Origin of the sequence: Nocardia yamanashiensis NBRC 100130, assembly GCF_001613325.1 — a bacterium.
In the GTDB taxonomy this organism is placed as follows: Bacteria; Actinomycetota; Actinomycetes; order Mycobacteriales; family Mycobacteriaceae; genus Nocardia; species Nocardia yamanashiensis.
Genome location: NZ_BDCD01000036.1, coordinates 1 through 103,272, shown reverse-complemented (window position 1 = coordinate 103,272; position 103,272 = coordinate 1). Strand labels below are relative to the sequence as shown.

Sequence of the window (103,272 nt, the reverse complement as noted above, 5' to 3'; positions counted from 1 at the left end):
GACGGTCGTGATTGGGCGTCGGATGCTGCTGTGCTGATGTTCCGGCGGCGGCTCGGCTATGCCCCGACGGCCTTTCCGGGTGGAGCGGGCACTCCGGCGGTGGTGCCGGTGAGCACTGCGAGTGCGGCGATGGCGGCGAGTGCGAGGTAGGCGTGGGCGTAGCTGCCGGTCCAGGCCGACAGTGCGGTGCCTGCCCAGGGTGCGAGTGCCATGACGATGACTACCGGGGCGGAGAGCAGGCCGTTGAGGCGTCCGTAATGGGTTGCGCCCCAACGGTCGGTGATGGCGGTGGCTTGGATGAGGGTGAAGGCGCCGCGGACCAGGCCGGCGCCGATGGAGACCGCGATCAGAACTGTCGTCCCGGTCGCGAGTCCGAGGAGCGCGGTGGCGAGGGCGGTGGCGGCGAGGATGGTGAGGGTCCGGGTCAAGACGGTGGTGCGGGCGGCCAGGGGCAGGTAGCCGATGCGGCCCAGTACTTGCCCGGCACCGCCGAGCCCGAGGGCCCACGCCGCGAGGGCCGGGGAGAATCCGCGTTCCTGAAGCAGGGGAACGAGATTGAACACGGCGGCGGAGGTTGCGAAGGCGGCCAGGCACAACGTGATGACGAGCATGACGAACCCGCGGCTGCGGATGACGGTGGCATGGTCGGCGAAGGCGTCGTGTACCGCGGCAGGCGCGTCGGGCCAGGGTCCGTGCAGTCCGAACCAGTGCGCGGGGACGGTCACGATTGCCAGGATGACGGCCAGGATGAGATAGGTTGTGCGCCACCCGTTGTGGGCGTCGAGCACGGCGGTGAGCGGGGCGAACACGGTGCTGGCGAGTCCGGCGGCGAGGGTGAGGATCATCAGGGCCTCGAGCCGGTCCGCACCCCACCAGCGGGTCAGCGCGGCGAACGCGGGCGGATAGAGCACCGCGCCCATCGCCGCTCCGGCCAGGATCCAGCCGAGGAAGAACACGGCCGGGCTCGGTGCGGTCGCGATGACTACGACCGCCACGACGCTCAGCAGTGAGCCGAGGGTCATGACGGTGCGAGGGCCGATGCGGTCGAGGGTGCGGCCGACGGGTATGCCGGTGAGGGCGGCGGCGAGCTGACCCAGGGAGAACGCGGCGGTGATCGTGGGCAGGGACCAGCCGGTGTCGTCGCTGATGGAGACAGCGAGGACGGGGAAAGCGTAGAACAGGATGCCCCAGCTGGTGATTTCCGTCAGGCACAACACGGCCAGGACCCGGCGCAGACCGGCTCGGGAGAGCGAACCGGTCGGCGCGGTGGTTTCGAGTTTCGTCATCGGGTGGATCAGTTACAGCCGGTGCCCGCGCCGGTGCCCAGGGTGATCAGTTGCGGCGCAGCCGAACTCCCGCCGCCGCAGCAGCCGCCGCCTGCGCCGGCCTCTTCGACGGTGCCGGGGTTGTCGAAGACGCCCGCGCCTCCGCACACGCCGGTGTCCGGCAGGGTCAGTTCGACGCGGGTGGCGGATTCGTGATCGCCGGCCAGCTCGGCGGCGATGCTGCGGACCTGCTCGTAGCCGGTCAGGGCGAGGAAGGTCGGGGCGCGGCCGTAGCTCTTCATCCCGGCCAGGTAGAACCCGGGTTCGGGATGGGACAGTTCGGTGACGCCGTGCGGGTAGACGGTGCCGCAGGAGTGCACGTTCGGATCGATCAGCGGAGCCAGCCGCACCGGGGCCTGCAGGACCGGATCCAGGCCGAGCCGCACTTCGGAGAGCCATTCCAGCTGCGGCCGGAATCCGGTCAGGGTCACCACCTGGTCCACGTCCTCGATCCGGGTCCCGGCCTCGGAGACCAACCTGACCCGGTCACCGTCGGCGGGTTCGACTGCGGCGGTGCGGAATCCGGTGACCACCTGCAGCAAGCCCTGATCGAGTGCTCGCTTCGCGCGCTGGCCGAGCGCGCCGCGGGCCGGCAGCTGATCGGCGTCGCCGCCACCGAAGGTGTTGCCGACCTCCCCGCGCCGCAGGACCCAGGTGATGCGGGTGCCGGGTGCCTGTTCGGCCAGGCCCGCCAGCGCGATGATCGCGGTGAGCGCCGAGTGCCCGCTGCCCGCGATCACGGTGTGCGCACCGGCGTAGCGGGCGCGGACGTGCTCGTCGTCGAGATCGGGGACGCGGTAAGAGATGGCGTGTGCGGCAGCGGCTTCCCCGAGCGCGGGCAGTCCGTCGCCACCGAGCGGATTGGGCCCGCCCCAGGTGCCGGAGGCGTCGATGACCGCGCGGGCGAGCAGGCGCTCTTCGCGGCCGTCGGCGTGGCGCACGCGCACGGTGAACGGTTCGCTCTCACGTCCGGCATCCACGACCCGGTCACGGCCGCGGCGTGAGATACCGATGACCTCTGTCCCGACCCGGACCACGTCCTCACCCAGGGCCTTGGCGAGCGGCACGAGGTAGTCGCCGGCCCAGTCGCTCCCGGTCGGGTACGAATCCTCTTGCGGTGCGGTCCATCCGGTGGATTCGAGCAGGCGCCGGGCGGCGGGGGCGATCAGCTCGGCCCAGCGGGAGAAGACCCGCACATGGTTCCACTGCGCGACCGCCGCACCGGCGCTGTCGCCGCGCTCGAGAACCAGCGGGGTCAGGCCGCGTTCGCGCAGTTCGGTCGCGGCGGCCAGGCCGATCGGTCCGGCACCCACTACGACGACGGGCAAGTCGTTCATCGGAGAATCCTTTCATCGATACTCATCGATTCAATGACTGGAACTGTATCGACGAACGTCGATGGATGCAACCATCGATGTCTATCGATATAGTGGTGGGATGACATCGCTGGACATGCCGGTCGTGCGCACCGATCACCGCGTGGACGCGCTGCCGATCGCGGACGCGGCCACCTATGCGAGCTGGTTCGCCTGCCTGGCCGACCCGACCCGGGTGCGGCTGCTGCACCACGTCGCCGCGCAGCCCGCGGGCACCACGATCGGCGAGATCGCCGAGGTGCTCGGGGTCGGGCAGCCGACGGTGTCCCATCATGTGCGCAAGCTGGCCGACGTCGGATTCGTCTCGGTCCACAAGGACCGCACCAGCACGATCGTCGCGATCAACCCGGCCTGCTGCACCGGCCTGCCCCATGCCGCCGACGTGGTCATGGGCGTCCTGCCGCCGCAGCCTTGCTGCCCGGCCGACATCCCCTCCGATGTCACCGTGCGCGCCCTGGCCGAGGAGGACTGGGAGGCGGTGCGGCGCATCTACGGCGAGGGCATCGCCACCGGCAACGCCGGCTTCGATACCGCCGTCCCCGCCGCCGAGGTCCTCGACCGCGCCTGGCTGCCCGGGCACCGATGGGTCGCCGAGATCGACGGCCAGGTCGTCGGATGGGCCGCCGCCGCACCGGTTTCCGGCCGCGACGCCTATCGTGGCGTCGCCGAGACCACGGTCTACGTCGCCGAGGGGATGCGCGGGCGCGGTGTCGGCAAGGCATTGCTGCGCACCCAGGTCATCGCCGCCGACCAGGACGGTCTGTGGACGCTGCAGAACTCGATCTTCCCGGAGAACCGGGCCGCCATCGCCCTGCACCACTCGGCCGGATTCCGCACCGTCGGCGTGCGCGAACGCATCGCCCAGCTCGACGGCCGATGGCGTGACACCGTCCTGCTCGAACGCCGCGGCGGCGGCTGCGCCTGACCGGATTCCGGCCTGAGCGTTGGTAGCGCCGGCGTTCACCGGATGTTCGCTTGCTCCCGGATTCGACACCCATCAATATCGATGCGTGTCGAAATCAGAGTTGTCGCTGACCGATGTCAGCACGCGCGACTGCGGGTCCGCGCCGCTGGTCGCGGCGCCCTTGAGCGAACCGCAGGCCATTGCGCTGGCCGCCACCTTCAAGGCGCTCGCCGACCCGGTCCGGTTGCGGCTGCTGTCGGCGATCGCCGGCCGTGCCGGGCAGGAATCGTGCGTGTGCGATATCTCCGATGGTTTGGACATCTCTCAGCCCACCATCTCCCACCACCTGAAAGTGCTGCGCGAGGCCGGGCTGCTGACCAGTCAGCGCCGCGGCTCCTGGGTGTACTACCGGCTGGTGCCGTCCGCGCTGGCGCCGCTGTCGCAGCTGCTCGGCTACGCGGCCGAGGCAGTCTCGTGATCGACCTGCCGCGCCGGCTGCTGGCCGAATTCGTCGGCACCGCGGCACTGGTCACCATCGTGGTCGGCTCCGGGATCGCCGCCGCGCAACTCTCGCCCGGCAACACCGGACTGCAGTTGCTGGAGAACTCCACCGCCACCGTGTTCGGTCTCGGTGTACTGATCCTGGTGTTCGGTCCTGTCTCGGGCGCGCACTTCAACCCCGTTGTCTCCCTTGCCGATTGGTGGGCCGGTCGCCGCCGCGGCACCGGGCTGAGCCTGCTCGGAGCCGGGGCCTACGGCCTGGCCCAGATCCTCGGCGGCATCCTGGGCGCGGTGCTGGCCAACATCATGTTCGACCTACCGGCATGGCAGCTGTCGACCCACGACCGCATCACCACCGGTCACCTGATCGGGGAACTCGTCGCCACCGCCGGACTGATCGCGGTCATCTTCGCTCTCGCCCGCACCGGCCGCGGCGCCCTCTCGGCCGCCGCGGTCGCCGCCTATATCGGCGCCGCGTACTGGTTCACCAGCTCCACCAGCTTCGCCAATCCCGCCGTCACCCTCGGGCGCGTCTTCTCCGACACCTTCGCCGGCATCGCTCCCAGCTCCGCGCCCGCCTACATCGCCGCCCAAATCCTCGGCGCCGCCGCCGGATTGGCGTTGATCACCGTCCTCTACCCCGACGCCGGCGACAACGCCGATCAAGTCGTGGTCCCACACCCCGACTCCGAACATCAGCCCCGGACCGATTCCGGGAACTCGCGATGACCGGCCGGTCCGCCGATTCGCCTCCCACATCACCGTTATCGGCTTCGCGCCTCCTGAAAGGACCCATCCCACCCCATGACCTCCGATAAGCCCAGCGTGCTGTTCGTCTGCGTCCACAACGCCGGCCGCTCGCAGATGGCCCAGGGATTCCTCACCCATCTCGCCGGCGACGCGATCGAAGTCCGTTCCGCGGGAACGGCACCCGCCGAGTCCATCAACCCCGCCGCCGTCGAGGCCATGGCCGAACTCGGTATCGACATCACCGCCCAGGCCCCGAAAATCCTCACCCCCGATACCGTGCAGACCTCCACCGTCGTCATCACCATGGGCTGCGGCGACACCTGCCCGTACTTCCCCGGCGTCGACTACCGCGACTGGACACTCGACGACCCCGCGGGCAAAGGCGTCGGCGCTGTCCGCCCGATCCGCGACGAAATCCGCACCCGCGTCGAACGCCTCATCGAAGAACTACTGCCCGCCACGTAGCGAGCCTGCGGACTGCCAACAGTTCATTGTTTTCTGAATACAGATTCTTCTGTACTGTTATCTTGTGGACACTCTGCTGCACCGGGATGCGCTGACTCGTTTCGGCCATGCGCTTTCGGACCCCACCCGCACCCAGATCCTGCTGAGCCTGCGCCAGGCCCCCGCGTATCCCTCAGACCTGGCCGAGCAGATCGGGGTCTCCCGTCAGATCCTGTCGAATCACCTTGCATGCCTGAGGGGTTGCGGGCTGGTGGTCGCGGTGCCGGAAGGGCGACGCTCGCGCTACGAGTTGGCTGATGCGCGGATCGGGCGAGCGCTCGAGGATCTGACGGGGTTGGTGCTGGCTGTCGATCCGGCGTGCTGTCCGGACTCCGACACCGAGGGATGCTGCTGATGTCGCAGTCACTGGGGATGCCCTCACCGTCGGCGGCAGTGCCGCTGGGTCCGTCGCCGCAGCGGAAGGCGTTGCTCGCGAAGCGCATTCGCTGGTTCGTCACGGCCACGATCAGCTACAACGTCATCGAGGCGATGATCGCGCTGAGTGAAGGCGCCCGCGCCTCTTCCGCCGCGCTGATCGGGTTCGGCCTGGATTCGGTGATCGAGGTGTCCTCGGCGGCAGCGGTCGCCTGGCAGTTCGCGGGACGCGATCCCGAGAAACGGGAAAAGGTCACGCTGCGGATCATCGCGTTCTCCTTCTTCGCCCTGGCCGCCTACGTCGCCGCCGACTCCGTCCGTGGACTTCTCGGCGTCGGGGAGGCGCGGCACTCTCCGATCGGCATCACGCTGGCGGCAGTGAGCCTGGCGGTGATGCCGGTGCTCTCGTGGGCACAGCGTCGCGCCGGGCGCGAACTCGGATCCGCTTCTGCCGTAGCCGATTCCAAACAAACTTTGCTGTGCACCTACCTCTCTGCCGTACTGCTGGTCGGACTGCTGCTCAACAGCCTGTTCGGCTGGTCGTGGGCCGACCCCATCGCCGCCCTGGTGATCGCGGGCATCGCGATCAAGGAAGGCGTCAACGCATGGCGTGGCGATACCTGCTGCCCCTCACCCGCTGCTCTCGCCGCAACAGTCCGAGCGGACGGGCGCGACTGCTCCTGCTGCGACGACTGACTCCCTCCCCGACTACGGAATACCGGCCGAACGTGCTCGGCGGACCGGACTGGAAGCCTGAACATCCTGACCTCGCGTTCAAAGGACTTGCCATTCACCCTGATCAGCCGATGAGCCGCTGTCGCGCCTGGCCCGGTGGGTCCGCCGGGGAGGTGGGGAAGAGAGCGGGTAGATAGCGAATCATCAAGGTGGACCAGGTGAGATGGGTGAGCAAGGGTGCGACGACGCCGCCGGATGCCCGGCGCTGTAGCGCGAACAGCGTGCCCATCACGGCTGAGGCGAGGACCAGGGCAGGGTTGCGAGTGGCGGTGGTGGTCAGGCAGTACACGCCGGTGGATACGGCGACCGGGCGCGTTCCGGCCACGTCGTAGACCGGCCCCCGGAAGAACAGTTCCTCGCCTGCCCCGCTGACCAGCGCGATGAACAGCGTCCGATCCGGCGGAGCCTCGTCGGCGTAGCGCAGCACATCGGCGATCGCCCGGTTCAGCGTCGGAATGCGGCGGGCCACCAGCGCGCAACCGTAGAACACCCCGAACGCGGCACCGCCGATCGGCAGCGCGAACAGTGCGCCCGACTTGTTTCCCAGCCGGGGCGGACCCAGGACCGTACCGCCCACCGCCCACGTGGCGGCGGTCGCCAGGCTCAAACCGTAGAACGCCCGGCTGTCCGGGCGCGCCGACAGCGATGCGCGCAGCAGCCCGGCCCCGAAAGCCGTGCAGCCGGCGACCGCGGCGCGCCGCCAGGGTGCCGCTGTCACGCGTCCCGCCTGGCCTTGGCCCGCTGGCCGAGTGCGCGCAGGGCCGCCTCGTCGTAGTCCAGCGGCTCGAAGGGCACCACATCACGAATGCTGTTGTCGCGCACTACCGTTTCGTTCGTCATGGAGGCGATCAGTGAGCGGCCGGTGCGGGCGTCGACATCGGTCACCAGGGACAGCCATAGCGCGGACAGCCGCGGCGACAGCAGCGGGACCGGCAGCACCACGAGCGGTCGGCCCTCGATGGCCGCCAGGCGGCGAAGCATATCGCTGTAGGACAAGACCTCGGGACCGCCGATATCGAAGGTGCGCCCGACAGCTTCCGGAGTATCCAGCACCCCGACGAGATAGCGGACCACGTCGGTGATCGCAATGGGCTGCGTCCTGACCCGCACCCACTTCGGGGTAACCATCGCGGGCAAGTGTTCCACCAGTTGGCGAGTCATCTCCCAAGAGATACCGCCGTGCCCGACGATCACGCCCGCTCGCAGCGTGGTGACCGGCACGTCCGCCGCGCCGAGCAATCGCTCCACTTCCCGGCGGCTGCGCAGATGCGGGGACAGGTCGTCGCGATCGTCGCCCAATCCGCCCAGATAGACGATCCGGCGCAGCCCCGCGTCGGCGGCGGCCCGGCCGAAGCACCGCGCTGCATCGGCATCGTGCTGCTCGAAGTTCGGGTCGTCGAGCGAATGCACCAGGTAATAGGCGCTGTCGCAACCTTCCATCGCCTCCCGCAGCGAGGCGGGGTCATCGACATCCCCGCGCACTGCCGTCCCCGCCCCCGAATAGGACTGCGGCCGGCGCGTCATGGCCCGCACCGCATGTCCTGCCCGCTCCAGTTCCGGGCACAACCAGGTGCCGACGAAACCGGAGGCCCCTGCCACGAGCACCGTCATGCGAGATTCCTCTCCGTGAGCGAGACGAGCGGAACCAGAACGCGAGATGCCATGAACACTACCGATACCGGTCCGGACGACAACGCCGAGAACCCCGTGATCACCGGGAAACGGACCGCAGACTTCGCCGGTTACTGGGGCGGGGACCATCACGACGGGGTCCCGATCTTCGTCCCGACACACCCGCTGAAAGCGGGCGTACTCGACATGATCGACATCCAGCTCCGGCCGGTCCTGCTCGGCCGCGGCCGACGACTGTTCGACGGGCTCCCCGCCGAGCACATAGAACTCGATCTCGTTCGCACGCTGGAGGATCCCGGCGTCCTGCATCTGCGCTACGTGGTGTGCAAATGACCGCACGGCCCGTGCGGACGTGGGTCACTCCTCGGACAACAAGTGCGGATCCAGCCTCGACTTGGCGCCCAGCACCTCGATCCCGACAATGCGGCCCTCAGCGTCGAGATCCAGGTTGACCATGCCGCCGATCGTCATCGGATCAACCGAAACGGTCTTGGCCACGCCACCGGGCAGGATCTCGTGCGTCAGGTATATGTACGCGGCGTCGGCTACCGGGTCGTAGGTGACTCTGGGTGCGATCATGTACCCATCCTGCTCGACGGCCGTAGAATGCACGCATCGATGGATTGGGCCTATCTGATTGAATGCGGGTCGATGATCGGGACGTCCGAATGGGGCCGAACGATCAGGGCTGAGCGCGGCGCATGAACGCCAGTGTGTACGCGAAGTTGTTCTGCTCCTTGTCGCGATCGAGCATGCTCACCAGAGTCCAACCCTGACCCTCCAGCCATTCGATGGCGTCCGTCATGGCCACGATCGGCCCGAAGAACGCCTGATCGAAGTCGGCCATGGTCGGAATGAACTTCTGCTGGAGCGGCGCTTTCGTGCTCAGTACCAGGTATCGCCGTGAATACGACCGCAAATCGAACGCGCCGTTCAGCAATGCGTAGACATCGACAATCGGCGATTGCGGGTGCGGAGTGGTCATGGCCCATCCTGCATCACGATCGACTCGCCGGATGTGCGCGGTGGTTGGCGCGGCTCGGGGCCGCACGGGGTCTGGTTCAGTTCGCGCGGGGGAACTCCCAGAACACGCGGGGAGTGAGTGCGACTGTGTAGTTTTTGAGTGCGCCGAGTACGCAGAGTTCGATTGTGTCGCCGCTCAGGGCCATTCGGGGGCCAGCGGGCTCGAGGAGCACGTGGTGATCCGATCCGGGTTCGCATTCACGACCGCCGCCGGCGGCAACGTAGAGCAGCCAATCACGGTAGAGGCGGCCGTGGGCTAGGGCCAACTTGATGTGCGTGGCGGGGCCCTCGGTGCGGATATCGCCTATTTCGGCGTGGACCTGCGTGGAGACATGGTCGCCATCGGGGACATTGCCTCCATTGCCGCCGTACGAACCGACCCGTCCGCTGATGAGGTCGGTGACGATGGGTGAATCGATCGACGTGCTGTCGGCGATGTATGCACTGACCTGGCTCCACATCCCACTCGATCCGTATCGAGAGGTGTTGATCGGCAAGCACACTCGCCCGGCCGCCTCGGCGCCGGGCGCGATCAGTCCTGTCCGGGGAAGCGTCGGGGCGTCGTGGGATGAGCAGTTCAGGCTGGCTTGGATGTTCGAATCCGTGAAGCCGTTGCGGTTGGTGGCACCGCCGAAGAACTTCAGCGCGGCCAGATCCGCGGATTGATAGCTCTCGTTGCGCGCCTTCACCGTTACCTCGTAGTGGTCCCCGGCGAGTCTGTAGTCGGACATAGTCAGCCGCCAGGGGCCTACCGGCGCAGAACTGCCGCTGCCCAACCCAGTAGGAATCTCAGGGTTCAGTGTGGCTGGGGTTCCTGTCGCCAACCGGTCGGTGACGACATCGATGATGAGGACCACCGCCAGTACCGTCGCCAGGATCAGTACAGAAACCTTCGCCAATCTCCGCGGTAGGAAGGCCTTGAAACGATTGGCCCACGCGTGATCGACCGGAACCGAATCACTGGACGGAGTTTCGGTCATCACGGCCTAACCTCAGCTATGCGGACTTCGATCCGCTCACCCGGACCTCGTGCGTTCATCGCCGGCCGCACATGCCCTATTACCAGTCTTTCGCCGGAGATCGCATCACGGACTGGCGGAAGTTGGGGCCGCCCGGTGACACAATCGACGTTCTGCATAATATTGCAGACATGTCTATTTTCATACGGTCGGATGTGGATCCGGGCGACTACCTGCTGGGCGATGAGATCATCGAGGTCGACCATCCGGCGGTGCGAGCGCTCGCCGAGGCATTGTGGACCGAGTCCGGTACTCCGATCGACTACGCGCGCAACACATTCGAATGGGTTCGCGACAAGGTCGGGCACTCTTATGACGTGCGCGATCCTCGGGTCACGCTCACCGCGTCGGAAGTGCTGGAACATCGCGTTGGGCTCTGCTACGCGAAATCGAACCTGCTCACCGCGCTGTTGCGAGCACAGGGCATACCGACCGCCCTGTGCTATCAGCGGCTGGCCCGCCGCCAAGGCCATGTGATCCACGGTTTGGTCGCCGTGCATCTCGACGGTCGTTGGCATCGCCAAGACCCGCGTGGCAACAACGCCAACGTCACCACCGAGTTCTCGATCGGCGAGGAACGACTTGCCTATTCGATCGACCCGGCCCAGGGCGAGATCGACTACCCGCAGCTCTTCCGTACGGCGGCACCGGTCGTGGTCGACGCATTGCGGGCAGCCGCCGGCACCCTCGCGATTTACGACGCCGAGCTTCCATCGGATCTCTGACTCCGGGCCGCCCGCGCATGCGGCACCCTCCGACCGGGCCTTGCGGGCGAGGCGGAACGGTTCCTCAGCTAGGGGTGGTTGGTGGGCTTCCTTCGGCCACGCCGGAGTCGTTGTGGGTTCTCGGCAGCTGGATTTGCTGATAGGCCCAGTTGGCAGCGGCCCGAATCGATTTCGTTGCTGGTGTCGGTGGTTGGGGGAACAGGGTGCAGTCGGGGTGGCGGGTGCGGAAGTCGTTCAGTGCTGCGGTGGTTACCTGAGTGGCGGTCAGGTCGATGCGGGTCAGGTGGTAGCGCTCGAGGATCGGCAGGATCGAATCGGTGACGGGGGTACCGCGCAGGCTCAGGGTTTCGGTGGGGGAGATCGCGTTCAGTAGGTCGGTGATGGCGCTGTCTGTGCTGTGGGAGAGGTGGAGATCGAGGTCAGTGACACGGAGGAGTGATCGGGAGGTAGGGGTGACTCCCGGTGCTGTGAGGCGAAGGTGGGGGAGGGTTTTCGGGAACGAGAGGTCTAATCGGATGGTGTCTCGGCCGTGCAGCTCGAGGCTGGTGAGAGCGGGCAGAGGGCTGGTGCCGAGATGGAAATGATCAGCTTCCAGGTCTAATCGCAGAATTCGTAGTTTCGGGAAGCGGGTGAAGGCGGCCGATGCCTCGCTGGTGAGGGTGCATGCGGTGTGTTCGATGATTTCCACGTTGTATAGATCGGGGACGGCATCGAGCATTTGGTGGTCGAAGTCGGAGGTTTCGATTCTCAATGACCACACCTGGTTCGGGGCTGACCTGAGGGCGTCCAGGTCTTGGTGGTCCCAGCATTCGCTGCGCGTGTGGATGCTGAATCGGTTGCCGTCTTGGGAGGGTGGCAAAACGGGGCCGACTGCGTGGAATGGCGTTGTGCCACCGGGCATCTGGTAGAGCTTGTCCTCGTCGGCGGTGTACCGTCCGCAGCAGACGACTTCGATGATCGTCGCTGTATGCGAGATGCCGACGACGGCGAGATTCACCCATAGGGGTACGTGGCGTTGCCGCCACAACGTGTCGACCACCGTCTCGAAGTCGCAGCGGTGCAAGCCGATAGCGCGGTCCCGGGAATCGTCCTCGGCGAATCTGATCTCGCCCGGCTGCGCCGGAATACCGTCGTAGGACTGGTTCAGCCGAACCCTGAATGCCAGCGGCGTCGGCAGATCCTCGATCAACTGGGTGCGTGCGCACCGCACGGCCGCTGCTGCTGCGGCGGCGAGCCGTGCGGCGAACACTTCACGTTCCACCTGACAAACCTAGTCGGGACAGCCGTCATCTGCCCTCCGCCGTGATCGGGTGGAGCCAGGTCGCGATGTTGCGGATGTAGTTCAGGTAGATCGTCAGCCGGGCTGGGTCGGCTTTGATCTGGGTGCCGGGTGATTCGCTGACGAACGAGGGCGCTCCCCGGTCGAGATCCCAGTTGTAGTCGGCGAAGTGGTGGAAGGTCGATTCGGCGAGCGCCCGGCCCATGGTCCGGCCGTCCGCCGCGACTTCCCCGTCCAGCGCGACCGCGAGGTTGAACCGGCGGCCGGACACGATGCTGCGGCCTTGGGCGACGACGGTGGCGAAGGGCGCGCACGCCGAGACCGCGCCCTCGTGCGGGTGCGCGGGGAACCATTCGATGCGGCCGCTCCCGGATGCGCCGGTGCGCAACAGGTCGTGCACCGGCGCCATGGCGTACACGGGCTGATAGTCGCCATTGGCCCCGGAGTGGTAGTTGGGCCAGGAGATGGCGGGGGTGTCCTGGTCGTCGCGTGCGCGGGCGGGATCGGGATTGCGCTGGTGGAAATGGTTCACCTCGCCCAGTGAGCCGAGTCCGAGCAGGCAGCTGCCCAGGTCCTGATGGTCGCGCGCGGTCAGCACACCGCCGCCGTTCTCGCGGAACCGGACGATGGCCGTCGTCTCGGCGTCGGTGAGCCCGTCGCCGGTATCGACTGCCAGCAGCCATAATTGGTTGAAATCCGAGTCGTCGAGTCGGCTCAGGATCGGATCGTTCGCGCCGTGCACGGCCCGGTCGCGGGCGGTGACATCGTGGCCGGCGGCCCGCAGTTCGGCGGCCAGCAATGCGAACCGGGCAATGCTCCAGTCGTCGGGGTGCGCGGTGATCGTCGTTTGCAGCAGGATCTTCGACATCGAAATGGCCTCCCTCGCTTATTCTTTCGGTGCGGCCGGAACACGCCGGCCGGCGCGGGCGCGCAGTTCGTCTTCCTCGACGAGCGCCAGCATCGGCTGGGCCGGATCGCAGATCATGGTGACGACGAAACGCAGCCCGATATCGTCGCGGTTGTTGCCGTCCGAATAGTGGATGACGTCGCCGCCGGGTTCCCAGAAGGCTTCTCCGGCCCGGATGACGCGTGGCGCCTGCCCTTCGAGTTCGAAGCGCATCTCGCCGTCGATGACGTAGCCGAACGCGGGCCCGCCCGGATGCCGGTGCGGCGGCGCACCCGGATCACCCGGCGGATAGGCGATGACCACCGTCATCGCATGCGCCCCATCAGGAATGAACGGCGGCACGGCCTCCTGCACGACCGTGAACGCGGTCTCCCACACGCTGCTCTTCGCTGTCGATGCTGCCTCGGTCATCGGTACTCCTCACAAGCCGTTCCGCAGGGTCGAAAACAAGGACCGGGGACGACCGCGGGTTGTGACACGACCCGGCGAGATGGCGGGGGCGGGCGCGGGCGGCTGTCACGCTTCGCCGAGCTGCCCTGTCCAAGTTGTCGACACACATCCGGACGATCTGCCGAGAAGAGGTTCGACCATGGGTATCGCCGACCCCATCGAGACGCTGGAGGACTTGCGGCGTCATCTGCAATGGGCGATCGAATTGGAACACGCGACCATTCCGCCCTATCTGTGCGCGTTGTACTCCCTGGATCCGGCCGCCAATGCCGAAGCGGCACAGGTGATCGGCAGCGTGTTCGTGGAGGAGATGCTGCATCTGGCGCTGGCGGCGAATCTGCTCAATGCCGTCGGCGGTGCACCCAAGCTCGACGCGCCCGAACTGCTGCCGTCCTACCCGCATCCGCTGCCGCACAGTGACCCGTCCATACAGCTGAATCTCGCGCCGTTCGGCCCGGATTCGCTGGAGTTGTTCCTGGCCGTCGAGCGCCCCGCATCGGTCGGCGCCCAGCCCGAAGGCGACCGCTACCACACGATCGGGCAGTTCTACGCGGCCATCGAGAACGGGCTGCGCACCCTGGTCGACGCCCTCGGCGAGGACGCGGTGTTCAGCGGCGATCCCAAGCGGCAACTCGACGAGATGCATTTCAGCAGTGGTGGCGGACAGGTGATTCCGGTGCGGGACCTGAAATCCGCGCTCGCCGCACTGGCCGAGATCGTCGAGCAGGGCGAGGGCGCTTCCCCGACCGAGGTGTGGGATGGCGACAAGGACGTCATCGACCCCGAACGCGATCAGGTCGCGCACTACTACCGCTTCCTGGAACTGAAGGAAGGCCGGCGCTTCCGTCCGGGCGACACGCCCCGGTCCGGGCCGACCGGCGAACCGATCCAGCTGGACTTCACCAAGGTTCAGCCGATGCGCATCAATCCGAGCAGCACCGACTATCCCGAGGACAGTCCGATCCGCGCCGCGCAGCGCGAATTCGACAACACCTACTGCCTGCTGCTGTACCTCCTCGAGGACACCTTCAACGGCAGCCCGTCGCAGATGCGCGACGCGGTCGGCGCGATGTACGCCCTGAAATCTCAAGCCCAGGCCCTGATGAAGATGCCCAGCGGCGACGGACGCACCACGGCGGGACCGACATTCGAATACGTGGCGCCCGAGGACCGGGAGTAGTCGCATGCCCACGCCTCAACCGCAGCGGATCGACGCGGGTCTGCTGAATGTCGCCTACCTCGAATACGGTCCCGCCACCGCATCACCGGTCATCCTGCTGCATGGCTGGCCCTACGACGTGCACAGCTTCACCGACGTCGCGCCGCTGCTGGTCCACGCGGGATACCGGGTGCTCGTGCCGTACCTGCGCGGATACGGTCCCACCAGATTCTCGTCCGATCGGATCGTGCGCAACGGCCAGCAGTCCGCCATCGCCCGCGACATCGTCGATTTCATGGACGCCCTGCACATCGAGTCCGCGATTCTCGGCGGATTCGACTGGGGTGCAAGGGCAGTCGACGTCATCGCCGCGCTGTGGCCGCGGCGATGCCGGGCGATCGTGCCGGTCAGCGGATACATCCTCACCCAGCGCGAGGCCCAGCAGCAGCCGCTCTCGCCCGGGGCCGAACTCGGCTGGTGGTACCTGTACTACTTCGCCACCGAACGCGGCCGCCGCGGCTACAGCCGCAATCGCTACGAATTCAACCGGTTGATCTGGCAGCGCGCCTCCCCGCAGTGGGACTTCGACGACGCCACCTATGACCGCACCGCCGCCGCCTTCGACAACCCCGACCATGTCGATGTCGTCATCTCCAACTACCGCTGGCGGCTGAGCCTGGACCCGGGCGAGCCCCGCTACGACGACTACGAACGGCGCCTGGCCGCTGCGCCCGCCATCACCGTCCCGGCCGTCAGCATCGGCAGCGATTTCGACGGCGCGGCCAAGGATGGAAAGTCATACCGCGACAAGTTCATCGGCCCCTATGAACACCTCGTCCTCGACGGTGTCGGACACAACGTGCCGCAGGAGGCTCCGGCGGAGTTCGCCCGGGCCGTCCTCGACGCGGACCGGCTCGCACGCGAGGTCGATGTCACGAGTTCGCGGTCCGCCTTGTCCTCGATACAGGGCACTCTCACCAGCCCCACCGCAACATTCCCACGGAAGGATCGAGCATGAAGATCGTCGTCATCGGCGGCACCGGCCTGATCGGCTCGCAGGTCGTCACCCGTCTCAACGAGCACGGCCACCAGGCGGTAGCGGCCGCCCCGAACACCGGCGTGAACACGCTGACCGGCGAAGGCGTGAAGGAGGTGCTGCAGGACGCGAACGTCGTTGTCGACGTTTCCAATTCGCCGTCGTTCGCCGACGACGACGTCATGAACTTCTTCCGCACCTCCACCACCAACCTGCTGCAGGCGGCCGAGGCGGCTGGCGTCGGGCACTATGTCGCGCTGTCGGTGGTCGGCACCGACCGCCTGCCCGAGTCCGGATACCTGCGGGCGAAGGTGGCGCAGGAGGAACTGATCAAGGGTTCGGGGCTGCCGTATTCGCTCGTGCACTCGACGCAGTTCTTCGAATTCGCCGGGGGCATCGCCGATTCCGCGACCGTCGACGGCAAGATCCGGCTGCCCGGCGCGGGCGTGCAGCCGATCGCCGCCGAGGAGGTGGCGCCGGTGGTCGGGGCGACCGCCGCGGGCGCTCCGCTCAACGGCACCCTCGAGATCGGCGGACCCGAGGTGTTCGGCATGGATCAGTGGATCGGCACCGTACTGCGGGCGCGCAAGGATGTGCGCGAGGTCATCACCGATCCGCAGGCCCGCTACTTCGGAGCCGTCCTGAAGCAGGACAGCCTGCTGCCCGGACCGGGCGCGCACCTGGCGCGAATCCGACTGTCGGAGTGGCTGGCTCGTCAGTGAGCTGATCGCGCGGGCGGCCGCGAGCCGCCCGCGCATCGGTTCCGTTCGAAGGGAAATGAAACGATGGTTACTCCGGACGAACGCCGGTTCGCGACGTCCGTGCTCGTCATCGGCACCGGCGGCGCCGGCTTGCGCGCCGCGATCGAGCTGGCCGAACGCGGCGTGGACGTCATCGTGCTCGGCAAACGACCCAAAGCCGACGCCCACACCACCTTGGCCGCGGGCGGTATCAATGCTGCTCTGTCGACCATGGACGTCGAGGACAGCTGGCAGCAGCACGCCGCCGACACCATCACCGAGAGTTATCTGCTGGCCCGCCCCGATATCGTGCGGGTGGTCGCCGCGAACGCCGCCCGCGGCATCGAGGACCTGGAACGGTGGGGGATGCCCTTCGCCCGGGAATCCGACGGGCGGATCTCGCAGCGGTTCTTCGGCGCGCACACCTACCGGCGCACCGCCTTCGCCGGCGACTACACCGGGTTGGAGATCCAGCGCACCCTGGTGAACCGCGCCGCGCTGCTCGGCATCCCGATCATCGACACCTGCTATGTGACCCGGATCCTGGTGCGCGACAACGTGGTCTTCGGCGCGTACGGGTTCGATCTCGACACCGGATCCCGCTATGTGTTCCACGCCGACGCGGTGATCCTGGCCGCCGGGGGACACACCCGCATCTGGCGGCGCACCTCCTCGCGCCGCGACGAGAACACCGGCGACTCGTTCCGCCTGGCGGTGCTGGCCGGCGCCCGCATCCGGGACCCGGAGCTGGTGCAGTTCCATCCCTCCGGGCTCATCGAACCCGAGAACGCGGCGGGCACACTGGTGTCCGAGGCGGCGCGTGGCGAAGGCGGCATCCTGCGCAACGCCGCCGGGGAACGGTTCATGAAACGGTACGACCCCGAACGCATGGAACTGTCCACCCGGGACCGGGTAGCGCTCGCCGCCTACACCGAGATCAAGGAAGGGCGTGGAACGCCGAACGGTGGTGTGTGGCTCGATGTTTCGCATCTGCCGCGCGAGACCATCATGCGGCGGCTGCCGCGGGTCTATCAGACGATGCTCGAACTGCAGATGCTCGACATCACCCGCGATCCCATCGAGATCGCGCCCACCGCCCACTATTCGATGGGCGGGGTGTGGGTTCGATCCGAGGACCACGGCACCGGGGTCGAGGGTCTCTACGCCATCGGCGAGGCCTCCAGCGGCCTGCACGGTGCGAACCGGCTCGGCGGCAACTCGCTGATCGAGCTGCTCGTCTACGGCCGCATCGTCGGTGAGGCGGCAGCCCGGTACTCGAACGAGCTGTCCGCGCAACAACGTTCGGTCGCCGCGGTCGACGAGGCGCGTGGGGAGGTCGACGGCCTGCTGGCAGCCGACGGGCGAGAAAACGTTCGCGCCCTGCAACGGGCATTGCGCAACACCATGACCGAACACGCCGGCGTGGTGCGCGACGAGACCGGCCTGCGGCAGGGGTTGTCCGAACTCGGCGAGGTCGAGGAACGAGCGGCGAATATCGGTGTGCACCCCGATGCCGCCGGGTTCCAGGATCTGGCGCACGCTTTCGATCTGAAGTCCTCGATGCTCGCGGCGCGCGCCACCCTGGAGGCCGCCCTCGAACGCCGCGAGACCTGCGGCTGCCACAACCGTTCCGACTATCCGGAGCTGGATCCGGCACTGCGGGTGAACCTGGTGTGGTCGGGGCCCGGCCGGCTCGAACGCGAATCGATTCCCGAGGTTCCCGAGGACATCGCGCCGCTCATGCGGGATGTCTCCAGCGCGGGAAAACTGGTCGAATAATGCTGGGGTACGGGCGCTTCGAGCGCCCGTACCCCTTGTTCACACCGCCGGGGCACGCAGGGCGAGCGCGAGGGCCCCGCTGGCGACGAGGGCGATCGCCGCCACCGTGGCGACCGGGAAGCTCGCGGTGGCGAGCGGCGTGAGCAGGATCAGCGCCGCCGCGGTGCACAGTACGCGCGGGCGAATGCGCGACACCGACGCCAACCCGGCATGCGCCGCCCACAGCAGGATCAGGAACAAAGCCGCGGGAATCGCCACCGCGAAGCCACCGGTGAGCGCGGACGTGCCGCGGCCGTCGCTCTCGCGCACGGCAACTTCCAACCCCGCGCCGAGCGCCGCCAGCGCCGCGAAGATCGCGTAATGGCTGTAGCCCCACAGGAACGACCAGGTGCGGCGTTCGGCCAGGCCCGCACCGCCGGGCTGCAGGTCGTAGAGCCACCACAGGACGAACAGCAGCACCAGCCCCGACAAAGCGACCACCACCAGTGCCGGATGGAAACCACCATCGAGTGCCTCGGCCACTCCGGAGGACACCGCGAGCACGCTCTCACCGAGCAGAATGATCGTGAAAAGCGTGTAGCGCTCGGCGATATGGTGCGGATGCCATGCGGTGCCGCCGTCCCGCTCGGCCCACACCGGCACCGCCAGTTCCGCGGCGACCAGCAGCAGGAACACCGGCCGCGACACGAGATCCGGCAGCGCGCCGGCCGCGGCCAGGGCGAGCCGCACCAGCCACAGCGCCTCCAGCACCGCGATGCCCGTCGCGTAGCGCAGCGCGGTGCGGCGGCTCGCCGGGTCCCCGTGTGCCGCGCGTAACCATTGCACGACAAGGCAACTCCGCATCACCAGATAGCCGATGGTGATGGCGGTGTAGTCGTCGTGCTCGAACGCGGCGGGCACACCGGCCGCCAGCACCAGCACGCCCGCCATCTGCAGCAGGGTCAGCAGCCGGTACGGCACATCGTCGGTGTCGTAGGAGGAGGCGAACCAGGTGAAGTTCATCCACGCCCACCAGATGGCGAAGAACACCTGGAGAAACGGCGCCAGCGCCGGCATCGGATGCCCCGCGCCGATGGCGTGGCCGAGCTGCGCGACGATACCGGCGACCGCGACCACGAAGGTGAGGTCGAACAGCAGCTCCAGCCCGGTCGCCGCCCGATGCGGTTCGTCGATCGACCGGCCGCGCATTCGGACCCGCAGCGGCCCTCTCCGGTCGGCAGGACGTGGGTTCGTGTTCATGGTCAGTACTTCCTGAAGCGTTCGGTGGAGAGGAAAAGCACTGAGCCGCAGCCGGTTTCGGCCGACTGCGGCTCAGTGACGTGCCGTGCGTACCGGTCAGGCGTGCGCGGGTGTGGTCGCACGCACCGCATCGAGGATCGATGCCGCCACCGCGTCCGGCTGGGACACCGACAGCGCGTGCGAAGCACCCGGTACCTCGCGGGTGCCCTTGGCCGCGGCCCGGGCGGCCATAAAACGGTGCAGGGCCACCGGGATATTGAGGTCCGCGTCGCTGAAGACGAACCAGGACGGGACCGATTTCCAGGCCGGGGTCGGCGCCGGCAAGCCCGTGGTCAGGGCGAGCTCGGTGACGGGGCGCTGGGTCGCGCTCATCACCGCGGCGGTGGCGGCCGGTACGTCGGCGGCGAACTGGTGATGGAACGCCTCGGGCCGAATGGCGAATTCGTTGCCGCCGCCGGTGATCGGATAGGCGGTGAGTGCCTCGCCGAGGGTGCTGCCCGGGAATTTGCCCGACAGCTCCAGCGCGGACTCGCCGGCTTCGGGCGCGAACGCGCAGACGTAGACGAGCGCGGCGACCCTGTCGTTGCCGGTGGCCGCCTCGGTGATGACCAGGCCGCCGTAGGAATGGCCGACCAGCACGACCGGGGTGTCGATGCTCGCGATCACATCACGCAGGTAGGCGGCGTCGCCGGGCAGGTCGCGCAACGGGTTGGCGGCGGCGACCACCTCGATGGACCTGGCCCGCAAGCGTTCCACGACGCCGGACCAGCTGGCGGACTCCGCGAACGCGCCGTGCACGAGGACGACGGTGGGCTTCTGATGGGTCATTTCATTCTCTCTTCCGGGGGAGGGGGTTGGTCGAGTCAGTGCAGCGCGGCCCGCAGCACGCGGATGGCCTGTTCGATCGCGGCGCTCGAGGCCGCGGTGTCGCGCACCGGGTTGAGCATCATGAAGTCGTGCAGGGTGCCGTTGTAGCGGACGCTGGTGGTCCGCACTCCGGCCTGGGCGAGCTTGCGGCCGTAGGCTTCTCCCTCATCGCGCAGGACGTCGTTCTCGTCCACGACCAGGAACGCCTCGGGCAGCCCGGCCAGGTCCTCGAGGCGGGCCCGCAGCGGTGAGGCGGTGATCTCGTCACGGCCTTCGGGGTCCGGCAGATACGCGTCCCAGAACCACGCCATCGCCTTGGCCGTGAGGTTGGGGCCGTCGGCGAACTCGCGGTAGCTCGGCGTGTCCTGACCGGCGTCGGTGACCGGGTAGTAGAGCGACTGGTGGACGAACCGCACATCGCCGCGGTGCTCGGCCAGGATCGTCACGGCCGCGGTCATATTGCCGCCCACCGAATCTCCGGCCACCGCCAGCCTGGACGCATCCAGACCTTCGCTCGCGCCGTGTTCGGTGATCCATCGCGCGGTGGCGTAGGCCTGCTCGATCGCGACCGGATAGCGCGCCTCGGGCGACCGGTCGTACTCCACGAACACGAGCGCGGCCCGGGCCCCGACGGCCAGCTCCCGCACCAGCCGGTCGTGCGTGCCGGCATTGCCGAGCACCCAGCCGCCGCCGTGGATGTACAGGATCGCGGGCAGATCACCGTCCGCGTCAACGGGTTTGACGATGCGGACCCGTACATCCCCGACTTCGGCGGGTACGGTGATCCACTTGTCCCGCACGGGAAGTTTGTCGATCGGCGCCGCCTGCACGTCATCGAGGACCTTGCGGGCGCCTGCGACGCCGAGTTCGTACAGGAGCGGCGGCCGGGCGGTGGCGTCGGCGAACTGCTGCGCCGACGGTTCGAGGATGGGTTTCGTCATCGGTGTGCCTTTCCGGGTTGTGTCGAAACCAAGGACCGGGTGGTTCCCGGATTCGTGACGACGGCTCTGATGCGTTGTCCGGCTTACGATCTCGAGGTGACTACGTCGTCGGTGAGCAGCCGTTCCAGGTTCACCACGGCGCCACTGCGTGCGGCCTCGAGGAATGCGCTCAGCAGCCGGTCCCGGGCTGCTCGAGGCACCGGTTCCCGGCGGGGTCCGGCCAGATGCGTGCGAGCGCGCCGACCGAGCTGGCGGGCATTGGCCTCACTGATCCGAAGCCGCTGGGCGATATCGCGGAACGGATAGTCGAACGCCTCGCGGAGTACGAACACGGCCCGCTCCGTCGGCGAGAGTCGTTGCAGCAGAAGCAGAACCGCCTGTTCGAGGTCGGCCGATCGTTCGGTCGCCCGCGCGGGGTCCTCGGCGTCGAGCACCTGCCCCGGCAACCAGTGATCGACGGAAATCTCCCGGCGTGCCCGCGCCGAACCGGCGGCATTGAGGGTCAGCCGGGTCGTGATCGTCACCAGGAACGCGACCCGATCCCGGACGACGGCCCGATCCGCGCCCTGCCAGCGCAGCCACACATCCTGTACGACGTCTTCGGCATCGGCCGCCCGGCCCAGTACGCGGTAGGCGATCCCGAACAGCCGCGGCCGCAGTCCCTGGAAGTCCGTCACGTACCCGCTCGGCTCCGGCGGGAGGGGGCGCGGCGACATACTCGCTTCGGATGGGACGGTGAGGGTGCTCGACGGGCACATTGCGTCGTCCTTTCGTCTGGCCTCGACCGCCCTCCGGCTCGGCGATCTCGAGGAGCGGCTGCTGAGCCGCCCTCTCACCGTCGTCCCGGCCGGGTCCTGCTCGCGCCCTTGGCAATCCCGGGCGAACCCCCGGGGATACCCGGGCCAGGGACACGTGCCCGGCGCCGCTATGCCCGGGGCATGCTCGGAGGCGGGGGCTCGGATGAGATCATTAGCGGGCCTAACGTGGACGTGGTTGGGCTCCTTCGATTCGGCGGTGATTGGTTGATGTCGGGCGGCAATCCGCTTCGTGGACTGCGCGGTAGGCGTGGCGAATGTGAGTCGCTGGAACGAATGCTCGCCGAGGCCGCATCCGGCCACAGCCAGGTACTGGTGCTGCGCGGCGAGGCGGGCATCGGCAAATCCGCGCTGGTCGAATACCTGGTGCGGGGCGCGATCGGGTACCGGATCGCCCGGGCGGCGGGCGTCGAATCCCAGATGGAGCTGGCCTTCGCCGGATTGCACCAGCTGGCCGCGCCGATGCTGAGCCACCTCGACCGGCTGCCCGAGCCGCAGCGGGACGCGCTCGCGGTCGCGTTCGGACTGCGCAGCGGCGCGACCCCGGACCGCTTCCTGGTCGGACTGGCGATGCTCAGCCTGCTGGCCGAGGTCGCCGAGGACATGCCGCTGGTCTGCGTGATCGACGACGCGCAGTGGCTGGACCAGGTGTCCGCGCAGACCTTGGCCTTCGTCGCACGCCGCCTGCTGGCCGAAAGAGTGGCGCTGGTTTTCGCGGTGCGCACCCCGGCATCGGGCGATGATCCACTGGCAGGTCTGCCCGAACTCGTCCTGCGCGGCCTGCGTGACAACGACGCGCGCGCCCTGCTCGCGGCGGCGGTCCCGGGCCGGCTCGACCAGCGGGTCACCGACCGCATCGTCTCCGAAGCCCGCGGAAATCCCCTGGCGCTGCTGGAATTGCCGCGAGGACTGACCGCCGCGGAGCTGGCCGGCGGGTTCGGCCGCCCGGATGCGCAACCGGTGGCCAGCCAGATCGAGCGAAGCTTCCTGCGACGCATCGTCGCCCTGCCGGCGCAGCCTCGACGGCTGCTGCTGCTGGCCGCGGCCGAGCCGGTGGGTGACGCCGCGCTGCTGCGGCGAGCGGCCGCGCACCTGGGCATCGAACCGGATGCGCTCGCCGCGGCCGAGATGTCGGGCCTGATCGAACTCGGCGCGCATGTTCGTTTCCGGCATCCCCTGGTCCGATCGGCGGCGTACCGCGCGGCCGACCCGCGAGAACGCCGAGAGGCGCACCGCGCGCTGGCGGAAGTGACCGATCCGGCCGCCGATCCGGACCGCCAGGTCTGGCATCGGGCCAATGCCGCGGTCGAGCCCGACGAGGAGGTCGCCGACGCGCTCGAACGTTCGGCACAGCGCGCGCAGGCGCGTGGCGGGATCGCCGCGGCGGCGGCCTTCCTCCGGAGGGCGACCGGGCTCACGCCCGATCCGGGCAGGCGGGGTGAGCGTGCGGTGGCCGCCGCCCAGGCCGCGTTCGAGGCCGGAATCCCGGAGGCGGCACACGAACTGCTCGCCACCGCTGAAATGGGTCCGCTGGACGAAGCACAGCGCGCACGGGTGGCGCGGCTGCGGGCCCAGATCGTCTTCGCGCGTCGACGGGGCGGTGCGGCGCTGCCGTTACTGCTCGACGCGGCGGCCCGGCTCGCACCCTGCTATCCCGATCAGGCGCGCGCCGCCTACCTCGAGGCGATCGGATCGGCGGTCTTCGCCAGCCGTCTCGGTCGCGACGGCGAATTGGGAATGGTGGCGGAGCAGGCGCGGGCCGCGCTGCCGGACGCGGGCGCGCCGGACAATCCGGCGGACGCGCTGCTCGCCGGTCTGGTGACGCGGTTCGCGACCGGCTACGCCGCGAGCGCCGCGCCACTGCGGCGCGCTCTGCACGCATTCTGGGACGGCCGGGGAGCCGATGCCGAGCACAGTATGCGCTGGCTCTGGCTGACCTGGCCGACGGCCACCGAACTGTGGGACGACGAGAGCTGGCACGAGTTGTCCACCCGGGCGGTGCGGGCCGCTCGGGAAACCGGAGCGCTGAACTTCCTCCCCCTCGCGCTGAGCTACCGCGCCGGGGTGCATCTGCGCGCGGGCGAATTCGACGTCGCCGCAGTACTTGTCGAGGAATCCCGGGCGCTGCTCGAGGTGACGGGAAACTCTCCGATCATGTACACGACCTTGCTGCTGGTGGCCTGGCGCGGGGAGGACGCGCAGGCGCCCGCGCTGATCGATACCGAGGTCGCATTGGCCGCCGCCTGGGGCGAGGGCCGAACACTCAGCGGCGGCCATTACCTGCACTCGCTGCTGTACAACGGGCTCGGCCAGTATCGGGCCGCGCTGAGCAGCGCGCAGCTGGCCGCCGAACACGACGACCTCGGCATGTCCGGATTCGCGCTGCTCGAACTGGTGGAGGCGGCGGCCTACGCCGGGGACCTTGCCGCGGGCGAGGCGGCGCTCCGGCAGCTCACCGAACGCGCCGACGCCAGCGGAACCGGTTGGGCGCGGGGTATTTCGGCGCGATCGCGAGCCCTGCTCAGCGAGGGCGAAACCGCCGACCGGTTGTACCGTGAGGCCATCGAGCATCTGGGCCGCACACGAATCGCGGTGCACCTGGCGCGGACCCACCTGGTGTACGGCGAGTGGCTGCGGCGCGAGCAGCGGCGGGCCGAGGCCCGAGCGCAATTGCGGACGGCCTACGAGATGCTGAATCGTTTCGGCGCCAAGGCGTTCGCCGAGCGTGCCCGCCGGGAACTGCTCGCCATCGGAGAATCGGTGCGCCACAGCACGATCGAAGCCCACGCGGCATTGACCGCGCAGGAGGCCCAGATCGCGCGGCTCGCCGGTGACGGCCTGACCAACTCCGAAATCGGCGCGGAGTTGTTCCTCAGCGCGCGCACGGTCGAATGGCATCTGCGCAAGGTGTTCGGCAAGCTCGGGATCACCTCACGCAAGGAAATCCGCGGCGCACTGGAAAACTGATCCGGCCGGGGCCTGTAAGGCTGTGCCCGTGGCCGTTTTTTCGAATGGGAGGCGCCCGGCGGCGGGTGGGACCAGCCACGCTCTGCTTGACGCGTACTCCGCGGGGGAGCCGTCTGAAACCCGGTATTCCGTGCTCTTACCTCGTGACTCGACCGGGCGCCTGCCGAGAACAAGGACCACCCGGCCGCCGCCGATGTGACACCCGCGCCGACCGGCCGAGTGGTCACCAGAGCTGGCCGCCCGGCCGGACGACGATTTCGTTGACGGCGATGCGGCGATCGCGGGTGACGATATAGGCGATCGAGTCCGAGATATCCTCCGGCCGTAGTCGTTCCGGCCGGCCCGCAGCCTCGCGCGACCTGTGCCGGGCGGCGGTATCCACCAGTCCGGGAGCCACGACACTCACTCGCACGCCCTCCGAAAGCAGTTCCTGGCGTAGTGATTCGGTGAACCCGTTGAGGCCGAACTTGGTCAGGTGGTAGACGCTGCCCGCCGGGCGCGCGACCCGCCCGGCGGCCGAGCCCACGTTCACCAGATCCGCCACTCGCCGCGGCGAGGTCGCGGCCGCGTCGATCAGGTAGGGGACAGCGGCGTGGGTAACGTGCAGCAGCCCCGACACATTGAGTGAGATCATCCGGTCCCATTCCTCGATCGGCGTGTGCAGCGCCGTTTCCAGCACCATGGTGCTGGCGCTGTTCACCACGATGTCCAGACGCCCCAGCCGATCACAGGCCTCCTCCACCGCCCGGTACGCCTCGACCGGGACGGTGAGATCGGCCGGCACCGCGACGGCGTGCCCGCCCTGCGCGGTGAGCTCGTCCACGAGCCGGGCCAAGCGTTCGCGGTTGCGTGCGATCAGGGCGACCGCCGCGCCCTCACGGACCAATCGGGCCGCGGTCGCCGCGCCGATGCCGCCGCTGGCGCCGGTGACGAGCGCGGCGGCTCCACGCAACGGCTGATCTGACATCACTGCCTCATCTCCCTGGGTCGAGGACATCCGGCGCCATGAACCGGTGCGATCAGACTCGGGGATCCGGGCTGCCGGTCGCCCCCGGGAGACACCCTGGTTCTCTCGGACCAGGGATCGCGACACGGGTGCGGAAGGCGATCGCGAACGCGTCGAAGCGTCCACCGGTGGCCTCAGTCGGCAATGGGCAGGGCCCCGCGCAACTGCCGCCGGGAAGTGATCGACAACTTGGTGAAGATCTTTCGCAGATGCCATTCGACGGTGCGCGGGCTGAGAAACAGCCGGGCGGCCACCTCCGGATTGGACAGACCTTCACCGACCAGTACCGCGATCTGCCTTTCCTGCGGGGTCAGGTCCTCACCGGTGACCTCGACGATCCGTTTCTGGACCTTCTCGCCGCTGGCGAGCAGTTCGCGGCGGGCGCGTTCGGCGAACGCCGTCATGCCGATCGCGTCGAACATCTCGTAGGCGGTACGCAATTGGTGCCGCGCGTCGACCCGCCGGGATTGCCTGCGCAGCCATTCGCCGTACAGCAGGTGCGCACGCGCCAGCTCCGGGCGCATGAGCGTCCGGCTCAGCCTTTCGACGGCCTCCCGGTACTGGTCGTCCGCCTTGACGCCGTCGGACAGCAGCGCCCGGCAGCGCGCCAGAATCCCCTGCGCCCAGTCGGTTTGGGCCGCCGCGGCGGCATCGGTGAGCCGGTCCAGGGCGTCGTTCGCGGCCCGGTCGTCACCCACCCGGACCGCCGCTTCGATGAGCTCCGGCAGCACCCACACCGATACGACCAGCTGAGCGATCCGGGTGCTGGCCTGGGCCGCCGACAACGCGTCGTGGTAGCGGGACAGGCCGTTGTAGAGGACCGCGGCCGCCCATTGCGCGGTGGTGACTCCGGTCAGCTGGCCGTCCGCCGCGGTCTGTTCGATGGTGGCGGCGATCAGGGCCGTGGCCTCGGACTCCTTGCCCTGCATGGCGGTCAGGATGAGCGTGGTGTAGGGCGCGAGGGGGATGCCGGTCGCCGCCGCGATGCCTTCGGATTCGGCGACGATACCCGCCGCCGCCGTGAAGTCGCCGATCAGCGACGTCGCCGCGCCGAGCGAGGCGAGATAGATCGGCAGCTCGGTCAGGATTCCGGCGGTGCGCACCGCTTCCGCCGCGCGCGTGTAGGTTTCGATCATCACCCGCTCGTCCCAGACCGCCGGACTCAGCCCGCAGGCGGCCCAACCCCATTTGAGCAGGTCCGCGACGGGTAGATCGACGAGCGCGGTCAGTGCGCGCCGCAGCGGTCCGATCGCGGTGCCCCGGCCGGCGGTGCCCAGCAGCGCGCAGCCCTCGAGCACCAGGTCGATCGGCCGCGGATTCGCCGGCGGGGCCGGAAGTTCCCGGATCACTTCGGAAATCGCGGTGAGGCTCACGTTGTCGGCGGCCCCCCATGCCGCCGCGCCCCAGGCCAGCAAATAGGTTTCGCGGGCCAGATCGCGGTCGAAAGGTTCCAGCCGCCGTGCCGCCGCCAGCAGGATCGGCGGCGCTTGCTCGTTGAAGCCGGCGGCCTGTGCGATCCTGCCCCGTACCAGTTGCGCTCGGGCACGCAGCAATTCGCTGCTCGCCTCCAGGTCGGCGAGATCGACCAGGCGGCGCGCCACATCCAGATCACCGGCCCGGGCACTGGCATCGGCGGCCGCGACCGCCCGCTCGGCACGGCGCGAGGTATCGGCGGTCAGGTCCACCGACCGTCGCAGGAACGCGGCCGCGGCGGCCAATCCGCCCCGGGCTTGGGCCCGATCGGCGGACCGTTCCAGTTCCGCGGCGACGGTCTCCTCCGGTTCCGCCGCTGCCGAGGCCAGATGCCAGGCTCGACGGTCCGGATCGACTTTCGGATCGGTGACTTCGGCCAGCGCGCGATGCACCGCCCGCCGATCCTCTTCCGTAGCAGCGCGATACACCGCCGAGCGAACGAGCGGGTGCCGGAACGTGACGCGGATGTCGAAGGACAGCAGTTCGTCGGTCTGTTCGTCGAGTGCCGCGGCCGGGGTGACTCCGAGCCGTTCGGCGGCGCGCCACACCAGCGCGGGATCGCCCACCGGTTCGGCAGCCGCGATCAGCAAAAGCCGCTTGCTCGGCGCGGACAACTCGTCGATCCGGGTCAGGAAGCTCTGCTCGATCCGTCCAGGCACGCTGTCGATGGGCAGAAGCCCGTAGCCGCCCGCGAGTTCGGTGACGGTGTGCTCACGCGGAAGTTCCAGCAACGCAAGGGGATTGCCCCTGGCCTCGGCCACGATCCGATCGCGAATGCGATGGTCGAGGCGGGCGGGAGTCGCCGTGTCGAGCAAGGTGCGAGCGTCGGTCTCGTTCAACCCGGTGACCTCGAGCTCCGGCAATCCGAGAAGATCATGGGACCGTTGCCGGGCCGCGAAAACCAGGGCCACCGATTCGGCCAGCAGCCGGCGGGCTACGAAACCCAGCACCTGTGCCGAGGCCCGATCCATCCACTGCGCATCGTCGATCACGCACAGCAGCGGGCCGCTCTCGGAAGCGTCCGAGAGCAAGCTCAGCACCCCCAACCCGACCAGAAAGCGTTCGGGCGGCGTGCCTGCCCGCAACCCGAAAACGGTTTCGAGCGCGTGCCGCTGCGGCTCCGGCAGGGCTGTCAGCCGATCCAGCATCGGCACACACAATTGATGCAGGGTGGCGTACGCGAGCTCCATCTCCGCCTCGACACCGACCGCCCGCATCACTCGCAGATCGGTCGCCACACCCTCCAGATAGTCCAGCAGCGCCGACTTGCCGACCCCTGCCCCGCCGTGCAGGACCAGTACCCGGCTCTCACCCGTGCGGATCGCCGCGACCAATCGATCCAGGGCAGCCGATTCCGCTCCGCGTCCGACCAACTCGACCTGCCCCCGAAACGCCACTCTCGCCTGCCTTCTCCACGGTGGATCCGAGCCGGTCGGCTCCAGCAACCACAGAGTGATCATCCTGTCTTGAAATGCTCCAGTTTGGAAGAGCGTGACCGGATCACGAACTCGGGACTGGTGCTCCGAGCACGATCGGCGTGACTAATGGCACTCGCCGAGCGTCGACGTCGGTGGACCCACCAGGAGCGAGAACGACCGTAGGCCCTGCTGCATCCCACAGCGGACCCGCCGCCCAGATCGGGGCTGTCACCAGGGTCACGATGGCCATGGTGATGAAGGCAACCGCCCAACGCGGATTCCGGAACATCATTCACTCCACTCCGAACTCGACACTCGCAGCCCAGACCGGACTGCGGCATCAACCAGAGTTGCCCGCCCGCACAACCTCTCGCGCCCGGGAATCCCCCTGGGCCCACCCTGGGCTCGCCCCGGGCCGATCGGCGGGGCGGTTGGCTTCCGGGTGCGCTCGATGCCGTGCAGACAGCTGACGCGGGACGACGTCCGCTCACGAGCGAGCATCGGCTTCGCCCGCCCGCGCGGTGGCGGACCAGCGGTTTTATGGGATCTGTAAGGGGATCGCCAGCGCGATCACCCTACGGTCGGCATTGTTCGGAGCGGGCATCCGGCCTGCTGGACGGGGGAGTATGAAGCGAATACTGCTGGTGCTCGGAACATTCGGGATTGTTGTGGGCTTGTCTACCGGGATCGCTCGGGCGGACAACTTCTCCGGGAGCACGTCCGGGAGTTGTTCCGGGACGGTGGGTAGTTGGGGGTTCTTCTATGCGTACACCTATCAGTACGCCTTCATCTCGGCGGACACGATCGAGGAGGAGGTTCATGACTTCGCATTCGATGGATTCTTGTCCGGTGCAGAGAACGCGCGCCTACTCAACGGCAAGCAGCGCACCTGGATCGTCTATCGCAAAGGCGATTTCGACCTCGCGGTGCCGTATGTGAAAGGGGCGGGTCTGTTCGTCCGCGATAACCGGGACCGCGATGACGATTGGGTCAAGCTGTGCAGCTATTGATGTCTCCCCTCGAGCGAGACCGGCCGTGTGTCGCTCAAGTTCCGCTGCGGGGCGCGGTCGGGGAGGTCGACGGTCGCAGCTTCAGGCAATGGGCGCCTTTCCAATTGGCGAGTTCGTCGAGGTTGGCCGCAAGTACCGCTGCGGGCGGGTCCGGCACCGTCCGCTCCAGGTGGTTGACGACGTACGTTTTCATCGTCGAGTAGTAGCGGCTTACCTCGGTGGGTGCCTTCGGCTGAAAACTGCTGAGCCGCTGGATCTCTCCCTGCGGATCGCTCGGCGTCGCGCCCTGCTGCAATGCCTTCACGAGATCGATTTCGTGCTGCACCTCGGTGCACGGATCCCCGGTCGAGCCCGAATCCGCCGCCGAACTGTCAGAGCCGCAGGCGCTGAGCGTGACAGCTGTGGCGACAAGAGCTAGGCAGACGCTGCCGACGCGCGACACGTTGACCCCCGGAAATTCGATCGGACTTGCTGGTTCGACGTGATCTTACGCAGACCTGTGCGCCAGCCGACTTCTTGACTGCCGTTCAAGAAGTCTCTACGGTTACCGCAACCCGCTTCTTGGATTGCGTTCAAGAAGAGTGATGGTGGAGCGGAGGACGCGAGTCATGGAAATCAGTGAGCCCGTCGAGCGACGTGAGGCGGTGGCGGTGCGGCGGCGTGAGGTCTCGTTCGCCTCCGGCCGAGACGAGTGCGCGGCTTGGTTGTACGCCGCGCCTGATCTGAACGGCCCGCGCCCGATGGTGATCATGGGGCACGGGCTGGGGGCGGTGCGGGAGATGCGTCTGGATGCCTTCGCGCAACGGTTCGCCGAGGCTGGGTGGTCGGTGCTTGTGTTCGACTATCGTCATCTCGGGGCCAGTGGCGGAATGCCGCGTCAGCTGCTCGATATCGGTCGGCAACGGGCCGATTGGCATGCGGCGCTGGCTTTCGTGCGCACGCTGCCGGAGGTGGATGTCGAGCGGATTGCTTTGTGGGGCAGTTCTTTCGGTGGCGGCCATGTTCTTCAGGTCGCCTCCGAGGGCGCCGGTATCGCGGCGGTCGTGGCCCAGTGCCCTTTCACGGACGGACCGGCGTCGTTGCGCTCGCGTATCCAGGCCGGCCCGCTGAGCGTGGTAGCGCTGACGATCGCCGGCATACTCGATACGGTCGGTTCCTGGTTCGGCGCCAAGCCGATCCTGTTGCCGATGGCCGGTACGTCGTGGATGCCCGCGTTCGTCGCTTCACCCGATGCCCTCGCCGGTGCTTCGGCACTCCTGCCTGCGGGGACCCGGCTCTCGCGGCGCACGAGTGCAGTGCTGAAGCGGCTGCCGTCGGTGCGGGCTCGGGTGTCGAAGAACATCGAGCTGACCGAGAACGATGGCGGCGAGGAACCCTCCACTGCGGTCGGTCGCGACACCATGTGGGGTGTATTGCGCGGCCCGGACGGCGAATTCGATGCCGCCAACGCCCTGGCGGCACGGCTGGCGCTGCGCCTTCCGCTCTACCGGCCCGGTCGCGCACTGGGCCGCTTCAGCACCCCGACACTGCTGTGCGTCTGCGACAACGACGCGGCAGCGCCCGCGAAGACCACCAAGCGGCGCGCGCAGGGCCTGGCACACGTACATGTCCAGAGCTACCCGTGCGACCACTTCGACATCTACGTGGGCGAGCACTTCGAACGAGCTGTGCGTGACCAACTCTATTTCCTGGCAACGCAATTCGACTACACCGCACACGCCACGCAGTAGACCGCCCCGCGGGTCAGTACTGATCGGACAGTCACCCTGCGGCTGCTGCGAGACCGCGGGCACTGTTGAGTAGTGTCTCGATCACCGCGCGCCGCTGGGCCTGCTCCGCCGGATGCGTCAGCAAGCCCTCGACAACGAAAACGCCCATCGTGACCAACGGATCCACGTCGTGGCCGGGCACGCCAAGCTCGATCAGCTCCGCCCGGAACAATCCTTCGGCCAGCGCGTGGAACTGCTCGTGCCATTCACCGATCGCCGCGGACTCCGCGGCGCGCGTGTGCACCGTGCTCACCAACCGCCCCAGCTGCTCCAATTCCTCGACCAGCCACAACAACCGATCAGCCAGGCTCGAATCCAGAATGTCGCTGTAGGCAGCCATCGAGTCGGCCAGAACCGCTTCCAGGACCGCGATCAAAACCGCGTCCTTGTCCTGGAAGTACCAGTACAGCGTGTTCGACACCACGCCGGCGTCGCGGGCGATCCGCGTCATCGACGCGGCGTCGTAGCCCTCCTCGACGAACAACCGCCGAGCGGCCACCACGATCTCCGCACGCTTCTCTTCCCGATCCTGCGGACGTCTGTTGCGAGGCATCTCCAGTCCTGACCTAGTCCCGGCCCCGATGCTATCTTGACCGGTCCCCAAGAACGATGCCGGTGCACGGGGCGGTTAGAGGGAACGTGCGTATTCGCGTTCCGCACTGGCGCGTTGGCGCGCACGCAGTCCGTTCACCAGGGCCAGAAGCACACCGGCGCCGACCAGGATCAGCCCGCGCAGCCAGATCTGTCCGTCGATGCGTGTCGCCAGGAACAGGCAGGATGCCAAGCCGAGCCACGGTATGACGGTCGGGATGCGGAAGTGGCCGGGCTCGCCGGGCTCGCGGCGCAGGATGAGGACCGAAGAGTTCACTGCGGCGAAGACCACCAGGAGCAGGAGTACCAGCGTTTCGGCGAGGGTGGCGACGTCGCCGGTCAGGGCGAGCATCAGGGATATCGACGAGGTGGCCAGGATCGCGACCCACGGGGTGCGGCGGACGGGCAGCACGCGGGCCAGTACGGCGGGCAGCAATCCGTCGCGGGCCATGCCGTAGGTCAGTCGTGACGCCATGATTCCGGTCAGTAGTGCGCCGTTGGCTACGGCGACCAGCGCGATCACACTGAACAGCCGATCGGGTATGCCGCCGGCGATGCGCACTACCTCGAGGAGGGGTCCGCTGGATCGGGACAGTTCTTCGGTGGGCACTGCCGCGCTGGCGACGACACCGATGAGTATGTAGACGACGCCGGCGGTACCCAGCGCGCCGAACAGCGCCGTCGGGTACGACCGGCGGGGATCGCGGACTTCCTCCGCCAGATTCACCGAGGTCTCGAAGCCCACGAAGGAATAGAAGGCCAGCACCGTGCCCGCGAGCACCGCGGACACCACGCCGCGGTCAGGGGTGCCGATCTCGGTCAGTCGGCCGGGGTCCCCGTCCCCGCGAATCATGATCCAAACGCCCAAGCCGATGATCAGCAGCAGACCGCTGAGTTCGATCAAGGTCGCGAAGACATTGGCGCGCAACGACTCTCTGATACCGCGGATATTGAGTGCCGCCAGAGCGAGGAGGAAGACGACCACCACCAGCGGTATCGGCACCGTGACGAGAACCTGGAGATAATCGCCGGCGAACGCCCGGGCCAGCGCTCCCACCGATACGATCCCGCCGGCCAGCATGCAGAAGCCCACCAGCGACCCGGCCGCAGGCCCCAGCGCTCGCGTGGCATAGTGCGCCGATCCGCCCGCACGCGGATACTTCGTCGCCAGCTCGGCGTAGGAACCCGCACTGAGTGACGCGAGCATCAACGCGATCAGCAACGGCAGCCAGACCGCGCCACCGGACACCTGCGCGACCGAGCCGACCAGCACGTACACCCCAGCGCCCAGGACGTCGCCCAGGATGAAGAAGTACAGCAGCCGGGTGCTCACAGCGCGATTCAAGGGAGTGGACACACCGAACGCATACCCGTCCGATCGGTGCCGAACCGATCGCGAGCAAACGCTCCGCTCAGCCCCATCCGGTGCCGATCCGAGCGTGGCGGAATGCGAGTTCGTGGTGAGCCGATCTACGACGCGATCTGCACCACGATTTTGCCTCGGGTATGTCCACCGGCGACGCGTGCGAGCGCATCGTGGACGTGCTCGAGCGGGAATATCGCCTCGATGCTCGGACGCAACTGGCCGGCCTGAACCAAGCGGGAGAGAGCGTCGAGGCGCTGCCGATCAACATGGGCCGCGAAGGTCTCTCCGGTGATTCCACGATCCAGCTCGCCCAGCGGATCCTGGGCGATGATCGAAACAGCGTGGCCGCCATCGCGGATCGTTGTCAGGGCGCTGTCGCGGGCCTGTCCTCCGGTTCCGTCGAACAGCAGATCGACGCCGCCCGGGACCGCGAGCCGGACCTGCGCAGCCCACTCGGGATCGTGATAGTCGAACACGTCGGAGGCGCCCAGGCCACGCAGATAGTCATGGTTACCGGAGCTGGCGACCCCCAGGACACGGGCGCCCACGGCCGCAGCGATCTGCACCGCGCTACTGCCGACGCCACCCGCCGCGCCGGTGATGAGGACCGATTCACCGGCCCGCAGCCGCCCCCGATCGATGAGCCCCTCGTACGCGGTGCCCGCTCCGATCACCAAACCCGCCGCTTCCGGGAAGTCCAGTGCGGCGGGCATCACCGCCACCCGGGCGGAATCAACGAGCGCGAACTCGGCGAGCCCGCCACCGGTCGGGAAGGTCGTTGCGTAAACCCGTTGCCCCGGTTGAACATCGGAGCCTGGCTCGGCCGCCTCGACGACACCGGAGAGCTCCTGGCCCGGCACGAACGGCGCTGCGAGCCCCGGGAAACCACCGCCCAGCATTCCGACATCCCACGGCCCGACGCCCGCGCAGTGGACTCGTACCAGCACCTGCCCGGCCGCCGGTTCGGGCGGAGTCGGCCACTCGGTGACGGTGAGCCCGTCGATGCCGGTCAGATCCTGCGCTACGGCAGCGCGCATGGCTTCCTCCATTTCTGTAGGCGGACAGCTTCTCCGGTAGGCGGATATCAGCTTGTACGAGCCGCCGGACCTCACGCCGTAACCGCGGCACTCCGGGTGTGTCACGGAGCTCGTCTCGGGATCGACCACTATTGCGGCCCCGGGGCTGGGTTGCGGCCGCGGGTTGCGCGCTGGCGGCCGATGCCCCCGACGTCCTTCGGAGGATAGCGATGAGCAACCCGGACAATGATGGTCGACCTCGAACGAAGGAGCAGACATGCGGTCCACCCGATGGTCATTGATCGTGCTTGTGGCACTGGCCGCCTGCGCGTGTTCGAGCAAGCCCGCCGAGGAGCCGACAGACTGGGTGCCGCCGGTGATTTCCTCACTGAAGGCGCAACAGAAGGACTGGTACGACGAAAACCTCGCGGTAGGCCGGAAATCGGACTGGATGCTGACCGAACCAAATCCCGGCGCCGCACCGGAGGACATCCGCAGCGCCGAGACCCGGCTGGGGACCCACTTCGACGACCACTTCGACGACCAGTTCAAGCAATGGCTCGCACATGCCAACGGGTGGACAGCGTTCTCCGGCGGCGGCTACCTCTACGCGCTCAGTGACATCTCGAAGGACTCGCCCGAGCACAAAGTCATGCTCGAGGTCTTCCAGCAGTACGCGGTCCAGCCTCGTGATCTGGAGATGGACTCGTTCGACAACCTGATCATCATCGGAGGCACTGCCGACGGGATCCGATACGTCACCGTCGGCTGCCAGCAACAGCAGTGTGCCTCGGCACCGGTATGGGAGATCGAAAGCACCGAGTACACACGATTCGGCGACCTCAAGGAATTCCTGAACAGGAAAGTTACCCTGGCGAAGACGATCGTCGACAAAATGAAGAACCACCGTAAATAACACCCATGTTTGCTGCCCGGTCCCGGACCGGGTACCTCGTTGCCGGCGACGACCAGCCTCGGCCGTTCGCTGGACCTGGGTAAAGGTGATCAACTCCTCGGCCGGGGATTCATGCTGCCAGCACCGACCGACGGTGTCGCCGCGCCTGGGTGGCGCGGGTAGCGCGGCCGTGGAACGCAGCTTCTCGTGGCTGATGAACGCCCGTCGTAATGCGTGGGGGTGTCACCACCTTGACGGTGAGGTCGAGGAACTGCGCGGCCCACTCGACCAGGGCTCCACTGTAGGCCGAGTCGGCCCAGGCAATGGTGAGTTCGGGATGCAGGATCCGCAGCCGCCACAGCAGTTCGCGGGCGGCGGCCCGATCGGTCACATCAGCGGCGGTGACCCTGATCGCGACCGGCAAACCCTTTGTTTCACAAGCCAAATGGCGCTTGCGCCCATTCACCTTTTTGGCTTGATCCCACCCTCTCGAGGTCACCGGGACGGTGTCTGCGCCCTTCACGGACTGGGAATCGATCACCACCGCGACCGCGCCGGGACCGCGGCTCAATCGGTCAGTTCTCCGGCGGGCCGGGACCGGGATGCTCGATCACGCCATAGCCGCCGATGCGGACCGTGGCCAAATGTACGACAGCCCAAGACAACTCCCAATAGATCGCACCACTCGGATCATCCGAGGCACCCACGCCAGCCGTTGCAGCCTTACCCTCGAATATCCGTGCTGCGTCGTCGGTGAACGCTCGAAAGTCGCGGTCGAAGGCGTCATCGATCGCAGGCCCCATCCTTCGCAACCGGTCAGCGAGCCTGTCGAGTCGATCGACAAGGTCATGCTCTTCGAACTGCTCCAGGTATGGGCGGCTGGCAGCGAGCAGATCGCGAAGGCGGGTCAGTGACGAGTCGACCGCAGCAGGGTCCTTCACCAGGCTGGACAACCGATATCCGTTTACGAAAAACACCACTTCTACAGAGTGGCATTCAGCTCGGCGTCGACAGTGCCGTAAATGCAGCGAGTCATTTTCAGAAGACCTTGACTCGTACTCGCAGGGTGGTCGCGGTGGCGGAGCGTGCGATGAGCACGTGGCTTCCAGGCAATGCGCGGCCGCCGGTCAGTTCGGCCAGGACCAGGGTCTGCTGGCTCGTGCAGTCGAGATCGGTTGCCAGGTCGAGGTTTCTGGTGGCGAGATCCTCGCAGGTGACGAGTTGGGTGGCCGGTTGCGATCCCGTCCGGCCCGGCTTGATTTGGAAGATGGGGGAGTCGAGGGTGAATTCGGATGCCGGGCCGGTGAACGATCCGTCGAGTGTGCAGATCGGCAACCGTCGCATGTTGTGGCAAGTCGATGTCATCCCGATCAGATGCCAGCCGTCCGGGATATGAGCTTGGAACAGGTTGGCCATGCTGTTCCTGGCTTCGCTTTCGGACAGTTCCTCTTGCACGACGTCGGGGCCGATCAGAGATTCAGCCGCGCCCGCGAGTTCGGATAGCGCCAGGGCAAGAACCGCCGTGACCACCGTGGCCATCGCCGCGATGCCCAACAGCATGAGGGCGATCTTCCGGATACGAGATCTGACGAACGCGGTCGAACCGTCTTGCCGCACACCAAATCCCATCCGAGCCTCCTCGAATCGGATCCTACCCATGCCTGCCACGGCCGACCTTCGGCTAGCTGCTATCGACCTTCGGGATCCAGCTCGGTCGGCGTTACTCCGGCTGTGGTCGCTTGCGGCGCGACTGTCGTAGAGGGAGGGCTGCCGCTGGTCGTTTCCGTAGTGTGCGCCGAGACCGTTATCCGGACCGATGCCGGTGAGACGGTCACCGGTTTGGCGTTGCCCACCGTCGAGGCCTGGTCACCGACCATGGGGGTGTAGATCAGTTGTGTCGGCACGGTGTGTACGCGAATGAACACCCAGCCGTCCGTACGCTCGCCCTGAGGTGCAACCACCGCAGCGGGGAAACGGGATTCACAGCCGAGTCCCACAAGCATCCAGCGCCGGTGAGATGCATTTCGTTGTCGCACAGGAACTTCCGGCCGAGTGTATCGCGGGTTCACCGTCCGGGGTCGCGCTCGCTGTGCGAGTCGAGATCACCAACAGGCCAGGTGGGCAGCTCAGTGTGCCCGATGAACATCAACTCAGGGCTTGGCTGTTGTCGGATCGGTTCCGAGGTCGATGATTTCGGGTGGTTTCCGTGCGAGTACGTTGATGCACTTGTCGTCGACCAGGAAGTACTCGCGGAGGTCTTCGTGTTCGCCGGTGAAAAAGTAGGGGCGGCGCCGCTCCAGGTCCAGCCAGCCGCCCCGGAGGACTTCCCATAACCAGCCGTTGGGTTCGCTGTAGGTGTTCCAATACTCGGTGAGGTCACCCTCATCGAGCACGCGAAACCCTGCCGGATGGCGGAATACGATCTTGGCGTACGAGAACCCCGGGCCTTGAATGGCGATGGTGAGATCGCCGTCGTAGCGCAGATCCCGGACGACCTTTGACGAGTACCGGCTCGACTCGGCCACCAGGCGGCATTCTGGCTCGAAGCCGCGAGTGGGGGGCAGATTTCTCTGGGTCGTCGGACGGGGTTGGCATGAGCTGATCATGCCGGAGCCTTGGGTTCGATTCTGCGAGCGACTCGGTTCGCGAACCGGCGGCCGAATGTCCTCTGCTAGCGCGACCCGGGTGGTCGGGGAATGTCCCCTCGCGCAGTGGTGGAGGGCGGCCGGTGTTAGTTTCTGGTTGTGAGTCTCCAGTCGGACGGTGGCGTCGAGCAGCGCTTGTCCGATTCGCCGTATGTCGAGCGGGTGTATCGGGCTGGGCCGGATTCGGGGGTGGTGGCGCCGCGGATGCGGTCGGTGGCCAATTCGAATTGGGAGCTTGTCGTTTGGCGGGATCGGGGGGAGACGCACGTTTCGGTTCGTGGGCCGGAGACCGGGCCTACGGTGTTGGAGTTGGGGCCTGGGGCGGGGGAGACGTTCGGGATTATTTTCCGGCATGGCGCGTTTTTGGCGCCGATGCCGGTGTCGGGGTTGGTTGATAGCGCGGTGTCGAGTTCGTTTACGACGTCGCGGTCGTTCGTGTTGCAGGGGGAGGAGTGGGAGATCCCGGATTATGGGAATGCTGAGGTGTTTGCGGATCGGCTGGTTCGGGCCGGGCTGTTGGTGCGTGATCCGTTGGTGACGGATGTGCTGCGTGGTGAGGCGGCGACGTTGGTGACTCCGCGGTCGGTGCAGCGGCGGGTGGCTGCGGCGACGGGGTTGACGCAGGGGGCGATCCGGCAGATCGAGCGGGCCAGGCAGGCGGTATTGCTGCTGCGGCAAGGGATTTCGGCGAGTGAGGTGGCGCAGCTGGCGGGGTATCACGACCAGCCGCATCTCGCGCGTTCGATGGTGCGGTTCATCGGGCGTACGGCTACGCAACTGCAGCAGCCTGATGGCGAGGAGATGCTGTCGCTTCTGTACAAGACCGAGGTGGAGGTGCGTCCCTAGGTTTTGTGGTGTCGCCGGGAACACCCGGCACACCGGAAAATTCTTGGAGAGGCACGTCATGGCAATCACGCAGATCTACGTCAACCTGCCGGTCAGCGACCTGGACGCGAGCACGAAGGTGTATACGGCGATGGGCGGCATCATCAATCCGGATTTCACGGGGGACACTTCCGCCCAGGTGGTTCTCGCGGACTCGATCATGGTGCAGCTGATGACGCGAGAAGCGTTCGCGGCCTTCACCAAGCGCGCCACCGCCGAGGGACAGATCGAGGTGATCAACGCGCTCGGTGCCGAATCGCGGGAAGAAGTGGACCGCCTGGCAGATGCGGCGCTCGCCGCGGGCGCTACCGAACCCCGCGAGGTCCAGGACCTGGGCTGGCTCTACAACCGGGCGATCGAGGACCCGGACGGCCACACTTGGGAGCTGCTGGCCTACAACGCTAATGCGATGAGCGAGGACACCTCGTCCTAGGGGGCGATGACTCCGGCGTCCGGACAGCCATCAACCATGCGGCGGACTCGATTCGAAGGTTCGGAGCAGGGCCGCGGCGACGCTCACTGCGATCGTGGCGGGTTCCTTGCCGGTGATTTCGGGCAGGCCGATGGGGGTGGTGATCCGGGCGATGGTGGCGGGGTCGTGGCCGCCTTCGGTGGCCAGGCGCTGGCGGAACCGGGCCCATTTGGCGGCCGAGCCGATCAACCCGATCGAACCGAGGCCGGTGGTGCGCAGGGCGGCATCGCACAGTGCGGCGTCCTCGGCGTGATCGTGAGTCATGATCAGAACGTGGGCGCCGGTCGGTAGTTCTGCGAGGACCTCCTCCGGAAGCAGGGGGGTGTGGTGGACGTGGAGCTGCGCCACCGCGTCCGCCAGCATGGCGAGCCGTTCGGCGGCGAGCTGATCGGGGCGCGTGTCGATCAGGTGCAGATCCAGGTTGTGACGGGCCAGGATGCGCGCCAGCTCCAGCCCGACATGCCCGACGCCGAAGATCGCGACCGCGGGGACCACGGGCAGGGGTTCGAGCAGGACGGTGACGGTCCCGCCGCAGCATTGCACGCCGTGCCGGTTGCTGACCTTGTCGTTGAGGGCGAACTCCATCAGCTCGGGCTCGGCCTCGGGCATTGCGATCAGCTCGCGGGCCCGATCGATCGCCACGGCCTCGATATTGCCGCCGCCGATCGAACCCCACGTCTCGGTCAGTCCCACCACGAGTTTCGCGCCGGCCCGGCGCGGTGCGTGCCCGCGCACGGCCGCGACGGTCACCAGCACGCCGGGCTCCCGGCGCGCCCGCAACCGCGCGACCGCGGCCACCCAGGTCATCTCAGACACTGATCGAAGTGCTTGCGCCGGTGCTGCTTTCGCTGCGCCCGGCGGCGCGCCGGGCCGCCTCGACCGCCCAGTACACCGCCTCCGGCGTCGCGGGGGAGGCGAGATCCACCGCCACATCGGCGGGCCCGAACGCCGCGGCGGCCTGCCGCAATGCCTCGCGCACCGAGAACGCCAGCATCAGCGGCGGCTCTCCCACCGCCTTGGAGCCGTACACCGCGCCTTCCTCGGTCGCGTTCTCCAGCAGCGTCACATTGAAGACCTCGGGCATTTCCGAGAAGCTCGGCAATTTGTAGGTGCTGGCCGCCTGCGTCAGCAACCGGCCGCGGCGGGGTCCCGCGCCGGTGTCCCACCGCAGTTCCTCCAGGGTCAGCCAGCCCGCACCCTGCACGAATCCGCCTTCGATCTGGCCGATGTCGATCAGCGGGGAGAGGCTGTCGCCGACATCGTGCACGATATCGACGCGCCGGATGCGGTAGGCGCCGGTGAAGCCGTCCACCTCCACCTCGGTGGCGGCCGCGCCGTAGGAGAAGTACTTGAACGGCGATCCCTGGAAGGACCGCGCATCCCAGTGCAAGCCCTCGGTGCGGTAGAAACCGGCCGCCGACAACTGAATTCGCTCGAGATAGGCGGTGCGAACGAGATCGTCCCACGCGAGCCGGCCATCGCCGCCGAGGACGTGGGCGACGCCGTCGACGATGCGCACCTCCGCCGGATTCACCCCGAGCCGGGCGCCCGCTACCGCCAGCAGTCGCTCGCGCAGCTGCTCGCAGGCGTTCTTCACGGCCGCGCCGTTGAGGTCCGCCCCGGAACTGGCGGCGGTGGCGGAAGTGTTGGGCACCTTGTCGGTTCGGGTCGGCGCCAGCCGCACCCGGTGCAGCGGGATACCGAGACTGGTCGCGGCCACCTGCAGCATTTTCGTGTGCAGACCCTGGCCCATTTCGGTGCCGCCGTGGTTGATCAGGACCGACCCGTCCTTGTAGATCAGCACCAGCGCGCCGCCCTGATTGAAGGCGGTGAGGTTGAACGATATGCCGAACTTGACGCCGGTGATCGCCAGGCCGCGTTTGGTGTGGGTGTGGGCGGCGTTGAAGGCCGCGATCTCCCGGCGGCGATCGGCGAGGTCGGCCTCCTTCGTGACCTGCTGCCAGGTGGCCGCGATCCGTTCCGGATTGCGCACCGGCTGCCCGTACGGCGTGTGCTGCCCGGGCCGGTAGAAGTTGCGCTCCCGCAACTCCGCCGGGTCCAGGCCCAGCAGCGGCGCGCACCGGCCCAGGATGTCCTCGATGACCAGCATGCCCTGCGGTCCGCCGAACCCGCGGAAGGCGGTGTTGGACACCTTGTTGGTCTTGGCGATGCGACCGGCGATGCGCGCGTGCGGAATCCAATAGATATTGTCGATATGGCACAGCGCCCGGGCCAGCACGGGCTCGGACAGATCCAGGCTCCAGCCGCCGTCCGCGGTGAGGGTGGCCTCCAGTGCCTGGATGCGGCCCTCGGCATCGAAGCCGATCTTCCACGCGGCGTGGAAGCCGTGCCGCTTGCCGGACATGGTGAGATCCTGAGTCCGGTTGAGCCGCACTCGCACCGGCCGACCCGTCACCTGGGCGCCGAGCGCGGCGACCGCCGCGAACCCGTGCGGCTGCATCTCCTTACCGCCGAAACCGCCGCCCATGCGCAGGCACTGCACCGTCACCTGGTGGCTGGACAGGCCGAGGACGTGCGCGACGATCTCCTGGGTCTCGGAGGGATGCTGGGTGCTGCTCTGAATGAACAGCTGCCCGGCCTCGTCGATATGTGCCAGCGCCGCATGCGTCTCGAGGTAGAAATGCTCCTGATCGGAGAACTGGAACTCCCCGCTGAACACCCGGGCCGAATCAGCGAATCCGGCCGCCACGTCGCCGCACACCATGACGGGACGGCTGCCGTGAAAACTGTTGGCCGCCATCGCCTCCGGCAGCGTGATCAGCGCGGGCAGCTCCTGCACGTCCACCTCGACCGCTTCCGCGCCCAGCCGGGCCGCCTCCAGCGTCTCGCCCAGCACCCAGGCAACGGCGTGGCCGTAGAACATGACCTCGTCCGGGAACAGCGGCTCGTCGTGCTTCATGCCGGCATCGTTGACCCCGGGCACATCGGCGGCGGTGAGCACCCGCACCACGCCGGGCACCGCCAGCGCGGGCTCGGTGCGCAGCGCCGTGATCCGGCCGTGGGCGGTCATGACCTGCACCGGGTAGGCGTGCAGCACATCCTTGGTGCGATAGACCAGATCGTCGGTGTAGAGCGCGGTGCCGGTGACATGGAGGACGGCGCTCTCGTGCGGCATGGAGACGCCGACGACGGGGGCGTCCGGTCGCTGGGACAGATGACTCATGACTGGACCTCGATGGTGTGCGCGTACAGCTTTCGCAGACTCTCGCCGAGCATGGCCGAGCGATACTCGGCGCTCGCGCGATGGTCGGTCAGCGGGGTGCCCTCGGATCGCAGCACCTGCGCGGCGGCGTCGACGGTCGCCGCCGACCAGGGCCGGCCGAGGAGCGCGGCCTCGGTCTCGCGGGCGCGGATCGCGGTGGCGGCCACGCCGCCCAGGCCGATGCGCGCCGCGCGGACGCTGCCGTCCGCGATATCGAGCGCGAAAGCCACTGCCACACTGGAGATATCGTCGAAACGCCGTTTGGCGATCTTGTGAAAGGCCGTCACCGGCGACAGCGGCAGCGGGATGCGGACGGCGCGGATCAGCTCATCCGGACGCCGGACACTGCGCCGGTAACCGGTGAAGTAGCCGGCCAGATCGACCTCGCGCTCACCGTCGGCATCGGCCAGCAGCACCGACGCACCGAGCGCGAGCAGCACGGGTGTGCCGTCGCCGATCGGTGACCCGGTGCCCAGATTGCCGCCCAGCGTCGCCCCGTTGCGGATGAGCCGGGATGCGAACTGCGGGAACAGCTCCGACAGCAGCGGCACGCGCCCGTCGAGCCGCCGCTCGATCTCGGTCAGCGACAGGGCGGCGCCGATCTCGAGGTGATCGGACTCCACCCGCAGCTCCCGCAATTCGGGCAGGCGGTCGATCGCGATCACGTAATCGGCGCGCTGCGCCCGAATATTCACCTCCACGCCCCAGTCGGTGCACCCGGCCACGGCCACCGCGCCCGGATGATCGCGCAGCAGCCGCAGCGCCTCGGGCAAGGTCTCCGGCCGCCGGAAGATGCGCCCCTCACGCGCCACTTCGGTGGCGACCGGTGCGGGCGGAGCCTGCTCACGACGTCGCGCGAGCGGATCCGAGCCGCTCGGCGCGCCGACGGCGAACGCCGCGTCACGGATCGGTCGATATCCGGTGCAGCGGCAGAGGTTTCCGCTCAGCGCATGCAGATCGAAGCCGTTGGGACCGTGCTCGCCCGCGGACGCCTCCGGTTCCGGATCGGCCGGACCCACGCCGCCGCAGCGGTCGGGACGGTAGTACTCGGCCGCCATACTGCAGATGAATCCCGGTGTGCAGTAACCACATTGCGATCCACCGCGCACCGCCATCTCCTGCTGCACCGGGTGCAATTCGGTGCCCGCGGCGCTCATCGCGCCGAGCCCTTCGGCGGTGACGATCTCCTGGCCGTCGAGCGCGGCGGCGGGCACCAGACAGGAATTGATCGCGACCCAGTCGGTGGGCCGGTGCACACCCGGGCGGGCCACCATAATCGAACACGCGCCGCATTCGCCCTCGGCGCAGCCCTCCTTGCTCCCGGTGAGGCCGTTCTCCCGCAGGAAATCCAGAAACGTCATATGCGGTCCGGCCGCGGAAATCGGCGGGACTTTCCCGTTGACCGTTATCCGCGGCGCTACCATCGCGCATCCTCGGGCCGGTGCGCGGTCGATACGATAACCCTGGTCGCCATGTCAGAGGCTTTCTATTTGTCTGGCGCAGCGGAGAATCCGGAGCGCGAATCAGCACATGCGGATGTGCTGCGAGTGGTGACAGAGATCGAAAAGCCGGGGCCGCAATGCGTCCGCCGGGAAGGCTGCTCAGGAGCCGTGCGCTACCCGACCCGGAGTCCAGGCGGTCCGGTGCGCCAGGCGGCGCAGATCGGAGTTGTGCGACATCCGACTTCGCCTCCTTCCAACATTTCACGAGCTGATTCGCCCGAAATTACGGTGTCCTGGTTTGCCGGTCAAGCCGACGCGAGCAAGCCCGGGCGAATTCCGCCCCGGCGTCGCGCGGCGGTCAGCACCAATAGGTGGGAAGTAGCAGCCCGGGCGCATGCAAACCGAGAGCGAGCGCCTGCACGTCGGCACTTGCTTGCCGGCGGTCCTCGCCGGGTTCCTCGCGGGCGGCGCGCTCACCGGAGTGCGGGCCGTGCTGATCTCCCTCCGGGACGGTCTCATCCGGCTGGCGGCTGTTCCTTCTCAGGCGCATCGCGACGACACCTGCCCCTCGGAAGGTTCTCGGCCCGTGCGCCGGTAATCGTTCCAGGCCCAGACGAGCGTCCTGCGGGCCATGACCGAGAGCGCATGCCTGCGGTAGCGCGCACTACCGCGCACATCGTCGATGGGAGAGGCGGCCGCCGCGACCAATTCGCCGAAGCGCGTGACCGTCGCGGGAGCGAGTTCGGCGCGCGATTCCCAGCGACCGGTGTCCGACAATTCGTCCTCGAGGAACCGTGCGGCGGCGGTCGCCGCGCGGGGAGTCGGTGCGGCGGAACCGAATCCCGTGCCGACCCGCCCCTGATCCGGATGCAGTGCCAGCGCGAACGCCGTCACCGCGATCACCATGGCATTGCGGGTGCCGATCTTGGAGAACTGCTGCGGGCCGGTGGCCGGTCGCATCCAGAACGCCGCGATGAGCTCATCGGGCGCCAGCGCATTGCGTTTGACGCCGGTATAGAACTCGGCGATCGGGATGAGCCGGATGCCGCGCACCGAATGCGCCTCCACGACAGCGTCGTTGGCGAGCAGGGGCGGGTGCGCGTCGCCGGCGGGCGAGGCCGCGCCCAGATTGCCGCCCACCGTGCCGCGATTGCGGATCTGCGGGGAGCCGACCGTGCGTGCGGCCATCGCCAAACCGGGCAGCCGGCCGCCGATTTCGCTGATCAGCCGGTGGTAGGTCACGCCCGCACCGACCCGGATCGAGCCGTCCGCGCTGGCCCAGTCGGTCAGTTCGCGGATCCGGGTCAGATCCAGCAGGACGGCGGGCCGCGCCCTGTCGAAATTGAGTTCGACCATCACATCGGTGCCGCCGGCGATCGGCAGCGCGTCGGGATGCGCGGCCTTCGCCGCCAGCGCCTCGGCCCAATCGGCCGGTCGCAAGAATTCCATATCGGAAACGCTCCTGGTTTCGGAGAAGGACGGTCGTTACGAGACGAGGCAGGACCGCAGGCCGCGGGTGAGTTCGGCGCGGTCGAGGTCGCGGCCGATGAACACGATCTTGCCGATGCGCTCCTCGCTCTGCCACGGAGCCGACGGCCGGATATCGAACAGACCGTGCACGCCCTGCAGGATGAACCGGCGCGGATCGTCCGCCACCGCGAGCAGCCCCTTGATCCGATACACGTCCTCGCCGCGTTCGAAAAGGTGCGCGGTCAGCCAGGATTCGAGCGCGCGCTGATCGAGCAGCCCCTCCAGTTCGATCCCGACCGAGGTCAGATGGGGGTCGTGCTGGTGGCTCTCGTCGAGCCAGTGCGGATCGCTGGACAGCGTGCGGTCCATATCGAAGGCGCCGATGCCCAGCACATCGGAGACGTCGATGGCGGCGTAGCGGGAGGTGATGATCTCCGCCGTCGCATTGATCCCGCGCACGGCGTCCCGCACCTGCCGCACCACGTCCGGATCGACCAGATCGATCTTGTTGATCACGATGCGGTCGGCGAAGGCGATCTGATCGACCACATGCGAGCCGACGCCGTCGTGACCGCCCTCCGCCAGATGGGCGCGCACATGTTTGGCGTCGACCAGCGTGACGATGGCGTCCAGGGTGAAATGCTTCTCGATCTCCGCGTCGACGAAGAAGGTCTGCGCCACCGGATTCGGATCGGCCAGCCCGCTGGTCTCGATGAGAATCCGGTCGAACCGATCGCTGCGGTCCAGCAGCGACCGCAGGATCTCGATGAGATCGGTGCGCGCGGTGCAGCACAGGCAGCAGCCGTTGCTCATCTCGATGATCTTCTCGTCGGCGTTCACCACGAGATCGTTGTCGATGGGAATCTCGCCGAATTCGTTCTCGATGACCGCGATGCGGTGGCCGTGATTCGCCGTCAGAATGTGGTTGACCAGCGTGGTCTTCCCCGATCCGAGAAATCCGGTCAGCACGGTCACCGGGATCTTGTCGCCGCTGTTCATAGGTTTCCTCCTGGGGACGTGAGGGTGGTGAGAATCGTTCGGGCATGGTCGAGAACGGCTGGCGAGACCTCGATGCGCCGGCCTTCGAATCGCGGCCCGCGGGTCGCGTCGAGCCCCATCCGCGAGGTCGTCCCGTCGTCGGTGGAGGACGGATCGAGCGGCGAGCCGGGCAGCCCGTCGACGGTCAGGATGTCGCGATGCGGCTGGAAATGAGTGGCCAAGGCCCACAGCACCGCCGAGTCGTCGGTGAGATCGATATCGCTGTCGACGGCGATCACCGTTTTGACATAGGGATCCCAGCCGAGCAGGCCCAGCATGACCTGGCGGGCCTGTCCGGGCCGGCGCTGGCGCAAGGCGACATAGCAGTGGAAATGAGTGCCCGACGTCGGATAGTGCACGGCGGTCACATCCGGGAATCGGGTCTTGAGCTTCTCCGCCATTTCCGATTCGCGCGGAATACGAGCGAGATTCAGGTGCTCGGCCGTATTTCCGCCCTCGACGTCGAACAGGATCGGCCGGCGCCGGCGCATGATCGCGGTGACCGTCAGCAAGTTGTTGGTGGATCGGTTGGACGAATATCCGGAGAATTCGCCGAACGGTCCTTCGTCCGCGTGCGCCGCGGGGTCGATCGATCCTTCCAGTACGAAATCCGACCAGGCCGGTACCGCGATACCGTGTTTCGGCGTGCGCACGACCTCGAGCGATTCACCGAACAGACCTCCGGCGATCGCGCGTTCGTCGACCTCGTACCCGACCCGTGCGGAGGCGGCGAGCATGAACAGCGGATGGCCGCCGATCACCATGGCCACCGGCATCGGCCGTCCGAGTTCGGCGTACTGCTGCAGGATGCGCCACAGGTCGCCGCGCGAATGCAGACTGGTCGCCAATTCGTTGGGGGAATGCGCCATTGCGCGGTGATAGCTCAGATTCCCGACGCCGGTGCGCGGATCCTCGGCCACGATGATGCCGCTGGTGATGTACGGCGCGCGATCGGAGGCGAAATGCCGCAGCATCGGCAGCTCGCTCAGGTCGACATCGGCGTCCGTGCGAAGCTCTTCGAGTATCGGCCCGGAATCGACGAACCGCGGTGCCAGCGGCCGCGCCGCCCGGGCGGCGAACACCTCGTGCAACCGCTCCGGCCGAGTATTGAGCATGCGCGCGATCCGGCGCCGGGAGGCGAACATATTGCTCACCACCGGCACGGTCACGCCATCCACCTTGCGGCAGTACAACAATTCGTCCCGCCCGCGCGCGGCCAGCTCGTAGATCAGTCCGGTCACGCCCTGATCGGCCGGTACGCCGTCTTCGACGGTCAGCGCGTCCTCGGGGTGAGCGGCCAGGTAATGCTCGAGGAAGCTGTGCGGGTCCTGGCGGCGGGACAGTTCGGGGTAGGTCATCGGACCGATCCTTCGGCGAACGAGTGGGCGGGATCCGGACCCGTCCAGCGCGGAAACAGCCGGTGCTGAATGCCGAACTGGTCGAGTATCTTTCCGCTCCAGTGGGCGAGCAGGTCATCGATGGACCGCGGTCGCTGATAGAACGCGGGCACCGGAGGCAGGACGACGGCCCCGGCCTCGGCCACCGCGGTCAGATTCCGCAGATGCACCAGGCTCAGCGGCGTTTCCCGAGGGACCAGCACCAGCCGGCGGCGTTCCTTCAAACAGACGTCGGCGGCTCGGGTGAGCAGATCGTCGGAGTAGCCGTGCGCAATCCCGGCCAGGGTTTTCATCGAACAGGGCACCACGACCATGCCCAGGGTGAGGTAGGAGCCGGAGGCGATGTTCGCGGCGATATCGCCGCGTTGATGGTGCACATCAGCCAGCGCGGTGAGATCCGCCGAATGCAAGCCGGTTTCGAGTTCGAGGGTGCGATGCGCCGCCTTCGAGATCACCAGATGTGTTTCCACCGTTCGCGATTCGCGCAGTGCGGTGAGCAGATGGATCGCCAGCTGTGCGCCGCTGGCTCCCGTGACGCCGACGATCAGTCGCGGCCGCTCGGGCTTGCCGTTGCCGTGATCGAATGACATGGCCGGGTCCTCAACTCGCGGAACGCGGTTGGGCCGAATCGCCGGTGGCGTCGGGCGCGGTCTGCGCGGCGGCCCGGTCTGCGCCGGTGACGCCGTTGAGCAGGAGGTTCAGCAGGAAAGCCGCGATACCGCCCGCCGCGATGCCGCTGGACAGTACGGTCTGCAGCGGACCGGGCAGATTGGCGTAGAAGCCGGAGGATCCCACCGGCATGAGCCCGAACCCGAAGGAGATGGCGACGATGAGGTGATTGCGCGGCTGCTCGAAATCCGCCTCCAGCATGAACTTGATGCCGATCGCGCCCACCGTGCCGAACATGACCACCCCGATGCCGCCGAGCACCGGACCCGGCAGCGAGGCCACCACCGCACCGATCTTGGGCATCAGGCCGATGAGCACCAGGATCGCGCCCGCGGCGGCCACGACGTACCGGCTCATCACCCGGGTCATGCTGACCAATCCGACATTGCCGCCGAAGGTGACGAAGGTGAAGGAGCTGAACACTCCGGCCAGCGCCGTGCCCAGGCCGTCGGCGCGCAGGGCCCGGGCGATATCGCGCGGGCCGAGGTCCCGGCCGACGATCCGGCCGGTGGCCAGGGTGTCGCCGGTCGACTCCACCATATTGACGACCTGCACCACCAGCATCGGCAGGACGGCGGCGAGCACGAAGGTGGGAGCGCCGAACGAGAACGTTTGCACCACACCGAAAATGGGTGCGTCCCGGGTGGCCGAGAAATCGGTCAGGCCCAGCGGCCACGCCGCCAGGGTCCCGGCGATCAGCGCGATCAGGATGGCGAATCGGCCGATCGCGGGGCGCATGACCCGTTCGAGGACGACTACCAGCACGATGGTGCCGAGCGCGAGCAGCAGGCGTTTCGGCGCACCGTGATCGGCGGCGCCGGCCGGGCCGCTGATCAGCGTCGCGGTTTTCGGCAGCAGCGAGAAGCCGATGATCGCGATGGTCGTGCCGGTGACGATCGGCGGGAAGTACCGCGACAGCTGGGCGAACCAGGGCGCGATCACCCAGGTGATGAGGCCGACCAGAATGGTCGCGCCGAATACCGCCGGCAGGCCGGAATCGGTGCCCACGATGATGGCCGGAGTGATGCCGGTGAAGGTGGAGCCCATCACGATCGGCAGCTTGACGCCGATATTGAACAGGCCGAGGGTCTGGATCAGCGTGGCCACACCGCTGATGAACACGTTCGCGGTGACCAGGGTGGTGACCTGCGCGGGGGACAGGCCGACGCCCAGGCCGATGACCAGCGGCACGGTGACCATGCCGGAGTAGGCGACGATGACGTGCTGCAGGCCGAGCGGAACGAGATGACGCAGGGGCGGGACGGTGTCGACCGGATGCCGCGGTTGCGCTGCGCGGCTTCGTGTTCGGGTGAAGATATTCATGACTGCTTCCTCGGCCGGGTGATGCGATGGGGACGGGCCGATGGGGACCGGCTGGAGATCTAGGCGGGTGAGCCGAACGACCAGGGCACGCACAGGGCTTGCATGCCCGCGCGGGAGATCAGTCGTTCGGCCCGGGATTGGGCGTGTGCGAGCGCGGCGTCCTCGTCGATGCGCAGGCACCGGCCGTGCTGGTAGACGATTTCCCCGCCGACGATGGTGGTTTCGACGTCCGAGCCCCGGGCCGCATAGACCAGCGAACTCACCGCGCGGTGCAGTGGCCGCAGGTGCGCCCGCCCGAAGTCGACGACGATGATGTCGGCCAGCCGTCCGGGTGCGAGGATGCCCGCGTCGATTCCGGCGTACTCGGCGCCCTCCCGGGTGGCCAGTTGCAGGGCGTCCTCGGCACTCCACACCGTCGGGTCCAGGGTGGACAGCCGCTGCGCGAAGACCGACAGTTTCATCGCCTCGAACAGATCCTGGCGATGACCGCAGCTGGGCCCGTCACTGCCGATGGCCACGACGACACCGTGATCGCGCAGATCGCGCAACCGGGCGGTGCCGGAGGCCAGGTAGGCGTTCGAGGCGGGATTGTGCGAGATGCCTGCGCCCGCCATGGCGACCTGCTCGATCTCGTGGTCGTCGAGCCAGATGGCGTGGGCGAGCGTCGCGCGTTCGTCCAGCAGACCCGCCTTGGCCAGCCACTGCACCGGGCGGACACCGTAGGTCTCGTGATAGCTGACCGGGTCATTGCTGCTCTCGCAGCAATGGGTGTGCCAGCGGGTGCCGAATTCCCTTGCGAGCTCGACACATCCGCGGACCAGGTCCTGGTCGACGTAGGTGAGGTTCAGCGGCGCCGGCCACACCTCGACCTTCGATCCGCGCGGGCGATGCTGCATCGCCTCGCGGGTGATCGCCAGTTCGTCCGCGGCGCTGTAGCGGAACAGTCCGGTGGGCTGGCCGCGTCGCGCTGCCAGGGCGGTGCGCTCGCCGAGCATGCCGCGCGCGACCACGCCCCGCAGCCCGGACTCCTCGATGACGTCCGCGACCGCGAGCGTGGTCGCCAGATCGCTTGGGGCGTAATGGTTGTCGACCACCGTGGTGGTGCCGGCCCGGAGCGCTTCGGCGGCGCCGAGGCGGGCCGCCGCGATGGCATCCTCGGTGGTCATGGCGATGGAGTAGGGCCACATGAACTCGCACAGCCACGGGACGATCGACATGCCTTCGCCGAGTCCGCGCGCCAGTGCCTGGTACAGGTGGTTGTGCCCGTCGATCAGGCCCGGCAGCACCACTCGGCCGCGGCAGTCCAGAACGGTCTCCGAATGCCATTGGGAGAGTGCGCTTTCCGGTCCGACGGCGACGATGCGTGATCCGGTGACGGCCACGATTCCCGGGTCGTACACGGTGCCGGCGTCGTCGACGGTGACGACGGTGCCACCGGTGAGCAGCAGATCGCAGTGTGCAGAGGCTGTCGCATTCATGGCCGCCCGAGCCTTCCCAGGCGGCCCGCGCCGCCTCAATCCGTAGGCGAGTGGAAGGTCAACTTCCAGTCAGGACGAGAGTCCTGTTCGCCGAACGGTTTAACCCTGGGTGGGAGGTCACCGGCGTCGCGCCCGGTTCCGAGGAACCGTGGCGGTTCATACATGTAAACGCCAGCGGAAACCCTTTGTCAACGCCGAATATTCGAGGGTCCGGTCCGGGATGCGCCGCGAGCACTGGCTTTGACCTGCATAAATGTGCACGGCACTGATCGAGGAATTACATGCAATCCGTTGACAGGCCGATCGGGTTGTGCTGAACTCGGTGCCATCGAGCCGGCGGTCGGGCCGGCTTGCCGCCGAACGCATTTCGGCGGCCCGTAGGTGCGGTGATTCGCGGCCGGGGAAGTCCTCCCGACCTGATCAAGGAGAATCGCAGTGATCATCGATACGCATGTGCACCCCACCAACCTGGTGGACGAGGCCTGGCGGCATACCGGTGAACCGTTCACCGGGGAACGCGTCCTGAAAATGATGGACGGGCCGTTCTGGATCAACGGCAAACCACGCCGGGTCGACGTCAGCTGCATCATGCCGCCACCGGGCAATACGGCCTGGCGGGAAGGTAATCGCAGTGGCCGCGAGGGCATTCGCGACTATCAGGCCTATATCACCTCGCTGGTGCAGAACTATCCGGACCGCTTCATCGGAAACTTCATCTACAACCCTCGATTCGGACCCGAGAACGGGGCCGCCGAACTGGCGTTCCATGTCAAGGAACACGGCTACAAGATGATGAAGCTGCACGCCAATATGCACTCCTACCGCCCGGACCGGGCCCTCGACTGGCTGCGCCCGGCCCTGCGCGTCTGTGACGAGCTCGGAGTGACCGTGCTGATCCACACCGGCGACGGCCCGTATTCCATTCCGACCCAGTTCTATCCGATCATCCGGGAATTCCCGGGCGTCAACTTCATCCTGGGCCACTTCGGCATTCAAACCGGCGGCGTCTACTGCTTCGAGGCGTTCTGGATGATCCAGGACTCCCAGAACGTCATCGGCGAATCCGGCTGGCTGCTGCAGTCACGAATCGTGGAATTCGCGAAGGAGATGAAGAAGAGCAAGATGGTGTTCGGCACGGACTCACCGCCCAACGAACCCGGGATGTGGGCGCGTGAACTCGAAGTGCTGTGCCACGAGCCGCCGCAGGGACTGAACCTGTCCGAGGACGACCTCGAGGGCTACCTAGGCAACAATATGGCGAAACTGCTCGGGCTGGCGCCGACCCCGCCGCCGAAGGATCAGGCCCAGGCGGAGGCGTACCTGCGCGGTGACATCCCGCAGGCGTCGGCCACCAATTCCCATGCCGACCACTACGGCGACTACACCCCGTCCGCCTGGGCGGAGGAGGCGTCGGCGGGCAAGTAGCCGTCAGCGGGCGGTCCCGAGGGCGCGAGCACGACGCGGCTTGCGCCCTCGGGGTTCCGCCGGTGCGTCGTCGCCGACGACCAGGGAGAACTTGCGCCGGCCCGGTTCGCCCGCAGCGGGCTCCTCGCGCTCGGTGGCCTGGGAAAGCCGGACCCGCAACCGCGAAATATGCTGCCGCGCCGCCTGTTCGGCGAGTTCCGGATCGCCGGTGGCCATCGCGTCGACGATGCCGGTGTGTTCGTCGAGTGCGAAGCGCGGGGCCTCCGCGCCGCGCCAGAGCGAGTGGAGCGCCAGATGCGAGCGCCCGGCGAGCGGTTCCAAAGTCGCGGTGAGATGCGGATTTCCGGCGATCTCGCGCACGGTCCGGTGGAAGCGGATATCCAGGTTGATATGCGCCGCCTCGTTCGCGGAATCGGTCAGCACGCCCTCGTGCTCGGCGATGATCTCCCGCAATGTGCGCAGCCCCGCCGCGTCCAGGCGCTCGGTCGCCAGCCGAGCGGCGAGCCCTTCCAATTGCTCGCGCACCACGTACAGCTCCCGCAGGTCGGCGATATCGACCTTGCTCACCTGGGCCCCGCGATGCGATACGTGTTTGGCCAGGCCCTCGTAGATCAACCGCTGCACCGCCTCGCGCACGGGCGTCCGGCTCACATTGAGCTGGCGGGCCAGTTCGGGCACGCTCAGGGCGGTGCCGGGGGTGAGTTGGTTGCGGAATATCGCCAGCTTGAGGGCCTCGTAGGTGCGGTCGGTGAGCAGCGCGGCGGCGGAGGCGTTCTCCGGAGCTGGCGACTCGGGCATGTCGATGGGTCCTCCTGTGGGGCGGTTTTCGCAATATTACATGCAATGTTTCGGCGGCCGCGACGGCATCGCCCCGCCTGCCGCACCCTGACCGGCTGGTGCCGAAAAGCCTTGACAGCCTTCGATTTACGCGTGTTCACTGAGTGTGGGTTCCGGTCGGGATGCGCCGACGGCCGCTGGGGGTGGCGGTCACCGAGTGGGAATGGGCCGGCTCTCTCTCACATCCCGGCGTCCGATGCGCCTCGCGTCCTAGGAGACCCCCAATGTGTATTCCGCTCAACGTATTTCGATCTCGAACGGCCAGCGCTCTCGTGCGGAGCCCGCGATGACGGCCCTGGTGCGCGGCGCGCGCACCGGAGCGGGCCTGGGCGTCGGCGACAGCGCGCCGCGGCCCGACGGCGCGCTGAAGGTCACCGGCGAGTTCGCCTACTCCTCGGACCTCTGGATGGAGGGCATGGTGTGGGCGACCACCGTGCGCAGCCCGCACGCCGCGGCGCGCATCCGGTCGATCGACATCAGCAAGGCGGCCGCGGTCGAGGGCGTGCATGCGGTCCTCACCCACGAGGATGTCCCCGGAGCCAAGACCTACGGGATGAAAATCGCCGACCAGCCGGTCCTGGCCATCGACCAGGTCCGCTATCAGGGCGAGCCGATCGCGCTGGTGGCGGCGGACGATCCCGAGATCGCGCGCCGGGCAGCCGAACTGGTGGAGGTCGACTACGAGGTGATGGCGCCGGTCACCGATGCCGAACTCGCCCTCGCGCCGGGCACACGGGTGCTGCACAACGACTCGAATCTGGTGCGGCACGTCAAGATTCGCCACGGCGATATGGACCGCGCCCGCGCCGCGGCGGAGGTCGTGGTCAGCGGCGAATACGAGGTGGGCATGCAGGATCAAGCCTTCCTCGGCCCCGAATCCGGCCTGGCGATCCCCAGCCCGGACGGCGGCGTGGAGCTGTACGTCTCGACCCAATGGCTGCACAAGGATCTCGAACAGCTCGCGCCCTGTCTGGCCCTGCCCCCGGACAAGGTCCGGCTCACGATGGCCGGGATCGGGGGCGCCTTCGGCGGCAAGGAAGACCTCTCGGTGCACGTGCACGCCTGCATGCTCGCGCTGCGGCTCGGCAAACCGGTGAAGATGGTCTACAACCGCTACGAGTCCTTCTTCGGGCATGTGCACCGGCATCCCGCGAAGATGCGCTACGAGCACGGCGCGACCCGCGACGGAAAACTCGTCTACGTCAAGGCCCGCCTGCTGCTCGACGGTGGCGCCTACACCTCCACCTCGCCGGTCGTGATCGCCAACGCCGCGTATTTCGTGGCGGGCGCGTACGAGGTCCCGCATGCGGAGATCGACGGCCTGGTGGTCTACAGCAACAACCCGCCGTGTGGCGCGATGCGCGGATTCGGCGCGGTGCAGTCGGCCTACGGCTGCGAATCCAATATGGACAAGCTCGCGCGGGCGCTGGGCATGGATCCGCTCGAGCTGCGGCTGAAGAACGCCATGACGACCGGCACGGTGCTGCCGACGGGCCAGCCGATCGACGGTCCCGCTCCGGTGCGTGAGCTGCTGACCGCATTGCGGTCCAGGCCGCTGCCGGAACCGGAGGAAGGTTTCGACCTGCGCACAGTGCCTGGCGGCGTGGGCAATACGACGCACGGCGAAGGCATTCGGCGGGGCGTCGGATACGCGGTGGGAGTCAAGGCGATCGGGTATTCCGGCGGGGTCGACGACATCTCCACGGCCCGGGTGACGCTGTCGATCGTGGCGGGCGAGCCGGTCGCGTCGATCCACACCGCCGCCTCCGAATGCGGACAGGGGATCACGACGGTGCAGTCGCAGATCGCGACCACCGAACTGGGCGTCACGCAGGTGGTGGTGCTGCCCGCGGACACTCGGATCGGTGACGCGGGTTCCTCCTCGGCGTCGCGCATGACCTGGATGTCCAGTGGCGCGGTGCAGGGCGCCTGCCGTCAGATCGCCCGGGAGATCCTGCGGCGGGCGGCGCGGGCGTGCGGTCGCGACGCCGTGGGTCTCGCGCTGCGCGCGAACGCGGTCGTCGATGCGGCGCACGGCGACCCGGTGGCATCGATCGCCGAGCTGGTCGGAACCGAAACGCTGGAAAGGGTTTTCGAGTATCACCATCGACCGACCCAGGCCATCGATCCGGAACGCGGGCAGGGGAGCGCCCATATCGCCTTCGCGTTCTGTGCGCACCGCGCGGTGGTGGACGTCGACGAGGAACTCGGGTTGGTGCGGGTGGTGGAACTCGCCGTGGCCCAGGATGTCGGCAAGGCGATGAATCCCATGGCGGTCGAAGGCCAGATCCACGGCGGGAGCGCACAGGGCCTCGGTCTGGCGCTGATGGAGGAGATTCTGCTGGATGGCCAAGGGCGCGTGAGGAATCCGTCGTTCACCGACTATCTGATCCCCACCATCCTCGATGTGCCGAGTATGCCGGTGATGCTGTTCGAGTTTCCCCATCCGGATTCGCCGTACGGACTCAACGGGGTCGGTGAGCCGCCCACGCTGTCGTCCACCCCGGCGATCATGAACGCGCTGCGTGACGCCACCGGATTGGAGCTGCCGCGAGTGCCGGTCCGACCCGATGAGATCGCCCTGCCGCGGGTCGGCGCCTGACCCGGTAGCCACGGCTGTTCACCACAGGGTGAGGGCCAGGAAGAAGTCCACGCGATCCTCGAGGCGCGCCAGGTCTCGCCCGGTGAGTTCCTCGATGCGCTGGATGCGGTAGCGCAGTGTGTTGACGTGAATATGGAGCAGTTCGGCGCATGTGGTCCATGCGCCGGACACCCGCAGGAACGTCTCGAGCGTGTGCGTGAGGTCGGTGCGGTGCCGCCGGTCGTAGGCGTGCAGCGGGGTGAGCAGGCGGTGCCGGAACATGCGGCGCACTTCGTCGGGGACGCTGGACAGCAGCAGGACGTGGGTGGCGAGCTCGTCATGGCTGACCACGCGCGCGGGCCCGGCGCCGGCCGCGGCGGTGCGGCACGCGAGGCGCGCCTCCTCCACCGCGCCGCGCAGGCCCGCGCGTTCCACCGCACGGCTCACGCCGACGGCGAGTCCGCCGCCGTGCCGACTCACGGCGGGTGATTCGACCGCGCGGCGGATCGCCAGGGGGACATCGTTTTCGGCTGCTATCAGCGCGATTCCCACGCCGTCGAGCATGCCGATCGCGGGGATTCGGTCATGCAGGATCTCGCGCACTACCTCGCGCAGCTCGGCCGCGCGCAGTTCCGCCGCTGCCGCCGCCACCACGACGTACTGCCGCCCGGATACCGTGCCGATGAATTCCAGGCGCGAAACGATCTCCGCCGGTTCGGCTTCCCGGACGATCATCTCGATCAATTCCTGAGCGATCCGGTCCTGCACGGTAGGCCGGCCGTCACGGATGTGTTCCAGCGCGGCGATGGCGGCGAGCTCGCGCAGGACCGTGCGCCGCTCCATCGGCCAGTCCGTGTAATCGCCTGCGCAGACCAGATACCGATTGATCGGGCGCGCGGCGCTGTCCTCGTGCACCGCGAGGACCGAGTACGGCGCTCCGTGATCGCGCACGACGAACGGCGGCAGGCGGACGCCGAGGGCCGCACCGATCTCATGGCCCGGCGGAAACGGCTGCCCGGCCAGCACCCGTCCAGTGAAAGACGTTATCCGGCAGCGGATTCCGAGATCACGTTCGATCAGGCCGAGGATCGAGTCCAGCCCGCCGCCGGTGACGACCTGCCGGTGGCGGTCCAGCACCGCGCCGAGGTCGGCGGATCGGCCGGTGGACAGGCTGCGGTTGACCCCTTCGGTCACCGTCGCGAAGGTGACCGTCTCCGGCACCCGCAGCAGCGGGATGCGGTGCCGGCGGCAGGCTTCGACGACATCGTCCGGGATCCAGCCGTACCGGGCCTGGCCCACGATCAGGCCGGCGGCTCCGGCTCCGGCCAGCGCGCGCACGAAGGTATCGCTGTCGGAATCGTCTCGCCGCCAGTGCATTCCGGTGATCACCAGTTCGTCTCCGGAGAGATAGCGGCTGGGATCGGAGAGGTCGGTGGTGACCGCCCAGCGCACGAGACGATCCAGGTCTTCTTCGCCGGTGATGAGTTCGAGACCCAGGTCCGTCATGGCGAGCACGGAGCGCAGTCGCACGGTTGCCAACGCTAACAGTTGGGGCGCCTGGACATACCCACAAACTTTCCACTGTGAGGTGGGGCACATTTCGAGCATTCGGCCTCTTGCCCGCAGGCAGCTCGGCCCGCTGTACTTACCCGCATTGCCGAAAGTGCTGGGCAACAACAGCTTCGGTGTCCGTTCGCCGTCGCGACGAACTGCCCCCCCTCTTATGGTGAGGTTGACGAAAGGAATCCGGGCCGATGCGCGTGAGCTTCGATATCAATGGTTCGCACGAGACCGTCGAGGACGTCTGGGAAGGGGAGAGCCTGTTGACCGTGCTGCGCGACCGCATCGGTCTCCCCGGCGCCAAGAACGCTTGTGAACAGGGCGAATGTGGTTCCTGCACCGTGTATCTGGACGGTACCGCGGTCTGCTCGTGCATGGTGGCGGCGGGTCAGGCGCACGGCCGCTCGGTGCGGACCGTGGAGGGACTCGCCCGCGGCGGCGACCTCGATCCGGTGCAGCAGGCATTCATCGACACCGGTGCGGTGCAGTGCGGCTTCTGCACCCCGGGACTCATCGTGCAATCCCACGACCTGCTCGAACGGCATCCGGACCCCACCGACGCCGAGATTCGTGAAGCGTTGGCCGGGAATCTGTGCCGCTGTACCGGATACGCCAAGGTGCTCGAGGCCGTGCGGTTGGCCGCGGCCCGCCGGACGGCAGCCGGGTGAGCGGGCGTGGTGGCGACGAATCGACTCGCCCACCCCGAGTGCGTCACTCACGAGTCCTCGACCGGTCCGGGATCAGTCGGGGCCGGGTCGCGACAGCAGGTGCAGGGCGGCGTCGAGGGTGATCACGTCCGCGTATTTCGCGTTGAGGTCGTAGAGGTTCGCGTCGTGCAGGCGCGGGTCGCGGTCGCCGCAGGCGTCGGCGACGACCAGGCTGCGGAAGCCGTGCTGCATGGCGTCGGTGGCGGTGGCGCGGACGCAACCGCTGGTGGTGAGGCCGGTGATGAGCAGGGTGTCGATGCGTTCGGCGGTGAGGTTGCCGGCCAGGGCGGTGCCGTGGAATGCGCTCGGGTATTGCTTGGTCACCACGGCTTCGGCGGGGAGCGGGCGGGGGTCGTCGAGGAATTCGCCGAGGGGGTTGCCCGCTTCGAAGACCGCCAGGTTCGGGATCTTTCGCCGGAACAGGCCGCCGTCGGTGGTGCCGGGGCGGAAGCTGACCCTGGTGAAGACGACCGGATAGCCATGTGTTCGCGCGTGGGCGACCAGGGTGGCGGTGGCGCGGACGGCGTCCTCGACCGGGGCGCGCAGCGGCGAGCCGTCGGTGACGTAGGCGGCGCACACATCGATCACCAGCACTGCCGGGCGCTCGCCCGCGCCCAAGGGCAGTCCGTAGCCGGCGTTGCGGGCGTCCTCGTTCAGATCCTGCATCGCGCGGTCCTCAGATGATGCCGGTGGCGGCGAGTTTGGTGAGCTGCTCGGTGTCCAGGCCGAGGAGTCCGCCGAGAATCTCGGAATTGTGCTGTCCCAGTTCGGGTCCGGCGTGCCGGATATTGCCGGGGGTGGCGCTGAGCTTGGGCACCACGTTCGCCATGGGCAGCTCGCCGAACTCGGGATGGGCGATGCGCGCGATGGCCTCGCGGGCCGCGAAATGCGGGTCGGCGAACATATCGCGCGCGGTGAAGATCCGCCCGGCGGGCACGCCGCCGCGGTGCAACCGCTCGAGCAGGTCGTCGGCGTCGGCGCCGCGGGTCCAGTCCGCGATCAGGTCGTCGAGCTCGTCCATGCGCGCACCGCGGGCGGTGTGGTTGGAATACCGTGGATCCGAAGCCAATTCGGGCCGGCCCATGAGTTCGGTGAGCCGGGCGAAGACGGAGTCCTGATTGGCGGCGATGAGGATCATTTCCCCGCCCGCGGTCGGATACACATTGCTGGGGGAGACGTTGGGCAGCACCGATCCGGTGCGTTCGCGCTGGTATCCGGTGATGGCGTATTCGGGCAGCAGCGATTCCATCATGGCCAGCACCGCTTCGTAGATGGCCGAGTCGACCAGCTGTCCCTGCCCGGTGCGGTCCTTGTGATGGACGGCTGCGAGGGTGCCGATGGTGGCGAACACCGCCGCCAGTGAATCGCCGATCGAGATGCCGGTGCGCGCCGGGGCGGAGTCCGGATCGCCCGTGGTGTAACGGATTCCGCCCATGGCCTCGCCGATCGAGCCGTACCCGGCGCGCGGGGCGTACGGCCCGGTCTGGCCGTACCCGGTCACCCGCACCATGATCAGCCCCGGATTGCCTTCGCGCAGCTGCTCGTAGCCCAGACCCCAGCGCTCCATGGTGCCCGGCCGGAAGTTCTCGATCACGATGTCCGCGCGGGCGATGAGCTCACGAGCCAGCCGCTGACCCTCCGGATCCCGCAGATCGCAGGTGACCGATTTCTTGTTGCGCGCCACCACCGGCCACCACAGGGATTTGCCCTGGGACTGTTCGCGGCCCCACTGCCGCATGGGATCTCCGACGCCGGGCGCCTCCAGCTTGATCACCTCCGCGCCGAAATCGCCGAGCAATTGGCCGCAGAACGGCCCGGCCAGCAGCTGGCCCATCTCGATGACGCGCAGATCGCGCAGCGGGCCGGTCGGGGTCGGTGCGGCTGGCATGGTGGCCCTCCATCTCGGAACGCGCGCCGCCGCAATCGAATCGGGGCGCGGGCGGGGGTACGGTACGCGAAAGTGGATACACTGTATCCCTGAGAGAAACAACGCGGCAAGGTATGAGTTATGGAGGTCGCCGTGGAAGTCACCGTGCTGGAAGTCGCGCCCAGGGATGGACTGCAGAACGAATCGGAGATCGTCGCCACCGCCGACAAGATCCGGCTGATCGAACGCTCCGTCGCGGCCGGGCTGCGCCGTATCGAGGCGGTGAGTTTCGTCAACCCGCAACGGGTTCCGCAGATGGCCGACGCCGAAGCGGTGATGGCGGGCGTACCGCGCGGTCACGGCGTCTCCTATGCCGGGCTGGTGTTCAACGAGCGCGGCCTGGACCGGGCGCTGGCCTGCGGCGTGGACGAGATCAATGTCGTCGTGGTGGCGACGGATACCTTCAGCCGCCGCAATCAGGGCTGCGGTACCGGGGAAGGGATCGACCGCTGGCACGCGCTGGCCGATCGCGCCGCCGCCTCCGGCTTGCTCCGCACCGTCACCATCGCGGCCGCCTTCGGCTGTCCGTTCGAAGGGGAGGTGCCCCCGCAGCGGGTGCTGGATCTGGTGCGCCGGGTCGCCGCGGCAGGACCGGAGGAGATCGCACTGGCCGACACCATCGGCGTCGGCACCCCGGACCGGGTCCGCACGCTGGTGACCGGCGCCGCCGCGCTGGCCCCGGAAGCGGTGGTGCGCTGCCATTTCCACAACACCCGCAACACCGGATACGCCAATGCGATCGCGGCGCTCGAGGCCGGCGCCCGCGTCCTGGACGCCAGCACCGGCGGTGTCGGCGGCTGCCCCTTCGCTCCGGCCGCGACCGGCAATATCGCCACCGAGGACCTGCTGTACATGCTCGATCGCATGGGTATCGAAACCGGTGTCCGGATGGATCGGGTCAGCGAGACCGGCGCCTGGCTGGGCGAGGTGCTCGGCAAGCCGGTGCCCGCCCTGCTCGGGCGCGCCGGCGGCTTCCCGGCAGCCTGAGCGCGGACCGGCGAAAGCCCGTGGTGCGGACGGTCTTCCGCCGTCACCACGGGCCGAGGGGGATCAGGACAGGGTTTCGATGGTGCCCGCGGTGCGCAGGCCCTCGTAGTAGCCGCCACCGGGGTAGTAATCCGCGGTGGTCGAACCGCTGACGAAATCGTTCGCCCAGCCGGTCGAGAGTTTCTGCAGCGCGGCCACATTCTTGTCCTGCGGGGTGCCGCAGGCGGTCTTGTCCGGTCCGGGTGCGCTGGCGGCCTCGACATCGATGTGCGCGCCGCTGGTGAGCCGCACGCCCAGGAACGAGCGGTTCAGCTGCTCTTGCAGTTCGGCGGTGCCGGAGCCGTTGTTGTTGCAGCTGTAGGGCGGAGCACTGATGGCGAGCACCGGCAGGGTGGTGTTGCTCAGATGGTTGAGCGAACTGCTCAGGTTGTTGCCGATGAAGCTCTTCACCGGGTCGAACAGGATCAGCCCGCGCAGATTGGCGAACGCGCCGGCATACCCGGACCGCAATTGCTGCGCGACATAGGGCACCGCCTCGCCGCCGGCCGAATGCCCGGCGAACACCATCGCGGTGGGCAGGGTCAGGTTCCCGCGCCCGGCTTTGGATTTGGCGTCGGCGAAGCTGCGCCCGAGCTTGTCCCCGGGGTCGGTGGCCTTGCCGAACAGGTCGGCCACATTGTGCAGGAAATCGGTGTTGTTGCCGAGATTGGCGATGGTACAGCCGAGCAGGTTGGCGGTCGGGAGCGTCGGGGCGAAGACGAGGAACCCTTGCTCGGCGAATTTGCGCGCGGTGTCGTCCATGGCGTCATTGGAGCCGGTGAACCCGTGCTGCAGCCACAGCAGGGCCTTGGGGTTGCCGGCGGGGAAGTACCAGTCGCTGCTCTGGTGCAGGGTCTGGAAAGGGCAGCGGATATCGACCTTGTTCTCCACCTTGGTGACCGCGGCGTCGGCATGCGCGGCGGGCTGGACCGCTCCGCAGTAGGCGGCGAGGGCCGCGGTGAGGCCGAGGATGGCGGCCAGGGCTCTGGTTCTCACGGATGACTCCCTTGTCTCTCATCGAGAAACCACGTTTCTCTCATGGCGACAATTAAGGGTCTGAAACGCTCGTGAGTCAATGGGTTGAAGGTGTCGAAAAGAGCTTTCCCGCTGCGTGTTTCGGATTCCGGACGGCGGGCCGGGCATGCCGAATGGCCCGGCCGCCGTAGCGGTCGGGCCCCTCCGAAGATCGGCCGGTTTCCTATTCCGGCGGACGGATCACGGCAAGAAGTTTCGCCAAGTCGTCGAGATCGGCCAGGGCATAGACGATCTCGCTGATGTCGTCGGCCGGGGCCGTGGTGCCCGCGGACTCGAGATTGAGCCGGAACTTGGTCGTCAGCTCGTGCGCCGACAGCGGATTGCCCGGCCCGCCGCGATTGACCTCCACGCGTTCGGTCAGGATGCGCCCGTCGTGCAGTTCGGCGCTCAGAACGGCCGGGAACTGGTGCGGGAACACCGCGTCGCACCGCGCGTCCGAGACGCATTCGACCTTGGCGGCCAGAGCGATTCGGCGCGGGTCGCGGGCGGCGGCATCGGTGAAATCGGCGTGGAAGACTCCGAGACCGCCGCCGCCCAGCAGTGCCGCCGCCACCGTGTACGGCCCCGAGAACGCCGCGTGGTAACCGGATTCCGGTCTGCGCTTGGCGGTCAGCGGTTCGCCGATGGTGCGTAATGCCGGCGTCGGTGTGCCCAAGATCAGTCGAGCCACGGCGTCCTCGGTGACGCCGGCAGCCCGCAGGCGCAGCGCTGCGTCGATGCCGGCGTGCGTGAAGTGGTTGCAGGGATATGGTTTGAAGAAGACACCGGGCAGCTCCCACTCCTCACCGAGCCGGTCCAATATCACCGCAACCCGCGCCTGCTCGCCGCAGAACGCTTGCAGTAGACCGAATCTGCCCTCGATGACGGTCGGCGGCCCGGTGAGGCCGTGCCGGGCCAGACCGGCCGCGCTGACCCCGGCGTGCGCCGCCCAGCCGCAGTGCACCCGCTTGACCGTGCCGCCGGTCCGATTCGCCTCCAGCAACCCGGATCCCATGCTCGCGGCGATGCCGAGTGCGTGCGCGATGCCGTCGGCGGGCAGCCCGTACAACATGGCCGCCGCGGTCGCCGCGCCCAGCGTCCCGCAGATGGCGGTGGCGTGCAGCCCGCGCTCGAAGAACACCGAATTGCCCAGGCGCTCATCGTATCCGGCCATCCCGATCCGCACCGTGACCTCGATCCCGGCCGCGACCGCGTCCAGCAGCGCCGCCCCGCGCGCCCCGACCGCCTCGGCGACCGCTAGCGCCGCCGGCACCACCGACGCCGAGGGATGCAGTATCGACGGCAGATGGGTGTCGTCGAAATCCAAGGCGTGCGCCAGCGTCCCGCCCAGCAGCGCCGCACTCGCCTCCGGAAACCGGCCCGCCGTCCCCAATGCGGTGGCGCGGGGCGCACCGCCCCACTCGCCGATCAACGCTCCGACCGCAGCGGCCGCCGGAGTGTGCTGCGCCGCAAGGCTGTTGCCGAGCACATCCAGCACCCGCCGGGCCGCATCGGCCCGCAACTCCGCGCCCACCCCCTTGCGCCGCGCCTGTTCGGCGAAGTCCGCCAGCCGCGTCACCACCGTGCTCTCATTCATCGGCGAACCTTCCACTCGCGGACCGGTCGCGGGACCACGTGGTGCCGGCCTTGGCGTATTTCGTGGCGGTACCCCGGAGCGGGCCAACCGCCGTGCGCGGCTGGTCGCGGCCGCTGTGTTGTGCGATGAAGCAGGGGCGGTGGTTCATCGGGTCACCGCCGCGAGCGGGCGTACCGGCGAGCCGGTGCCGCCGACGATGCGCAGGGGAGCGAGCACGAACACGAATTCGGAAATCCCCAGGGAGGAAAGGTCTTCCAGCGCAAGGTGTTCGAGGATGTAGATGCCCGCATCCACCAGCAGTGCCCGGTGCACGGGCAGCACGCTGTGACCCGCGCCGGGTGGGATGCGTTCGTAGGCGGTGGTGTCCGCGCCCGTGGCGACGATGCCGCGTGCCGCGAGCCAGCGCGCCGCCTCGACCCCGACGCCCGGTACCCCACCGGCGGCTCCGACGTAGGCCGCTGGATCATCGAACAGGCGCGCCCACCCGGTGCGGATCAGTACGACGTCGCCGGGTTCCGGTGCGACGCCCGCGGCGGTGGCGGCGGCCTCGAGGTCCGCCACCGTCACTTCGTAACCGCCGGGCAGGGTTTCGGTGTCGTGCAGACGCGCGATATCGAGCAGGATGCCGCGCCGCAGGAACCCGGGGAGATGTTCGGCGCCGTGGCTGGTGAACCGGCCGCCGCGCTGCGCCGCCGCCGCGTCGATACCGCCGTGCAGCAGCCCGTCGTGGCTGACGTGGCTCAGGGCGTCGATATGGGTGCCCACGTGACCGCCGGTCACGATGATCTCGTTGGCGGCCGAGCCGCCGTCGGCGCGCACCAGGTCGCCGTGCCTGCGAGCCAAGGTCATCCGGAAGCCCGGGTGGTTGGGGGAGCAGGGCATGCCGGTGAAGAACGGCTGCCCGAGCTCGATCAGCCGTATCCCGTCCCGGACGAGCGCGACCAGTGGATCGAGTCGGCGGCTCATCGGACCACCCCGGCGGTGCGCAGTTCGGCCAGCCGGGCCGCGTCCACCCCGTAGCCGGCGAGGACCTGTGCGGTGTGCGCGCCCAGCGGAGGCCCCGCCCAGCGGATCGCACCGGGTGTGTCGGAGAGCCGGAACAGGATGTTCTGCATACGGATCAGGCCCAGCTCCGCGTCGGGCACTTCGGCGATGGTGCCCAGCGCCTGGAAGTGCGGATCGGCCAGCACGTCCGCGGCGGTGTACACGGGTGCGACGGCGGCTTCGGCCTTCTCGAAGGCCGAGAGCACCGCACCGGTGTCACGCTCGGCGATCCACGCCCCGACCGCCGCATCGAGTTCGTCCGCGTGCGTGGCGCGTTCGGCTCCCGAACCGAACCAGGGCTGATCGATCAGATCGGGCCGCCCGACCAGGCGCACCACCCGCTCCGCCACCGACTGCGCACTGGTGGAGACCGCCACCCAGCCGCCGTCGGCGGTGCGGTAGATATTGCGGGGAGCGTTGTTGGAGGACCGGTTTCCCATCCGGGGTTGTAGTTCGCCCAGCTGGTCGTAGGCGATGAGCTGCGGTCCCAGCAGGGTCAGGATGGGTTCGATGATGGCCAGGTCGATCTGCTGCCCGTGCCCGGTCTCCGCGCGGGCGCGTAAGGCGGTCATGACCGCGAAAGCCGTTGCCAGCGCGGCGATCCCGTCGGCGAGACCGAACGGCGGCAGGGTGGGCGGCCCGTCCGGCTCGCCGGTGAGCGCGGCGAAACCGCTCATCGCCTCGGCGAGAGTACCGAATCCCGGTCGGCGCGCGTACGGCCCGATCTGACCGAATCCGGTGACCCGGGCCAGCACCAGGCCCGGATTGATGTCCCGCAGCTGCGGATACCCGAGCCCCCAGCGTTCGAGGGTGCCGGGCCGGAAGTTCTCGATCACCACATCGGCGTCGGCGGCCAGCCGCCGGAACAACTCCTGGCCCTCGGCCGACCCGAGATACAGCGTCACCGATTTCTTGTTGCGCCCCAGCATCTTCCACCAGAGACCGACGCCGTCCCGCTGGGCGCCGTGACTGCGGACCGGGTCACCGCGCGGGTGCTCGATCTTCACCACCTCCGCCCCGAAATCCCCGAGCAGCGTGGCCGCCAGCGGTCCGGCGAACAGTGTCGCCGTATCCAGCACCCGTAGTCCCGACAGTGGGCCCTCCATCGGCCACCCTCCTTGCTCTGCCGCACCAAGTTTCCCTATGCGAAACACTCGAATGGGTTCGCGGCGTTGACTATCAGCACACCATACTGCGATGATCGCCGAGTCGGAAAAGATGTTTCCCACAGAGAAACTGGAGCGCGACCGTGGCGGACGCAGACCTGCTGATCAAGAACGCGCGCGTGGTGCGTCCCGATGATCCGTCCACCGACGACCCGGCCGCCGTCGACATCGCCGTCTCCGGCGGCGTCGTCACCGCGGTCGGACCGAATCTGCCGGTGGCGCGGGCGGACCGGGTGCTCGACGCGGACGGCCTGCTCGCCTTCCCCGGCGTGATCGACGCCCACCAGCACTGGGGCATCTACCAGGATCTGGCCGCCGACACCGACAGTGAGAGCCGGGCCTGCGCGCAAGGCGGGGTCACCACCGCCCTCACGTATATGCGCACCGGCCGCTACTACCTGAATCGGGGCGGCGCGTACCGCGACTTCGTGCCGGAGGTGCTCGACCGCATGGCCGGACGCGCCTTCGTCGACCACGCCCTGCACCTGGCCCCGATGACCGCCGAGCACATCGCCGAAATCCCGTCACTCGTAGAAGAATTCGGCGTCACCTCGTTCAAGATCTTCATGTTCTACGGCGGTCACGGCCTGCACGGCCGCTCCGCCGATCAGGCCGACTTCCTGATGATCCCGGCCACCGAACGCTACGACCTGGCCCACTTCGAATTCGTCATGCGCGGAATCCAGCACGCCCGCAAGCGTTTCGGCCCCGGCCTGTCGCTGTCGCTGCACTGCGAGACCGCCGAGATCATGGCCGCCTACACCGCATTGGTGGAACAGGATCCCACCCTGACCGGCTTGCGCGCCTACAGCGCCTCGCGCCCACCGCATTCGGAGGGCCTGGCCATCACCATGGCGTCTTATCTCGCGCACGAGACCGGTCTGGCGAACATCAACCTGCTGCACCTGTCCTCGGCCAAAGCGGTCGCCGCGGCACTCACCATGGCGAAGGCCTTCCCACAGGTCGACTTCCGCCGCGAGGTCACCATCGGCCATCTGCTGGCCGATGTGGACACCGCGCACGGAATCGGCGGCAAGGTGAACCCGCCGCTGCGCGAACGCCCGGACGTGGAGGCCCTGTGGCGGCACCTGCTCGCGGGCGAGATCGACTGGGTGGTCAGCGATCACGCCTGCTGCCGCGACGAACAGAAGTTCGGCCCCGACCGCGACGACGTGTTCGCCGCCAAATCCGGCTTCGGCGGCGCCGAGTACCTGCTGCCCGGCCTGGTGGGGGAGGGGCGCAAGCGCGGACTGCCGCTCTCGCGCGTGGCCGCCCTGACCGCATGGAACCCCGCCCGCCGCTACGGTCTACGCGGCAAGGGCACCGTCGCGGCCGGCTTCGACGCCGACATCGTGCTGGTCGACCCGGACGCGCGCTGGACCGTGCGCGCCGCCGATTCCGAATCCGCCCAGGAATACACGCCGTTCGAAGGCTTCGAGATGACCGCCCGCGTCACCGACGTCTTCCTGCGCGGCCACCGCGTCTTCGGCGACGGCCGGGTGCAGGGCGATCCCCGCGGCCGGTACCTGCGGCGCGACCCGGCCTGAACTTCTACGAACGGCCCGCGATCGCCCCCCGCCCGCGCTGCGATCGCTGGTGCCGCGCTGCCGTCGCGGCACATCCTGAAAGGCTGGTCCAGTGGTTTCCCTCGCCCTGATATTGACCGGCATCTTCGAACTCGGATGCGTGGCCCGCATCCCGCGCGGCGACCGACCCGCGCACTCGATACCCCTGGCCCTGGTCGGGCTCGGATTGGCCTACGACTCACTCGTATTCGGCCTCGGCACCCTCCTCGGCGCTGGCGAGCCACTCCACACCCTGAGCACCTTCCGCTTCATCGGCCACGCCGTACTGACGCCACTGCTCGCGATGTGGGTCACCGCCAACCTGCTCGGCTGGCCGCGCGCCCGCGCCCGACTGCTCACCCTCGCACTGCTCGCTTGGGGCGTCCTGGCCGACCTGCCCGGCCTGCACCTGGAACCCCGCGCTTTCGCCGACACCCTCCGCTACACAGCCACCGCCCACGCCGGTCCACCCATACCCGCCCTTGTCGTCAGCCTGCTGGTATTGATCGCGGGAATCCGCCTGTGGCGCAGCGCCAACTGGCCGTGGCTCGCCCTCGCGGCCGTCCTGCTCATCGGCACCGCGGCCGCCGCCGCCCTGCCCCCACTCGGCAATGCCGGGGAAGCGGTCCTCCTGGCGGCTGTCGTGGCGGCAGCCAGGCGTAGCGAGGTCGGCGTCGCTCGCACCGGGGAACGCCTGCCATGAAATCCCGACCTGCGCGGTGCCAAGACGTGCTGGACGGCGGTATCTCCCGGCGCGTCTGTGCAACGCCGATCGCGGTCAGGGCACGAGAGCGGTTGTGGCAGAGAGGAAATCGCGGCCCGCGATGGTGACCAGATGCGGCTGTCGCAGGCGCACGGTCCGCGCGCGCTGCTCGAGCTCGAATTCGCCGGCCGCGAGCACATTGCGAACCCAGTCGCTGTGTCGCCCGTAGTTGACCGCGATCAGCAGTTCGTCGCCGCGCCAGGTGGTGCCGACCGGCGTCCGGTAGGACCGGCCCGAACGCCGGCCGATATGAACGAGATCCGCGTGCCCCGGGATCCGTGGCGCCACCGTGCGGAACACCGGATTGGTCAGGCGCCGGTTGAATCCCGCCAGCATGCGCATGAATCGCCTTCGCATGGACTCACGGTAACCCGGCCGCAGCGGACCCGGTGGGCGGCGCTCGAATCGGATCGCGGCGTGATATCGGCGATAATGGCCGGATGACGCAGAGCAAACAGGCTCGGAGCGGTCCCGGCCGTCCGGCCGGTACCGATAGCACCGACACCCGGGCCCGGGTGATCGAGGCCGCCATCCAGTGTTTCGCCCGCTACGGCTACGGTCCGGCGACCAACAGCCAGATCGCCGCCGAGGCCGGGGTGACCGCGGGTGCGGTGTTCTATCACTTCGGGACCAAGCGGCAGTTGTTCGAAACCGTGTGCACGGACGTGTACGGGCGAATCATCGACAACACGCATCAGCATCTGACCGAGCCGCTGTCGGTGCGGGGATTGCTGCGGGCGCTGCTGGAATCGTCCATGCGGATCAATCACCAGTATCCGGAGCTGGCGGGCTTCGTCGCCACGGCGCCGATCGACGCGCGACGCTATCCCGAACTGTCCGAACCGTTCTCGGCGGTGAGCGAGCGCATGACCGAAGGGCTGTCGGATGCGGTGCGGCTGGGACAGTCGGCCGGATTGATCCCGGCGGACCTCGACCCGAGGGAAGTGGCGCGCCTGGTGAGTGCGGTGGTGGACGGCTTCGCCCATGCCGCCGCGGCGACCGACCCGATCGCCATGGACCGGCTGACCGAACTGTTCGAGACGCTGTTGCTCGAGTCGGGGCGATAGGTTCGCCGATCATCCTGCATCCCAGCCTTTTTCGCCGATCCATGGCATCGCATCTTGACCCGGGCACGGACTGTTGTTAGAAATTAATTGTCCAGCTAGCTAATACGGGCGGTGTGTCGATTCCGCGCCCGGCGGCAAGGAGCGTTCATGGATCTCGATCTCGAGGGCAAGCGCGCCCTCATCACCGGAGGCAGCCGCGGCATCGGCCTCGCCATCGCCCGTACCCTGCTGGCCGAAGGCGCCTCGGTGAGCCTCTGCGCCCGCGGCGCGCGGCAGCTCACCGAGACCGCCGAGAAGCTGTCCGCGCAGGCCAGAGGCTCGGTGTACCACCGGGTTCTGGACGTCGCGGACCGCGCGGAGCTCACCGCGTTCGTGCACGAGACCGCCGAAGCCCTCGGCGGTCTCGATATCGTGGTGGCCAATGCCTCGGCATCGGTCGGCGCCGACGACAAGTCGTGGGAGCACAACTTCGCCACCGATCTGATGAGCCTGGTGACCCTGATCGAGGCGGCCACCCCGTACCTGACGGCCGGCCGGGCCGGCGCGGTCGTCGCCATCGCCTCCACTTCGGCACTGGAGGCCGGCATCCTGCCCACCGCCAACAGCTTCGGCGCGTTCAAGGCGGCCATGTTGCAGCATGCCGCCGCGAAGGCGAAGGAGCTTGCGCCCCAGGGGATCCGGGTGAACTCGGTCTCGCCCGGCCCGGTGTATTTCGAAGGGGGCGTGTGGGAGCAGATCAAGCACGGTATGCCCGAGCTCTATCAGGGCGCGGTCGCCGCCACCGGGCTGGGCAAACTGGCCTCCGCCGAGGATGTGGCCAATGCCGTGGTGTTCCTGGCCTCGCCGGCGGCCGGGCAGGTCACCGGCACGAACCTGGTGATCGACGGTGGCTTCACCGATCGCTTCGAGTTCTGAGCCGGACGGCGCCCGCCGCATCGAGGCGGTGCTGATCTGCGGCGGCCAGTGGCACGACTTCGATTACGCGCGACGGTGTCTGCTCGCGGAACTGGCGGCCTTCGAGCGGGTGCGCACCCGGGTGTTCGAGGACTACGCCCGGACCGACGCGCTCGACGCCGCGGACGTTCTGATCACCTATACCTGCAACCGGGTGCCCGATGCGGCACAGAGCGCGGCCCTGGCGAGGTTCCTGTCCCGCGGCGGCCGGTGGCTCGCACTGCACGGCACCAATGCCGCCGTCGTGCGCAATCCGCCAACGGCCGCAACCCTTTTCAGCACGCCGCCGATCCCGGACGAGGTCACCGAACTGCTGGGCAGCCGGTTCCTGGGTCACCCCCCGATCGCCCCGTACACGGTGACCCCGACCGAACCGGAGCATCCGCTGGTGCGAGGCATCGGACCGTTCGAGGTGACCGACGAGCTCTACATCAGCGAGCTGCGGCCGCCACTGCGGGTGCTCGCGCACACCCGATTCGTCGGTGAGTCCACCGGATTCGCCGACGGCCACACCACCGTCGACGAACCGCGCCCGGTGCTCTACCTGAAGGAACACGGCCCCGGCGCCGTCTGCTATTTCACCCTCGGCCACTGCCGGGGCCGCTTCGATCTCCAGGATCTGGGTGTGCCGGACCTCGGCGAACCCGATCGAGGCAGCTGGGGCGTGCCCGCGTACCGCACCGTGCTGCGCCGCTGTCTGTCCTGGGCGGTGCGGGCCGCGATCGCGTAATAGCGCGGTTATCGGTGGTGAGCCGCTACAGATGCAAGGTGAGCAGCAGATGATCGCAACGGCTCCGGCACTGCGCGGTCATCGGCAGCTCGTGCGCGCGTTCGACCAGGCGCGTCGCGATTTCGCGCAATTTGAGATTGGTTTCCTGTGAACGCCAGCGCAGGACCCTGAACGCCTGCTGTTCGGAGAGCGAGTAGACCAGCATCAGCATCCCTTTGGCCTGCTCGATGACCGCGCGCTGTTCGATCACCACCGGCAGGGTGTCGTTCAATGCCTGGCGGTGCTGGTCGGCGAGGACGTCGGAGACATCCACCACGAACCCCTCGGTGCCGATCACTTGCTCCGACTCGTCGGTGATCGGCCGCGACACCACGATCACGTGGTGCACGTCGCCGGCGCGGTCGACGATGCGATGCCGGCTCGAGAACGGCCCGTGGTCGCGCACCGACGCAACGAACTCCGCCTCTACCCGTCCACGGTCCTCCGGATGCTTGTGCGACAGCAGCAACTCCGTGGTCGGCTCGGCTTCCCCGGGCTCGTACCCGTGCAGCCGCGCGACCTCGTCCGACCACTCCCAGCGCTGCTCGCCGAACCAGAAGCGGAGACTGCCGACCTGTTCGGGCACACCCGCGGCGACCACCTGTTCGACCGCGTCCTTGACCGGTCCGTTGAGCTCCATCACCCGAGTATGCCCGGCACGTCGGTTAGCGACGTCCGATACCGGCCTTCACGCCGGTTGCGCCAGTCGCGGGGTGAAGGTGCCGTGGAAGGTCAGCGGCATGTGGTGGCGCAGGCGGCCGCGGTAGAGCGGTTCGGCCGACAGGTCGCGGGCGTCGAGGACGAGCAGGGAGGCGGGGTCGCCCGAGCGCGGCTGGGTCAGTACGAGCAGCCAGCCGTCGTCCTCGGCGCCGGGGCCGGGGCGGGGCACGAAGATGGGTTCGTGGGCGGCGGTGTCCTCGGGCAGCCGGTGCAGGGATTCCTTGCCGGTGTCGTTGTCGATCTTGGCGATCGCGCTCGGGTGCGGGGTGCCGTCGGCGCCGGCCGCCAGGTAGACGTAGCGATTGCGGCGGCTCGCGTACGCCGGATGATAAGCGGGGAAGTCGCCTTGCAGATCGGAGACCGGTTCGTGAATCACGCGGCCGGTGGGGGTGATTCGCACGCGCATGAGTTTCCCGCCGTAAGGTTTGGCGCCGGTGAGGCCGGATTGCGCATTACTGAGCTGGCCGTTGAGTTCTGCCCAGGTGGCTTCGTAGTTCAGCAGTTCGACGACGGTGTCGCTGCCGTCCTCGTAGGTGTTGGCCAGGTGCAGGTGCATGAGCGCGTCGGTGTGCAGGATGCGGGGTTTGCCGCCGTCACGGGGCACGAGGCCGATCATGGTGCCGCGCCGGGCGTCGTAGTCGATGGCCTCGATGAAATTGCGCAAGGCCAGGCCCGCGCCCAGGAACTTGCGCAGCGGGAACACCAGCGGCGGGATGACGAACACCAGATGCCGGTCGGTCAGGCCCATATCGTGATTGAACATGGGCGTCGGCAGATCCAGCCGGCCCAGTTCGTGCAGCCGCCCGGTGCGGTCCACGCGATAGCAGGCCAGGCCGGGGCGCGGGAACATGGCCAGGCCGAAGTTGTACATATCACCGGTGCGGTTGTCCCACTTGGGATGTGCCGAGAACGCGCCGATCCATCTCAGGCCGCCGTCGAAGTCGTGCACGCCGAGGGTGTCGAGGGTGTCGGGGTCGAGTTCGGTGGGCCGCCCGCCTTCCCACAGCGCGAGCAGCTTGCCCGCGTGCACGGTGACGCCGGTATTGGCCACATTCGCGGGGAATTGCAGCGCGTTGGTCAGCAGCCCGCCCGGGCGCATGGTGCCCAGTGCGCGATAGGGCGCGCCGTGCGCGGTCAGGGACTTGCGGTAGTGCTCGGTGCGGACGAACCGATTGCGGAAGTGCAGTACGCCGTCCCCGATGGCGTACATGGACAGCATGCCGTCGCCGTCGAAGAGATGGCCGAGCGGCTGCCCGCCGGCCTCCATCTTGCCGGGCCCGTTGCGATACATGGTGCCGCGCAGGCCCTCCGGCAGCGCACCGTCGAAATCATGGACCGGATAATCGAATTCGTCGTAGAGCGGAATGTAGTCGCGTGGGCGTGCGGGGGCGTCGGCCGGACCGGACATGGCCTCTCCTGAAGGTTTGACGGGGCCGCCGCTCAGGCGGTCGTGGTGGCGGGCAGGGACGCGGCCGGATGCACCCGCAGCGTGCAGGACAGGCCGGGCAGGTGCGGATCGAACTCCAGCGGCATCGCCGAGTGCGCGTCGAACACGCGCTCGCAGGCGGCTTTACAGCCCATCAGGCACGAATTCACCTGCGCCCGGGGTGAGGACACCGAGGTGTGCATGGCGCATTCGGGGATCTCGTAGACGAGGGTGCCGTCGGCTTCCTCGCCGACCCGGTGGATGGGCCCGACCAGGAAGGTGGCCACGCTCACCCCGGCGTCCATGACCGCCGGGTACAGGCGTCGCGGCACCAAGCGGACCGAGCCGAACGCCGGCAGCAGATAGCGCAGCCAGCGCCGCAGCCGCAGCGATACCGCGCCCGCGACCAGGTCGGTGACCTCCTCGGCGGGCAGTATCCTGGTCAATTCGGTACTGGTCCATTCGAGTTCGCGCACGAACTGCCCGTAGCGCCGCTTCCAGGACCAGCGCGGTCCCTCCAGCAGCCGATTGCCGGTGCGCCCGGCGGCGACGGCAGTCCAGCCGGCGTCCACGGCGGCGCGATCGTCGGCGACCACGCGCAGCACCGGCAGCAGCACCCCTTCGGGCACGTCGCCGACCTTGGCAAGCATGGATCGCATGATCAGGTCGTCGCGTACGGCGGTGAGCGTGCGGGTGGGCTTGGTTGTGTTCATCTTTCACCTCTCGGATCCGGTGGGGGCGCCGTCAGGGGATGTCGACCTCGGCGGCCTTCCAGTGCCCGTCGACCAGGCGCATGGTCATGACGATGCGGCTGCGGTCGATGCGGGGATCGGGCATCTCGGTGTTCGTGACGGTCTGATCGACGAACAGCAGCACCACGACCTCGTCGGCGGCGGCGGATTTGATCGCCGATTGCAGCACCACACCGGAACCGGTCGCCTTGTGGTCGATCAGCAGCTGCCGCAGCTGGGCGCTGGATTTGGTGTAGGTGTCGCGGAATTCGCCAGTGGAGCCGTCCAGGACGGCCTGGAAATCGGCATCCAGCTTCGTGGTGTCGACCGAGGTCAGGGTGACGGCGTAGGCGTTGGCGGCCTGCAGTGCGGCCGCAGCGGCCGTGTCGACCGCTCGGTCCTGACGGTAGTGCCAGCCGTAATAGCCGGTAGTGGAAGCCAATCCGAGGATCAGGAGCACCGCGACGATGGGCAGCGCCCGGCGGGTGCGGGCGGATCGCAGCACACCGGCAACCCTGCGTATCGGCGTCGCACCCCGCTCGCGCGGCGCGCTCTTCGCCTCTTCCGCTGCTTCCGGAGGCGAATCCGGCTGGGGCTCTTCGGTTTTCTGCTCGGCCTCGGCTTCGGTCGCTACCTCGAGGACATCGGTGGTGTCGGGCATGGCACTCCTTCGCGGAAACTAATTGCCCCGGCGCGTCGGCTCGGATTCGGGCGGCATGGTGGGCCCGCCGTAGGGCAGGGGGATGGTGTGCGGTCCGATCGGCGTCGGATCGGTGCGCTGCATCGGGTCGTATCCGGCCGGTGGTCCGGCGGTGTCGTCACCGGGCGGCCGGGGCGCGTTGCGGGCCCCGCGCACCAGTTGGCCGGGATCGTCCTGGGCGCAATAGGTGTAGAGATACGGTTCGGGATAGTCCGGCTGGAATGGCACATCGCGCGGATGCTCGTAATCGCAGAAATGCCGGAAGTACAAATTGGCGACCGCCCACACGCCCCCGTCGTGCATGATCGAGGCCGCCGCGTCGAGCACCGACCCCCGGTCCTTGCGCAGCAGTTCGGTGAGCGCGGGCACCCGCACATACGACAGCTGGGCCACGGTGGCGAGATTGCCGAGCAGCGCCACCATGGTGGGCGAGTTGTCGGCGATGATCGCGTCCATGGTGCGCAACGCGCCCGGCGCCAGGTCCAGCAGCTGATTCAGCCCGCCGTCCCGGGCGCCGACGGCATTCAGCGTGGCGGTGAGATTCGCGGTGGCCGAACGGATTCCGTCCGCCGATGCGCCGATCATCTGGAACACCGGCCGGCTGCTGCGCAACAGGGTCATGGTCTGCGGCAGCACCCCGTCGAGGGTGGACATGAGCAGGCCCGCACCCGACAGCAGATCGCGCAGCTTGTCCGGCCCGTCCGGCCCGACGCCGAGCTCCTGCACGACGGCCCGCAGTTTCGCCGGATCGGTCTGGGCCAGCACGCCGTCGATATTGCCGAGTACCCGCCACAGCGGCGCGGGGGTCGAGGTGCGGTCCTCGGCGACCTCGCTGCCGTCGCCGAGCAGCGGCCCGGCAGTGCCCGACGGCGTGAACTCCAGGTACTGCTCACCGGCGGGGGACAGGCCCGACACCCGGATCACGGTGCCGTCCCGGGGAATTCGCGCACCGGCGTCCACCCGCGCGACGGCGAGCACCCCGGTGCCGGTGAGCTCGACCGAGGCGACCTTGCCGATCGGCACCCCGCGCAACGTGACGTCCTGTCCGGCCAGCAGCCCGCCGGATTCGGTCAACCGCACCCGGATGGTCATCTGGCTCGCGAACGGGTCGGTGCGCAGCGCCCCGAACAGAATGTAGCTACCGGCCACCGCGACCAGCACGAACTGCGCGAGCGAGGACAGCAGCAGTCGATGACTGCGCACCACCCCGGCGGTGCGCACCAGCCAGCGGGCGGGCGATTCGAGACTGCTCATCGGCCACCGCCATACACGCGATTGCCCAGCTGGGTGAGCACGAACGCCAGCGAGCCCGCGAAATTGGCCCAGTCCGCGGATTCGGGCAGCCGGAATGCCGGATCGGCCAGGTGGGCGGGATCATCGACCGGTCCCAGCACCACCTGCCGCAATTCCACATCGGCGTGGGCGGCATTGGCGCTGAAGAACTTCAGCGTCGGCGGCAGCACCCGCAGCAGATTGGCCATGGTGACCCGGGGATCGACGGCGGATTCGTTGAACGCGCCGGCGAGCACGTTCATGTCGTGCACGATGCCGCGGGTGTCGGTGCCCTGCAGCGCCGGGAATTTCGCCAGCTGCGCGGTCACCGCCGAGATGCGGTCGGCCAGGTCCACGATCTGCGCGGTGTTCTCCGCGATCACCGTCAACGCCGGTGCGGCCGAGGCGAGCACTTCGTCGATGGCATCGCGCCGGGCATCGAGGGCGTCGGCCAGCGCCGCCGTCCGGGTGAGCACCCCGCGCAGGTCCGCGGAGCGGGCGGCCATGGTGGACAACAAGTCCCGGGAGCGGCCGATGAGCGCGGTGAGCCGGTCGCCGCCGTCGTTCATGGCCTCGCCCATGCCGTTGAGCACCCGGGTCAGATTGCGGATGACGCCGCCGTTGACCAGCAGGGTGGTGGCCGACAGCACTTCCTCGACGGTGGCAGCGGTGACCGTCGATCCGATCGGGATGGTGTCGCCGTCGCGCAGCGTCGCCGCGCCGGCGGTGCCGGCGGGCGGCACCAGGGAGACGAAGATATCGCCCAGCGGTGTGGCCGAACGCAATTCGGCCGTGGTGCCCGCCGGCAGCCGCACGCTGTCGAGGATGCGCAGCGAGACCACCGCCGTGTAGTCGCGCGCGGTCATGGACTCCACCTCGCCGACATCGGCCCCGGCCACGCGCACCTTGGCGCGGTCGGGCAGATTGAGCGCATTGCCGAACACCGCGGTCAGGTGGTAGCTGGGCCCGCTGACGCCGGGCGCGGGCAGCGGCAGATCCGCCACGGTGACCGCGCAACCGCTCAGCAGCGCCGCGCACACCGCCGGCACGGCCGGGGCGAACCGGCGGCTCACCGGTTCATCCTGGTCATGGCCCCCAGCACCGAGGTGATGCCGAAGTCGGGGCCCATATCGCTGAAAGTGCCGGTGGCACAGCCGAGCTGACGCAAGCCCAGCAGGTTGCACACCTCCTTGGTCATGGAGCTGTCGAAGAACACCGAGTCGAAATGCCCGCCCACCCGCAGGTACCCGTTGCGGGTGTCGATGGCGCCGAGCACGTTGTCCACCGCGAGCGGGGCCACATCGAACACCTCGGCCAGCTCCCGCCGGTAGTCGACCAGCGCGCGGGTGAAGGCTTCGCTGCTGGCCACGGTGGCGCGCAGTTCGTCGCGATGGTCGGTGAACAGGGCGGTGATCGCGGCCAGCACCTCGTTGAGCTGCCGTCCGGTGCTGCCCTGCCCGAGCTGTTCCTCGGCCAGCACATCGCTCAATTGCCGGACGCCGGAACCGAAGTCGCCCAGCACCTGCTGATTGCGGGCGGCGGCATCGACCAGTGCGCTCATATTGGTGACGATGGCGGTCAGCGATTCCGCGGTGGCCTGCCCGCCGTCCGCGCCGGTGCGCAGCGCGTCGGCCAGCCCGCTGAGCGCGGTGCGCAATTGCGGCCCGCTGCCCGCGGCCAGGGTGGCGGTCGAGTCGAGAATATCGGCCACCGGGCCGCCGCCCTTTCCGTCGCCGCCCAGCGAACCGCCCAGCTTCTCCACCATTTGCAGCACCCGGTCGAATTCGATCGGGGTGCGGGTGCGCCGCAGCCCGAGCACCGCGCCGTCGCCCAGGGTCGGGCCGCCGGTGTAGGCCGGGGTGAGTTCGACGTGGCGTTCGGTCAGGATGGAGGTGCCGACGGTCACGGCCTGCACCGAGTCGGGAATCTGCACTCCCGCATCGACTTTCAGCACCACTTCGACGTAATCGCCCTTGGTGGTGATCTGTTCGACGGTGCCGACGGGCATGCCGAGCACGGCCACGGCATTGCCGCGATACAGCCCGATGGCATTGTCGAATTGGGCGACGATGGTGCGCTGCCCGCCGCCGGACCGCGCGGGCAGCAGGGCGTAACCGGCCGCGCACACGGCCAGGGCCAGGGCGAGCAGCGCGGCGATGCGCGGCAGGCGAGGTCTCATCGGCAGTCCTTGAAGTATTGGAAATGCTCGGGCCAGTCGGACTGCTCGGCATTGGCGCTGATCGCGCACATCCAGGAGTCGATCATGAGTCCGCCGGGGAGCAGGAAGTCCAGGTACGGGCCGGAGCCGGTGGCATTGGCGATATTGCGGATGGCGAGCGGCAGCGCCTGGAACATATTGCGCAGCAACGCGTCGTGATCGCCGATCATGGCGGTCATGGCGCGAATATCGGTGAGCAGCTTGTCGATATCGCCGCGATTGCCGACCGAGACGTCGCGGGCGGTGCTGACCAGGGCGGTGGCCGCGTCCAGTAGCCGGGTGACGCCGTCGCGGCGGCTCACGACCTCGCGCACCAGCGCATTGCCCTGGCCCACCAGGGCGGCCAGATCGGCCTGCTGGTCGGTGAGGACGCCGGTGACGCGCGCGGTATTGCGCAGCAGCGAACCGATCTGATCGCGCCGGTCGGCGATCATGGCCGACAGGTGCTGCACATTGGCCAGCGCCTCGGGCAGCACGGCCGGCGTCTCGCGCAACTGCGCCGACAACGCCCGCATGGATTGCGCGAACCGGTCGGCGTCGACCTGCTCGAAGGTATTGGTCGAATCCTGCAGCAGCTTCTGCAGGTCGTAGGGAACGCTGGTGCGCGCCAACCGGATTCGCCGATCGGCGAGCTCGCCGGTACCGGCCGGTTGCAGCGTGACCTGCCGGGCGCCCAGCACCGAGGTGAGTTTGATCGCGGCCCGGCTGTCCGCACCCAAGCGCACCTCGCCGCGTACCTTCATGCGCACCAGCACCCGATCCCCGGCCAGTTCGGTGCCGCTGACCGTGCCGACCGGCACCCCGGCCACCGTCACCTGATCGCCGGAGCGGATCCCGGCCGCCTGCCCGAATTCCGCGCTGTATTCGACCTGCCCGACGTGCAGGGTGGTCACCAGCGTGGTGGCGGCCACCGCGACCACCAGGGCCAGCAGCGCCAGCCCGCCGAGCCAGGCGGTGTCGAAGGACTCCAGGGCGCGCCCGCGCAGCACGGGAATCCGTGTGCCCCGCTGGAACGTTCGGATCCGGTCGCGTGCGGTTCGCAGTTTTGTTGCCATGGGTGTCACCTGCACATTGCCGAGTACTTGCGCTGCCCGCCCGGCGTCGCGCCGTCGACGATGGCCGGGACGATCGGGGTCAGGAAGTCGAGGATGGTGAAGTTGAAATCGCAGGCCTGCGCGCTCATGGCGGCGCTGTCCCCGGTGATGCGGGCCAGGCCCTTGAACACGGCGGGCAGGTTCGCGCCCAGGGTGGCCATGCCGTCCGGATTGCCGACCAGAGTGGCCAGGAATCCCGGTTGGCGCGCGAACAATTGGTTCAGATCCGGCGCGGTCCCGGTGATCACCCGCGACAGCTGCCCGACCACTCCGGCGATGGCGCCCGTCGAGGCGACGAGCTCACCGCGGCGCGCGGCCAGCCCGTCCACCACGGTGCGTACCTGGGCGAGCGTGGTCTGCAATCGCGTGCCCTGCTCGGCCAGATCGGCCATCACCCGGTCGAGGCTGACAATGACCTTGCCGAGCAATTCGTCCGGCCCGGCGACGGTCTGGGCGAGGGCGGACGTCTCGGTGATCAGCGTGGCCATGGCGCGGGTGTCGCCCTGCAGGGCGTCGATGAGCGCGGTGGACAGATTGCCGCGATTCTTCGGATCCAGCAGCGTGAACATCGGTTCGAAACCATTGAGCAGGTTGGTGATATCGAACGACGGCTCGGTGTGCTCGACCGGAATCATGGCCCCCGCGGGCAGTTCGCCCGGCTGCCCGAAATCGGCCAGGGTGAGGCCGAGATAGCGCTGTCCGACAATGTTCTGGTACACCACCGAGATCCGGGTATTGCCGTACACGTGCTGCTCACGCTGGACACGGAAGCGCACCTCGGCGCGATCGCCGTCCAGGTCCACCGAATCCACCCGCCCCACCCTCACGCCGGCGATCCGCACATCGGATCCGGCCTTGAGCCCGGACACGTCGGTGAACATCGCGGTGTAGGTATTGGTCGGCCCGGGCACATCGCGCCGCAGCGTGACGAAGATGGTCCAGGTCAGCGAGAGACATATCGTCAGGAACGCGGCCAGCCACAGCGCCTGCCGCCGCACGGGGTTCACCGCTGGCCCCCGCTCTCGCCGGGCTGCGCCGCGCCGGGGACGAAAGCCGCCGGGGGAGTGGGGTTTGCGAGCGGTCCCAGCAGGATCCGTTCGGCCGCGGTGGCGGGCACGGTAATGCCGTCGGGCGGCACATAGGCGCGCGGATCGGGCAGGCCCGTGGTTTCGAGGACCGGGGTGGTCTCCGGCGCGGTATCGCAACTGGGGCCGCGCAATTCTCCGTAGACCGGGCAGTCGGCGCGCACGTACATGCGCAGCGGAGTCAGCGACACCACCAGTTTGAAGCTGAACGCCAGCTTCTCCCCGGTGCGGGTCCACAGCTGCTCGAAGAACTTGTCCACCACGGTGTTCAGGCGCAGCATGACCGCCGGATACTCCGAGGAGCCGTCGGCGAGCACGCCGATCACCGGCGTCAATTGCGTGGTGATGCCGATCAGTTCATCGGTGTGGTTGTCCATGGCGGTGCGCAAGGTGTCGACCGTCGCGCCGGTGCCCGCCAGCAGCGCGGTCAGCTCCTGCTGCCGCCGCGCCACCGTGCGCATCGGGGCGACCGTGCTGTGCAGCGCGTCGACCAGGTCGGGAGCGGTCCCTTCCAGGGTTGCGATGGCCTGCTCCCAGGTGCGCAGCGTGGCCGGACCGGTGTCGGCGATGCTGAGTGTGTTCATCTCGTCCACCACCCGGTTGAGGCCGTCGACCGCGGCGGTCAGCGTCACGCCCTGCCCGGCGGTGGCATCGGCCAGAGTCCGCACCAGGCCCAAGGTCTGGTCGGTGTCGGTGCGGCCCACCGCGTTCAGCAGTTCCCGGATCTTGGCGAGGGTGCTCTGGAACAGCTGGGTGGGCAGCGTGTGATCCTCGGTGATGACCGCGCCGTCGCCGATGGCCGGTGCCGGGCCGTTGTCCACCAGCTGCACCGTCGAGACCGCGAAGGCGTTGCCGGGCACGATCCGAGCGGTGACGGTGCCCGGAATCCCCTGCGCGTATTGGGGTTTCAGGTCGATGTGCACCACATTGGGTTCGCCGTGCCCGGCCGGGGTCACGGTGCGCACCATGCCGACCAGCACGCCCCGGAACTTCACATCGGATTTGGCGGGCAGCCCGTCGCCGACGCTGACCAGCCGCGCGGTAACGCGGACCTTCGGATCCAGCCGGCCCTCCGATTCGGCCAGCAGCAGCTGGGTGGCCGCCGTGCACAGCACCAGGAACAGCGCGCCGGTCACCAGCAGCAGCCGGGTGGACGGCCCCCGGCCATCGAGTTCGAAATCATTGCCCCGCACCGTGTCTAACCTCCGAGCCGGCCGCCGGCGTCGATGCCCCAGAACGCCATGGTCAGCAGCATGTTCAGCACGGCCATGATGGTGATGCTCGCGCGCATGGCGCGCCCGGCCGCGATGCCCACGCCGCGCGGGCCGCCGGTGGCGTAGAAGCCGTAATAGCACTGGATGGTCGACATGACCGCCACGAAGACGCACACCTTGACCACCGCGAACACGATGTCGCGGCCATTGAGCATGAGCGAGAAATAGTGCAGATAGGTGCCCGAGCCCTGACCGCTGGAGACGAACACCACCAGCTGGCAGACCAGGAAGTTCAAGGCCAGGCAGGCCACGAACAGCGGCAGGATCGCCAGCGCCGACGCCAGCACCCGGGTGGTGACCAGATACGGAATCGGCCGGATCGCCACCGATTCCAGCGCGTCGATCTCCTCGGAGATGCGCATGGCCCCCAATTGCGCGGTGAACCGGCAACCGGCCTGGATGCCGAAGGCCAGCGCCGCCATCAGCGGGGCCAATTCGCGTACCGCCGCCAGCGAGGTGATCAGCCCGGTGGCCGGGCCCAGCCCGAGCAATTGCAGCGCGTTGTACCCCTCGATGCCCACGATCGCGCCCGCCGCCCCGCCCACCACCAGCACCACGCCCGCGGTGCCGCCGCCGACCACGATGGAGCCGTTGCCCCAGGTGACATCCGACAGCAGCCGGAAGAACTCTCTCGGATAGCGGCGCAAGGTGATCGGCACCGCGGCCACGGCGCGGAAGAAGAAGGCCACCATGTGCCCGATGCGCGCCAGCTGCCGCCGGATCGCGTGCGCGCCGGTCAGCAGCGGTCGTACCCCGGGCGCGGTGTAGGTCGCCATCGGTCAGAAGCTCGCTTTGGGGAAGAGGATCAGATACAGCTGGCTGATCAGGACATTGACCAGCATGAGCAGCAGAATCGACTGCACCACAGCGGCATTCACCGAATTCGCGACCCCCGACGCGCCGTGCCGGGCATCGAGGCCCTTGTAACACGACACCACCGCGACGATGACGCCGAACACCGTCGCCTTGATCAAGGTGAGCACCAGATCATCGACGGTGGCGAAGGAAGCGAAGGTGGAGGTGTAGCTGCCGGGGGTGCCGCCCTGCAGCATGACCGTGAACCCGTAGCCGGCGAGAAAGCCGATGAAGCAGGTGAATCCGGTCAGTGCGACGGCCACCACCACACTGGCCGCCAGCCGCGGCACCACCAGGCGGCGGATCACCGACACCCCCATCACCTCCATGGCGGCGGTCTCCTCGCGAATGGTGCGCGAGCCCAGATCGGCGCTGATGGCCGAGCCCACCGCGGCCGCCATCAGAATGGCGGCCACCAAAGGCGCGCCCTGCCGGATGACCGCCAGGCCGTTGGCGGCCCCGGCGAGTGAGGTGGCGCCGAGTTGCCCGGCCAGCAAACCGAATTGGATGGACAGCGTCACCGCGATGGGCACGGTCACGAACAGCGTCGGCACCACGGCGGTACGCGCCATGAACGTGGCCTGCTCGACGAACTCGCCGAACGGGAAGCGCCGCCGCGCGATATCGAGGAACAGATACTGGCAGCTGCGCACCCCGAGCACGAACTGACCGCCCACGGTGCGCAGCGCGGCGGCCGGATGCCGGTCGGCATAGCCGCGCGACCAGCGCGCCAGCTGCTGGGTCGCGCTGTCGGCGGGCGGGCCGGATTCGACGGTCACGGGTCGGCCTATCGCCGCGCGGCCGGGCGCTCGGCGGCCTCGCCGTCGAAGATCAGTGACAGTTTCTTCAGCCCGCGCAGCATGAAACTGGGCTCGTACACGAAGTCGTTGCCGGGACCGAAACCGGCCGCGCCGAACCGGGCCGCCAGTTCCTCGAGCATGATCCGGGTTTCCAGCCGGGCCAGCGGCGCACCCAGGCAGGCGTGAATGCCGGCCCCGAACGCCAAGTGCGACTTGGCATCCGGGCGCAGCGGATCGAAGGCTTCGGGCCGCTCGAACACCGCCTCGTCGCGATTGGCGGAGCCGAAGCCCAGTACCACCAGCTGCCCGGCCGGAATGGTGTAGTCGCCGAGGCGCGCCTCGGATCTGGTGATGCGGAACATGCTCTGCACCGGGCTCAGCAGCCGCAGCCCCTCCTCGATCATGAGCGCGGCGTGCGCGGCGGGATCATCGCGCAGCCACCCCCACCATTTCGGATCGCGGGCGACCTGCTCGAGCACCCCGGTGAGCAGTTTGGTGGAGGTCTCGTTCCCGGCGATCAGCAGTTGCTGGATGATGCTCAAACACGCTGCGGTGCCGATGGGTTCGTCACCGTCGGCGGCGCTGGGCGCGTGCACCAGGGCGCTGAGCAGATCATCGCGCGGCGCCGCGCGGCGCGCGTCGAGCTCGGCGGCGAAGAAGCGCTGGAATTCCAGCAGCCCGCGCGCCTGCTCGAGCCGGCCCGCCACGTCGAGCTCCGCGCCGACGGTGGCGGTGAACTGATCCGACCAGCGTTTGAAATCATCGATCCGGTCCTCGGGCACATTGAGCACGTGTGCGATCACCCGCAGCGGCAGCGGTGCGGCCACCTCCCGCACGAACTCGATCGGCTCCCCGGCGGGCAGCGCGGCGGTCAAAGACCGTGCGATATCCCGGATCCGGGGTTCGAGCCGTGCGACGAAGCGCGGCGTGAACGCCTTGGCCAGCATGCGCCGGTAGTAGTGGTGCTCGGGCGGGTCGGCGGTGAGCAGGGTCGGCACCGCGGGCCAGCCCTGCGCTTCGATCTCGGCCAGTTGATCTTTGATCGATTCCGGCGCAGGCAGTTGCGGCAGCCCGAAATTCGAGGAGAACACCGCGTGATCGGCCAGGGCGGCCGCGACGAGTTCCCGTGACGTCACGAACCACATGCCGCGCGCGGCCACGAAATGCACGGGGGCCTGCTCGCGCAGCGTGCGATGCCAGTCGTAAGGGCATTGCAGGACAACGGGATCCAAGGGATCGAAGTCGGCGACGATACGGGGTGAGGTGTCGGTCAAAGCCGCCTCCAGGGATGCCGCCCGAAGTGGGCGCAGACGAACATGTCTTGACTAATTATCTGGCCAATATAATAGTGATGCGTGTCATAGACAAGCGGTGATCGTGCCCGCGGTCGCCTGAAACGGAGGGTCGGGGATGTCCAAAGCCCTGGTCACCGGCGCCGGTCACGGAATCGGCCGGGCGGTGGCGAAACACTTGGGGGACAACGGATTCGAGGTGATCGCGGTGGATGTCGACGAGGCCGCCGCGGCCGCGACCGCAGCCGATACCGGGGGAGAGGCGGTGAAATGCGATGTCTCCGACGAGGAGTCGGTCGCGAAGCTGGCCGCGGCGGTCGGCGCGGTGGACGTGGTGGTCAACAATGCCGGAATCTGGCGCTCGCGCACCCTGGACGATTCCACGCTCGCCGAAGTCGATGCGGTGTTGCGCACCAATGTGATCGGTAGCTGGCTCGTCGCCCGCGCCTTCGCGCCGCACTTCGGCGCGGACGGGGGAGCGATCGTCAATCTGACCTCGGTGCTGGCGCAGATGTCGGGTCCGGGGCGCGGCATGTACCCCGCGTCCAAGGCCGCCATCGTGGCGCTCACCAAACAGATGGCCATCGAATACGCACCGCGCAGGATCCGGGTGAACGCGGTGGGACCGGGCCTGGTCGTCACCGAGGGTACCGGCGCGGAGTTCAGCGATCCCGGCTTGCAGCAGGCGATCGGTGCGGCCATGCCGCTGGGCCGGCTCGGCGAACCGGCCGATATCGCCGCCGCCGTGGGCTTTCTGGCCTCCCCGGCCGCGAGCTACATCACCGGACAGGTGCTGTACGTCGACGGCGGGTGGACCAGCAACGGCTCGGCCTTCATCGGCCTGGCCGCCCAGCAGTACGTCGCACAGCTGATGGCGGCGGCGCGCGACTGAACGGGTCCACTTGCCCGCCAAGATTTTTCGCTCTCATTGGAGGAACCCATGACCGACCTTCGAGAACCGGGACGGCCGGCGCCGGGCGAGGCCCGCTCACCCGGGCCCAGCGTGCAGAGCCTGCTCGCCACCGACACCCGGCCGGTGCCGCCGCCGCTGCTGGAGGAGTCCTACGAATATCTCGGCTCCGAGGACATCGGCAAGGACCGGTACCTCAGCCCCGAATTCCACCGCCGCGAGGTCGAACGGCTGTGGAAGAAGGTGTGGCAGCTGGCCTGCCGGGAGGAGGACATCCCCGAACCCGGCGACTACATCGTCTACGACATCGCCGACCTGTCGATGATCGTGGTCCGCACCCGCGGCGGCGAAATCCGCGCCTATCACAATGCCTGTCTGCATCGCGGCACCCGGCTCTGCGACGGGACCGGGCAGGCGCAACAGCTGCGCTGCCCGTTCCACGGCTTCACCTGGAACCTCGACGGCGCGCTCACCGACGTGCCCAGCCGCTGGGACTTCCCGCACGTCGAAGACGAGAAATTCGCACTGCCGCAAGCGAAGACGGGCGTGTGGGCCGGATTCGTCTTCGTCAATCCCGACCCGGACGCGGGGCCGCTGCCGGCCTATCTGGGCGGGATCGAGAAACACTTCTCCTATTTCAAACTCGAGGAGCGGTTCAAGGCGGTGCACGTCGCCAAGGTGATCGCCTGCAATTGGAAGGTGGCGCTGGAGGCGTTCATCGAGTCCTATCACGTCATCTCCACCCATCCGCAATTGCTGGAATACCTGGGCGACAGCAACACCCAGTACGACGTGTACCGGGGCGCGGACGGGCAGCCGGGCTTCAACCGGATGATCACCCCTCAGGCAATCAACAGTCCGCACCTGGAAACGCTCGAGCCGCAGGACGTGCTCGAAGCCATGTTCCGCGATTTCTATCCCGAGGGCGTCGGCGCCATCCACGTGCCCGAGGGCCAGGCCGCCCGGCCGGTGGTGGCCGAGGCGCTGCGGCGGCGGCTGGCCGAAACCTCGGGTGCGGACGTGTCGGTCTTCAGCGACGCCGAGATCGTCGATGCCATCGAGTATTTCGTGTTTCCCAATATGTGCCCGTGGGCCGGGGTCGGGGCGCCCATCACCTACCGCTTCCGGCCTTACGGCAACGATCCGGATCAGTGCGTCATGGACATCATGCTGCTGGTGCCGCTGCCGCCCGGGGTGCCCAAGCCGAAGGGCGCCCCCATCCATTGGCTGGGCGTGGACGAGGACTTCGGCGCCGCCCCGGAATTGGGCGGCCTGGTGCCGGTCTTCAACCAGGACCTGTCGAATCTGCCCCGCGTGCAACGGGGTTTGAAGGCAATGACCAAACCCGGTGTGACGCTCGCCGACTACCAGGAGGTCCGGATCCGGCAGTTCCATCAGGACCTGGACCGGTACCTCGCCGACTAGCCGCGCTCGCCACGAAACAACTATCGGACCAACCGAAAGATGGGGTCGACGTGTCGGATACCGACATTCCCGCCGAGATCGGCCGCGAGACGCTGCTCTCGATCTTCGGCAAAGCCACCCGAATCAAACTGTGCGACGAGAAGTTCCGGTCCCTGGTGCTGGCCGGGCAGGTGAGCGCCCAGTACTACTCGCCCCGCGGCCAGGAGATCATCCCCGCCGCGCTCGGCACCCTGCTGCGCCCGGACGACCAGGTCGTGACCACCTACCGCGGTCTGCACGATCAGCTCGCCAAAGGCGTTCCGCTGCGCGAACTCTGGGCCGAATACTTCGGCAAGGCCACCGGCACCTGCAAGGGCAAGGGCGGGCCGATGCACATCACCCACCCCGCATCCGGGCTGATGGTGACCACCGGCATCGTCGGCGGCGGGCTGCCCATCGCGGCCGGGCTGGCGCTGGCCGCCCAGCTGCGCGGCACCGATCAGGTGACGGTGGTGAACTTCGGTGACGGGGCCGGCAATATCGGCGCCTTCCACGAAGCCTGCAACCTGGCCGGGCTGTGGCGGTTGCCGGTGGTGTTCTGCTGCCAGAACAATCGCTACGCCGAGCACACCGCCTACGCCGACGGCACCAGCGTCGCCCGCATCGCCGACCGGGCCGCCGCCTACGGCTTCCCCGGCGTACGGGTGGACGGCAATGATCCGATCGCCATGTACGGCGCGGCGCGCGAGGCGATCGAACGGGCGCGCTCGGGCGCGGGCCCGACCCTGCTGGAGGCCATGACCTTCCGGTTCTACGGCCATCAGATGTCGGATCAGAACGAATACATGCAACCCGGCGAGCTCGCCGCCGCGCGCGCCGCCGATCCGGTGATCCGCCTGCGCGAGTACCTGATCGAGCACGGCGTGCCCGAGGACGAGCTGGCGGGCATCGAATCCACGGAGAAGGCGCTCATCGCCGACGCCGTCCAGTTCGCCGCCGCCAGCCCATCGCCGGACCTGTCCGAACTCACCACCGATGTGTACCAGGAGGCGCTGATATGAACGGCCCCGCGATCGACACCCAGCCGATGCTCGGCTTCCAGGCCATCGGCAGCGCCCTGGATCACGCGCTGGCACACGATCCCACGGTATTTCTGCTCGGGGAGGACATCGCCGATCCCAGCGGCGGCGTGTTCAAGGTGACCGCCGGGCTCTCCAGCAAGTACGGCACCGATCGGGTGCGTGCCACGCCGATCAGCGAGCAGGCCATCATGGGCGCGGCCATCGGCGCGGCCGTGGCGGGGATGCGGCCGGTCGCCGAGATCATGCTCATGGACTTCCTCGCCGTCTGCATGGACCAGCTGTCCAATCACGCCGCCAAACTGCGCTACATGTCCGGCGGGCAGACCACCGTGCCGCTCACGGTGCGCTGCGCGGCCGGAGCCGGAATGCAGTTCGGCGCACAGCATTCGGAAATGCTGGAAGCGTGGCTCACCCACATTCCGGGCATCAAGGTGGTGGTGCCGAGCAATCCGGCCGACGCCAAAGGGCTGCTCACCGCCTGCATCGAGGATCCGGACCCGTGCGTCGTGGTGGAGCAGAGCCTGCTGTATTTCGCACCGCCGCAACCGGTTCCGGTCGGCCGGCACTATGTGCCGCTGGGCGTGGCGAACACCCTGCGCGCCGGCGAGGACATCACCCTCCTCTCCTACGGCCGCCAGGTGCACGACGCCGTGGCCGCGGCGGCGGTGCTGGCCGCGGACGGCATCGAGGCCGAGGTGATCGATCTGCGCTCGCTGGTGCCCCTGGACGAGGAGACGATCCTGGCCTCGGTGGCGCGCACCCGGCACGCGGTGGTGATTCACGAGGCGGTGCGGCGCACTGGTTTCGGCGCGGAACTGGCCGCCCTGATCGGCGAGCGGCTCTTCGACGAACTGGGCGCGCCGGTGGCCCGCGTCGCCGGCGCGAATACGCCCGTCCCGTACGCCAAACCGCTCGAGGACGCGTTCGTGCCGGGGACCGAAGCCATTCTCACCGCGGCCCGCGCCACCCTCGCGCGCTCGCGGGCCCGGGTGGGGAGCTGAGCGTGGCGTACGGTCTGGCAGCGGCGGCCCTGCGGGATCCGGCCGGGGTCGCCGTCACCGACGGCGACCTGGAATGGACCTGGGCGCGCTTGAATTCGATGGTCAACCGCGCCGTCGGCCTGCTGCGCTCGCTCGGGATCGGCCCGCACGCCCGGGTAGCGATCATGGCCGGGAACAGCGTGCACACCGCGCTCGCACACCTGGCCACCACGTACGCGGGACTGTCGGTGGTGCCGGTGAACTATCAGCTCACTCCCTCCGAGGTACGGCACATCCTCGACGACGCCGCCGTGCACACCGTGCTGTGCTCGGCGGACACGGCGGCGACCGTCCGGGCCGCGAGCGACACGGTGCGGGTGATCGCTTGGGGCGCAACCGGAATCGAAGGTGTCGAGGGCCTGGACGAACTGCTCGCGCAGTTTCCTGATGTCGAACCTTCGGAGTTGATCGCCCCCGCCGCGCCGCTGTACTACACCTCCGGGACCACCGGTCTGCCCAAGGGTGTGCGGCTGCCGGAGCAGATGTATCCCACCGGGGAAACCATGGTGGAGCATGTGCGCCGGCTCGAGCAGTCGCCGGTGCGGCCGACCGGGCGGCATCTGATCGTCGGGCCCATGCATCACACCGGCCCGATCGGCGGGGTGCGCGGCCTGGCGGTCGGCAATCCGCTGGTGATCCTGCGCCGCTTCGACGCCGAGGCGGTGCTGCGGCTCATCGAAGAGCATCGCGTGGAATCGTCGATGATGGTCCCCACCCATTTCGCGCGACTGCTGGCGCTGCCCGAGGCGACGCGAAAACGCTACGACCTGAGCAGCATTCGGTCCATCGTGCACACCGGCGCGGCGTGCCCGGTCCATGTCAAACAGGCGATGATCGACTGGTTCGGCCCGGTCTTGTCCGAAGCCTACGGTTCGACCGAGGTCGGCACGGTGACCTTCATCGGCTCCGCCGAATGGCTCGCCCACCCCGGCTCGGTCGGCCGGGCCATGACCGGATACGAACTGAGCGTGCGCACCGAGGACGGTGCGCCGCTGGGCGCCGGGGAACCCGGATTGGTGTGCGCCCGGTCGACTCTCGGCGTCCGTCCGGCCTATCACAATGATCCGGGCAAGACCCGGCGCGCCTACCTGGACGGCGACTGGTTCGTCATCGGCGAGATCGGCTACCTCGACGCCGACGGCTACCTGTACCTGACCGACCGCGCCGCCGATCTGGTCGTCAGCGGCGGAGTCAATGTGTATCCGGCCGAATCCGAGGCGGTGCTGCGCACCCATCCGGGTGTGTTCGATGTGGCGGTGATCGGCATCCCGCACCCCGATCTGGGCGAGCAGTTGTGCGCACTGGTGGTGGCGGGGGAGGAGCCGCCCGCCGCGGCCGAACTCGTCGCCTGGTGCAGGGATCGGCTGGCGCACTACAAATGTCCCGCCCGGGTGGAATTCGTGGACGGGGAACTGCGGTCGGCCATGGGCAAGATCGACAAACGGGCGCTGCGCCGGAAGTACTTGGCGGAGCGGCGAAATGCCGCGGTGGGAGGCCCGTCATGACCCGCACCGACCTGGCACCGGTTGCCGACTTTCCTCCGGTGTTTGCCTTCACCGAGGAACACGCCGCGTTGCGAGGGGTACTGCGGCGGTTCTTCGAGACCGCCGAGGCAACCCGGAACCCCGGCTACGGCTGGCGCAGGCTCCTCAGTGATCTCGGGGTCGAAGACATTATCTTCGCCCGGCCCGGCGAAACCGTTGCCACTCCGGTCGATCTCGCCATCCTCGCCGAGGAAGCGGGCGGGGCACTGTATCCCGGCCCGCTGCTCGCCACCGCTGCGCTCGGCCCGGTCCTCGCCGGGGCGGCGGGCGAATCAGGCACGCCCGCTGTGGGTTCCGGGTCCTGGCCGGGTATCGCGTTGAGCGCCGACTTCCTCGGCGCGGCCCGGGACGTCTCGCCGGGTATCAGCGGGTCGGACGGCGTGCGGCTCAGCGGTGTGGTGGAGCCGGTGCTGAATCTGGACGGTGCCGGTCTGATCGGCTGCCCGGCGCTCATCAACGGTGCGCCCGCGCTGGCCGTACTGCGCGCGGATGCGCCCGGAGTCACCATCACCGAACTGTCAGCGCTCGATCCTTCACAGCCTCTAGGTCGGATCGAATGCCGAGCCGTGACACCGGAATCGGTCATCCTCGACGGCGCGGACCTGGAGGCCGTGCGGCGACGGGCTCACCTGGTGGTGGCCGCAGAACTACTGGGCGTGGCTCAACGCTCCTTCGACCGGACCGTCGAATACGTCAGCCGTCGCGTCCAGTTCGGCCGGACCATCGGATCGTTCCAGGCGATCAAACACCGTCTCGCGGATCTGGTGACGCAGGTCGAATTGACCCGGTCGGCCGTGTACGGCGCGGCCTGGCAGCTGACCGTGGCCCCCACCGACCCGCGGACCGAGCGGGATCTCGCCGTGGCGGGCGCACTGGCTTCCGGCACGGCCACGGCGGTCGCCAAGGAGGCCGTGCAGTTACACGGCGGGATCGCCATCACCTGGGAGCATCGGGCGCATCGCTATCTGCGCCGCGCGCACCAGACGGCGGCGTTCACCGGCGGCGCATCCGCATATCGGCATCGGCTTGCCGTACTCATCGATCTCGAGGAGAAACGCCATGGCAGCGGCGCGTGAGGGCGGCATAACCGCTGTGGCGGTGGAGGATTGGGTGCGGTCGCGATTGCCGGCGCAGTGGCTGGACGCAGTGGCTGCCGGTGACGGTCCGATCGATCCGGCCGTGGCGTATCCGGAGGCGGCGCGCGTATTCCACGCGGCGCTGTGCGAGCGGGGCTGGGCGGTGCCGGATTGGCCTCGAGAGTTCGGTGGGGCGGGACTCGACCATCGTGATGCCGCGACGGTGGCGGCGGTGCTGGCGCGGTACCGATGCGACCTGCCGGGGCCGTACTTCGTGTCTCGCACGCTCATCGGGCCGACCATCATGCAATGGGGGAGCGCGGAACAGCACGAACGATATCTGCCCGGGATCGCCGGAGGCCGCGACATCTGGTGCCAGCTGTTCAGTGAACCGGGAGCGGGATCGGATCTGGCGAGCCTTTCCACGCGGGCCCGGCGCGACGGTGAGGGCTGGGTGGTGCACGGGCAGAAGGTGTGGAGTTCCTTCGCGAACCTGGCCGGGTACGGCATGCTGCTGGCGCGCACCGACCCGGACGTGCCGAAACATGCTGGGATCACCTGTTTTCTGCTGGACATGAGTGCGCCCGGGGTCACCGTGCGCCCGCTGCGACAGCTCACCGGTACCGAGCATTTCTGCGAAGTCTTTCTCGACGGGGTCGTGGTGCCCGATGCGGCGCGGCTCGGGCCGGCAGAGGAGGGCTGGCGGGTGGCGCTGTCCACGCTCGGGGCCGAAAGATCCGGGCTGTCCGGGGATTCCGAGGCGGGCGGGGTGGCGCTGGGGCCGGTGCTGGCCCGCGCTCGGCGATCCGGGGCCTGGCGAGAACCGGGGGCGCGTGATCGCCTCACCGACTTGCTGGTGCTCGAGCGGGCGCTGGAATGGACGAATCGGCGCGCTGGCGTGGCGGGGGCCGGAATGTCCGGCGCCGCAGCCGGATCGATCACGAAACTGGCGCAATCGGAGCTGTCGCAGCGAATCGCGGAACTCGATTTCGAACTGGCGGGACCGGGCGCGGCGTACACCGAGACCGGGGAGCTGACCCCCGCCGCCCACGGGCTGCTCGACAGTCGCCGACTCACCATTGCCGGCGGCACCTCCGAGATCCAGCGCAACATCATCGCCGAACGGGTGCTGGGCCTGGACCGCGAGCTCGATCCGGACCGGGGACAGCCCTGGAGCCGGACCAGGCGCGGGTGAACGGGCATGGGCGAGAGCGACGCGGCGACCGTGACCGTACGACCCCGAGGCATCCAATTCCCGGCCGCCCCTGGGCAATCCATCATGGCGGCCGCCACGGCAGCGGGATATCGCTGGCCCACCATCTGCGGCGGGCTCGGCGATTGCCTGGTGTGCCACGTCGAAGTCCTGGAACACGCCGACCATCTGGACGAACCCGCCGACAACGAGACCCAGGCCGTGCGCGAATTACGCGCCCGCAGCGGCAGACCCGTCCGGCTGGCCTGTCAGGCCACGGTGCGCGGCGATGTCGTCGTGCACAAAAGAGGTGTGCGCGGGCAGCACACCGGCGAGAGAGGAACCACAGTGACGGCCGAGCCCCTGCCCCCGGTGATCGACCCGCACGTAGTGGAGGCGGTGGACGGCGGGGTGCGGTTGCGCGGCGGCCGATGCGCCGCCTGCGGCGATCACCATTTCCCGGCCGCCTCGAGCTGCCCGCGCTGCGGCTCCGCCGACATCACGGTGTCACGGCTCGCCACCCGGGGCGTGCTGTGGAGCTGGACCGTGCAGCGGTTCCCGCCGCCCAGTCCGCCGCATGTGCGATCCGGGGACTTCGAACCCTTCGGGCTCGGCTATGTGGAACTGCCCGGCGAGCTGATCGTGGAATCGCTGCTGACCGAATCCGATCCGGCGCGGCTGCGCATCGGCATGCCGATGCAGCTGGTCGCTGTGCACGTACCGGTCGAAAACGGCGCGACCGCAACCACTTTCGCCTTTTCACCGTTGAACGGAGACTTGTGATGGCATCGAACGAAGTCGCCATCATCGGTGTCGGCTGCCGGCCCTTCGGACGTTTTCACGACACCACCGTGCGCGCTGAAGCCGTGGCCGCCGTACGGGCCGCCCTCGCCGATGCCGGGGTGGCCTGGCACGAACTCGACTACGCGGTCGGCGGCAGCCTCTCCGGCGGCTCGGCCGACACCCTCGTCACCGAACTCGGCCTCACCGGCGTGCCTTTCGTCAATGTGCTCAACGGTTGCGCGACCGGCAGCAGTTCGCTGGTCTCGGCCGTGCACGCCATCGCCTCACGCGCGGCGCGACTGGCCCTGGTGGTGGGCTTCGACGCGCACCCGCGCGGCGCGTTCACCATCTCCACCGAACACATGGGCCTGGGACGCTGGTACGGCACCACCGGCATGGCGGTGACCGCCCAGTTCTTCGCCCTGAAGATCCAGCGCTACCTGCACGAACACGACCTGCCCCCGCGACTGCTGAGCCAGGTGGCCGCCAAAGCGTTCCACAACGGTGCGCTCAACCCCCTGGCCTGGCGGCGCAAACCGCTGTCGGTGGCCGATATCGACGCCTCACCGCTGCTGGTGGATCCACTGCGCCAGTACATGCTGTGCTCGCCCGGCGACGGCGCGACCGCGCTGATCCTGTGCGATGCCAAGGCCGCCAAGCGATTCCGCCCCGACCCGGTCTTCGTCTCCGGTGTCGCGGTACGGACCCGGCGGCCGGGCTCGTTCGAGGTGCTCAGCCCGTCGCTGTCGCTGCGGCGCGGCGACAGCCCCACCGTGGACGCGGCCCGGGCCGCTTTCGAACTCGCCGGCATCGGGCCCGACGAGGTCGATATCGCCCAGTTGCAGGACACCGACGCCGGCGCCGAAATCATTCACCTGGCCGAGACCGGGTTGTGCGCGCACGGCGAGCAGACGGCGCTCATCGACAGCGGAGCCACCGCGCTCGACGGCCGCCTGCCCGTCAACACCGACGGCGGCTGCCTGGCCAACGGCGAACCCATCGGCGCCTCCGGGCTGCGCCAAATCCACGAGAACGTCCTGCAATTGCGCGGCACGGCCGGGGCCCGGCAGGTGGCCGCCGCGCCCCGGGTCGCACTGTCCCACGTCTACGGCGCACCCGGCCTCAGCGGCTGCACCGTCCTGACCCGATGAGCGAGGAAGAACCAGCCGTGAAGGTAGTGGTGGACCGGGACCTGTGCGTCGGGCACGGCCTCTGCGAGGCGCTCGCCGACCAGCTGTTCACCGTCGAGGACGACGGGGTGGCACGGGTGCTGCTGGACGAATTGCCCGGCGAGCTGCTCGACCGGGCCCGGCAAGCGGTCGCGGCCTGCCCGAGCCTGGCCCTGCGCCTGGAAACCTAGCCGGTCCGGACCCGCACGGTCCGGCAGACGAAAGCGAATGCGTACCAATGGAAATCAGAATGCCCAAACTCGACGTGTCCATGACCGCGGGCACCTTCCTGGGCTGGCTCGTCGCCGACGGCGCGGCCGTCGCCGAAGGCGACCCGCTCTACACCGTCGGCACCGACAAGGTCGAAACCGAGATTCCCGCACCCACCGGCGGCGTACTGCGCCACGGCACGGCCGAAGTGGACAGTGACTATCCGGTGGGCACCACGCTGGGCCTGCTGGAATCGGGGCGGTGAGGAACCCGTCATGGCCGACAGCCGCTATCGCGAAAGCCCGTTCCTCACCGGGCATCACCGCCCCAACCGCATGGAAGTCGATGCCCCCGACCTGTTCATCGAAGGCGAACTACCCGCCGACCTGGCGGGCGTGTTCTATCGCAACGGGGCCGAACCGCTGTACCCGCCGACCGCCGAGGACTACCACTGGTTCGACGGCGACGGCATGGTGTACGCCTTCTTCCTCGCCGACGGCCGGGTCTCGCTGCGCAACCGGTGGGTGCGCACCGGCAAACTGCTGCTGGAAATGAAAGAGGGCAGAAGGCTTTTCGGCGTGCACGGCAATCCGGCGACCACCGATCCGCTGGCCGCGGGGACCCGCTACAACACCGCCAATACCAATATCGTCCTGCACGGCGGGAAACTGCTCGCGCTCATGGAGGGCGCGCCGCCGGTGGAACTGGACCCGCGCACCCTCGACACCCTCGGCGAGGAACACTACGGCGGCGTCGTCACCACCACTTTCGGCGCGCACCCGACGGTGGATCACGGCACCGGGGAGATGATCAATATCGGCTCGGTGGCCCGGCGCAAGGGCACCGCACCCGAATTGCGCTACGACATCATCGATTTCGAGGGCAAGCTGATCACCTCGGAAACGGTGCCGGTGCCGTATCAAAGCATGCTGCACACCTTCTTCGTCACCGCGAACCACGTGGTGTTCCCGGTGACGCCGCTCGATGTCAGTCTCCGGCGGGCGATCTCCGGCGGCCCGATGGTGGCCTGGGATCCGGACCGGCCCACCCTGCTCGGCGTCATGCCGCGCCGCGGCGGGGCTTCCGACGTGCGCTGGTTCGAGGCCCCGCCCCGGCACATGATGCATCAGGCCAATGTGTGGGAGCAGGACGGCCGACTGATCGCCGATGTCGCCGCGGCCGAAGGCACTTCGCTGTTCCCGAGCCTCGACGGCACCCGCCGCCCGCACCGGGAGACGCGGCAGAGCCTGCGCCGCTGGATCATCGACCCCGCCGCGGCCACCGACGTGGTCCGCGAGGAGATCCTCAATGATCGCGACATCCAGTTCCCGCGTCCTGACGACCGGCTCGCCACCACGCCCAGCCGGTACGCCTTCGCCAACAGCAATCTGCATTCGGCCGACGGCCGCGCCGACGGCATGGACTCGGTGGTGCGGGTGGACACCGCCGACGGTGCGGAGGACCTCTACCATTTCGGCGACGGCGCGGCGGCGGGCGAACTCATCTTCGCGCCGCGCATCGGCGGTACGGGCGAACTGGACGGGTACGCGGTGACCCTGGTGCATCGCGCCGGGGCCGCCGACACTCAGCTCGCGGTGTTCGACGCCGGCGATCTGGCCGCCGGGCCGCTGGCCCTGGTGCACATCCCGTTCGTGATTCCGAGCGGATTCCACTGCAACTACTACAGCGTCGACAGCCCGTTGTACCGGCAGGCGCTGGGTGCCTCATGACCGGCGTCCCACCTGCCTCGCGGCCGTCCGGGTCGCGCAGGTTCGAGCGAAAGAGACTGTGCCGTGCCGACTTCCACGCGTGAATGGCGGCTGCTGGCCCGCCCGCACGGTGTGCCCCAGCCCGCGGACTTCGCCCTGGCCGAACGCGCGCTCGCCGATCCGGGGCCCGGGCAGGTGCTGGTCGCCAACGACTGGCTCTCCGTCGATCCGTACATGCGCGGGCGGATGAATGCCGGGAAGTCCTATCTGCCGCCGTTCGAACTGGGCGCGGCCATGACCGGCGCGGCCGTGGGCACGGTGATCTACTCGCGGGCACCGGCCTTGCCGGTCGGGTCCAGTGTCATCCACTTCGCCGGCTGGCGTGAGCACGCCGTCCTGGAAGCCGCCGACGTCCAGCGGGTGGACGTGAAACGCTCACCGGCGCAAGCCTATCTGGGTGTGCTCGGCGCGACCGGGCTGACCGCCTACATCGGGCTGACCGAGATCGCCGGGGTACGCGCGGGCGATGTCGTGTTCGTCTCCGGTGCGGCGGGCGCGGTCGGGTCGGTCGCGGGACAGATCGCCCGCAAACTGGGAGCCGCCCGGGTAATCGGCTCGGCGGGCGGTCCGGGCAAATGCGCGCGGCTGTGCGAGGTGTTCGGATACGACGCCGCCATCGACTACCGGGCGGGTCGGCTCGAAGCGCAGTTACGGGCCGCCGCGCCCGACGGCATCGACGTGTATTTCGACAATGTCGGCGGCGAACACCTGCAAGCGGCGCTGTCGGTGCTCAACACCTTCGGGCGGGTGGCATTGTGCGGGGCCATCTCCGGATACAACGACGCCGAGCCCACGCCCGGCCCCAGCAATCTGCACCTGGCCATCCGCAAGCGAATCACGCTGCGCGGATACCTGCTCGGCGATCACACCGGCAAGTCCGCGGAATGGCTGCGCACCGCCGCGGGCTGGCTGGCCGAGGGCACGCTACGCACCGAGGAGACCGTGACCGAAGGCATCGAGCAGGCGCTCGAGGCGTTCCTCGGCATGATGCGCGGAGCCAATACCGGCAAGGCGCTGGTCCGGCTGCGACGGTCCTGAATCTTTGAACCCATCTGTCGTACTTCGCTTTTCGAGGAGCGTTCTCATGCCCGACGCCGCAACCCAGGACACCACCACCATCGCACCCGGCGTGATAGAGGTGCGCAATCCTGCAGACGGGCGCCCGGTGGGGCGAGTGCCCGATCAACCGGCCGCTGCCGTTGCCGCGACGGTCCGGGAATTGCGTGCACACCAGTCCGAATGGGAAGCCCTGGGCGTGCGCGGCCGCGCGAAATGGCTGCTGCGCCTGCAAGATTGGCTGCTCGACAACACCGAACGCCTCACCGATGTCGTGCAGTCCGAAACCGGCAAGACCCGTTTCGACGCCTCGATCGAAGCGCCCGCGGCCATCAACCTCGCCAAATACTGGGCACGCCACGCCGAACGGTTCCTGGCCGACGCGCATCCCACCCCGCACAGCCCGATCGGGCGCACCAAACGCCTGGTGCGCACCCTGCGCCCGCATCCGGTGGTCGGCATCGTGACACCGTGGAACCTGCCCCTGCTCAACCCCTGCTTCGACGCTTTCGCCGCACTGCTGGCCGGCTCGGCGGTGCTGGTGAAGCCATCGGAGGTGACCCCGCTCAGCGCCGTCGAACTGGCGCGCGGATGGGCCGAAATCGGTGCGCCGCCGGTGTTCTCGGTAATGACCGGCACGGGCGCGACCGGTGCGGCGGTAGTGGACACGGTGGACTTCGTCCAGTTCACCGGCTCCACCCGCACCGGCCGGGCCATCGCGGTCGCCTGCGGTCAGAGGCTCATTCCCTACAGCCTCGAGCTCGGCGGCAAAGACCCCGCCATCGTGCTGGCCGACGCCGACATCGACCGCGCCGCCGCCGGCACCGTCTACGGCGGGCTGTTCAATTCCGGGCAGGCCTGCATCTCGGTGGAACGGGTGTATGTGGAAGCGCCCGTCTACGAGCGTTTCGTGGAAAGTCTGGTGGCACAGGTGAAACAGCTGCGCCAGGGCATCGACGGCCGCGACTTCGCCTTCGACATCGGAGCGATGGCCACCAACGCGCAAACCGCCATCGTCACCCGCCACGTGAACGACGCCCACGACAAGGGCGCCCGAATCCTCACCGGCGGCCGCCCAACCGCCGACGGCGCCTTCTTCGAACCCACCGTGCTGGTCGACGTCGACCATTCGATGCTGTGCATGACCGAGGAAACCTTCGGCCCGATCATCCCCGTCATGCGAGTCCCCGACGAGGCCGAGGCCATCCGCCTGGCCAACGACTCCACCTACGGCCTCTCCGCCACCGTCTGGACCGGCGACCGCGCCCACGGCGAACGCATAGCCCGCCGCCTCGAAGCCGGCGCCGTCAACATCAACGACGCCTTCGCCAACCTGCTCAACTTCACCCTCCCCATGGGCGGCTGGAAAACCTCGGGCATCGGCGCACGCTGGGGCGGCGCAGCCGGAATCCAAAAATACTGCCGCCAGCAAGCCATCACAGTGCCGCGCGGACCAGAACTGTCTCGCGAACCCCTCTGGTACCCCGCTTCACGCATCCGTTCTCGCCTGGTAACCACCCTCATGCGCACCGTCGACGCCCGCGGCCTCCGCAAACTACCGATCCGGACCCGAAATACCTAGCCCTCCCTCGATATCCGCTCCACCAGGAGGTCCCATGCTCCGGAAATTCACTACATCCCCGGTCTGGTGGCACATCGTGCACGGCCTGGTCGCCCTCTCGGCCAGTTCACCCGCCTCGATCGAGGTGGTCGTCCAATTCCATTCGGGCCGTGAGAAACCCAGCCTTAGAGCTCGATGACGACCTTGCCTTTCACGCGGCGACCGGCCTGCAACTCGACTGCGGCCCGGATCTGCTCGATCGGAAAGCTCGCGGCAATCGGGACCCGGAGCTGCCGTGCCGCAACCAAGGCGGCGAGTTCTTCCAGCGCACCCGGAGCCGCGTTGGCACCGTTCGCCGGCCTGATCCCGTCGATCTGCGTGGCGATAGTGGTAATGCGCGCGTCAGCGACCCCGAGTTCCCTTGCGGCATACACCGTTTCAGTACCGTAAAGATCGATCGCGGCGGTGACACCGTCGGGGGCGAGCGCACCGACCCGCTCTGCCAGCCCATCGCCATAGGTGACCGGCTCGGCCCCGAGCTCGCGCAGGTAATCGGCTGATGCCGCCGATCCCGTTCCGATCACCCGCGCCCCCGCGATCCGGGCCAACTGAACCGCGAACACCCCGACACCACCACCCGCACCCCCGATCAGCACGGTGTCCTGCGGCCCCACTCCGACCACCGCCAAGGCAGCCGAGGCCGTACGCCCCGCAATCGTCAGGGTCGCCGCCGTCCGGTCATCCACGCCATCCGGGGTGTGATGAGCTTCGTTCGCCGCAATCCCCGGCACCGGATCGACCACCACGAAATCGGCGACCGCCCGCGAGAGCGCACCCCCGAACACCCGGTCACCAGCCACGAACCCGGTCACCCCCGCACCGACCTCGTCGACCACACCCGCATAGTCGGTCCCGAACCCGACCGGCAACGTCAACCCGAACCGGCCCGCGGTCTCCGCATCACCGGTCATGAACCAGTCCATCGGATTCAACCCGGCAGCGCTGACCCGCACCCGAATCTGCCCCGGCCCAACTTCTGGAACCGGCACCTCCCGCACATCCAGAACTTCGGGCCCGCCGAACGTATCGAGCCGGACAGCCCGGCTTGCGTTGTCACCGTGCATCAGCATGCTCACCCGCCTTCGTCTGTGCGGTCAGCTCGTCCTACTGATAGGGGAAGGTACTTGCCCAGTCTTGCGGTAGCAAACTTGTGGCAACTGTCGTGGCGTCGACCTCCATAGACCCGCTCGCGAGCACTGAACTACCTCAGCGGACGGGTTCCACGACCATAGGCGCGATCGGGGTACCGACGGAATCGAACAGGTTCCGCCCGCACGAGTCGCATTCGCCCTCAGCGGGTTTCGCTTCCGTCGCGGCCAGCTGCCACACATTCATGCCACCGCACGGACAGTCGATGACGTAGAGCAACTCGAGCGAAGGCCGATTCACACCCCACGCCAGAGCCGAGGCCCTCGTGCGACGCATGACGCCGATACGGTAGACGTCGTCGCCGGAACGGAGTTCCCCGAGCGCCAACCCCGCACTCGCCAGTACTTCATCCACTGCGCGCAGAATCGCCGGCACGTGTTCACCACGCCCGAGGTCCGTCCCGGCCGCTTGCCCGGCCGCAGACTCGACAGCAGCGACAACCGCGGGCTCCTTCCCGAAGGCCGCCACCCGTCCCGCCACGAATTGCGCTATCTGCCCGGTCCGTTCCTCACCGGACCAGTCGACCGGCAAGAGAATCCCCTCCCGGATCAACGAATCCACCACCTCGTCCACGTCGAGCCGGAACCCCTGCTCGGACGCCGCCAGAAAATACGCCAGGTCGCTCACGCCGCCAGCATACGAATGAGCATCCGGCAGCTACGCAAGCCAGGCATGGAGCCGGTGACTTGTGAGCGCCCAGATGGCACGGCCGAGAACGAGATTCCCTCGCCTGATCACGAATTCGAGCTGCGCTTCGATGCGCTGGTTGACAGCATGTCGGGATGCCGGATTTGCAGTGGTGTGATGTCGAGCAGCTATTCGACCCCGACATGATGGGGTTTCCTACTGGATGTGTACGTCCGGAGGCATCGGTCGAAGACTGGCAGGCTGTGTTCGACCTGATTCGGTCGCAGGGGTGGGCATGGGAGTACCGCGAGGGTGATCGCAAGCAGGAGTTGCCCACTGCCGCGGAGGTGTTCTCCCGACCGGACGATGCCGCGATCGGTGTGGCTCTCTTCTGGCTTGCCTCCCACCGGGTGCCGTGCGGGAGTGGCTGAAAAGGGGTCTGCCCGGCTCGAAGTAGCGGTGCCCTCCTCGCACGGACACCACATACAGCGAGGCAGAAGGAGAATCCGGTGACCGTCATCATCGGGATGGATCCACACAAACGCTCGGCCACCATCGAAATCGTCGATCCCGCAGCCCGTGTCCTGGCAACGGGCAGATACACGACCGACGCCACCGGATACCGTGAAATGCTCGATGCGGCACTGCAATTCCACGATCGGGTATGGGCGGTCGAGGGTTGCAATGGCATCGGCCGCCACCTTGCGCACCGATTGGTCCACGACGGCGAAACCGTCATCGACGTGCCCGCGAAACTCTCGGCGCAGGTTCGGGTCTTCGCCACCGGCAACGGCCGCAAAACCGATCCGGTCGACGCCCACTCGGTCGCCCTGGCGGCACTGCACGCCCCGAATCTGCGCCGCGTCCAACTCGATCCGGAACTGGTGGCCCTCGCTCTGCTCGCTGACCGCCGCGATGAACTCGGCCGCGCCCGCACCGAAACCCTCAACCGCATCCACCGGATACTGCTCGATCTGATCCCCGGCGGCGCCAAGAAGTTCCTGTCCGCACCCCAGGCCCGGGAACTGATCGCCGACCTGAACCCGCGTGACCCGGTCGGCCGGGTCCAGTTGCGGCTGGTCTTGGAACTGATCGAGGACCTCGAGACCATCGATCGCAAAATCAAGGCCGCCGACAAGGAACTACGGCAACTCGTTATCGGCCGCGGCTCCACCCTGATGGAACTGAACGGCATTGGACCATCCAGCGCGGCAAGGCTTTTGGCTGATACCGGCGACATCCGCCGTTTCGCCACCCGTGACCGGTTCGCTTCTTGGAACGGCTCCGCGCCCCTGGACGCCTCCTCCGGCGACCAGCAACGACATCGGCTCTCCCGCGCCGGCAACCGCAAGATCAATCGCGTCCTGCACATCATGGCCATCGTTCAACTACGCCACCAGACCGCCGGACGGGTCTACTACGACGCACGCAGAGCGGGCGGGAAAACCTCGAAAGAAGCGATTCGCGCACTCAAGCGCAGGCTCTCCAACGGGGCTGCTGCAGGGCTAGGTGACAACCGAGATGGCTTGCCGAGTGG

The 103,272-nt window shown here is 68.3% G+C and carries 100 protein-coding genes and 1 pseudogene; 43 read left to right on the top strand and 58 right to left on the bottom strand.

The annotated features are described in order from the left end of the window. Window positions 1-56 precede the first annotated feature (56 nt). A complete protein-coding gene (locus NY1_RS34690) occupies window positions 57-1,286 on the bottom strand; it encodes an MFS transporter (protein WP_067721392.1) in 1,230 nt (409 codons plus the stop codon). An 8-nt stretch (window positions 1,287-1,294) separates the two neighbouring features. Next, window positions 1,295-2,662, bottom strand: coding sequence for an FAD-dependent oxidoreductase (locus NY1_RS34685; protein WP_067721391.1), 1,368 nt, complete (start codon window positions 2,660-2,662; stop codon window positions 1,295-1,297). 100 nt (window positions 2,663-2,762) lie between these two features. On the opposite strand from NY1_RS34685, the gene NY1_RS34680 reads away from it, so the two are divergent. From NY1_RS34680 to NY1_RS34655, 6 genes are all read left to right on the top strand, one after another. Next, window positions 2,763-3,626 carry a helix-turn-helix domain-containing GNAT family N-acetyltransferase gene (locus tag NY1_RS34680; RefSeq protein ID WP_067721390.1) on the top strand — a complete coding sequence of 288 codons (864 nt, stop codon included), beginning with the start codon at window positions 2,763-2,765 and terminating at the stop codon, window positions 3,624-3,626. Window positions 3,627-3,711: 85 nt separating this feature from the next. Then, window positions 3,712-4,083: an ArsR/SmtB family transcription factor gene (locus NY1_RS34675; RefSeq protein WP_067721389.1), complete on the top strand. Its 372-nt coding sequence runs from the start codon at window positions 3,712-3,714 to the stop codon at window positions 4,081-4,083. Further along, a complete protein-coding gene (locus tag NY1_RS34670) occupies window positions 4,080-4,835 on the top strand; it encodes an aquaporin (RefSeq protein WP_067721388.1) in 756 nt (251 codons plus the stop codon). The genes NY1_RS34675 and NY1_RS34670 overlap by 4 nt, the downstream gene beginning before the upstream one ends. Before the next feature lie 75 nt (window positions 4,836-4,910). Beyond that, window positions 4,911-5,321, top strand: a complete 411-nt coding sequence (locus tag NY1_RS34665; RefSeq protein ID WP_067721387.1) for an arsenate reductase ArsC — start codon at window positions 4,911-4,913, stop codon at window positions 5,319-5,321. A 64-nt stretch (window positions 5,322-5,385) separates the two neighbouring features. Continuing rightward, window positions 5,386-5,715: an ArsR/SmtB family transcription factor gene (locus NY1_RS34660; RefSeq protein WP_067721386.1), complete on the top strand. Its 330-nt coding sequence runs from the start codon at window positions 5,386-5,388 to the stop codon at window positions 5,713-5,715. Next, on the top strand, window positions 5,715-6,431 hold the full coding sequence (locus tag NY1_RS34655; RefSeq protein ID WP_067721401.1) for a cation efflux transmembrane domain-containing protein: 717 nt from the start codon (window positions 5,715-5,717) through the stop codon (window positions 6,429-6,431). The genes NY1_RS34660 and NY1_RS34655 overlap by 1 nt, the downstream gene beginning before the upstream one ends. Window positions 6,432-6,534: 103 nt before the next feature. Here the strand turns inward: NY1_RS34655 and NY1_RS34650 are convergent, their stop codons facing one another. Then, the gene (locus NY1_RS34650) at window positions 6,535-7,188 is read right to left on the bottom strand and encodes a CPBP family intramembrane glutamic endopeptidase (RefSeq protein ID WP_067721385.1); all 654 of its coding nucleotides are present in this window, start codon (window positions 7,186-7,188) and stop codon (window positions 6,535-6,537) included. Beyond that, on the bottom strand, window positions 7,185-8,081 hold the full coding sequence (locus NY1_RS34645; protein WP_067721384.1) for an NAD(P)H-binding protein: 897 nt from the start codon (window positions 8,079-8,081) through the stop codon (window positions 7,185-7,187). Before NY1_RS34645 ends, NY1_RS34650 begins: the two co-directional genes overlap by 4 nt. Window positions 8,082-8,132: 51 nt before the next feature. Between NY1_RS34645 and NY1_RS34640 the strand changes: the two genes are divergently transcribed. Continuing rightward, the gene (locus NY1_RS34640; RefSeq protein WP_067721383.1) at window positions 8,133-8,435 is read left to right on the top strand and encodes a dihydrofolate reductase family protein; all 303 of its coding nucleotides are present in this window, start codon (window positions 8,133-8,135) and stop codon (window positions 8,433-8,435) included. 24 nt (window positions 8,436-8,459) lie between these two features. Here the strand turns inward: NY1_RS34640 and NY1_RS34635 are convergent, their stop codons facing one another. From NY1_RS34635 to NY1_RS34625, 3 genes are all read right to left on the bottom strand, one after another. Then, a complete protein-coding gene (locus NY1_RS34635; RefSeq protein ID WP_067721400.1) occupies window positions 8,460-8,681 on the bottom strand; it encodes a DUF2283 domain-containing protein in 222 nt (73 codons plus the stop codon). 103 nt (window positions 8,682-8,784) lie between these two features. Beyond that, the gene (locus NY1_RS34630; RefSeq protein WP_067721382.1) at window positions 8,785-9,087 is read right to left on the bottom strand and encodes a hypothetical protein; all 303 of its coding nucleotides are present in this window, start codon (window positions 9,085-9,087) and stop codon (window positions 8,785-8,787) included. A 76-nt stretch (window positions 9,088-9,163) separates the two neighbouring features. Next, window positions 9,164-10,105, bottom strand: a complete 942-nt coding sequence (locus NY1_RS34625) for a hypothetical protein (RefSeq protein WP_067721381.1) — start codon at window positions 10,103-10,105, stop codon at window positions 9,164-9,166. Window positions 10,106-10,176: 71 nt separating this feature from the next. Between NY1_RS34625 and NY1_RS34620 the strand changes: the two genes are divergently transcribed. After that, window positions 10,177-10,869 (top strand): transglutaminase-like domain-containing protein, encoded by a 693-nt coding sequence (locus tag NY1_RS34620; protein ID WP_218028527.1) that lies wholly within the window; start codon window positions 10,177-10,179, stop codon window positions 10,867-10,869. A gap of 64 nt (window positions 10,870-10,933) precedes the next feature. Here NY1_RS34620 and NY1_RS34615 read toward each other — a convergent pair whose 3' ends face one another. The 3 genes from NY1_RS34615 to NY1_RS34605 are packed head-to-tail and all read right to left on the bottom strand — an operon-like array spanning window position 10,934 to window position 13,466. Next, complete coding sequence (locus NY1_RS34615) at window positions 10,934-12,130, bottom strand: hypothetical protein (protein ID WP_157762636.1); 1,197 nt, start codon at window positions 12,128-12,130, stop codon at window positions 10,934-10,936. Between the two features lie 25 nt (window positions 12,131-12,155). Beyond that, entirely contained in the window at window positions 12,156-13,016 is an 861-nt protein-coding gene (locus NY1_RS34610) for a hypothetical protein (RefSeq protein ID WP_067721379.1), read from the bottom strand. Window positions 13,017-13,034: 18 nt separating this feature from the next. Then, window positions 13,035-13,466, bottom strand: a complete 432-nt coding sequence (locus NY1_RS34605) for a cupin domain-containing protein (RefSeq protein ID WP_067721378.1) — start codon at window positions 13,464-13,466, stop codon at window positions 13,035-13,037. Window positions 13,467-13,644: 178 nt separating this feature from the next. Here NY1_RS34605 and NY1_RS34600 point away from each other — a divergent pair, with 178 nt between their 5' ends. The 4 genes and pseudogenes from NY1_RS34600 (at window position 13,645) to NY1_RS34585 (ending at window position 18,219) form a co-directional block, all read left to right on the top strand. Next, window positions 13,645-14,685 (top strand): ferritin-like domain-containing protein, encoded by a 1,041-nt coding sequence (locus NY1_RS34600; protein ID WP_067721377.1) that lies wholly within the window; start codon window positions 13,645-13,647, stop codon window positions 14,683-14,685. 4 nt (window positions 14,686-14,689) lie between these two features. Next, window positions 14,690-15,580 (top strand): annotated as a pseudogene (locus tag NY1_RS34595) (alpha/beta fold hydrolase); the annotation flags it as partial. Between the two features lie 98 nt (window positions 15,581-15,678). Continuing rightward, on the top strand, window positions 15,679-16,422 hold the full coding sequence (locus tag NY1_RS34590) for an SDR family oxidoreductase (RefSeq protein WP_067721376.1): 744 nt from the start codon (window positions 15,679-15,681) through the stop codon (window positions 16,420-16,422). Window positions 16,423-16,485: 63 nt separating this feature from the next. Beyond that, window positions 16,486-18,219: an L-aspartate oxidase gene (locus NY1_RS34585; RefSeq protein WP_067721375.1), complete on the top strand. Its 1,734-nt coding sequence runs from the start codon at window positions 16,486-16,488 to the stop codon at window positions 18,217-18,219. A 39-nt stretch (window positions 18,220-18,258) separates the two neighbouring features. On the opposite strand, the gene NY1_RS34580 is transcribed toward NY1_RS34585, so the two are convergent. The 4 genes from NY1_RS34580 to NY1_RS34565 form a co-directional block, all read right to left on the bottom strand. After that, window positions 18,259-19,458, bottom strand: a complete 1,200-nt coding sequence (locus tag NY1_RS34580; protein WP_067721374.1) for a low temperature requirement protein A — start codon at window positions 19,456-19,458, stop codon at window positions 18,259-18,261. Window positions 19,459-19,554: 96 nt separating this feature from the next. After that, complete coding sequence (locus tag NY1_RS34575) at window positions 19,555-20,286, bottom strand: alpha/beta fold hydrolase (RefSeq protein WP_067721373.1); 732 nt, start codon at window positions 20,284-20,286, stop codon at window positions 19,555-19,557. Window positions 20,287-20,321: 35 nt separating this feature from the next. Then, window positions 20,322-21,266 (bottom strand): alpha/beta hydrolase, encoded by a 945-nt coding sequence (locus NY1_RS34570; protein WP_067721372.1) that lies wholly within the window; start codon window positions 21,264-21,266, stop codon window positions 20,322-20,324. An 83-nt stretch (window positions 21,267-21,349) separates the two neighbouring features. After that, window positions 21,350-22,024 (bottom strand): sigma-70 family RNA polymerase sigma factor, encoded by a 675-nt coding sequence (locus NY1_RS34565; protein WP_233434614.1) that lies wholly within the window; start codon window positions 22,022-22,024, stop codon window positions 21,350-21,352. A 267-nt stretch (window positions 22,025-22,291) separates the two neighbouring features. On the opposite strand from NY1_RS34565, the gene NY1_RS34560 reads away from it, so the two are divergent. Further along, a complete protein-coding gene (locus NY1_RS34560; RefSeq protein ID WP_067721370.1) occupies window positions 22,292-25,048 on the top strand; it encodes an ATP-binding protein in 2,757 nt (918 codons plus the stop codon). Window positions 25,049-25,271: 223 nt separating this feature from the next. Here NY1_RS34560 and NY1_RS34555 read toward each other — a convergent pair whose 3' ends face one another. Together NY1_RS34555 and NY1_RS34550 are read right to left on the bottom strand one after the other, a co-directional pair. Further along, window positions 25,272-26,015 (bottom strand): SDR family oxidoreductase, encoded by a 744-nt coding sequence (locus tag NY1_RS34555; RefSeq protein ID WP_067721369.1) that lies wholly within the window; start codon window positions 26,013-26,015, stop codon window positions 25,272-25,274. A gap of 173 nt (window positions 26,016-26,188) precedes the next feature. Further along, window positions 26,189-28,924 carry an AAA family ATPase gene (locus NY1_RS34550; RefSeq protein WP_067721368.1) on the bottom strand — a complete coding sequence of 912 codons (2,736 nt, stop codon included), beginning with the start codon at window positions 28,922-28,924 and terminating at the stop codon, window positions 26,189-26,191. Window positions 28,925-29,571: 647 nt separating this feature from the next. Between NY1_RS34550 and NY1_RS34545 the strand changes: the two genes are divergently transcribed. Further along, window positions 29,572-29,955 (top strand): hypothetical protein, encoded by a 384-nt coding sequence (locus tag NY1_RS34545; protein WP_067721367.1) that lies wholly within the window; start codon window positions 29,572-29,574, stop codon window positions 29,953-29,955. 34 nt (window positions 29,956-29,989) lie between these two features. On the opposite strand, the gene NY1_RS34540 is transcribed toward NY1_RS34545, so the two are convergent. Then, a complete protein-coding gene (locus NY1_RS34540) occupies window positions 29,990-30,397 on the bottom strand; it encodes a hypothetical protein (RefSeq protein WP_067721366.1) in 408 nt (135 codons plus the stop codon). Window positions 30,398-30,563: 166 nt separating this feature from the next. Between NY1_RS34540 and NY1_RS34535 the strand changes: the two genes are divergently transcribed. Beyond that, window positions 30,564-31,685: an alpha/beta hydrolase gene (locus NY1_RS34535; protein ID WP_067721365.1), complete on the top strand. Its 1,122-nt coding sequence runs from the start codon at window positions 30,564-30,566 to the stop codon at window positions 31,683-31,685. Window positions 31,686-31,716: 31 nt separating this feature from the next. On the opposite strand, the gene NY1_RS34530 is transcribed toward NY1_RS34535, so the two are convergent. The 3 genes from NY1_RS34530 to NY1_RS34520 all read right to left on the bottom strand — a co-directional run bounded on the left by NY1_RS34530 (window position 31,717) and on the right by NY1_RS34520 (window position 34,718). Then, window positions 31,717-32,277, bottom strand: coding sequence for a TetR/AcrR family transcriptional regulator (locus tag NY1_RS34530; protein WP_067721364.1), 561 nt, complete (start codon window positions 32,275-32,277; stop codon window positions 31,717-31,719). 75 nt (window positions 32,278-32,352) lie between these two features. Next, window positions 32,353-33,648 carry an APC family permease gene (locus NY1_RS34525; RefSeq protein ID WP_369690465.1) on the bottom strand — a complete coding sequence of 432 codons (1,296 nt, stop codon included), beginning with the start codon at window positions 33,646-33,648 and terminating at the stop codon, window positions 32,353-32,355. 137 nt (window positions 33,649-33,785) lie between these two features. Further along, a complete protein-coding gene (locus NY1_RS34520; protein ID WP_169815447.1) occupies window positions 33,786-34,718 on the bottom strand; it encodes an NADP-dependent oxidoreductase in 933 nt (310 codons plus the stop codon). A gap of 256 nt (window positions 34,719-34,974) precedes the next feature. On the opposite strand from NY1_RS34520, the gene NY1_RS43295 reads away from it, so the two are divergent. Further along, on the top strand, window positions 34,975-35,613 hold the full coding sequence (locus NY1_RS43295) for an SMI1/KNR4 family protein (RefSeq protein ID WP_169815446.1): 639 nt from the start codon (window positions 34,975-34,977) through the stop codon (window positions 35,611-35,613). Window positions 35,614-35,722: 109 nt separating this feature from the next. Here NY1_RS43295 and NY1_RS34510 read toward each other — a convergent pair whose 3' ends face one another. From NY1_RS34510 to NY1_RS34495, 4 genes are all read right to left on the bottom strand, one after another. Further along, the gene (locus NY1_RS34510; RefSeq protein ID WP_369690466.1) at window positions 35,723-36,136 is read right to left on the bottom strand and encodes a transposase; all 414 of its coding nucleotides are present in this window, start codon (window positions 36,134-36,136) and stop codon (window positions 35,723-35,725) included. Window positions 36,137-36,167: 31 nt separating this feature from the next. Beyond that, window positions 36,168-36,572 carry a hypothetical protein gene (locus NY1_RS34505; RefSeq protein WP_067721359.1) on the bottom strand — a complete coding sequence of 135 codons (405 nt, stop codon included), beginning with the start codon at window positions 36,570-36,572 and terminating at the stop codon, window positions 36,168-36,170. A gap of 58 nt (window positions 36,573-36,630) precedes the next feature. Further along, window positions 36,631-37,221 carry a hypothetical protein gene (locus NY1_RS34500; protein ID WP_157762634.1) on the bottom strand — a complete coding sequence of 197 codons (591 nt, stop codon included), beginning with the start codon at window positions 37,219-37,221 and terminating at the stop codon, window positions 36,631-36,633. Window positions 37,222-37,742: 521 nt separating this feature from the next. Continuing rightward, complete coding sequence (locus NY1_RS34495; RefSeq protein ID WP_067721357.1) at window positions 37,743-38,117, bottom strand: hypothetical protein; 375 nt, start codon at window positions 38,115-38,117, stop codon at window positions 37,743-37,745. 219 nt (window positions 38,118-38,336) lie between these two features. Here NY1_RS34495 and NY1_RS34490 point away from each other — a divergent pair, with 219 nt between their 5' ends. Both NY1_RS34490 and NY1_RS34485 read left to right on the top strand, forming a co-directional pair. After that, the gene (locus NY1_RS34490; RefSeq protein ID WP_218028526.1) at window positions 38,337-39,083 is read left to right on the top strand and encodes a helix-turn-helix domain-containing protein; all 747 of its coding nucleotides are present in this window, start codon (window positions 38,337-38,339) and stop codon (window positions 39,081-39,083) included. A gap of 58 nt (window positions 39,084-39,141) precedes the next feature. Further along, window positions 39,142-39,555 (top strand): VOC family protein, encoded by a 414-nt coding sequence (locus NY1_RS34485; protein ID WP_067721356.1) that lies wholly within the window; start codon window positions 39,142-39,144, stop codon window positions 39,553-39,555. Between the two features lie 30 nt (window positions 39,556-39,585). Here the strand turns inward: NY1_RS34485 and xdhC are convergent, their stop codons facing one another. The 10 genes from xdhC to NY1_RS34440 form a co-directional block, all read right to left on the bottom strand. Continuing rightward, the gene (xdhC, locus tag NY1_RS34480; protein WP_067721355.1) at window positions 39,586-40,401 is read right to left on the bottom strand and encodes a xanthine dehydrogenase accessory protein XdhC; all 816 of its coding nucleotides are present in this window, start codon (window positions 40,399-40,401) and stop codon (window positions 39,586-39,588) included. 1 nt (window position 40,402) lies between these two features. Further along, the gene (xdhB, locus tag NY1_RS34475; RefSeq protein ID WP_067721354.1) at window positions 40,403-42,778 is read right to left on the bottom strand and encodes a xanthine dehydrogenase molybdopterin binding subunit; all 2,376 of its coding nucleotides are present in this window, start codon (window positions 42,776-42,778) and stop codon (window positions 40,403-40,405) included. Further along, a complete protein-coding gene (locus NY1_RS34470; RefSeq protein ID WP_067721353.1) occupies window positions 42,775-44,241 on the bottom strand; it encodes a xanthine dehydrogenase small subunit in 1,467 nt (488 codons plus the stop codon). The genes xdhB and NY1_RS34470 overlap by 4 nt, the downstream gene beginning before the upstream one ends. A 376-nt stretch (window positions 44,242-44,617) precedes the next feature. After that, window positions 44,618-44,809, bottom strand: coding sequence for a hypothetical protein (locus NY1_RS43290; protein WP_157762633.1), 192 nt, complete (start codon window positions 44,807-44,809; stop codon window positions 44,618-44,620). Then, window positions 44,800-45,708: an FAD binding domain-containing protein gene (locus NY1_RS34465; RefSeq protein ID WP_067721352.1), complete on the bottom strand. Its 909-nt coding sequence runs from the start codon at window positions 45,706-45,708 to the stop codon at window positions 44,800-44,802. The genes NY1_RS43290 and NY1_RS34465 overlap by 10 nt, the downstream gene beginning before the upstream one ends. Before the next feature lie 36 nt (window positions 45,709-45,744). Next, complete coding sequence (locus NY1_RS34460; RefSeq protein ID WP_067721351.1) at window positions 45,745-46,728, bottom strand: CobW family GTP-binding protein; 984 nt, start codon at window positions 46,726-46,728, stop codon at window positions 45,745-45,747. Continuing rightward, on the bottom strand, window positions 46,725-48,125 hold the full coding sequence (locus NY1_RS34455; protein WP_067721350.1) for a UbiD family decarboxylase: 1,401 nt from the start codon (window positions 48,123-48,125) through the stop codon (window positions 46,725-46,727). Before NY1_RS34455 ends, NY1_RS34460 begins: the two co-directional genes overlap by 4 nt. Further along, on the bottom strand, window positions 48,122-48,754 hold the full coding sequence (locus tag NY1_RS34450) for a UbiX family flavin prenyltransferase (protein ID WP_067721349.1): 633 nt from the start codon (window positions 48,752-48,754) through the stop codon (window positions 48,122-48,124). Before NY1_RS34450 ends, NY1_RS34455 begins: the two co-directional genes overlap by 4 nt. Window positions 48,755-48,764: 10 nt before the next feature. After that, entirely contained in the window at window positions 48,765-50,156 is a 1,392-nt protein-coding gene (locus tag NY1_RS34445) for a nucleobase:cation symporter-2 family protein (RefSeq protein ID WP_067721348.1), read from the bottom strand. A gap of 59 nt (window positions 50,157-50,215) precedes the next feature. Next, window positions 50,216-51,634 (bottom strand): amidohydrolase family protein, encoded by a 1,419-nt coding sequence (locus tag NY1_RS34440; RefSeq protein ID WP_067721347.1) that lies wholly within the window; start codon window positions 51,632-51,634, stop codon window positions 50,216-50,218. A gap of 435 nt (window positions 51,635-52,069) precedes the next feature. Here NY1_RS34440 and NY1_RS34435 point away from each other — a divergent pair, with 435 nt between their 5' ends. Then, window positions 52,070-53,059 (top strand): amidohydrolase family protein, encoded by a 990-nt coding sequence (locus NY1_RS34435; protein WP_067721346.1) that lies wholly within the window; start codon window positions 52,070-52,072, stop codon window positions 53,057-53,059. Window positions 53,060-53,062: 3 nt separating this feature from the next. Here the strand turns inward: NY1_RS34435 and NY1_RS34430 are convergent, their stop codons facing one another. Continuing rightward, complete coding sequence (locus NY1_RS34430; RefSeq protein WP_067721345.1) at window positions 53,063-53,857, bottom strand: GntR family transcriptional regulator; 795 nt, start codon at window positions 53,855-53,857, stop codon at window positions 53,063-53,065. A gap of 325 nt (window positions 53,858-54,182) precedes the next feature. Here NY1_RS34430 and pucD point away from each other — a divergent pair, with 325 nt between their 5' ends. Then, entirely contained in the window at window positions 54,183-56,498 is a 2,316-nt protein-coding gene (gene pucD, locus NY1_RS34425) for a xanthine dehydrogenase subunit D (RefSeq protein WP_067721344.1), read from the top strand. A gap of 18 nt (window positions 56,499-56,516) precedes the next feature. Here the strand turns inward: pucD and NY1_RS34420 are convergent, their stop codons facing one another. Then, on the bottom strand, window positions 56,517-58,007 hold the full coding sequence (locus NY1_RS34420; protein ID WP_067721343.1) for a PucR family transcriptional regulator: 1,491 nt from the start codon (window positions 58,005-58,007) through the stop codon (window positions 56,517-56,519). Between the two features lie 224 nt (window positions 58,008-58,231). Here NY1_RS34420 and NY1_RS34415 point away from each other — a divergent pair, with 224 nt between their 5' ends. Continuing rightward, a complete protein-coding gene (locus tag NY1_RS34415) occupies window positions 58,232-58,705 on the top strand; it encodes a (2Fe-2S)-binding protein (RefSeq protein WP_067721342.1) in 474 nt (157 codons plus the stop codon). A gap of 72 nt (window positions 58,706-58,777) precedes the next feature. On the opposite strand, the gene NY1_RS34410 is transcribed toward NY1_RS34415, so the two are convergent. Both NY1_RS34410 and NY1_RS34405 read right to left on the bottom strand, forming a co-directional pair. After that, window positions 58,778-59,410 carry an isochorismatase family protein gene (locus tag NY1_RS34410; protein WP_067721341.1) on the bottom strand — a complete coding sequence of 211 codons (633 nt, stop codon included), beginning with the start codon at window positions 59,408-59,410 and terminating at the stop codon, window positions 58,778-58,780. 10 nt (window positions 59,411-59,420) lie between these two features. Then, complete coding sequence (locus NY1_RS34405) at window positions 59,421-60,632, bottom strand: CaiB/BaiF CoA transferase family protein (RefSeq protein WP_067721340.1); 1,212 nt, start codon at window positions 60,630-60,632, stop codon at window positions 59,421-59,423. A gap of 120 nt (window positions 60,633-60,752) precedes the next feature. On the opposite strand from NY1_RS34405, the gene NY1_RS34400 reads away from it, so the two are divergent. Continuing rightward, window positions 60,753-61,658 carry a hydroxymethylglutaryl-CoA lyase gene (locus NY1_RS34400; protein ID WP_067721339.1) on the top strand — a complete coding sequence of 302 codons (906 nt, stop codon included), beginning with the start codon at window positions 60,753-60,755 and terminating at the stop codon, window positions 61,656-61,658. 63 nt (window positions 61,659-61,721) lie between these two features. Here the strand turns inward: NY1_RS34400 and NY1_RS34395 are convergent, their stop codons facing one another. The 4 genes from NY1_RS34395 to NY1_RS34380 all read right to left on the bottom strand — a co-directional run bounded on the left by NY1_RS34395 (window position 61,722) and on the right by NY1_RS34380 (window position 66,458). Next, complete coding sequence (locus NY1_RS34395) at window positions 61,722-62,693, bottom strand: alpha/beta hydrolase (protein WP_067721338.1); 972 nt, start codon at window positions 62,691-62,693, stop codon at window positions 61,722-61,724. Between the two features lie 202 nt (window positions 62,694-62,895). After that, on the bottom strand, window positions 62,896-64,308 hold the full coding sequence (locus NY1_RS34390; protein ID WP_169815444.1) for an MmgE/PrpD family protein: 1,413 nt from the start codon (window positions 64,306-64,308) through the stop codon (window positions 62,896-62,898). A 144-nt stretch (window positions 64,309-64,452) separates the two neighbouring features. Further along, complete coding sequence (locus NY1_RS34385; protein ID WP_067721337.1) at window positions 64,453-65,274, bottom strand: cyclase family protein; 822 nt, start codon at window positions 65,272-65,274, stop codon at window positions 64,453-64,455. After that, the gene (locus NY1_RS34380; protein WP_067721336.1) at window positions 65,271-66,458 is read right to left on the bottom strand and encodes a CaiB/BaiF CoA transferase family protein; all 1,188 of its coding nucleotides are present in this window, start codon (window positions 66,456-66,458) and stop codon (window positions 65,271-65,273) included. The genes NY1_RS34385 and NY1_RS34380 overlap by 4 nt, the downstream gene beginning before the upstream one ends. A 143-nt stretch (window positions 66,459-66,601) precedes the next feature. On the opposite strand from NY1_RS34380, the gene NY1_RS34375 reads away from it, so the two are divergent. After that, the gene (locus NY1_RS34375) at window positions 66,602-68,065 is read left to right on the top strand and encodes a dihydroorotase (RefSeq protein WP_067721335.1); all 1,464 of its coding nucleotides are present in this window, start codon (window positions 66,602-66,604) and stop codon (window positions 68,063-68,065) included. A 91-nt stretch (window positions 68,066-68,156) separates the two neighbouring features. Next, the gene (locus NY1_RS34370; protein WP_067721334.1) at window positions 68,157-68,786 is read left to right on the top strand and encodes a hypothetical protein; all 630 of its coding nucleotides are present in this window, start codon (window positions 68,157-68,159) and stop codon (window positions 68,784-68,786) included. 75 nt (window positions 68,787-68,861) lie between these two features. Here the strand turns inward: NY1_RS34370 and NY1_RS34365 are convergent, their stop codons facing one another. Then, complete coding sequence (locus tag NY1_RS34365) at window positions 68,862-69,203, bottom strand: nitroreductase family deazaflavin-dependent oxidoreductase (RefSeq protein WP_218028525.1); 342 nt, start codon at window positions 69,201-69,203, stop codon at window positions 68,862-68,864. 83 nt (window positions 69,204-69,286) lie between these two features. Here NY1_RS34365 and NY1_RS34360 point away from each other — a divergent pair, with 83 nt between their 5' ends. From NY1_RS34360 to NY1_RS34350, 3 genes are all read left to right on the top strand, one after another. Continuing rightward, window positions 69,287-69,913, top strand: a complete 627-nt coding sequence (locus NY1_RS34360; RefSeq protein WP_067721332.1) for a TetR/AcrR family transcriptional regulator — start codon at window positions 69,287-69,289, stop codon at window positions 69,911-69,913. A 147-nt stretch (window positions 69,914-70,060) separates the two neighbouring features. Continuing rightward, window positions 70,061-70,828, top strand: a complete 768-nt coding sequence (locus NY1_RS34355) for an SDR family NAD(P)-dependent oxidoreductase (RefSeq protein WP_067721331.1) — start codon at window positions 70,061-70,063, stop codon at window positions 70,826-70,828. Continuing rightward, window positions 70,800-71,597, top strand: coding sequence for a ThuA domain-containing protein (locus NY1_RS34350; RefSeq protein ID WP_067721330.1), 798 nt, complete (start codon window positions 70,800-70,802; stop codon window positions 71,595-71,597). Before NY1_RS34355 ends, NY1_RS34350 begins: the two co-directional genes overlap by 29 nt. A 25-nt stretch (window positions 71,598-71,622) precedes the next feature. Here the strand turns inward: NY1_RS34350 and NY1_RS34345 are convergent, their stop codons facing one another. The 13 genes from NY1_RS34345 to NY1_RS34285 are packed head-to-tail and all read right to left on the bottom strand — an operon-like array spanning window position 71,623 to window position 85,085. Then, a complete protein-coding gene (locus NY1_RS34345) occupies window positions 71,623-72,276 on the bottom strand; it encodes a PAS and ANTAR domain-containing protein (protein WP_067721329.1) in 654 nt (217 codons plus the stop codon). Window positions 72,277-72,324: 48 nt separating this feature from the next. Next, window positions 72,325-73,764, bottom strand: a complete 1,440-nt coding sequence (locus tag NY1_RS34340) for a carotenoid oxygenase family protein (RefSeq protein ID WP_067721328.1) — start codon at window positions 73,762-73,764, stop codon at window positions 72,325-72,327. Between the two features lie 32 nt (window positions 73,765-73,796). Then, complete coding sequence (locus tag NY1_RS34335) at window positions 73,797-74,495, bottom strand: hypothetical protein (protein WP_067721327.1); 699 nt, start codon at window positions 74,493-74,495, stop codon at window positions 73,797-73,799. A gap of 31 nt (window positions 74,496-74,526) precedes the next feature. Further along, entirely contained in the window at window positions 74,527-75,174 is a 648-nt protein-coding gene (locus tag NY1_RS34330) for an Rv1363c family protein (RefSeq protein ID WP_067721326.1), read from the bottom strand. Between the two features lie 18 nt (window positions 75,175-75,192). Further along, window positions 75,193-76,467 (bottom strand): MlaD family protein, encoded by a 1,275-nt coding sequence (locus tag NY1_RS34325; protein ID WP_067721325.1) that lies wholly within the window; start codon window positions 76,465-76,467, stop codon window positions 75,193-75,195. Beyond that, window positions 76,464-77,558, bottom strand: coding sequence for an MCE family protein (locus NY1_RS34320; RefSeq protein WP_169815443.1), 1,095 nt, complete (start codon window positions 77,556-77,558; stop codon window positions 76,464-76,466). Before NY1_RS34320 ends, NY1_RS34325 begins: the two co-directional genes overlap by 4 nt. Further along, window positions 77,555-78,664, bottom strand: coding sequence for an MCE family protein (locus NY1_RS34315; protein ID WP_067721324.1), 1,110 nt, complete (start codon window positions 78,662-78,664; stop codon window positions 77,555-77,557). The genes NY1_RS34320 and NY1_RS34315 overlap by 4 nt, the downstream gene beginning before the upstream one ends. Further along, window positions 78,661-79,758 carry an MCE family protein gene (locus NY1_RS34310; protein ID WP_084535888.1) on the bottom strand — a complete coding sequence of 366 codons (1,098 nt, stop codon included), beginning with the start codon at window positions 79,756-79,758 and terminating at the stop codon, window positions 78,661-78,663. The genes NY1_RS34315 and NY1_RS34310 overlap by 4 nt, the downstream gene beginning before the upstream one ends. A 5-nt stretch (window positions 79,759-79,763) precedes the next feature. Further along, window positions 79,764-80,804, bottom strand: coding sequence for an MlaD family protein (locus NY1_RS34305; protein WP_233434612.1), 1,041 nt, complete (start codon window positions 80,802-80,804; stop codon window positions 79,764-79,766). Further along, the gene (locus NY1_RS34300) at window positions 80,801-82,075 is read right to left on the bottom strand and encodes an MlaD family protein (protein WP_067721322.1); all 1,275 of its coding nucleotides are present in this window, start codon (window positions 82,073-82,075) and stop codon (window positions 80,801-80,803) included. Before NY1_RS34300 ends, NY1_RS34305 begins: the two co-directional genes overlap by 4 nt. Window positions 82,076-82,080: 5 nt before the next feature. Then, complete coding sequence (locus NY1_RS34295; protein ID WP_067721321.1) at window positions 82,081-82,932, bottom strand: ABC transporter permease; 852 nt, start codon at window positions 82,930-82,932, stop codon at window positions 82,081-82,083. Window positions 82,933-82,935: 3 nt separating this feature from the next. Then, window positions 82,936-83,790: an MlaE family ABC transporter permease gene (locus NY1_RS34290; protein WP_067721320.1), complete on the bottom strand. Its 855-nt coding sequence runs from the start codon at window positions 83,788-83,790 to the stop codon at window positions 82,936-82,938. An 8-nt stretch (window positions 83,791-83,798) separates the two neighbouring features. Beyond that, window positions 83,799-85,085, bottom strand: a complete 1,287-nt coding sequence (locus tag NY1_RS34285; RefSeq protein ID WP_067721319.1) for a cytochrome P450 — start codon at window positions 85,083-85,085, stop codon at window positions 83,799-83,801. Window positions 85,086-85,221: 136 nt separating this feature from the next. Here NY1_RS34285 and NY1_RS34280 point away from each other — a divergent pair, with 136 nt between their 5' ends. The 14 genes from NY1_RS34280 to NY1_RS34215 all read left to right on the top strand — a co-directional run bounded on the left by NY1_RS34280 (window position 85,222) and on the right by NY1_RS34215 (window position 99,920). Then, window positions 85,222-85,995: an SDR family NAD(P)-dependent oxidoreductase gene (locus NY1_RS34280; RefSeq protein ID WP_067721318.1), complete on the top strand. Its 774-nt coding sequence runs from the start codon at window positions 85,222-85,224 to the stop codon at window positions 85,993-85,995. A 48-nt stretch (window positions 85,996-86,043) separates the two neighbouring features. Further along, on the top strand, window positions 86,044-87,438 hold the full coding sequence (locus NY1_RS34275; protein WP_067721317.1) for an aromatic ring-hydroxylating oxygenase subunit alpha: 1,395 nt from the start codon (window positions 86,044-86,046) through the stop codon (window positions 87,436-87,438). 50 nt (window positions 87,439-87,488) lie between these two features. Next, window positions 87,489-88,478, top strand: a complete 990-nt coding sequence (locus NY1_RS34270; RefSeq protein WP_067721316.1) for a thiamine pyrophosphate-dependent dehydrogenase E1 component subunit alpha — start codon at window positions 87,489-87,491, stop codon at window positions 88,476-88,478. 11 nt (window positions 88,479-88,489) lie between these two features. After that, window positions 88,490-89,500: an alpha-ketoacid dehydrogenase subunit beta gene (locus NY1_RS34265; protein WP_439956059.1), complete on the top strand. Its 1,011-nt coding sequence runs from the start codon at window positions 88,490-88,492 to the stop codon at window positions 89,498-89,500. A gap of 2 nt (window positions 89,501-89,502) precedes the next feature. Next, on the top strand, window positions 89,503-91,044 hold the full coding sequence (locus tag NY1_RS34260; protein WP_067721314.1) for an AMP-binding protein: 1,542 nt from the start codon (window positions 89,503-89,505) through the stop codon (window positions 91,042-91,044). Further along, window positions 91,041-92,159 carry an acyl-CoA dehydrogenase family protein gene (locus NY1_RS34255; protein ID WP_067721313.1) on the top strand — a complete coding sequence of 373 codons (1,119 nt, stop codon included), beginning with the start codon at window positions 91,041-91,043 and terminating at the stop codon, window positions 92,157-92,159. Before NY1_RS34260 ends, NY1_RS34255 begins: the two co-directional genes overlap by 4 nt. Beyond that, complete coding sequence (locus tag NY1_RS34250) at window positions 92,143-93,354, top strand: acyl-CoA dehydrogenase family protein (RefSeq protein WP_067721312.1); 1,212 nt, start codon at window positions 92,143-92,145, stop codon at window positions 93,352-93,354. The genes NY1_RS34255 and NY1_RS34250 overlap by 17 nt, the downstream gene beginning before the upstream one ends. Before the next feature lie 6 nt (window positions 93,355-93,360). After that, complete coding sequence (locus NY1_RS44860) at window positions 93,361-94,134, top strand: OB-fold domain-containing protein (protein ID WP_233434611.1); 774 nt, start codon at window positions 93,361-93,363, stop codon at window positions 94,132-94,134. Then, complete coding sequence (locus NY1_RS34240; RefSeq protein ID WP_067721311.1) at window positions 94,134-95,285, top strand: thiolase family protein; 1,152 nt, start codon at window positions 94,134-94,136, stop codon at window positions 95,283-95,285. The genes NY1_RS44860 and NY1_RS34240 overlap by 1 nt, the downstream gene beginning before the upstream one ends. Beyond that, window positions 95,282-95,494 carry a ferredoxin gene (locus tag NY1_RS34235; RefSeq protein ID WP_233434610.1) on the top strand — a complete coding sequence of 71 codons (213 nt, stop codon included), beginning with the start codon at window positions 95,282-95,284 and terminating at the stop codon, window positions 95,492-95,494. Before NY1_RS34240 ends, NY1_RS34235 begins: the two co-directional genes overlap by 4 nt. Window positions 95,495-95,553: 59 nt before the next feature. Next, complete coding sequence (locus NY1_RS34230) at window positions 95,554-95,778, top strand: lipoyl domain-containing protein (RefSeq protein ID WP_233434609.1); 225 nt, start codon at window positions 95,554-95,556, stop codon at window positions 95,776-95,778. A 10-nt stretch (window positions 95,779-95,788) separates the two neighbouring features. Further along, entirely contained in the window at window positions 95,789-97,243 is a 1,455-nt protein-coding gene (locus tag NY1_RS34225; RefSeq protein WP_084535880.1) for a carotenoid oxygenase family protein, read from the top strand. 63 nt (window positions 97,244-97,306) lie between these two features. Continuing rightward, window positions 97,307-98,320, top strand: a complete 1,014-nt coding sequence (locus NY1_RS34220; RefSeq protein WP_067721308.1) for an NADP-dependent oxidoreductase — start codon at window positions 97,307-97,309, stop codon at window positions 98,318-98,320. 46 nt (window positions 98,321-98,366) lie between these two features. Further along, window positions 98,367-99,920 carry an aldehyde dehydrogenase family protein gene (locus NY1_RS34215; protein ID WP_067721307.1) on the top strand — a complete coding sequence of 518 codons (1,554 nt, stop codon included), beginning with the start codon at window positions 98,367-98,369 and terminating at the stop codon, window positions 99,918-99,920. 164 nt (window positions 99,921-100,084) lie between these two features. Here NY1_RS34215 and NY1_RS34210 read toward each other — a convergent pair whose 3' ends face one another. Together NY1_RS34210 and NY1_RS34205 are read right to left on the bottom strand one after the other, a co-directional pair. Then, complete coding sequence (locus NY1_RS34210; RefSeq protein WP_174567249.1) at window positions 100,085-101,023, bottom strand: NADP-dependent oxidoreductase; 939 nt, start codon at window positions 101,021-101,023, stop codon at window positions 100,085-100,087. Window positions 101,024-101,165: 142 nt separating this feature from the next. Further along, window positions 101,166-101,735 carry a DUF6630 family protein gene (locus NY1_RS34205; RefSeq protein ID WP_067721305.1) on the bottom strand — a complete coding sequence of 190 codons (570 nt, stop codon included), beginning with the start codon at window positions 101,733-101,735 and terminating at the stop codon, window positions 101,166-101,168. Between the two features lie 155 nt (window positions 101,736-101,890). Between NY1_RS34205 and NY1_RS34200 the strand changes: the two genes are divergently transcribed. Continuing rightward, complete coding sequence (locus tag NY1_RS34200) at window positions 101,891-102,166, top strand: hypothetical protein (protein ID WP_067721304.1); 276 nt, start codon at window positions 101,891-101,893, stop codon at window positions 102,164-102,166. 78 nt (window positions 102,167-102,244) lie between these two features. Next, window positions 102,245-103,272, top strand: a 1,028-nt coding sequence (locus tag NY1_RS34195) for an IS110 family RNA-guided transposase (RefSeq protein WP_067721303.1), incomplete at its 3' end; no start/stop codon positions are given.

What these genes read in the sequence shown, in the direction of transcription:
- NY1_RS34690 (WP_067721392.1), bottom strand. Translation starts at nt 1,286, where the DNA reads ATGACGAAACTCGAAACCACCGCGCCGACCGGTTCGCTCTCCCGAGCC.
- NY1_RS34685 (WP_067721391.1), bottom strand. Translation starts at nt 2,662, where the DNA reads ATGAACGACTTGCCCGTCGTCGTAGTGGGTGCCGGACCGATCGGCCTG.
- NY1_RS34680 (WP_067721390.1), top strand. Translation starts at nt 2,763, where the DNA reads ATGACATCGCTGGACATGCCGGTCGTGCGCACCGATCACCGCGTGGAC.
- NY1_RS34665 (WP_067721387.1), top strand. Translation starts at nt 4,911, where the DNA reads ATGACCTCCGATAAGCCCAGCGTGCTGTTCGTCTGCGTCCACAACGCC.
- NY1_RS34655 (WP_067721401.1), top strand. Translation starts at nt 5,715, where the DNA reads ATGTCGCAGTCACTGGGGATGCCCTCACCGTCGGCGGCAGTGCCGCTG.
- NY1_RS34645 (WP_067721384.1), bottom strand. Translation starts at nt 8,081, where the DNA reads ATGACGGTGCTCGTGGCAGGGGCCTCCGGTTTCGTCGGCACCTGGTTG.
- NY1_RS34640 (WP_067721383.1), top strand. Translation starts at nt 8,133, where the DNA reads ATGAACACTACCGATACCGGTCCGGACGACAACGCCGAGAACCCCGTG.
- NY1_RS34635 (WP_067721400.1), bottom strand. Translation starts at nt 8,681, where the DNA reads ATGATCGCACCCAGAGTCACCTACGACCCGGTAGCCGACGCCGCGTAC.
- NY1_RS34630 (WP_067721382.1), bottom strand. Translation starts at nt 9,087, where the DNA reads ATGACCACTCCGCACCCGCAATCGCCGATTGTCGATGTCTACGCATTG.
- NY1_RS34625 (WP_067721381.1), bottom strand. Translation starts at nt 10,105, where the DNA reads ATGACCGAAACTCCGTCCAGTGATTCGGTTCCGGTCGATCACGCGTGG.
- NY1_RS34620 (WP_218028527.1), top strand. Translation starts at nt 10,177, where the DNA reads ATGCCCTATTACCAGTCTTTCGCCGGAGATCGCATCACGGACTGGCGG.
- NY1_RS34610 (WP_067721379.1), bottom strand. Translation starts at nt 13,016, where the DNA reads ATGTCGAAGATCCTGCTGCAAACGACGATCACCGCGCACCCCGACGAC.
- NY1_RS34605 (WP_067721378.1), bottom strand. Translation starts at nt 13,466, where the DNA reads ATGACCGAGGCAGCATCGACAGCGAAGAGCAGCGTGTGGGAGACCGCG.
- NY1_RS34600 (WP_067721377.1), top strand. Translation starts at nt 13,645, where the DNA reads ATGGGTATCGCCGACCCCATCGAGACGCTGGAGGACTTGCGGCGTCAT.
- NY1_RS34590 (WP_067721376.1), top strand. Translation starts at nt 15,679, where the DNA reads ATGAAGATCGTCGTCATCGGCGGCACCGGCCTGATCGGCTCGCAGGTC.
- NY1_RS34585 (WP_067721375.1), top strand. Translation starts at nt 16,486, where the DNA reads ATGGTTACTCCGGACGAACGCCGGTTCGCGACGTCCGTGCTCGTCATC.
- NY1_RS34580 (WP_067721374.1), bottom strand. Translation starts at nt 19,458, where the DNA reads ATGAACACGAACCCACGTCCTGCCGACCGGAGAGGGCCGCTGCGGGTC.
- NY1_RS34575 (WP_067721373.1), bottom strand. Translation starts at nt 20,286, where the DNA reads ATGACCCATCAGAAGCCCACCGTCGTCCTCGTGCACGGCGCGTTCGCG.
- NY1_RS34570 (WP_067721372.1), bottom strand. Translation starts at nt 21,266, where the DNA reads ATGACGAAACCCATCCTCGAACCGTCGGCGCAGCAGTTCGCCGACGCC.
- NY1_RS34565 (WP_233434614.1), bottom strand. Translation starts at nt 22,024, where the DNA reads ATGTGCCCGTCGAGCACCCTCACCGTCCCATCCGAAGCGAGTATGTCG.
- NY1_RS34560 (WP_067721370.1), top strand. Translation starts at nt 22,292, where the DNA reads ATGTCGGGCGGCAATCCGCTTCGTGGACTGCGCGGTAGGCGTGGCGAA.
- NY1_RS34555 (WP_067721369.1), bottom strand. Translation starts at nt 26,015, where the DNA reads ATGTCAGATCAGCCGTTGCGTGGAGCCGCCGCGCTCGTCACCGGCGCC.
- NY1_RS34545 (WP_067721367.1), top strand. Translation starts at nt 29,572, where the DNA reads ATGAAGCGAATACTGCTGGTGCTCGGAACATTCGGGATTGTTGTGGGC.
- NY1_RS34535 (WP_067721365.1), top strand. Translation starts at nt 30,564, where the DNA reads ATGGAAATCAGTGAGCCCGTCGAGCGACGTGAGGCGGTGGCGGTGCGG.
- NY1_RS34530 (WP_067721364.1), bottom strand. Translation starts at nt 32,277, where the DNA reads ATGCCTCGCAACAGACGTCCGCAGGATCGGGAAGAGAAGCGTGCGGAG.
- NY1_RS34520 (WP_169815447.1), bottom strand. Translation starts at nt 34,718, where the DNA reads ATGCGCGCTGCCGTAGCGCAGGATCTGACCGGCATCGACGGGCTCACC.
- NY1_RS43295 (WP_169815446.1), top strand. Translation starts at nt 34,975, where the DNA reads ATGCGGTCCACCCGATGGTCATTGATCGTGCTTGTGGCACTGGCCGCC.
- NY1_RS34500 (WP_157762634.1), bottom strand. Translation starts at nt 37,221, where the DNA reads ATGGGATTTGGTGTGCGGCAAGACGGTTCGACCGCGTTCGTCAGATCT.
- NY1_RS34485 (WP_067721356.1), top strand. Translation starts at nt 39,142, where the DNA reads ATGGCAATCACGCAGATCTACGTCAACCTGCCGGTCAGCGACCTGGAC.
- xdhC (WP_067721355.1), bottom strand. Translation starts at nt 40,401, where the DNA reads ATGACCTGGGTGGCCGCGGTCGCGCGGTTGCGGGCGCGCCGGGAGCCC.
- xdhB (WP_067721354.1), bottom strand. Translation starts at nt 42,778, where the DNA reads ATGAGTCATCTGTCCCAGCGACCGGACGCCCCCGTCGTCGGCGTCTCC.
- NY1_RS34470 (WP_067721353.1), bottom strand. Translation starts at nt 44,241, where the DNA reads ATGGTAGCGCCGCGGATAACGGTCAACGGGAAAGTCCCGCCGATTTCC.
- NY1_RS43290 (WP_157762633.1), bottom strand. Translation starts at nt 44,809, where the DNA reads ATGCGCCTGAGAAGGAACAGCCGCCAGCCGGATGAGACCGTCCCGGAG.
- NY1_RS34465 (WP_067721352.1), bottom strand. Translation starts at nt 45,708, where the DNA reads ATGGAATTCTTGCGACCGGCCGATTGGGCCGAGGCGCTGGCGGCGAAG.
- NY1_RS34460 (WP_067721351.1), bottom strand. Translation starts at nt 46,728, where the DNA reads ATGAACAGCGGCGACAAGATCCCGGTGACCGTGCTGACCGGATTTCTC.
- NY1_RS34455 (WP_067721350.1), bottom strand. Translation starts at nt 48,125, where the DNA reads ATGACCTACCCCGAACTGTCCCGCCGCCAGGACCCGCACAGCTTCCTC.
- NY1_RS34450 (WP_067721349.1), bottom strand. Translation starts at nt 48,754, where the DNA reads ATGTCATTCGATCACGGCAACGGCAAGCCCGAGCGGCCGCGACTGATC.
- NY1_RS34445 (WP_067721348.1), bottom strand. Translation starts at nt 50,156, where the DNA reads ATGAATATCTTCACCCGAACACGAAGCCGCGCAGCGCAACCGCGGCAT.
- NY1_RS34440 (WP_067721347.1), bottom strand. Translation starts at nt 51,634, where the DNA reads ATGAATGCGACAGCCTCTGCACACTGCGATCTGCTGCTCACCGGTGGC.
- NY1_RS34430 (WP_067721345.1), bottom strand. Translation starts at nt 53,857, where the DNA reads ATGCCCGAGTCGCCAGCTCCGGAGAACGCCTCCGCCGCCGCGCTGCTC.
- pucD (WP_067721344.1), top strand. Translation starts at nt 54,183, where the DNA reads ATGACGGCCCTGGTGCGCGGCGCGCGCACCGGAGCGGGCCTGGGCGTC.
- NY1_RS34415 (WP_067721342.1), top strand. Translation starts at nt 58,232, where the DNA reads ATGCGCGTGAGCTTCGATATCAATGGTTCGCACGAGACCGTCGAGGAC.
- NY1_RS34410 (WP_067721341.1), bottom strand. Translation starts at nt 59,410, where the DNA reads ATGCAGGATCTGAACGAGGACGCCCGCAACGCCGGCTACGGACTGCCC.
- NY1_RS34405 (WP_067721340.1), bottom strand. Translation starts at nt 60,632, where the DNA reads ATGCCAGCCGCACCGACCCCGACCGGCCCGCTGCGCGATCTGCGCGTC.
- NY1_RS34400 (WP_067721339.1), top strand. Translation starts at nt 60,753, where the DNA reads ATGGAGGTCGCCGTGGAAGTCACCGTGCTGGAAGTCGCGCCCAGGGAT.
- NY1_RS34390 (WP_169815444.1), bottom strand. Translation starts at nt 64,308, where the DNA reads ATGAATGAGAGCACGGTGGTGACGCGGCTGGCGGACTTCGCCGAACAG.
- NY1_RS34385 (WP_067721337.1), bottom strand. Translation starts at nt 65,274, where the DNA reads ATGAGCCGCCGACTCGATCCACTGGTCGCGCTCGTCCGGGACGGGATA.
- NY1_RS34380 (WP_067721336.1), bottom strand. Translation starts at nt 66,458, where the DNA reads ATGGAGGGCCCACTGTCGGGACTACGGGTGCTGGATACGGCGACACTG.
- NY1_RS34365 (WP_218028525.1), bottom strand. Translation starts at nt 69,203, where the DNA reads ATGCGAAGGCGATTCATGCGCATGCTGGCGGGATTCAACCGGCGCCTG.
- NY1_RS34360 (WP_067721332.1), top strand. Translation starts at nt 69,287, where the DNA reads ATGACGCAGAGCAAACAGGCTCGGAGCGGTCCCGGCCGTCCGGCCGGT.
- NY1_RS34355 (WP_067721331.1), top strand. Translation starts at nt 70,061, where the DNA reads ATGGATCTCGATCTCGAGGGCAAGCGCGCCCTCATCACCGGAGGCAGC.
- NY1_RS34345 (WP_067721329.1), bottom strand. Translation starts at nt 72,276, where the DNA reads ATGGAGCTCAACGGACCGGTCAAGGACGCGGTCGAACAGGTGGTCGCC.
- NY1_RS34340 (WP_067721328.1), bottom strand. Translation starts at nt 73,764, where the DNA reads ATGTCCGGTCCGGCCGACGCCCCCGCACGCCCACGCGACTACATTCCG.
- NY1_RS34335 (WP_067721327.1), bottom strand. Translation starts at nt 74,495, where the DNA reads ATGAACACAACCAAGCCCACCCGCACGCTCACCGCCGTACGCGACGAC.
- NY1_RS34330 (WP_067721326.1), bottom strand. Translation starts at nt 75,174, where the DNA reads ATGCCCGACACCACCGATGTCCTCGAGGTAGCGACCGAAGCCGAGGCC.
- NY1_RS34325 (WP_067721325.1), bottom strand. Translation starts at nt 76,467, where the DNA reads ATGAGCAGTCTCGAATCGCCCGCCCGCTGGCTGGTGCGCACCGCCGGG.
- NY1_RS34315 (WP_067721324.1), bottom strand. Translation starts at nt 78,664, where the DNA reads ATGAGACCTCGCCTGCCGCGCATCGCCGCGCTGCTCGCCCTGGCCCTG.
- NY1_RS34310 (WP_084535888.1), bottom strand. Translation starts at nt 79,758, where the DNA reads ATGGCAACAAAACTGCGAACCGCACGCGACCGGATCCGAACGTTCCAG.
- NY1_RS34295 (WP_067721321.1), bottom strand. Translation starts at nt 82,932, where the DNA reads ATGGCGACCTACACCGCGCCCGGGGTACGACCGCTGCTGACCGGCGCG.
- NY1_RS34280 (WP_067721318.1), top strand. Translation starts at nt 85,222, where the DNA reads ATGTCCAAAGCCCTGGTCACCGGCGCCGGTCACGGAATCGGCCGGGCG.
- NY1_RS34275 (WP_067721317.1), top strand. Translation starts at nt 86,044, where the DNA reads ATGACCGACCTTCGAGAACCGGGACGGCCGGCGCCGGGCGAGGCCCGC.
- NY1_RS34255 (WP_067721313.1), top strand. Translation starts at nt 91,041, where the DNA reads ATGACCCGCACCGACCTGGCACCGGTTGCCGACTTTCCTCCGGTGTTT.
- NY1_RS34250 (WP_067721312.1), top strand. Translation starts at nt 92,143, where the DNA reads ATGGCAGCGGCGCGTGAGGGCGGCATAACCGCTGTGGCGGTGGAGGAT.
- NY1_RS44860 (WP_233434611.1), top strand. Translation starts at nt 93,361, where the DNA reads ATGGGCGAGAGCGACGCGGCGACCGTGACCGTACGACCCCGAGGCATC.
- NY1_RS34240 (WP_067721311.1), top strand. Translation starts at nt 94,134, where the DNA reads ATGGCATCGAACGAAGTCGCCATCATCGGTGTCGGCTGCCGGCCCTTC.
- NY1_RS34235 (WP_233434610.1), top strand. Translation starts at nt 95,282, where the DNA reads ATGAGCGAGGAAGAACCAGCCGTGAAGGTAGTGGTGGACCGGGACCTG.
- NY1_RS34230 (WP_233434609.1), top strand. Translation starts at nt 95,554, where the DNA reads ATGCCCAAACTCGACGTGTCCATGACCGCGGGCACCTTCCTGGGCTGG.
- NY1_RS34225 (WP_084535880.1), top strand. Translation starts at nt 95,789, where the DNA reads ATGGCCGACAGCCGCTATCGCGAAAGCCCGTTCCTCACCGGGCATCAC.
- NY1_RS34215 (WP_067721307.1), top strand. Translation starts at nt 98,367, where the DNA reads ATGCCCGACGCCGCAACCCAGGACACCACCACCATCGCACCCGGCGTG.
- NY1_RS34210 (WP_174567249.1), bottom strand. Translation starts at nt 101,023, where the DNA reads ATGCACGGTGACAACGCAAGCCGGGCTGTCCGGCTCGATACGTTCGGC.
- NY1_RS34200 (WP_067721304.1), top strand. Translation starts at nt 101,891, where the DNA reads ATGCCGGATTTGCAGTGGTGTGATGTCGAGCAGCTATTCGACCCCGAC.